The sequence below is a fragment of the Ornithinimicrobium cryptoxanthini genome (genome assembly GCF_023923205.1).
Taxonomy (GTDB): Bacteria; Actinomycetota; Actinomycetes; order Actinomycetales; family Dermatophilaceae; genus Ornithinicoccus; species Ornithinicoccus cryptoxanthini.
The window spans coordinates 2639329-2752789 of record NZ_CP099490.1; the positions used below are offsets into that span (position 1 = coordinate 2639329).

Annotated in this window: 105 protein-coding genes, 2 tRNA genes and 4 pseudogenes (2 of these 111 running past the window's edge); 52 read left to right on the forward strand and 59 right to left on the reverse strand. The window is 69.3% G+C overall.

The genetic code is table 11. The annotated features are described in order from the left end of the window. The 3 genes from NF557_RS12155 to NF557_RS12165 all read right to left on the reverse strand — a co-directional run. Positions 1–274: the 5' portion of an acyltransferase family protein gene (locus NF557_RS12155; protein ID WP_252619713.1), read on the reverse strand. 1943 nt of this gene lie to the left of the window's left edge; only the first 274 of its 2217 coding nucleotides appear in the window; the start codon lies at positions 272–274; its stop codon lies off the left edge, out of view. 76 nt (positions 275–350) lie between these two features. Beyond that, a complete protein-coding gene (miaB, locus tag NF557_RS12160) occupies positions 351–1874 on the reverse strand; it encodes a tRNA (N6-isopentenyl adenosine(37)-C2)-methylthiotransferase MiaB (RefSeq protein WP_252619715.1) in 1524 nt (507 codons plus the stop codon). A 58-nt stretch (positions 1875–1932) separates the two neighbouring features. Continuing rightward, positions 1933–2742, reverse strand: coding sequence for a YoaK family protein (locus tag NF557_RS12165; RefSeq protein ID WP_252619717.1), 810 nt, complete (start codon positions 2740–2742; stop codon positions 1933–1935). Positions 2743–2857: 115 nt separating this feature from the next. Here NF557_RS12165 and NF557_RS12170 point away from each other — a divergent pair, with 115 nt between their 5' ends. Then, positions 2858–3355, forward strand: coding sequence for a DUF5709 domain-containing protein (locus NF557_RS12170; RefSeq protein ID WP_252619719.1), 498 nt, complete (start codon positions 2858–2860; stop codon positions 3353–3355). Positions 3356–3393: 38 nt separating this feature from the next. On the opposite strand, the gene NF557_RS12175 is transcribed toward NF557_RS12170, so the two are convergent. The 5 genes and pseudogenes from NF557_RS12175 to NF557_RS12185 form a co-directional block, all read right to left on the reverse strand. Then, complete coding sequence (locus NF557_RS12175; RefSeq protein ID WP_252619721.1) at positions 3394–4059, reverse strand: regulatory protein RecX; 666 nt, start codon at positions 4057–4059, stop codon at positions 3394–3396. A gap of 5 nt (positions 4060–4064) precedes the next feature. Beyond that, positions 4065–4634 (reverse strand): annotated as a pseudogene (locus tag NF557_RS17600) (intein-containing recombinase RecA); the annotation flags it as partial. A gap of 138 nt (positions 4635–4772) precedes the next feature. After that, positions 4773–5330 (reverse strand): annotated as a pseudogene (locus NF557_RS17875) (LAGLIDADG endonuclease); the annotation flags it as partial. Between the two features lie 57 nt (positions 5331–5387). Beyond that, positions 5388–6239: pseudogene (recA, locus tag NF557_RS17880) on the reverse strand (recombinase RecA); the annotation flags it as partial. 295 nt (positions 6240–6534) lie between these two features. Continuing rightward, positions 6535–7680, reverse strand: coding sequence for a PIN domain-containing protein (locus tag NF557_RS12185; RefSeq protein ID WP_252619723.1), 1146 nt, complete (start codon positions 7678–7680; stop codon positions 6535–6537). Between the two features lie 82 nt (positions 7681–7762). Between NF557_RS12185 and NF557_RS12190 the strand changes: the two genes are divergently transcribed. The 3 genes from NF557_RS12190 (at position 7763) to NF557_RS12200 (ending at position 10543) form a co-directional block, all read left to right on the forward strand. After that, positions 7763–9100, forward strand: a complete 1338-nt coding sequence (locus NF557_RS12190; protein ID WP_252619725.1) for an aspartate kinase — start codon at positions 7763–7765, stop codon at positions 9098–9100. 5 nt (positions 9101–9105) lie between these two features. Continuing rightward, positions 9106–10209: an aspartate-semialdehyde dehydrogenase gene (locus NF557_RS12195; RefSeq protein ID WP_252619727.1), complete on the forward strand. Its 1104-nt coding sequence runs from the start codon at positions 9106–9108 to the stop codon at positions 10207–10209. Between the two features lie 106 nt (positions 10210–10315). Beyond that, entirely contained in the window at positions 10316–10543 is a 228-nt protein-coding gene (locus NF557_RS12200; protein ID WP_252619729.1) for a hypothetical protein, read from the forward strand. 24 nt (positions 10544–10567) lie between these two features. On the opposite strand, the gene NF557_RS12205 is transcribed toward NF557_RS12200, so the two are convergent. Beyond that, the gene (locus NF557_RS12205) at positions 10568–10795 is read right to left on the reverse strand and encodes a DUF3046 domain-containing protein (protein WP_252619731.1); all 228 of its coding nucleotides are present in this window, start codon (positions 10793–10795) and stop codon (positions 10568–10570) included. Positions 10796–10962: 167 nt separating this feature from the next. Here NF557_RS12205 and NF557_RS12210 point away from each other — a divergent pair, with 167 nt between their 5' ends. From NF557_RS12210 to NF557_RS12225, 4 genes are all read left to right on the forward strand, one after another. Continuing rightward, positions 10963–11172 carry a hypothetical protein gene (locus NF557_RS12210; RefSeq protein WP_252619733.1) on the forward strand — a complete coding sequence of 70 codons (210 nt, stop codon included), beginning with the start codon at positions 10963–10965 and terminating at the stop codon, positions 11170–11172. 115 nt (positions 11173–11287) lie between these two features. Then, complete coding sequence (locus tag NF557_RS12215; RefSeq protein WP_252619736.1) at positions 11288–16231, forward strand: Lhr family ATP-dependent helicase; 4944 nt, start codon at positions 11288–11290, stop codon at positions 16229–16231. Positions 16232–16239: 8 nt separating this feature from the next. After that, positions 16240–17061 carry an Fpg/Nei family DNA glycosylase gene (locus NF557_RS12220; RefSeq protein ID WP_252619739.1) on the forward strand — a complete coding sequence of 274 codons (822 nt, stop codon included), beginning with the start codon at positions 16240–16242 and terminating at the stop codon, positions 17059–17061. Positions 17062–17153: 92 nt separating this feature from the next. After that, the gene (locus NF557_RS12225; RefSeq protein ID WP_252619741.1) at positions 17154–17573 is read left to right on the forward strand and encodes a VOC family protein; all 420 of its coding nucleotides are present in this window, start codon (positions 17154–17156) and stop codon (positions 17571–17573) included. On the opposite strand, the gene NF557_RS12230 is transcribed toward NF557_RS12225, so the two are convergent. Next, positions 17544–17732 (reverse strand): hypothetical protein, encoded by a 189-nt coding sequence (locus NF557_RS12230; RefSeq protein WP_252619743.1) that lies wholly within the window; start codon positions 17730–17732, stop codon positions 17544–17546. The genes NF557_RS12225 and NF557_RS12230 overlap by 30 nt on opposite strands. An 83-nt stretch (positions 17733–17815) precedes the next feature. Then, entirely contained in the window at positions 17816–19234 is a 1419-nt protein-coding gene (locus tag NF557_RS12235; protein WP_252619745.1) for an MBL fold metallo-hydrolase, read from the reverse strand. Between the two features lie 203 nt (positions 19235–19437). On the opposite strand from NF557_RS12235, the gene NF557_RS12240 reads away from it, so the two are divergent. Next, complete coding sequence (locus NF557_RS12240) at positions 19438–19704, forward strand: metal-sensitive transcriptional regulator (RefSeq protein ID WP_252619747.1); 267 nt, start codon at positions 19438–19440, stop codon at positions 19702–19704. Between the two features lie 50 nt (positions 19705–19754). Here NF557_RS12240 and NF557_RS12245 read toward each other — a convergent pair whose 3' ends face one another. The 7 genes from NF557_RS12245 to NF557_RS12275 all read right to left on the reverse strand — a co-directional run bounded on the left by NF557_RS12245 (position 19755) and on the right by NF557_RS12275 (position 27188). Further along, complete coding sequence (locus NF557_RS12245) at positions 19755–20096, reverse strand: helix-turn-helix domain-containing protein (RefSeq protein ID WP_252619749.1); 342 nt, start codon at positions 20094–20096, stop codon at positions 19755–19757. An 80-nt stretch (positions 20097–20176) separates the two neighbouring features. Continuing rightward, the gene (locus tag NF557_RS12250; protein WP_252619751.1) at positions 20177–20728 is read right to left on the reverse strand and encodes a CinA family protein; all 552 of its coding nucleotides are present in this window, start codon (positions 20726–20728) and stop codon (positions 20177–20179) included. Between the two features lies 1 nt (position 20729). Beyond that, positions 20730–21338, reverse strand: coding sequence for a CDP-diacylglycerol--glycerol-3-phosphate 3-phosphatidyltransferase (gene pgsA, locus NF557_RS12255; protein ID WP_252619752.1), 609 nt, complete (start codon positions 21336–21338; stop codon positions 20730–20732). Beyond that, positions 21335–22891, reverse strand: coding sequence for a 30S ribosomal protein S12 methylthiotransferase RimO (gene rimO / locus NF557_RS12260; RefSeq protein WP_252619754.1), 1557 nt, complete (start codon positions 22889–22891; stop codon positions 21335–21337). Before rimO ends, pgsA begins: the two co-directional genes overlap by 4 nt. Positions 22892–22906: 15 nt before the next feature. Then, positions 22907–23908, reverse strand: a complete 1002-nt coding sequence (locus NF557_RS12265; protein ID WP_252619756.1) for a YeiH family protein — start codon at positions 23906–23908, stop codon at positions 22907–22909. Continuing rightward, on the reverse strand, positions 23905–24609 hold the full coding sequence (locus NF557_RS12270; RefSeq protein WP_252619758.1) for an ion channel: 705 nt from the start codon (positions 24607–24609) through the stop codon (positions 23905–23907). Before NF557_RS12270 ends, NF557_RS12265 begins: the two co-directional genes overlap by 4 nt. An 11-nt stretch (positions 24610–24620) precedes the next feature. After that, the gene (locus tag NF557_RS12275; protein ID WP_252619759.1) at positions 24621–27188 is read right to left on the reverse strand and encodes a DNA translocase FtsK; all 2568 of its coding nucleotides are present in this window, start codon (positions 27186–27188) and stop codon (positions 24621–24623) included. A gap of 578 nt (positions 27189–27766) precedes the next feature. Here NF557_RS12275 and NF557_RS12280 point away from each other — a divergent pair. Then, a complete protein-coding gene (locus NF557_RS12280; RefSeq protein WP_252619761.1) occupies positions 27767–28450 on the forward strand; it encodes a SatD family protein in 684 nt (227 codons plus the stop codon). Next, complete coding sequence (locus tag NF557_RS12285) at positions 28447–29310, forward strand: hypothetical protein (protein WP_252619762.1); 864 nt, start codon at positions 28447–28449, stop codon at positions 29308–29310. Before NF557_RS12280 ends, NF557_RS12285 begins: the two co-directional genes overlap by 4 nt. A 40-nt stretch (positions 29311–29350) precedes the next feature. Here NF557_RS12285 and NF557_RS12290 read toward each other — a convergent pair whose 3' ends face one another. After that, on the reverse strand, positions 29351–31036 hold the full coding sequence (locus tag NF557_RS12290; protein WP_252619763.1) for a ribonuclease J: 1686 nt from the start codon (positions 31034–31036) through the stop codon (positions 29351–29353). A gap of 290 nt (positions 31037–31326) precedes the next feature. Here NF557_RS12290 and NF557_RS12295 point away from each other — a divergent pair, with 290 nt between their 5' ends. Further along, positions 31327–32139, forward strand: a complete 813-nt coding sequence (locus NF557_RS12295) for a thymidylate synthase (protein WP_252619764.1) — start codon at positions 31327–31329, stop codon at positions 32137–32139. After that, on the forward strand, positions 32136–33110 hold the full coding sequence (locus NF557_RS12300) for a dihydrofolate reductase (RefSeq protein WP_252619765.1): 975 nt from the start codon (positions 32136–32138) through the stop codon (positions 33108–33110). Before NF557_RS12295 ends, NF557_RS12300 begins: the two co-directional genes overlap by 4 nt. A gap of 77 nt (positions 33111–33187) precedes the next feature. Here the strand turns inward: NF557_RS12300 and paaE are convergent, their stop codons facing one another. From paaE to paaA, 5 genes are read right to left on the reverse strand one after another with little or no spacing between them, the layout of a single operon-like run. Beyond that, positions 33188–34297, reverse strand: coding sequence for a 1,2-phenylacetyl-CoA epoxidase subunit PaaE (gene paaE, locus NF557_RS12305; protein WP_252619766.1), 1110 nt, complete (start codon positions 34295–34297; stop codon positions 33188–33190). Continuing rightward, the gene (gene paaD, locus NF557_RS12310; RefSeq protein WP_342454483.1) at positions 34297–34815 is read right to left on the reverse strand and encodes a 1,2-phenylacetyl-CoA epoxidase subunit PaaD; all 519 of its coding nucleotides are present in this window, start codon (positions 34813–34815) and stop codon (positions 34297–34299) included. Before paaD ends, paaE begins: the two co-directional genes overlap by 1 nt. Next, positions 34812–35621, reverse strand: coding sequence for a 1,2-phenylacetyl-CoA epoxidase subunit PaaC (gene paaC, locus NF557_RS12315; RefSeq protein ID WP_342454484.1), 810 nt, complete (start codon positions 35619–35621; stop codon positions 34812–34814). Before paaC ends, paaD begins: the two co-directional genes overlap by 4 nt. Next, a complete protein-coding gene (paaB, locus tag NF557_RS12320) occupies positions 35618–35947 on the reverse strand; it encodes a 1,2-phenylacetyl-CoA epoxidase subunit PaaB (RefSeq protein ID WP_252619767.1) in 330 nt (109 codons plus the stop codon). The genes paaC and paaB overlap by 4 nt, the downstream gene beginning before the upstream one ends. Beyond that, positions 35944–36948, reverse strand: a complete 1005-nt coding sequence (gene paaA, locus NF557_RS12325; RefSeq protein WP_252619769.1) for a 1,2-phenylacetyl-CoA epoxidase subunit PaaA — start codon at positions 36946–36948, stop codon at positions 35944–35946. Before paaA ends, paaB begins: the two co-directional genes overlap by 4 nt. 141 nt (positions 36949–37089) lie before the next feature. On the opposite strand from paaA, the gene NF557_RS12330 reads away from it, so the two are divergent. The 7 genes from NF557_RS12330 (at position 37090) to NF557_RS12360 (ending at position 41246) form a co-directional block, all read left to right on the forward strand. Next, positions 37090–37656 (forward strand): GNAT family N-acetyltransferase, encoded by a 567-nt coding sequence (locus NF557_RS12330; RefSeq protein WP_252619770.1) that lies wholly within the window; start codon positions 37090–37092, stop codon positions 37654–37656. Next, a complete protein-coding gene (locus tag NF557_RS12335; RefSeq protein WP_252619772.1) occupies positions 37653–38357 on the forward strand; it encodes an AzlC family ABC transporter permease in 705 nt (234 codons plus the stop codon). The genes NF557_RS12330 and NF557_RS12335 overlap by 4 nt, the downstream gene beginning before the upstream one ends. Before the next feature lie 2 nt (positions 38358–38359). Next, complete coding sequence (locus NF557_RS12340; RefSeq protein ID WP_306239045.1) at positions 38360–38662, forward strand: AzlD domain-containing protein; 303 nt, start codon at positions 38360–38362, stop codon at positions 38660–38662. Positions 38663–38685: 23 nt separating this feature from the next. Next, positions 38686–39843 (forward strand): heparan-alpha-glucosaminide N-acetyltransferase domain-containing protein, encoded by a 1158-nt coding sequence (locus NF557_RS12345; RefSeq protein ID WP_252619777.1) that lies wholly within the window; start codon positions 38686–38688, stop codon positions 39841–39843. Positions 39844–40118: 275 nt separating this feature from the next. Further along, positions 40119–40283, forward strand: coding sequence for a hypothetical protein (locus NF557_RS12350; protein ID WP_252619779.1), 165 nt, complete (start codon positions 40119–40121; stop codon positions 40281–40283). A gap of 115 nt (positions 40284–40398) precedes the next feature. Continuing rightward, positions 40399–41007, forward strand: a complete 609-nt coding sequence (locus tag NF557_RS12355) for a DUF2975 domain-containing protein (RefSeq protein WP_252619780.1) — start codon at positions 40399–40401, stop codon at positions 41005–41007. Continuing rightward, the gene (locus NF557_RS12360; protein WP_252619781.1) at positions 41007–41246 is read left to right on the forward strand and encodes a helix-turn-helix domain-containing protein; all 240 of its coding nucleotides are present in this window, start codon (positions 41007–41009) and stop codon (positions 41244–41246) included. Before NF557_RS12355 ends, NF557_RS12360 begins: the two co-directional genes overlap by 1 nt. A gap of 91 nt (positions 41247–41337) precedes the next feature. Here NF557_RS12360 and NF557_RS12365 read toward each other — a convergent pair whose 3' ends face one another. Both NF557_RS12365 and rpsO read right to left on the reverse strand, forming a co-directional pair. After that, complete coding sequence (locus NF557_RS12365) at positions 41338–43914, reverse strand: polyribonucleotide nucleotidyltransferase (protein WP_252619782.1); 2577 nt, start codon at positions 43912–43914, stop codon at positions 41338–41340. Positions 43915–44089: 175 nt separating this feature from the next. Next, complete coding sequence (gene rpsO, locus NF557_RS12370; protein ID WP_252619783.1) at positions 44090–44359, reverse strand: 30S ribosomal protein S15; 270 nt, start codon at positions 44357–44359, stop codon at positions 44090–44092. Positions 44360–44543: 184 nt separating this feature from the next. Here rpsO and NF557_RS12375 point away from each other — a divergent pair, with 184 nt between their 5' ends. Further along, a complete protein-coding gene (locus NF557_RS12375) occupies positions 44544–45269 on the forward strand; it encodes a PIG-L deacetylase family protein (protein ID WP_252619784.1) in 726 nt (241 codons plus the stop codon). A 5-nt stretch (positions 45270–45274) separates the two neighbouring features. Here the strand turns inward: NF557_RS12375 and NF557_RS12380 are convergent, their stop codons facing one another. Further along, a complete protein-coding gene (locus NF557_RS12380; protein ID WP_252619785.1) occupies positions 45275–46102 on the reverse strand; it encodes an Fpg/Nei family DNA glycosylase in 828 nt (275 codons plus the stop codon). Between the two features lie 82 nt (positions 46103–46184). On the opposite strand from NF557_RS12380, the gene NF557_RS12385 reads away from it, so the two are divergent. Further along, on the forward strand, positions 46185–48080 hold the full coding sequence (locus NF557_RS12385; protein ID WP_252619786.1) for a hypothetical protein: 1896 nt from the start codon (positions 46185–46187) through the stop codon (positions 48078–48080). Between the two features lie 9 nt (positions 48081–48089). Here the strand turns inward: NF557_RS12385 and NF557_RS12390 are convergent, their stop codons facing one another. Beyond that, a complete protein-coding gene (locus tag NF557_RS12390) occupies positions 48090–48395 on the reverse strand; it encodes a hypothetical protein (protein ID WP_252619788.1) in 306 nt (101 codons plus the stop codon). A gap of 75 nt (positions 48396–48470) precedes the next feature. Here NF557_RS12390 and NF557_RS12395 point away from each other — a divergent pair, with 75 nt between their 5' ends. Continuing rightward, complete coding sequence (locus NF557_RS12395; RefSeq protein ID WP_252619790.1) at positions 48471–49535, forward strand: helix-turn-helix transcriptional regulator; 1065 nt, start codon at positions 48471–48473, stop codon at positions 49533–49535. Between the two features lie 15 nt (positions 49536–49550). On the opposite strand, the gene ppc is transcribed toward NF557_RS12395, so the two are convergent. Then, positions 49551–52298: a phosphoenolpyruvate carboxylase gene (gene ppc / locus NF557_RS12400; protein WP_252619792.1), complete on the reverse strand. Its 2748-nt coding sequence runs from the start codon at positions 52296–52298 to the stop codon at positions 49551–49553. A 153-nt stretch (positions 52299–52451) separates the two neighbouring features. Here ppc and NF557_RS12405 point away from each other — a divergent pair, with 153 nt between their 5' ends. Continuing rightward, a complete protein-coding gene (locus tag NF557_RS12405) occupies positions 52452–53093 on the forward strand; it encodes a PepSY domain-containing protein (protein WP_252619794.1) in 642 nt (213 codons plus the stop codon). A gap of 287 nt (positions 53094–53380) precedes the next feature. After that, positions 53381–55888, forward strand: coding sequence for an HNH endonuclease signature motif containing protein (locus NF557_RS12410; RefSeq protein WP_252619796.1), 2508 nt, complete (start codon positions 53381–53383; stop codon positions 55886–55888). 37 nt (positions 55889–55925) lie between these two features. Here the strand turns inward: NF557_RS12410 and mrdA are convergent, their stop codons facing one another. The 4 genes from mrdA to mreB form a co-directional block, all read right to left on the reverse strand. Further along, entirely contained in the window at positions 55926–57989 is a 2064-nt protein-coding gene (gene mrdA, locus NF557_RS12415; protein WP_252619798.1) for a penicillin-binding protein 2, read from the reverse strand. Next, positions 57989–58477 (reverse strand): rod shape-determining protein MreD, encoded by a 489-nt coding sequence (gene mreD / locus NF557_RS12420; protein ID WP_252619800.1) that lies wholly within the window; start codon positions 58475–58477, stop codon positions 57989–57991. The genes mrdA and mreD overlap by 1 nt, the downstream gene beginning before the upstream one ends. Next, a complete protein-coding gene (gene mreC / locus NF557_RS12425) occupies positions 58474–59313 on the reverse strand; it encodes a rod shape-determining protein MreC (RefSeq protein WP_252619802.1) in 840 nt (279 codons plus the stop codon). Before mreC ends, mreD begins: the two co-directional genes overlap by 4 nt. A gap of 74 nt (positions 59314–59387) precedes the next feature. Further along, entirely contained in the window at positions 59388–60422 is a 1035-nt protein-coding gene (gene mreB, locus NF557_RS12430) for a rod shape-determining protein (RefSeq protein WP_252619804.1), read from the reverse strand. 29 nt (positions 60423–60451) lie between these two features. Here mreB and NF557_RS12435 point away from each other — a divergent pair, with 29 nt between their 5' ends. Further along, the gene (locus NF557_RS12435) at positions 60452–61009 is read left to right on the forward strand and encodes a hypothetical protein (RefSeq protein WP_252619806.1); all 558 of its coding nucleotides are present in this window, start codon (positions 60452–60454) and stop codon (positions 61007–61009) included. On the opposite strand, the gene NF557_RS12440 is transcribed toward NF557_RS12435, so the two are convergent. After that, positions 61003–62151, reverse strand: coding sequence for a 6-phosphofructokinase (locus NF557_RS12440; protein ID WP_252619808.1), 1149 nt, complete (start codon positions 62149–62151; stop codon positions 61003–61005). The genes NF557_RS12435 and NF557_RS12440 overlap by 7 nt on opposite strands. A 106-nt stretch (positions 62152–62257) precedes the next feature. Beyond that, complete coding sequence (locus tag NF557_RS12445; protein ID WP_252619810.1) at positions 62258–64081, reverse strand: alkaline phosphatase D family protein; 1824 nt, start codon at positions 64079–64081, stop codon at positions 62258–62260. 81 nt (positions 64082–64162) lie between these two features. Between NF557_RS12445 and NF557_RS12450 the strand changes: the two genes are divergently transcribed. Beyond that, positions 64163–66214: an MDR family MFS transporter gene (locus tag NF557_RS12450; RefSeq protein WP_252619812.1), complete on the forward strand. Its 2052-nt coding sequence runs from the start codon at positions 64163–64165 to the stop codon at positions 66212–66214. Between the two features lie 8 nt (positions 66215–66222). On the opposite strand, the gene ndk is transcribed toward NF557_RS12450, so the two are convergent. Next, positions 66223–66654: a nucleoside-diphosphate kinase gene (ndk, locus tag NF557_RS12455; protein WP_252619814.1), complete on the reverse strand. Its 432-nt coding sequence runs from the start codon at positions 66652–66654 to the stop codon at positions 66223–66225. Between the two features lie 104 nt (positions 66655–66758). On the opposite strand from ndk, the gene NF557_RS12460 reads away from it, so the two are divergent. After that, complete coding sequence (locus NF557_RS12460) at positions 66759–67046, forward strand: MmcQ/YjbR family DNA-binding protein (RefSeq protein ID WP_252619816.1); 288 nt, start codon at positions 66759–66761, stop codon at positions 67044–67046. 15 nt (positions 67047–67061) lie between these two features. On the opposite strand, the gene NF557_RS12465 is transcribed toward NF557_RS12460, so the two are convergent. The 4 genes from NF557_RS12465 to ileS are packed head-to-tail and all read right to left on the reverse strand — an operon-like array spanning position 67062 to position 73163. Then, positions 67062–67892 (reverse strand): undecaprenyl-diphosphate phosphatase, encoded by an 831-nt coding sequence (locus NF557_RS12465; RefSeq protein WP_252619818.1) that lies wholly within the window; start codon positions 67890–67892, stop codon positions 67062–67064. Next, entirely contained in the window at positions 67892–68362 is a 471-nt protein-coding gene (locus NF557_RS12470) for a DUF4233 domain-containing protein (protein ID WP_252619820.1), read from the reverse strand. The genes NF557_RS12465 and NF557_RS12470 overlap by 1 nt, the downstream gene beginning before the upstream one ends. Further along, positions 68359–69789 carry a bifunctional folylpolyglutamate synthase/dihydrofolate synthase gene (locus NF557_RS12475; protein ID WP_252619822.1) on the reverse strand — a complete coding sequence of 477 codons (1431 nt, stop codon included), beginning with the start codon at positions 69787–69789 and terminating at the stop codon, positions 68359–68361. Before NF557_RS12475 ends, NF557_RS12470 begins: the two co-directional genes overlap by 4 nt. Next, the gene (ileS, locus tag NF557_RS12480; RefSeq protein WP_252619824.1) at positions 69786–73163 is read right to left on the reverse strand and encodes an isoleucine--tRNA ligase; all 3378 of its coding nucleotides are present in this window, start codon (positions 73161–73163) and stop codon (positions 69786–69788) included. Before ileS ends, NF557_RS12475 begins: the two co-directional genes overlap by 4 nt. 298 nt (positions 73164–73461) lie before the next feature. Here ileS and NF557_RS12485 point away from each other — a divergent pair, with 298 nt between their 5' ends. Both NF557_RS12485 and NF557_RS12490 read left to right on the forward strand, forming a co-directional pair. Beyond that, on the forward strand, positions 73462–74814 hold the full coding sequence (locus NF557_RS12485; RefSeq protein WP_252619826.1) for an FAD-binding oxidoreductase: 1353 nt from the start codon (positions 73462–73464) through the stop codon (positions 74812–74814). A 180-nt stretch (positions 74815–74994) separates the two neighbouring features. Continuing rightward, complete coding sequence (locus NF557_RS12490) at positions 74995–75933, forward strand: endonuclease domain-containing protein (RefSeq protein WP_252619828.1); 939 nt, start codon at positions 74995–74997, stop codon at positions 75931–75933. A 164-nt stretch (positions 75934–76097) separates the two neighbouring features. Here the strand turns inward: NF557_RS12490 and NF557_RS12495 are convergent, their stop codons facing one another. Further along, positions 76098–77681: an alanine/glycine:cation symporter family protein gene (locus NF557_RS12495; RefSeq protein ID WP_252619829.1), complete on the reverse strand. Its 1584-nt coding sequence runs from the start codon at positions 77679–77681 to the stop codon at positions 76098–76100. Positions 77682–77855: 174 nt separating this feature from the next. On the opposite strand from NF557_RS12495, the gene valS reads away from it, so the two are divergent. From valS to NF557_RS12525, 6 genes are all read left to right on the forward strand, one after another. Continuing rightward, the gene (valS, locus tag NF557_RS12500; RefSeq protein ID WP_252619831.1) at positions 77856–80573 is read left to right on the forward strand and encodes a valine--tRNA ligase; all 2718 of its coding nucleotides are present in this window, start codon (positions 77856–77858) and stop codon (positions 80571–80573) included. 75 nt (positions 80574–80648) lie between these two features. Beyond that, positions 80649–81374 carry a DUF4129 domain-containing protein gene (locus NF557_RS12505; RefSeq protein ID WP_252619833.1) on the forward strand — a complete coding sequence of 242 codons (726 nt, stop codon included), beginning with the start codon at positions 80649–80651 and terminating at the stop codon, positions 81372–81374. After that, entirely contained in the window at positions 81374–81946 is a 573-nt protein-coding gene (locus NF557_RS12510) for a hypothetical protein (protein WP_252619835.1), read from the forward strand. The genes NF557_RS12505 and NF557_RS12510 overlap by 1 nt, the downstream gene beginning before the upstream one ends. Before the next feature lie 38 nt (positions 81947–81984). Further along, entirely contained in the window at positions 81985–83034 is a 1050-nt protein-coding gene (locus tag NF557_RS12515) for an AAA family ATPase (RefSeq protein ID WP_252624156.1), read from the forward strand. Continuing rightward, on the forward strand, positions 83031–84362 hold the full coding sequence (locus NF557_RS17605; protein WP_280923961.1) for a DUF58 domain-containing protein: 1332 nt from the start codon (positions 83031–83033) through the stop codon (positions 84360–84362). Before NF557_RS12515 ends, NF557_RS17605 begins: the two co-directional genes overlap by 4 nt. Continuing rightward, entirely contained in the window at positions 84359–84925 is a 567-nt protein-coding gene (locus NF557_RS12525; protein WP_252619837.1) for a hypothetical protein, read from the forward strand. Before NF557_RS17605 ends, NF557_RS12525 begins: the two co-directional genes overlap by 4 nt. On the opposite strand, the gene clpX is transcribed toward NF557_RS12525, so the two are convergent. The 6 genes from clpX to NF557_RS12555 form a co-directional block, all read right to left on the reverse strand. Continuing rightward, entirely contained in the window at positions 84922–86193 is a 1272-nt protein-coding gene (gene clpX, locus NF557_RS12530; protein WP_269762011.1) for an ATP-dependent Clp protease ATP-binding subunit ClpX, read from the reverse strand. The genes NF557_RS12525 and clpX overlap by 4 nt on opposite strands. A 200-nt stretch (positions 86194–86393) precedes the next feature. Next, the gene (gene ehuA, locus NF557_RS12535) at positions 86394–87209 is read right to left on the reverse strand and encodes an ectoine/hydroxyectoine ABC transporter ATP-binding protein EhuA (protein WP_256855691.1); all 816 of its coding nucleotides are present in this window, start codon (positions 87207–87209) and stop codon (positions 86394–86396) included. Further along, positions 87199–87837, reverse strand: coding sequence for an amino acid ABC transporter permease (locus NF557_RS12540; RefSeq protein ID WP_252619839.1), 639 nt, complete (start codon positions 87835–87837; stop codon positions 87199–87201). Before NF557_RS12540 ends, ehuA begins: the two co-directional genes overlap by 11 nt. Next, positions 87837–88643 (reverse strand): amino acid ABC transporter permease, encoded by an 807-nt coding sequence (locus NF557_RS12545; RefSeq protein ID WP_252619841.1) that lies wholly within the window; start codon positions 88641–88643, stop codon positions 87837–87839. Before NF557_RS12545 ends, NF557_RS12540 begins: the two co-directional genes overlap by 1 nt. A gap of 11 nt (positions 88644–88654) precedes the next feature. Further along, complete coding sequence (locus NF557_RS12550) at positions 88655–89596, reverse strand: transporter substrate-binding domain-containing protein (protein ID WP_252619843.1); 942 nt, start codon at positions 89594–89596, stop codon at positions 88655–88657. Positions 89597–89909: 313 nt separating this feature from the next. Continuing rightward, positions 89910–90311 carry a hypothetical protein gene (locus tag NF557_RS12555; protein ID WP_252619845.1) on the reverse strand — a complete coding sequence of 134 codons (402 nt, stop codon included), beginning with the start codon at positions 90309–90311 and terminating at the stop codon, positions 89910–89912. A gap of 81 nt (positions 90312–90392) precedes the next feature. Here NF557_RS12555 and NF557_RS12560 point away from each other — a divergent pair, with 81 nt between their 5' ends. After that, positions 90393–90965: a TetR/AcrR family transcriptional regulator gene (locus tag NF557_RS12560; RefSeq protein ID WP_252619847.1), complete on the forward strand. Its 573-nt coding sequence runs from the start codon at positions 90393–90395 to the stop codon at positions 90963–90965. Positions 90966–91165: 200 nt separating this feature from the next. On the opposite strand, the gene NF557_RS12565 is transcribed toward NF557_RS12560, so the two are convergent. Then, a complete protein-coding gene (locus NF557_RS12565; RefSeq protein ID WP_252619849.1) occupies positions 91166–91690 on the reverse strand; it encodes a DUF559 domain-containing protein in 525 nt (174 codons plus the stop codon). A 152-nt stretch (positions 91691–91842) separates the two neighbouring features. Between NF557_RS12565 and NF557_RS12570 the strand changes: the two genes are divergently transcribed. Next, positions 91843–92079, forward strand: a complete 237-nt coding sequence (locus NF557_RS12570; protein ID WP_252619851.1) for a hypothetical protein — start codon at positions 91843–91845, stop codon at positions 92077–92079. Here NF557_RS12570 and NF557_RS17885 read toward each other — a convergent pair. The 5 genes and pseudogenes from NF557_RS17885 to NF557_RS12590 form a co-directional block, all read right to left on the reverse strand. Beyond that, positions 92074–92157 (reverse strand): annotated as a pseudogene (locus NF557_RS17885) (hypothetical protein); the annotation flags it as partial. The gene NF557_RS12570 and the pseudogene NF557_RS17885 overlap by 6 nt on opposite strands. 342 nt (positions 92158–92499) lie before the next feature. After that, positions 92500–93156 carry an ATP-dependent Clp protease proteolytic subunit gene (locus NF557_RS12575; RefSeq protein WP_252619853.1) on the reverse strand — a complete coding sequence of 219 codons (657 nt, stop codon included), beginning with the start codon at positions 93154–93156 and terminating at the stop codon, positions 92500–92502. A 32-nt stretch (positions 93157–93188) separates the two neighbouring features. Next, positions 93189–93797, reverse strand: coding sequence for an ATP-dependent Clp protease proteolytic subunit (locus NF557_RS12580; protein ID WP_252619855.1), 609 nt, complete (start codon positions 93795–93797; stop codon positions 93189–93191). Positions 93798–93984: 187 nt separating this feature from the next. Continuing rightward, entirely contained in the window at positions 93985–95442 is a 1458-nt protein-coding gene (tig, locus tag NF557_RS12585) for a trigger factor (RefSeq protein WP_252619857.1), read from the reverse strand. A 167-nt stretch (positions 95443–95609) separates the two neighbouring features. After that, positions 95610–95683: transfer RNA gene (locus NF557_RS12590), tRNA-Pro, on the reverse strand. A gap of 90 nt (positions 95684–95773) precedes the next feature. Here NF557_RS12590 and NF557_RS12595 point away from each other — a divergent pair. Further along, positions 95774–95847: transfer RNA gene (locus NF557_RS12595), tRNA-Gly, on the forward strand. A 9-nt stretch (positions 95848–95856) separates the two neighbouring features. Here NF557_RS12595 and NF557_RS12600 read toward each other — a convergent pair. Beyond that, positions 95857–96675 carry a maleylpyruvate isomerase N-terminal domain-containing protein gene (locus tag NF557_RS12600; protein WP_252619859.1) on the reverse strand — a complete coding sequence of 273 codons (819 nt, stop codon included), beginning with the start codon at positions 96673–96675 and terminating at the stop codon, positions 95857–95859. 67 nt (positions 96676–96742) lie between these two features. On the opposite strand from NF557_RS12600, the gene NF557_RS12605 reads away from it, so the two are divergent. Together NF557_RS12605 and NF557_RS12610 are read left to right on the forward strand one after the other, a co-directional pair. Further along, positions 96743–97705, forward strand: a complete 963-nt coding sequence (locus tag NF557_RS12605; RefSeq protein WP_252619861.1) for a DMT family transporter — start codon at positions 96743–96745, stop codon at positions 97703–97705. Next, the gene (locus NF557_RS12610) at positions 97702–98337 is read left to right on the forward strand and encodes an SIMPL domain-containing protein (RefSeq protein WP_252619863.1); all 636 of its coding nucleotides are present in this window, start codon (positions 97702–97704) and stop codon (positions 98335–98337) included. The genes NF557_RS12605 and NF557_RS12610 overlap by 4 nt, the downstream gene beginning before the upstream one ends. Before the next feature lie 3 nt (positions 98338–98340). On the opposite strand, the gene NF557_RS12615 is transcribed toward NF557_RS12610, so the two are convergent. After that, entirely contained in the window at positions 98341–100023 is a 1683-nt protein-coding gene (locus NF557_RS12615; RefSeq protein WP_252619865.1) for an MFS transporter, read from the reverse strand. Positions 100024–100265: 242 nt separating this feature from the next. On the opposite strand from NF557_RS12615, the gene NF557_RS12620 reads away from it, so the two are divergent. After that, positions 100266–100520, forward strand: coding sequence for an antitoxin (locus tag NF557_RS12620; RefSeq protein WP_252619867.1), 255 nt, complete (start codon positions 100266–100268; stop codon positions 100518–100520). A 91-nt stretch (positions 100521–100611) separates the two neighbouring features. Here NF557_RS12620 and NF557_RS12625 read toward each other — a convergent pair whose 3' ends face one another. Both NF557_RS12625 and NF557_RS12630 read right to left on the reverse strand, forming a co-directional pair. After that, positions 100612–101085 (reverse strand): ribose-5-phosphate isomerase, encoded by a 474-nt coding sequence (locus NF557_RS12625; protein ID WP_252619869.1) that lies wholly within the window; start codon positions 101083–101085, stop codon positions 100612–100614. Positions 101086–101096: 11 nt separating this feature from the next. Further along, positions 101097–101738, reverse strand: a complete 642-nt coding sequence (locus tag NF557_RS12630; protein ID WP_252619871.1) for a mycothiol-dependent nitroreductase Rv2466c family protein — start codon at positions 101736–101738, stop codon at positions 101097–101099. A 69-nt stretch (positions 101739–101807) separates the two neighbouring features. Between NF557_RS12630 and pepN the strand changes: the two genes are divergently transcribed. After that, entirely contained in the window at positions 101808–104393 is a 2586-nt protein-coding gene (gene pepN / locus NF557_RS12635; protein WP_252619873.1) for an aminopeptidase N, read from the forward strand. Positions 104394–104466: 73 nt separating this feature from the next. On the opposite strand, the gene malQ is transcribed toward pepN, so the two are convergent. Further along, positions 104467–106608, reverse strand: coding sequence for a 4-alpha-glucanotransferase (malQ, locus tag NF557_RS12640; protein WP_252619875.1), 2142 nt, complete (start codon positions 106606–106608; stop codon positions 104467–104469). An 89-nt stretch (positions 106609–106697) separates the two neighbouring features. On the opposite strand from malQ, the gene NF557_RS12645 reads away from it, so the two are divergent. From NF557_RS12645 to NF557_RS12685, 9 genes are all read left to right on the forward strand, one after another. Next, positions 106698–107573 carry a mechanosensitive ion channel family protein gene (locus NF557_RS12645; protein ID WP_252619877.1) on the forward strand — a complete coding sequence of 292 codons (876 nt, stop codon included), beginning with the start codon at positions 106698–106700 and terminating at the stop codon, positions 107571–107573. A 36-nt stretch (positions 107574–107609) separates the two neighbouring features. Beyond that, entirely contained in the window at positions 107610–108221 is a 612-nt protein-coding gene (locus NF557_RS12650; RefSeq protein ID WP_252619879.1) for an ArsR/SmtB family transcription factor, read from the forward strand. Continuing rightward, positions 108218–109459 (forward strand): MFS transporter, encoded by a 1242-nt coding sequence (locus NF557_RS12655; protein ID WP_252619881.1) that lies wholly within the window; start codon positions 108218–108220, stop codon positions 109457–109459. The genes NF557_RS12650 and NF557_RS12655 overlap by 4 nt, the downstream gene beginning before the upstream one ends. A 72-nt stretch (positions 109460–109531) precedes the next feature. Beyond that, positions 109532–109888: a YciI family protein gene (locus NF557_RS12660; protein WP_252619883.1), complete on the forward strand. Its 357-nt coding sequence runs from the start codon at positions 109532–109534 to the stop codon at positions 109886–109888. A gap of 92 nt (positions 109889–109980) precedes the next feature. Further along, positions 109981–110376, forward strand: a complete 396-nt coding sequence (locus NF557_RS12665; RefSeq protein ID WP_252619885.1) for a globin — start codon at positions 109981–109983, stop codon at positions 110374–110376. Between the two features lie 47 nt (positions 110377–110423). After that, on the forward strand, positions 110424–110993 hold the full coding sequence (locus tag NF557_RS12670; protein WP_252619887.1) for a GNAT family N-acetyltransferase: 570 nt from the start codon (positions 110424–110426) through the stop codon (positions 110991–110993). A gap of 160 nt (positions 110994–111153) precedes the next feature. Next, on the forward strand, positions 111154–111438 hold the full coding sequence (locus NF557_RS12675; RefSeq protein WP_252619889.1) for a type II toxin-antitoxin system TacA family antitoxin: 285 nt from the start codon (positions 111154–111156) through the stop codon (positions 111436–111438). Continuing rightward, positions 111439–111942 carry a GNAT family N-acetyltransferase gene (locus tag NF557_RS12680; RefSeq protein WP_252619891.1) on the forward strand — a complete coding sequence of 168 codons (504 nt, stop codon included), beginning with the start codon at positions 111439–111441 and terminating at the stop codon, positions 111940–111942. It abuts the gene before it with no gap. 85 nt (positions 111943–112027) lie between these two features. Then, on the forward strand, positions 112028–113203 hold the full coding sequence (locus NF557_RS12685) for a DUF2786 domain-containing protein (protein WP_252619893.1): 1176 nt from the start codon (positions 112028–112030) through the stop codon (positions 113201–113203). On the opposite strand, the gene NF557_RS12690 is transcribed toward NF557_RS12685, so the two are convergent. Next, positions 113200–113461 carry the 3' end of a TetR/AcrR family transcriptional regulator gene (locus tag NF557_RS12690; protein ID WP_252619895.1) on the reverse strand. It continues 497 nt past the right edge of the window, so 262 of the gene's 759 nt are visible here — the last part of the coding sequence; its start codon lies off the right edge, out of view — the gene reads right to left on this strand; it ends in the stop codon at positions 113200–113202. The two genes, NF557_RS12685 and NF557_RS12690, sit on opposite strands and share 4 nt — an antisense overlap.

The window sequence follows — 113461 nt, forward strand, 5'->3', positions numbered from 1 at the left end:
TCGCGACCAGCACCAGCGAGGCCGCCGGCAGCAGCCGCTTGGCGCGGCGGGCATAGAAGGTGAGCAGAGAGACCCGTCCCGAGCGCTCGACCTCACGGACCAGCAACCCGGTGATCAGGAACCCGGAGATGACAAAGAAGACGTCGACCCCGGCGAAGCCGCCGGGCGCGAAGGGCAGGCCCGCATGGAAGGCGAGCACCATGAGCACCGCAACCGCCCGGAGGCCCTCGATGTCGGGACGGAAGTGCGCGGTGCCGGAGTGTCTTCCGGGCACCTGTGCAGCCTACTTCCCGGGACCTGTCAGGACGTGCCCGTGAGCGCGGCGCGCCGGGACGGACGACTGGGCTCCGTCACGACACAGCGCAGGCTGGCGTCGTCGCCGTCGCAGCAGGAGGCTTCCCGATCTGGGGGATGCCCAGGCTGACGGCCGGCCGGCCGGACCCGGGGGTGTCCTGCAGCGCCTCCCAGGCGTCGCCACCGCGGGTGCGGCGCACGGCATACTGCCCGCCGTTCACCCCGGAGTCGGCCACCAGGTGGTGCGGTGCGCCATAGGTGACCTCGACCGTGACCATATCGCCCGGCCGCGGGATCTCAGCCCCCTCGGGCACGGCGAAGTGCACCAGCCGGTTGTCTCGAGCGCGGCCGGACATCCGCTGGGTCTCCGCGTCCTTTCGGCCCTCGCCGGGAGCCACGAGAACCTCGACCTCGCGACCCTCCAGCGTGCGGTTCTCGGCCCAGGAGACCTCCTCCTGCACCGCGATGAGCCGCTCGAAGCGCTCCTGGACGACGGCCTTGGGCACCTGGTCGTCCATCTCGGCGGCGGGTGTGCCGGGACGGATGGAGTATTGGAAGGTGAACGCCGACGAGAAGCGTGAGGCACGCACGACGTCGAGGGTGCCCTGGAAGTCCTCCTCGGTCTCGCCGGGGAAGCCGACGATGATGTCGGTCGTGATCGCCGCGTCCGGGATCTGCTCACGCACCGCGTCGATGATCCGCAGGAACTTGCTGCTGCGATAGGAGCGGCGCATGTCCTTGAGCACCTTGTCCGACCCGGACTGCAGGGGCATGTGCAGGCTCGGCATGACGTTGGGTGTCTCGGCCATCGCGGTGATCACGTCGTCGGTGAACGCGGCGGGGTGCGGGCTGGTGAAGCGGACCCGCTCCAGGCCCTCGATCTCACCGCAGGCGCGCAGCAGCTTGCCGAACGCGAGCCGGTCACCGAACTCCACGCCATAGGTGTTGACGTTCTGCCCGAGCAGGGTGATCTCCACGACGCCCTGCGCCACGAGCGCCTTGACCTCGGCGAGGATCTCACCGGGTCGGCGGTCCTTCTCCTTGCCGCGCAGCGCCGGCACGATGCAGAAGGTGCAGGTGTTGTTGCAGCCCACCGAGATCGACACCCAGCCGGAGTATGCCGAGTCGCGCCGGGTCGGCAGGGTGGACGGGAAGGTCTCGAGGGACTCGAGGATCTCGACCTCGGCCTCCTTGTTGTGCCGGGCGCGGTCCAGCAGCGCCGGCAGCGAGCCGATGTTGTGGGTGCCGAAGACGACATCGACCCACGGCGCCTTCTCCACGATGGTGCTGCGGTCCTTCTGCGCGAGGCAGCCGCCGACCGCGATCTGCATGTCCGGGTTGGCCAGCTTGGCGGGGCGGAGCTGACCGAGGTTGCCATAGAGCTTGTTGGCAGCGTTCTCGCGCACCGCGCAGGTGTTGAAGACGACGACGTCGGCGGTGTCCGGGCGCCGGTCCTTCGGGACGCTGGCGAGCTCGACGTAGCCAGCCGTCTCCAGCAGGCCGGAGAGCCGCTCGGAGTCGTGCACGTTCATCTGGCACCCGTGGGTGCGCACGTCATAGGTCTTCATCGCAGTGTTCATCGCACCCACAAGGGTAACCGCGGACCGACGCAGGTGGTGCCGACCCCGTGCTGTGCCGTCAGCGAGCTCGGGCACGCCGCAGGCGCCGTGCGGTGCGCACGTCGTCGAAGACCGGCATGAGGCCGGTCGCCAGCAGCACCAGGGCGAACGGGATGACTGCCGGATAGCCGATCCAGCTGTAGCCGAGCGCCCCGGCCACCCCGCCCCCGGCAAAGAGCAGCACCATCGTGGAGAGCAGCACCAGCTTGGCGCCGTCGTGGTGGACCGGCGGGACGTTGGCCTTGCGGTTGCGATAGAGCGCCTTGCCGATCTCGATGCCGATGTCGGTGACCATGCCGGTGACGTGCGTGGTGCGGATGCGTGCGCCGGAGACCTTGGTGATCAGCGCGTTCTGCAGGCCCATGACATAGCCCAGGACCGCGATGATGAGCACCTCGGCCCCCACCCGGTCGAGGCTGTTGGCCAGCAGACCGAAGAGCAGGATCAGCAGCGCCTCGATGACCAGCACCAGAGCGAAACGGCCAGCGGCATCCCGGCGCCGCATCCAGTTGAACATGATCGCGGTGGAGGCGGCGCCTGCGATGAACGAGACGATCGCGGTGCCGGGCGGGATGATCAGGGCCCACTTGCCGGCCGCGACGTGATCGGACACCGAGGCGGTCATCCCCGTCATGTGCGAGGTGTAGATCGCCACCGCGACGAAGCCGACCGCGTTGATGGCACCCGCCACGAACGACATGACATAGGCCAGGTGACGGTTGCCCAGCTCGCTCCTGGTGACCCCTGTCAGCTCCCGGCCATAGGCACCGACCAGCGCCCTGTGACGCACGAAGTGCGAGGGCTCGTGAGGGCTGGGCTGACTCGTCATGACGCGGCCATCGTACGGATGACTCCTTCCAGCCGCGCCCCATCCGTCTCGTGCTGTCGACGGAACGCACCAGGTCTATGGTCTGGGGATACGACCTTCGGAAAGGAGTCCCGCGATGAGCGACCAGACGAGCAGGGAGAACCTGGACGGCGAGTACGGCACCTACAGCCTCGACGACGAGGACCAGCTGCAGCCCGAGGACACTCTTGACGGCACCGGGGACCCGCTGGACGCCGGCTATCAGACGGCCGACCGCCTGCAGGGAGTCACGGCCTGGGGCACGACCGCTGAGGAAGAGCGCACCGACGAGACGATCGAGCAGCGCATCGGTCAGGAGGTGCCGGACCCCGACTCTGCCTATGGCGCGCCCGACAACGAGAGCGGGCTCGACGAGGACCCGCGGGTCGGCGGCGACGACCAGGACTCCATCCCGGCCGACCGGGACTGGGTCGGTGAGTCCGCCGAGCACGTCGGCCGGCTGGTGGCGCCGGACGAGGGGATGGGGCCGGACACCGAGAAGGACATGGTCGCCCGGGGCACCGGCAACCCCGACCGCTCCCCCGAGGGGTCGGCCGTGCACTACGTGGACGACAACGAGGAGTCTGGCGACTGATCGGTCTCCCTCGGCCGGCCGGTCTCGCTCGTGGACCGTCAGTCGCGTTGGTGCTCGGGCAGGTCGTCGAGCGCCTCGCGGATGATCTGGAACGCCACGGCGCTGTCATAGCCCTTCCGGGCCAGGAAGCCCGCGAGCCGCCTGGTCTGGACCGTCTTGTCCAGGCCGCGCATCGTGCGCAGCCGTGTGTCGACCAGCTCGCGGGCGCGGTCTCGTTCGGAGTCTGGCTCGACGTCAGACAGCGCATCCTCGATGAGCTCGTCGGGCACGCCCTTGCGGCGCAGCTCGTGACCTAGCGCCCGTCTGGCCAGCCCCTTGGACTCCTGACGGCTGCGCACGAGCATCCGCGCATAGGCCGCGTCGTCAACCAGCCCGACCTCCACCATCCGGTCGAGCACCACCGTGGCGACCTCGTCGTCACAGCCCTTCTGCCGGAGCTTGTCGGCCAGCTGCTGGCGTGTGCGCGGAGCTAAGGTCAGCTGCCGCAGGACGATCTGCCGAGCCACGTCGTGCGGGTCCGGCTCAGCGTCGGCTCGGGCTGGCTCGGGGATGTCAGCGTCGCGGGCGACGACCTGTGCCGTCGCCTCGGCCGCCTCCGCGTCCGCCAGCGCCTCCCGCGCCCGGGCCAGCCGCTCGGCGGCTGACCCGGCCGGGGACTCGTCAGTGACCTGCCTGCCGCCCTGCTCTGCGTTGTGGTGAGTCATCCGACTCAGAAGTTGACCGAGACCTCACCAGTCTTGGGGTCGACGCCGTCGGGGACAGCCTCCAGCCCACCGTCGGCCACACCCTCCGGGCGGGGCCCGATGCCGAGCTTGGTCTTGACCTTGCGCTCGATCTCGTCAGACAGGTCCGGGTTGTCCTTCAGGAACTGGCGGGCGTTCTCCTTGCCCTGTCCGAGCTGGTCACCCTCGTAGGTGTACCAGGCACCGGCCTTGCGGACGAACCCGTGCTCGACGCCCATGTCGATCAGGCCACCCTCGCGGGAAATGCCCTGGCCATAGAGGATGTCGAACTCGGCCTGCTTGAACGGCGGGCTGACCTTGTTCTTGACGACCTTGACACGGGTGCGGTTGCCGACCGCGTCGGTGCCGTCCTTCAGCGTCTCGATGCGACGCACGTCGAGACGGACCGAGGCATAGAACTTCAGCGCCTTGCCACCGGTGGTCGTCTCGGGGCTGTTGTGCACCATGACACCGTCGACGAAGTAGTTGTGCGTGCCGTCCACCTCGATGTCGAAACGGTTCATCGATCGGGTCTGCGGCTTGACCTTGGCCTCGAGCACCCGGTTGGGCACCAGTACCTCGCGCGGCTCGACGAACTCCGGCTCGACGGCAAACTGCCCACGCTGGTGCGGCAGCAACTTGTAGTCCATCGAGGGGTGCACGTAGGGGGCCACGATCTCCTGGAACCGCGCCGACCCGGCGGTGGTCATCTGGAGCACCGCCTTCTGCGCCGTGCCGCGCGCCTTCCACCCGCAGTCGACCCCGTGCTCGTCGCGCAGATAGTCCACCAGACGGTCCCGTGAGCCGGGACTCATTGACTCCACCCCGAACTCGACTCGCCCGCTGCCACCTGCGGTGCGCTCCTGCAACCCCTGGCTGCGCGCGGCGAACGAGCCATCGTCCATGAACCACACCGCGAGCGCGAGGGGGGTGAGCGCCTTGAGGTATTCGGTGGTGATGTGCTTCTTGCCGTCACCGAAGTAGACGACATCGCGCAGTTCACCCAACTCAGCCAGCGGCTGGAAGTCCACGTGCACAGCACCGGTCGGTCGAACTGTCCGTGAGTGCCCGATGTTGCCGAGCATCGAGACCTTCCAGTCCAGGTAGTCCACCTGACGAGCGCCGTGGCCGAGCCGGTAACGCACCCCGGACCGGTCGCGAGCGTTGGGAGCAAGGTGCCCGTCACCCATCAACCCGCCGAGAATGGTCTGCCACTGGGTGTCGCTCAGGCGCGCGGTCTCGGCCGTCAGCACGCGGTCGCCAGCGATGAGTTCGCCGGCCTCGCGCCAGCCCCCCGGAGTCCTGATGAGGTGGTTCTCCGTTGCCGCGAACTGTGACCGTCCGTTGCCGCCGGACTTGGCGACGGTGAACTGCAGGAATCGCTCGGTCGGCCCGTTGTTGAACCAGTTGGTGACGGGGCGGTTGACGATGCTGTCCGTGACGGGGTCGTAGGTGCGCACCTCGACCGGCAACTTCTGGTTGACGATCTTGCCGATCTTCTCGGTCGAGCCGTCCGCGAGGGTGACGCGGGTGCTGTAGGAGAAGCACCCGAACATCACGCCGATCTTTTCGCGGAGCTGGTTGATGAAGATCGCCGTGGTGCCGGTGTTGCTCAGCGCACCGGTGATCTTGCGCAGCGCCTGCGACATCAGCCGGGCCTGCAGACCCACGTGGCTGTCGCCCATCTCGCCCTCGATCTCGGCACGGGGAACCAGCGCTGCCACCGAGTCGATGACGATGATGTCCAGCGCGCCGGAGCGGATCAGCATGTCCGCGATCTCGAGCGCCTGCTCACCGGTGTCCGGCTGGCTGACCAGCAGCGCGTCGGTGTCGACGCCGAGGTTCTTCGCATACTCCGGGTCGAGCGCGTGCTCGGCGTCGATGAACGCCGCGATGCCGCCGGCCTTCTGTGCGCTGGCCACAGCATGCAGGGCCACGGTCGTCTTTCCCGAGCTCTCCGGGCCATAGATCTCCACCACGCGACCCCGCGGGAGTCCACCGATCCCGAGCGCGACATCCAGCGCGATGGCCCCAGTGGGGATGACCGCGATCGGCGGGCGGACATCGTCGCCCAGACGCATGACCGCGCCCTTGCCGTGAGACTTCTCGATCTGCGCCATGACGGTCTCAAGGGCCTTGGTCTTGTCCCCGTTGATCTGCATGGTCCTGCTCGGCTGTGCTGCCATGTCCTGCTCCTTCGCACTCGTGGATGGGCGCGCCTACCGGCGACCGACTGCGGCGTGCCCCGACCCGTGGGTCGCGTGCTCATCCGTGTCCTGTCAGACGCTAGATGCCTCCACCGACACTCCTCCGGGACAGGCGCAAGCCTGTGCACAGACGAGGTGACGCGATGGCACCTGTGGACCACGTTAGTCGAATGTGTGTACGAGAGTGCGCGACACGCCCGTCGGTCCTCCACGCGGGCTGTCTCGCGGAGAGCGCCGCCTCGCCCACGGCTCAGCTGCCCGCAGTCTCCAGCAGGTAGTCCTTGTCGACATCGCTCCAGTCGAGGGCGATGACGCCCTCGGTGGCGGCGGCCCGACTGAACTGCAGGAAGGAGCGGTAGCCCAGCTTCTTCTCCGAGAAGCCCGGCTCCTTGCGGCGCAACTGGTCCTTCAGCCCGGACAGGGGCACGCTCTCCTGGCCCTTGGACAGCTCGTCCACCACCGAACGAAGCAGCGCGAAGGCCTCCTCCTTGTTCCCGGTCTCGGGGAGCAGGATCTCCGGGTCACCCTTCGCGGGACCCTCGGACAGCTCGATCACGTTGCGGTCGGCCAGGTGACGCAGCAGCTCCCCGAACGCGCGGAAGCCATAGTCAGCCTCGCTGAAGGTCGGGTCCTTGCGCACCAGGGTCCGTTTGAGCACCGAGGCGGTCACCTCGCCCCCCTGACTGCTCTGCAGGCCGCTGACGGTCTGGGCCACCAGCACCGCCAGGTCAGGCTGCTTGGTGTCCTCTCTGGTGGCATCCTCGGACTCCTCCTCGTCCGCGACCGCAGCCGCGGACTCCGGTGCCGGGGTCTGCGCCGGGTCCTTCACGGAGGTCTTGCCAGGCTTCTTGCCCCGTCCAGACTTCTTGTCTCCGGACGCCCCTGACCCGGAACCGGACGACGTGTCCCTGGACGGCAGCGGCTCCACACCCTCGAGGTTGTCGTAGTAGAGGAACTCGTCGCAGGCCGGCGGCAGCATCTTGGAGGTTGAGTCACGCACGCCGAAGCCGATGACCCGCTTGTCCAGCTCGCGCAGCTTCAGCACCAGCGGCGTGAAGTCACTGTCACCGGTGCAGATGACGAAGGTGGAGATGTAGTCCTTGGAGAACGCCATCTCGATCGCGTCGACGGCCATCTTGATGTCGGCCGCGTTCTTGCGCGAGGCCCCCATCCGCTGGGTCATCTCGATCAGCTCGACCTGGGCCCGCGTCAGCATCCGACGGTCCTCGTCAAAATAGGACCAGTCGGCATACGCACGCCGCACCACCACGCGCCCGCGCTCGGCCAGGGCATCCGTGATGGGCTTCAGCTCAAACTCCCCACCAAGGTGGTCGCGCGCACCGAGCGCGAGGTTCTCGTAGTCAAGAAACAGGGCGATCCGCTCTTCGTTAGGCACGCCCCCAACCTACGTGGTCATAGACTGGCCTGCACTGACGCCGGTGTCAGACCCCTCGTCACCCCAAGCCCACGGATGTCCCATGACCCTGCTCGTCCAGAAGTTCGGCGGCTCCTCAGTCTCCGACGTCGATGCGATCCGGCGCGTCGCCCAGAGAGTCGTCGCCACGCGCGAGAGCGGCGCCAGCGTCGCCGTCGTCGTCTCCGCAATGGGTGACACCACCGACGACCTGCTCGACCTCGCCAGTCAGGTCAGCCCGAACGGTCCTGCAGAGCGCGAGCTCGACATGCTGCTCACGGCCGGCGAACGCATCTCGATGGCACTGCTCGCCATGGCGATCTCCGACCTCGGCACACCTGCACGATCGTTCACCGGACAGCAGGCCGGCATGCGCACCGACTCCTCCCACGGACGTGCCCGGCTGCTCGATGTCACGCCGGCGCGGGTGGCCAAGGCCCTCCAGCGCGGGGAGGTGGCCATCGTCGCCGGCTTCCAGGGCGTCTCCGACGAGGAGGACATCACGACCCTGGGCCGCGGTGGCTCCGACACCACCGCCGTCGCCCTGGCCGCCGCGCTCAACGCCGACGTGTGCGAGATCTACACCGACGTCGACGGCCTCTACACCGCCGACCCGCGGATCGTGCCCAGCGCCAGCCGCGTCACCCGGATCACCATCGAGGAGACCCTCGAGATGGCAGCCCACGGAGCCAAGATCCTGCACCTGCGCGCGGTGGAGTATGCCCGCCGCTTCGGCGTCCCCCTCCACGTCCGGTCGAGCTTCTCCGACCAGGAGGGGACCTGGATCCTGGTCGACCGTCCGCTGACCGGCGCCCAGACCCCAGGCCCGACCACGCGGCATACGCCACACTCAGCCACTGACCCACGCCCGAGCGAGGACCCCATGGAAGACCCCATCATCTCCGGCATTGCCCACGACCGTTCACTGGCCAAGGTCACCGTCGTCGGCATCCCGGACCGACCGGGCGGCGCCTCCCAGGTGATCGGCGCGGTCGCCACGGCTGGGGTCAACATCGACATGATCGTGCAGAACGTCTCCACCTCTCCGGACGGGCTGTCGGACATCTCCTTCACCCTGCCCGAGGTGGACGGCGCCGCCGCCGTCGCCGCGTTGCGCGAGCTCCAGCACGACCTGGGGATGGCGGACGTGCTCTACACCAGCCACGTCGGCAAGCTGTCCCTCATCGGCGCCGGCCTGCGATCGAACCCTGCTGTGGCACAACGGATGTTTACGGCGCTGGCCGAGGCTGGCATCAACATCGAGATGATCTCCACCTCGGAGATCCGGATCTCGGTCATCACGGATCAGGACGTGCTCGAGGACGCGGTGCGCGCGGTGCACAGCGCCTTCCGGCTCGACGCGGAAGCAGAGGCCGTGATCTACGGCGGGACAGGACGGTGAGCAGTATGTCGGAAGCCCAGTCCGGAGTGCACCTGGCACTGGTCGGTGCGACGGGTCAGGTCGGGGCGGTGCTGCGGCGACTGTTCGCCGAGCGCGACTTCCCCGTGGCCTCGATCCGCTATCTGGCCTCGGCCCGGTCCGCCGGCTCCGAGCTGTCCTGGGAGGGCCGCTGGGACGGCGTGACTGCGCAGCCACGCCAGATCACCGTCGAGGACGTGGCCACCGCTGACCTGTCTGGGATCGACATCGCCATGTTCTCTGCCGGCGGGGCGGCCTCCCGGGAGCACGCCGCCCGGTTCGCCGAGGCCGGCGCCATCGTGATCGACAACTCCTCTGCCTGGCGCATGGACGACGCTGTGCCGCTCGTGGTCAGCGAGGTCAACCCCGAGGCGCTGGACTCCGCAGTGGCACAGGGTGGCCGGCGGATCGTGGCCAACCCCAACTGCACGACGATGGCCGCCATGCCGGTCCTGAAGGCGCTGCACGACGTGGCACGGCTGGAGCGCCTGGTGGCCACGACCTATCAGGCCGTGTCCGGCAGTGGTGTGGCCGGCGTGGCCGAGCTCGCCGGTCAGGTGCGCGCGGGCGCCGAGCAGCAGCTGGAGGACCTGGCCCATGACGGCACCGCCGTCGAGCTGCCCGCCCCGGCCACGTATGTCGCGCCCATCGCGTTCAACGTGGTGCCGCTCGCGGGTGACCTGGTGGACGACGGCTCGGGTGAGACCAACGAGGAGCAGAAGCTGCGTGACGAGTCGCGCAAGATCCTCGGCCTGCCCGAGCTGCGCGTGGCCGGGACCTGCGTGCGGGTGCCGGTCTTTACGGGTCACTCCCTGTCGTTGCACGCCGAGTTCGCCGAGCCGCTCAGCCCCGAGCAGGCTCGCAAGGCACTTGAGGGCGCCCCGGGTGTCGCGCTGGCCGACGTCCCGACCCCGCTAGCAGCGGCTGGCCAGGACCCGTCCTTCGTCGGACGGATCCGTGCCGACCAGTCGGCACCGGAGGGTCACGGCCTCGTGCTGTTCGTGAGCAACGACAACCTGCGCAAGGGCGCGGCGCTCAACGCCGTGCAGCTCGCGGAGGCCGTCGTCGCCCGCGGACTCGTGGGTCGCTGACCACCAACAGGCCGTCCACGCACAGCCTGGGCATCACGTCGTCGTCTGTGCACAGGCGGCGATTCGAGCCTCGGCGTGTCGGCGCTCGGGCGCCTATCGTGAGGACATGACAGCCACGGATCTCGAGCGCAAGGTGCGCCAGCACGACAACGACATCTCCGCGGTTTACACGATGATCGCGGACATCCAGAACACTCAGCGTCGACACACCAACCGCTTCAACGAGTTGACCGAGGATGTCGCGGGCCTGAGCGAGCAGATGACCTCGCTCGACACGCGGATGACCTCCCTGGAGGGCAAGGTCGACCAGGTTCTGGACCTGCTTCAACGCTGACGACGGACGAGGCGGCAGGTCTGCTCAGTTCCTGCCTCGGGGTTCGACCTCCCGCGGCAGCCAACGCTCCGGCGGCACGTCCATCTGCCGGCAGAACTCGACCCACACAAACTTGATCGCCAGCCCGGCCTCGATCGCCTCGGCCGGGGTGCGCTCACCCAGCGAGCTGAGCACTTGGCTCTGTGCCAGGTGGCGCCCGTAGGCACCGCCGAACTCGTCGTCCACCGCACGCCAGAACTCACTCACCCGCATGTGTGGGCCTCCTTCCCTTGTGGGCAGAGGGTATGCGTTGTCGCTGACAACGCCCCCGGCCGGGGCGTCGAACCCACCGCGGACGCGTGGCCTGGTCGATGTTGCACCAGCAAGGTGAGAGGATCGGGTGCGATGATGTCGTTCCACACGTGAGACGGAGGCAGCAGGTGGTTACACGACCCGAGCAGGAGTACGCCTGGTGGCAGAAGGCGCTGATCAAGGCCAAGATCTGGCAGCCGCCGCACCGCACGCTGCACCACGTCGTGCGCGACATGGAGCGCCCCGTCCCGCCGCCCGTGACGGGCGCCTACGGCAACAGGATCGTCACGGCCACCCGCCGCCGTCTGGTGCCCCAGCACGGCGACGACCAGCGCTGACGCGCCGCCTCCCCGCTCTCACTCACTGGGCTGATCGCCCCGGGCCTGCCGGGGCGCAGGTCCTGTCGTGCCTGGTCGTGCCGGACTGTCACACTGCCGTGGCAGGCTGCACGTCATGAGCAAGTCGCGGCCCGCCGGTGACGTGCTGGACCAGTTCTCACCCGCGACGCGGGCCTGGTTCCAGTCGTCCTTCGCCGCGCCCACCGAGGCGCAACGCGGCGCGTGGGGCGCAATCAGTCAGGGCCAGCACACCCTAGTCGTGGCTCCGACCGGGTCGGGCAAGACCCTTTCGGCGTTCCTGTGGGCCCTGGACCGCATCGCAGCCCACCCGCGACCCGGCGACGTCCCACGCTGTCGCGTCCTCTATGTCTCGCCGCTCAAGGCACTTGCCGTCGATGTCGAGCGCAACCTCCAGTCACCGCTGGTCGGCATCGGCCACGCCGCCACCCGCCTGGGTTTGAGCACGCCGCAGGTCAGCGTCGCGGTGCGCTCCGGGGACACCCCGGCGGCGGAGCGACGCAGGTTTGCCCGCTCAGGCGCGGACGTGCTGATCACGACGCCGGAGTCGCTCTTCCTGCTGCTCACCTCCGCTGCCCGCGAGGCCCTTGCCGGTGTCGAGACCGTGATCATCGACGAGATCCACGCGGTGTTCGGCACCAAGCGCGGGGCGCACCTGGCCGTCAGCCTGGACCGCCTCGACGCCATCCTCCCCGAACCGGCACAGCGGATCGGACTGTCTGCCACCGTGCGACCCGTCGAGGAGGTCGCCCGGTTCCTGGCCGGCGGGCGTCCGGTGACCACCGTGCAGCCCCCGTCGACCAAGCAGTGGGATTTGCAGGTCGTGGTGCCCGTGCCGGACATGACGGACCCTGCGGCGGGCGAGGCGACCACGACGCCGCCACCTCTCGAGGAGACAGAACAACTCCGGGTCGACGAGGCTCCCCCTGATGAGGAGCTCCCGGACGATGGTCCTGGTGCAGACGAACCCATCGGCGACGACCTGCCTGACCTTGAGGATCTTGACTGGGACCTGCCCTCGACGGATCCGACCGAGCGAGCCTCGGTCTGGCCACACATCGAGCGGCGCATCGCCGAGCTCGTGGCGGCCCAGACGTCCACCCTGGTCTTCGCCAACTCCCGCCGTCTGGCCGAGCGACTGACCAGCCGACTCAACGAGATCTGGGACGAGACCCGACCACAGCACGCCATCCCGGACGGATCTCCGAGCCTCCTCGGTGACGCGGAAGGTGAGGACAACAACGCGACTGGCATACCCGCCACGGTCGGCGGCGCTCCCCGGCGTCCGCCGGCCCAGGTGATGGCCCAGTCCGGCAGCTCCTCCGGGGCCCCGCCGATCCTCGCCCGCGCGCACCACGGCTCGGTCAGCCGCGAGCAGCGGGCCGACATCGAGGACTCCCTCAAGACCGGACGGCTGCCGGCGGTCGTGGCCACCAGCTCGCTAGAACTCGGCATCGACATGGGAGCGGTCGACCTGGTCGTTCAGGTCGAGTCCCCACCGAGCGTGGCCAGCGGTCTGCAGCGGGTCGGGCGGGCCGGCCACCAGGTCGGGGCGGTCTCGCACGGCGTCCTGTTCCCCAAGCACCGCGGGGACCTCCTGCAGACCACGGTGGTCGTCGACCGGATGCGGCAGGGACTGATCGAGGCCCAGAAGGTCCCCGCCAACCCCCTTGACGTGCTCGCCCAGCAGGTCGTGGCCATGGTCGCAATGGACGAGTGGGCCGTGAGCGACCTGTTCGACCTGGTCCGGCGCAGCGCCCCGTTCGCGGCCCTTCCCCGCAGCCTGTTCGAGGCGACGTTGGACATGCTGGCCGGCCGCTATCCCAGCGAGGACTTCGCGGACCTGCGCCCCCGCGTCGTGTGGGACCGGATCCAGGACCGGCTCACCCCGCGTCGGGGCGCCCAGCACCTGGCGGTGATGAGTGGCGGCACGATCCCCGACCGCGGGCTGTATGCCGTGATGCTCGCCACCGGCGACGGTCCGGGTCGCCGGGTGGGCGAGCTGGATGAGGAGATGGTCTATGAGTCGCGGGTCGGCGACGTCTTCACCCTGGGCACCACCTCGTGGCGCATCGAGGACATCACCCACGACCGCGTCCTGGTCACCCCGGCGCCGGGCCAGCTCGGTCGCCTGCCCTTCTGGAAGGGCGACTCGCTCGGGCGGCCGGCCGAGCTCGGTGCCGCTGTCGGCTCGTTCCTGCGTGAGGTGGCCGCCTCGCCCGACGCGTCCCGCGAGCGGCTGCGTGGGCTGGGCCTGGATGCGTATGCCGCCACGAACCTCATCGACTATGTCACCGGACAGGTCGAGGCCACCGGGCAGGTGCCCGACGACCGCACCATCGTCGTGGAGCGCTTCCGTGACGAGATCGGTGACTGGCGGGTGGTCATCCACAGCCCCTACGGCACCCCGCTGCACGCTCCGTGGGCGCTGTGCATCGGGGCACGGATGCGCGAGCGCTATGGCGCGGACGTGCAGGCGATGGCAGCCGACGACGGGATCGTGCTGCGTCTGCCGGAGCTGGCCGACGTCGAGCAGCTCGACCGCGACCTGGCCGAGCTGCTGGTCCTGGACCCCGACGAGGTGCACGACCTGGTCACCACAGAGATCGGTGGCTCAGCGCTGTTCGCGGCCCGGTTCCGCGAGTGCGCCGCCCGGGCCCTGCTGCTGCCCCGCCGCCGCCCGGACCGTCGCCAGCCGTTGTGGCAGCAGCGTCAGCGCTCGGCCCAGCTGCTCGAGGTAGCGGCACAGTTCCCGTCCTTCCCGATCGTGCTCGAGGCTGTGCGTGAGTGTGTCCAGGACGTCTATGACGTGCAGGCCCTCGTCCGGCTGATGCGGGACGTGGCCGCACGCCGGGTCCGGCTCGTCACCGTGGAGACGGCCACCGCCTCGCCGTTCGCCCGGTCTCTGCTGATGGGCTACCTCGCGCAGTTCCTCTATGAGGGCGACTCTCCCCTGGCCGAGCGACGGGCCGCTGCCCTGGCGCTGGACCCGACGCTGCTCTCCGAGCTGCTCGGGCGGGGAGAGGGCGCCGCCCTGCGGGACCTGCTCGACCCCGCCGTAGTCGCCCGCACCGAGGCGGAGCTGCAGCGGCTGGTCCCGGAGCGTGCTGCGCGCGACGGGGATGACGTGCTGGACCTGTTGCGCACCCTGGGCCCGCAGTCCCTCGAGGAGATCCAGGAGCGCACGAGCGAGGAGGCCCGCGAGGACGTGGCCACCTGGCTGGCGGCCCTGGCCGCTCAGCGACAGGTGATCGAGGTCCGCATCGCCGGGCAGAGCAGATGGGCCGATGCCCAGGACGCGGCACGGTTGCGTGACGCCCTCGGGGTGGCCGTGCCCCCCGGCCTGCCGGCCACCTTCCTGGAACCAGTCGCGGACCCCCTCGCCGACCTGGTGGTGCGCTGGTCACGCACGCACACGCCATACCGCGCGGAAGAGCTCGCCCAACGGCTCGGGGTCGGGCGTGCCGTGCTGGGTGACGTCGTGCGCCGACTGGTGGCCGGTGGCCGGCTGGTCCAGGGGGCCCTGCGCCCCCTGACGACCGGCTCCGACGCCCAGGACGGCGAGCAGGACCTGTGCGACGCGGACGTGCTGCGGATGCTGCGTCGGCGGTCGCTGGCCGCCCTGCGGCAGGAGGTCGAGCCGGTCACCCAGCAGGCCTATGCCCGCTTCCTGCCCACCTGGCAGTCGGTGGGTCAGCTGCGTGGCGTGGACGGGGTGCACCGCGTCGCAGAACAGCTCGCCGGAGCCCGCCTGCCCGCGAGTGCCCTCGAGTCGCTGGTCCTGCCCGCGCGGGTGCGCGACTACGTCCCGGCGATGCTCGACGAGCTGATGACGGCCGGTGAGGTGCTGTGGCAGGGGCACGGCCCGCTGCCCGGTGACGACGGGTGGGTCTCGCTGCACCTGGCGGACACGGCGCACCTGACGATGGCACCCGCGGAGGAGGCGTCCGTCGAGGACGGGTCTGGAACCGCCCCCGTCCGCGAGCTGCTGGAGCGCGGGGGTGCCTTCTTCTTCCGCGCCCTTGCCGACAGTCTGGGCCGCACTGACGATGCGGTGCTGCTCGATGAGCTGTGGTCCCTCGTCTGGTCCGGCCACGTCACTGGCGACACCCTGGCCCCGGTGCGCGCCCTGCTGTCAGGAGGTCGCGGAGCCCACCGCAGCCGCCCGTCCGGCGCGCGGTCCACGCGGTGGTCGCGCGGCACCTCGCTGACGTCGCGGCCGGCCCGCCCTTCGCTGCCCACCCGCGCCGGACCGACGACCGCAGTCGGGCGCTGGTCGGCACTGCCCCCGGTCGAGGCCGACCCCACGGCTCGGGCAGTCGCCACCGTCGAGCAGCTCATGGACCGTTATGGCGTGCTCACCCGCGGCAGCGTCGTCGCCGAACAGGTCCCGGGAGGCTTCGCCGGGGTCTACCGCGTCCTGTCCACGGCGGAGGAGGCTGGCCGGGTGCGCCGGGGCTACTTCGTCGAGCACCTCGGGGCCTCCCAGTTCGGCTCCACGGGGGCGGTTGACCGCCTGCGGGCCCTCGGGGCCGACGACTCTGTGCTGGTCCTGGCAGCGACCGACCCCGCCAGTCCGTTCGGTGCGTCCGTGCCCTGGCCGGATCGGCCCGGACGGGATCAGTCGGGACGTGGCGACTACCGATCGGAGCAGACCGGACCTGAAGCGACCGGACCTGAAGCGACCGGGCACGGAGCGGCCGGGCACGGAGCGGCCGGGAAGACTCCTGGCACCACGACCACGGGGTCTGCGCACCGCCCGGGGCGCAAAGCGGGGTCGATCGTGATCACCGTCAGCGGTGAGCTAGTGCTCTACCTCGAGCGCGGAGGACGCACCGCTTTGACCTACACCGACGACGAAGATGCTGCTGCCGCGGCGGCCGGCGCACTCGCGGGACAGGTGCGCGCAGGGCGCCTGGCCTCGCTGACGGTCGCCAGGATCAACGGAGGTCCTGCCCTCGGCTCGACCCATCCCCTCGCCAGAGCCCTTGAGGAGGCCGGCTTCCACACCGCGCCCCAGGGCCTGCGACTGAGGCGTTAGGCCGGTCGGTGCCTGAGGGAGATGCCGTCTGGCGGACCGCTCGCCGGTTGCATCGTGCCCTGGCGGGCGAGGTGCTGCTCGGCTCGGACCTGCGAGTGCCCGCACTGGCCCTGACGGACCTCGCGGGGCGCACCACGCTGGAGGTGGTGCCGCGAGGCAAGCACCTGCTGCACCGGTTGGAGGGCGGGTTGACCCTGCACAGCCACCTGCGCATGGACGGGAGCTGGCGAGTGCTCCGGGCCGAGGGGTCGCCACCACGTGGGCCGGGGACCCGACGTCATACGGTGCGCGCGTTGCTCTGGACGGGCGGTCAGCTCGCCGTCGGCGACCAGCTCGGCATGCTCGATCTCGTCGAGACCGTCCACGAGGACCGTCTCGTCGGACACCTCGGACCGGACCTGCTGGACCGGGCGTTCAACCGGGAGCTCGCCCTGGCCAACCTGGTCCGCGACCCACACATCCCGATTGCTGAGGCCCTGCTCGACCAGAGGAACCTGGCCGGCATCGGCACCATCTATGCCAGCGAGCCGCTCTTTGAGCACGGCGTCGATCCGTGGACGCCGGTCGGGCAACTCGACCACGACGTGCTAGGCGCCGTCGTCGACACAGCCCGGCTGTGGATGGTGCGATCGTGCAGGGTCGGCCTGACCGCGGGCCGAGCCAGCGGCACGCCCATGCCTGCTGACGGCTGGTTGCCGCGGCGCTACCGGGTCTTCGGGCGCGATGGCCGTCCCTGCCGGCGCTGCGGGACCCCCATCCAGCAGGGCACGGTTGGCGCCGCGCCACGCGCCCGCGAGCTGCGCTACTGCCCTGTCTGCCAGAAGTCCTGACGTCCATCTGCGGGGACTGGGCGGATCGCTCCCTGTGCCGCAGCGGGCCCCGACTGCCTGTTATCTTGGCGTCAAGATAACAGGAGGTCTCGATGCAACTGCATCACGTCCAGGTGTCCATGCCGCGGGACCAGGAAGAGAGTGCGCGAGCGTTCTACGGTGCAGCTCTGGGCCTGACCGAGGTCCTCAAGCCAGCTGCGCTGGCAGGTCGCGGAGGTGCCTGGTTCCGGGCCGTCTCGGGCGGGACCGCCCTCGCAGAGATCCACCTCGGCGTCGAGGAGCCGTTCGTGCCGGCAAGCAAGGCCCACCCGGCCCTCCTGCTCGAGGATGTCGACGCGCTCGAGACACTTGCTGAGCGCATCGAGGGCGCCGGGTTCGAGGTGTCCTGGGCAGAGCGAGACACCTTCTCCGGCTTCGTCCGGTTCCACTCTCGGGACGGTTTCGGCAACCGCGTCGAGCTGCTCGCGCCCGTCCCGACGCAGTCAGCGACCGAACAGTCGGGAGAAGAATGACCCACCGCTGAGCGCGCTCGCTGCGGCCTTATCCTCATCGGTGTGGCTGCCGGGGCACCGCTCTGCGCGCGGGACGCCGGCCATGACCTGGTCGACGTGCTGGCCGCAGCCGGCCCAGGTGGTCTTGCCGCAGGTCTTGCAGCGGACGGCACTGCACATGCAGGACTCCTCGTGGGATGGATGGTGCCCGGTGGGATGGATGGCGATGGTGCTCGGCGGGGTGGGTGATGCTCGGCGGGACCTCAGGCGGCCTTGACGATCGGGAGACCGGCTGCCGCGGCACTCTCGTCGAAGCTGTCATCGATCGCGACGACCGGGACTCCGCGTGCGGCCATGACCGAGGCTGCGATCGAGGCTCGATAGCCAGCGGCGCAGTGCACCCACACCTCGCCCGCTGGAAGGTCGTCGAGGCGGTCGAGGATCTCGTGCAGCGGGATGTTGACGGCGCCCTCGACGTGCGACTCGGCATACTCCTGCCGCCGTCGCACGTCGAGCACGGTGACCGGACGGTGGTGCAGGACCTGCGCGAGGTCCGCGAAGACCGCGCGCTCGAAGGAGCCCAGGGGCTTGTCGGTCCACTCGTTCGGCGTGCCGGCGGCAGCACCCTCGAGATCGTCGATGCCGATGCGGACCAGTTCTCGCTGCGCGTCGGCCACCTGCTCAGCAGAGTCCCCGAGCAGGGTCAACGGGGTGCCCCAGGGGATGAGCCACCCGAGATAGGTGGCGAACTGGCCGTCGAGCCCAAAGTTCAGGGTGCCGGTCACGTGCCCAGCGGCAAAGGCCGTGCGGGTCCGCAGGTCCACAACCCAGTCTCCGGCGTCGATGCGTGCGGCCACCGTGGCTTTGTCCGCGACCTCGGGAGTGGTCAGGTCCGGCGCTCCGCGGCCCTGCGTGTTGGCGGCATTCATGTGCGCGTAGTAGGCGGGATAGACGTCGAGCCCGGCCAGGGTCTCAGCCACCCAGCGTTCTTCCTCCTCGGTGAGCGCGGGGTTGTGTCGCTTCTCCTGGCCGATCGTCGAGGCCGTGGTCCCCCCGGTCGAACCAGCGGAGCAGAAGGAACCGAATCCGTGGGTGGGCATGACGTGGGTGTGGTCGGGCAGCTCCTGCGCCAGCCGCTGGGCCGAGGCGAACTGGTGGTGGACCAGGTCATGCGTGTGATCCTCCCCGAGCAGGTCGGGTCGTCCGGTGGCGCCGAAAAGCAGCGAGCCACCGGTGAAGACCGCGACGGACTCGAACTCACCGTCGGGCGCGGGTGCAGACTCCAGCGCATAGGAGAGGTGGGTGTAGGTGTGTCCAGGGGTGGCGATGGCCCTGATCCGGACCGTCGGCGAGATCTCGACGACGTCGTCGTCGCTGATCGCAGCACGCGCGAAGGACACTTCGTCGGCGCCGTTCACGTGATATGTCGCCCCGGTCGCCTCCGCCAGGGCGACGCCACCGGTCACGTAGTCGTTGTGGATGTGGGTCTCGAAGACATGGGTGATCTGCACACCGGCCTGGACCGCGACGGCCAGCACCCGATCGATGTCACGCTGCGGGTCGATGACCGCAGCTGTCTGGCCGTTATGGACCAGGTAGGAGCGATCACCCAGCGAGGGGGTCTCGATGGTGAGAATGGCAGGCCCGGACTCGGACTGGTCCTGCGACGTGTCGGTGCCCATGAGAACTCCTCGAGTGCGACGTGACTGCGTGACCTCGACAGCCTCTGACAAGATGTCAGAATAGTACCCCTGGGGGTATATTCGTCAAGTAGTCACAGGAGCAACTGTCCGGTGAGACCACCGAGGCGGCGGCGAAGTCGCAGGCGAAGCCCGAGGACAGGGACGAGGAGAGTCCCTGCCTCACGAACTAAAGGGACGACATCATGGTCATGCTCAACGATGACGACATGCGGCCGGTGATCAACCGGCTGCGCCGGGCTCAGGGCCAACTGGGCGGGGTGATCCGCCTGATCGAGGAGGGCCGCGACTGCAAGGACGTGGTCACCCAGCTCGCGGCGGTCAACCGGGCCCTGGACCGGGCCGGCTTTGCCATCGTCTCGTCCGGGATGCGCGAGTGCCTCAGCAGCCCCGACGGGGGCAGCGCGGAGGACCGAGCCACGATGGAGAAGTTGTTCCTCACGCTCGCGTAGGAGATGGGCGGTCTCCGATGGAGGACCTCAGCCAGCAGGGCTGGCCGACCTCAGGCAGCAGAGCTGATGAGCCGGCGCTTGGCCGACACGACCGCGTCGTGCCTGATCGGCTTGGCCAGGCCATCGGCCAGCACCGAAGTCAGCTGCTGCTCGGCGGCCTCCGCCAGACTCACCCGGCCGGCAACGTCGGTCAGCATCCGGGACATCGGGATGTCCAGGGCCCGGCAGATAGAGGAGAGGAGCTCGCTGGAGGCTTCCTTCTCGCCGCGCTCGACCTCGCTCAGATAGCCCAGAGAACACGCGGCCTCAGCCGACACCTCACGAAGAGTCCGGCCCTGGTGCTGTCGCTCCTCCCGGAGCACGTCGCCCAACTCACGCCTGAGAAGAACCATTGCCAAACCTCCCTCGTCTTGTCTGCCGATGCCTCAACCGTACAACGCCGGGGTGACAGGCGTCGCCCCCAGTTGTGAACTCACGCCACACCGTCTGTTCCTGAGACCAGCTCGAGCACCAGCTCCAGCGCGTTCTCGACGGTCCGGGTCCGGATCTGGTCACGAGAGCCACGCAGGTTTAACGCCCGGACCCGCTCCCGAGATTCCCGGCCGCCCGAAGCCACCGTGCCGGCGTCTCCTGAAGCTGGCAGCGCCACGCTGACCGCCACAAACACGGTGCCGACCGGTTTGCCCTCGCTCGGCTCCGGTCCTGCGACGCCGGTGGTCGCCACGCCCACAGCGGCACCGGTCGCCCGGCGGACCCCGTCAGCCATCGCCGCGGCGCTGTCGGCCGCCACCGCGCCCTGCTCCTCCAACAGCTCCTTCGGCACACCGAGCAGACCCTCCTTGACCGAGAGCGCATAGGAGACCACACCGCCGAGGACCACAGCGCTGGCGCCTGGCACGGAGGTCAGCGCTGCAGCAACCAGTCCTCCGGTCAGCGACTCTGCTGTCGCGACAGTCAGCTCCGCCTCCCGGAGAAGCGCCACGACCCGGTCGGCCAGGTCCTCGGCCTCCGAGCGCTCCGGCACGTCAGCGACCCCGGTCAGGCGCCGGGTCCTGCCGCAGGCGCAGCGCCGTCAGGACGTAGTCAACACCGGTCACCACGGTGACCACGACCGCGGCATACATGATCCACAGTCCAGCGGTGTGCAGGAAGCCGGTCAGCGGAGGGATCAGCAGCAGCAGACCGATCGCCTGCAGCGTCGTCTTGAGCTTGCCGCCCTTGCTGGCCGGGATGATGCCGCGTCGGATCACCCAGAACCGCAGGGCCGTGATCCCCAGCTCGCGGACCAGGATCACGACGGTGATCCACCAGGGCAGCACGTCCAGGATCGACAGTCCGATCAGCGCGGACCCCATCAGTGCCTTGTCGGCGATCGGATCGGCCACCTTGCCGAAGTTGGTCACCAGGCTACGCCGGCGAGCGAGTTCCCCGTCCAGCCAGTCGGTGAGACTGGCCAGGGCAAAGACCACCGCCGCCCACCACCGGTGCGGGTCCGACTCACCGGACCGGGTCAGCAACAGCCACAGGAATACGGGGACCAGCAGAATCCGCAATATGGTCAGCGCGTTGGGCAGGTTCCACGAACCAGCCCGGGGGCTCGACGGCGTCGTTGCCGGATCGGGCGCGGTGCTCACGGCGCCGGAGCCTCCTCGGGCAGGACCCGGGCGATCAGGTCGACGCCCTCGGTGTCGACCACCTCGGCCAGCACGACGTCACCCACCCTCGGCGCGCGACCGCCGGTCCAGCCCACCAGGATGGTCGACCCGTCGACGTCCGGCCCCTGCTGCTCGGCACGTCCCGTCACGACCTGCTCACCCGCGCCCCACCCAGCGTGGTCCCCATCAGCGACGTCGATCTCCTCGACCAGCACGCTGACCTGCTCGCCCACGCGGTCAGCCGCACGCTGGGCGGTCAGCTGCTCCACGAGCTCACAGACCAGAGCCACCCGCTCGGCGATGACCTCGGGAGCGAGCTTGTCGGCATACGACTCGGCCTCGGTGCCGTCCTCGTCGGAGTAGCCGAAGACCCCGACCACATCGAGCTCGGCCTCCTGCAGGAAGGCGGTCAGCTCGGCCAGGTCCTCCTCGGTCTCGCCGGGGAAGCCGACGATGACGTTGGACCGGATGCCGGCGTGCGGGACCCGCTCGCGCACCATCCGCAGCAGGGCCAGGAACGACTCGCGGTCACCGAAGCGGCGCATCGTCCTCAGCAGGCGGCCGGAGGCGTGCTGGAAGGAGATGTCGAAGTATGGCGTCACGCCAGGGGTCTGTGCCATCACGTCGAGCAGCTCAGGTTGGATCTCGGCAGGCTGCAGATAGGAGACGCGGACCCGGTCGATGCCCTCGATCGCGGCCAGTTCGGGCAGCATCTGCTCCAGCAGCCGCAGGTCACCCAGGTCCTTGCCGTAGGACGTGGTGTTCTCGCTGACCAGGAAGACCTCGCGCACGCCGCGCTGGGCCAGCCAGCGCGCCTCGTCGAGGATCTCGTGCGGGCGGCGGGAGACGAACGAGCCACGGAACATCGGGATCGCGCAGAACGCGCAGCGCCGGTCACAGCCGGACGCGATCTTCAGCGGTGCCCAGGGGCGCCCGTCCAGACGGGCCCGGATCACCGGCGGGCCGGAAGCCGACGCCACCTCGTCGGTCCCCTGGCTGTTGGTGGCCACGAAGTCCGCGGGCTGGATCTGCTGGTGCCCCGGCAGGGCCACCGCGTCCGCACCCTCCTGCCGGGCCGCCGGGGCGATCGGCAGCAGCTGGCGACGGTCACGCGGAGTGTGCGAGGCGGGACGGTCACCGTCCAGGATCGCCTGGAGCTGGCCCGACATGTCCTGGTAGGAGTCGAAACCGAGAACGGCGTCCGCCTCGGGCAGCTGGTCGGCCAGCTGCTGGCCGTAGCGCTCGGCCAGGCACCCCACGGCGACCACGGCCTGCGTGCGGCCGGTCTCCTTGAGGTCACCGGCCTCCAGCAAGGCGTCGATGGAGTCCTTCTTGGCCTGCTCGACGAAGCCGCAGGTGTTGACGACGGCTACGTCCGCCTCAGCGGCGTCGTCCACCAGGGTCCACCCGCCGGCCGTCAGCCGACCGGCCAGCTCCTCGGAGTCAACCTCGTTGCGCGAGCAGCCGAGCGTCACCAGAGCCACCGTGCGTCCCTGGGCAGGGGCAGCGGGCTCGGTGAGGCGTGGACTCATGGGTCTACCTTAGGCTCACCAGTGGCCGGTGACGCGCATGAGCACCAGGCTGCTGACAGCCACGAGCACCCACAGCACTCCTCCGAGGGCCAGCGGTCGCCAGCCGGCCTCGCGCACCGCCCGCACCGGCGTGCCCAGCCCGATCGCGGTCAGCGCAACGGTCGTCAGATAGCTGGCGAGCACCCGCACCGGATCCGCCCAGGAGTCCGGCACCAGGCCTACCGAGTTCACCGCGGCCGCCACCAGGAAGAGGACCAGGAACGGCGGGACCAACCTGGCCCACGACATACCTGCCCCCTCATCGGCCGGATGAGCCGCCGCACGGGCACGGGCCACCGAGTGCCCCACCGCGATCGGGATGATCATCAGCGTCCGGGTGAGCTTGACGACGACCGCGTGGGAGGTCGCAACCGCACCATAAACCGTGGCGGCGGCGACCACCGACGAGGTGTCGTTGATCGCGGTCCCGGCCCACAGCCCGAAGCCCTCCTGGGAGAGCCCGAGCGCGTGGCCCAGGAGGGGGAAGAGCAGCACGGCCAGGGCGTTGTAGACGAAGATCACGGCCACCGAGACGGCGACCGCGACCCCGCCCGCGCCGGTCACCGCGCTCAGCGTCGCGATGGCCGAGGCGCCGCAGATGCCGGTCCCGACCGTGACCAGGGTGCGGATGTCCTCGGTGACCCCGAGCCAGCGTCCGATCAGCGCGCCACCGGCCAGAGCCAGCGCGAGGGTCCCCAGCATGACCGGCAGCGTCTCCCACCCGATGCGCGCCACCTGGCCTAGGGACAGGCCGAGTCCGAGCAGGACGACCGCAGCCTGCAGCACCTTCTTGGCTGCGAACGCCGTGCCTGGCCCCAGCGCGGGGCGCGGCCCCAGGACCGACCCCACGACCAGGCCGAGGAGTATGCCGAGCACCGGCCCACCGATCACCGGCACCTGGCCACCGACCAGGTGCGCGAGCAGGCCGAGACCAGCCGCCAGCGCGAGGCCGGGGAGCAGCCCGTGCGGGCTGCTCACTTGCGGAACTTGACCAGGGTGAGCCCGAGCAGGCGCGCGACGACCAGCGCGATGTAGTTGAGGCCGGCGAGCATCTGCAGCATGAGCACCCCACGGGCGTGGCCTGCCTCGGCCCCGGGGGTGATGTCCGACAGGCCGGTGTTGGTCAGTGTGGTGAAGGACAGGAAAAGCAGGTCCATCCAGGACAGCGGACCCTCGTGCCCGGCGTGGATGTAGGACCCGGGCCAGATGATCTGCACGATGCCGTGGGTGTAGGCGAATGCCCAGGCGAGCACCGTGAAGCAGGCCCCCGTGGCGAAGAGCTCATCGCGAGAGACCCAGGCGTCGGCGAACATATAACGCAGCAGCGAGACGGCGGTGTAGAAGTAGAAGATCGCGTGGAAGGCGTAGCTCGCCAGCATGACGCCCTCGCTGGACGGGAACACCGCCTCCATGATGGTCAGGACAAAGACCGGTGCGCCGAGGATCATCGCAAGGCGGCGGGTGGACGGGGTCTTGTTCACGGCGAGCACTGCGATCGCCAGGATCACCAGCCCAAAGACCGAGAGCAGGGTGCGCCCCAGCCCGTCGGCATCGGTGAACGGAAAGATCAGCACGCCCAGGAGCTGCACCACCAGGAGCACCCCGGAGGGATGGTCCCGCAACGCGGCCCACCAGCGCTGCATTCGGGTCTGCCCTGCGGCGCCTGCGTAGGTGAACACGGCTGGTGACTCTACTCCCGCCCGGTGAGGTCCCAGGCGTCCTCGTCGTCATCGTCCTCGACGTGGTCCTGGCCGTCGTCGGCCAGCGGGTCGGCATACTCCCTCGGTTGGTGCACGACGGGGACCGGGCCGGTCGGCTCGTCGACGTCGTGGGCGGCGTCGTAGGGGACATCGTCGACGCTGCCGTCCAGGTCGGTGCCGCCCGTGTCTGCCTCGGGAGGGGGCTCCTGCCCCTGCAGCAGCGCCAGCGTGACATCGAGGTCGTCCGGCGGGACAAGCACGTCGCGCGCCTTGCTGCCCTCGGAGGGGCCGACGATGCCGCGTGACTCCATCAGGTCCATCAGGCGCCCGGCCTTGGCGAAGCCGACTCGCAGCTTGCGCTGCAGCATCGAGGTCGACCCGAACTGGGTGGTGATGACCTGCTCGGCCGCCTGCAACAACAGATCCAGGTCGTCGCCGATGTCCTCATCGACCTGCTTCTTGGCGGGCGCGACGGTCACGTCCTCGCGATAGACCGGCTTGAGCTGGGCTGTGACGTGCTTGACGACTCCCTGGATCTCGGACTCGGCGACCCAGGCGCCCTGCACGCGCATCGGCTTGGAGGCACCCATCGGCAGGAACAACGCATCACCCTGGCCGATCAGCTTCTCGGCACCCGGCATGTCCAGCACCACGCGACTGTCTGTGACGGACGACGTGGCAAACGCCATCCGGGACGGCACGTTGGCCTTGATCAGCCCGGTGACCACGTCCACGGAGGGACGCTGGGTGGCCAGCACCAGGTGGATGCCGGCGGCGCGGGCCAGCTGGGTGATCCGCACGACCGACTCCTCGACGTCGCGTGGTGCGACCATCATCAGGTCGGCCAGCTCGTCGACGACGACGAGCAGATAGGGGTAGGGCTGCAGCACTCTCTCGGAGCCGGGCGGCGGGGTGACCTTGCCGGCGCGGATCGCCTTGTTGAAGTCGTCGATGTGCTTGAACCCGAACGCGGAGAGGTCGTCGTAGCGGGTGTCCATCTCCTTGACCACCCACGCCAGGGCCTCGGCGGCCTTCTTGGGGTTGGTGATGATCGGCGTGATCAGGTGCGGGATGCCTTCATAGGCCGTCAGCTCCACCCGCTTGGGGTCCACCAGGACCATGCGGACCTCGTCGGGGGTGGCGCGCATCAGGATCGAGGTGATCATCGAGTTGATGAAGCTGGACTTGCCGGACCCGGTCGCACCGGCCACCAGGGTGTGCGGCATCTTGGCCAGGTTGGCGATGACATAACCGCCCTCGACGTCCTTGCCGACGCCCATCACCATGGGGTGGGTGTTGTTGCGGGCGGCGTTGGAGCGCAGCACATCACCGAGCGCGACATTCTCGCGGTCGGCATTGGGGATCTCGACACCCACCGCGGACTTGCCCGGGATCGGCGAGAGGATGCGCACCTCGGCCGAGGCGACCGAGTAGGCGATGTTCTTGGACAGGGCGGTGATCCGCTCGACCTTGACACCGGGGCCGAGCTCGACCTCGTAGCGGGTGACCGTCGGGCCGCGCATGAAGCCGGTGACCTGGGCGTCGACGCCGAAGTCCTCGAGGACGCCGGTGAGCGCGTCGACCACCTTGTCGTTGGCCGCCGAACGGGACTTGTGCGGGGGGCCCTCGACGAGGAGCGAGTTCTCGGGGAGGGTATAGGTCACATCTCCGGCCAGCATCAGCTGCTCGACACGCTGCGGGAGCGGGGCGGTCGGCGGTGCGACGAGGGTCTCCTTGGCCTCCGCGCCGGCCGGATCGGGACGCTTCTGACCCGGGCGCAGGATCGGCTGGGTGTCGTCCGACCCGGGCTTGCTCGAGGCGGTCTTCCCGGCCTTGGCGGCACTGCCGCTGCCCTGCTCCTGGGCGGCCGCGTCCTCGCGCTGCTTGCGGGCGAAGGCCTTGGTGCGCAACGACTTGGCCGAACCCGGCTGCACCTCGGCAGCCTGCTCGAAGGCCTCATCTCCATCGCGCTCGCCCGGCACCTCGACCCGGCGGCGGCGGCCCGGACGGGACGGCGCGGGCTCCGCGTCGTCGGGCGTCTCGAAGAGGGCGGACTCCAGGTCGCGCAGCCGCTGCGGGATCCGGTGCAACGGGGTCGCGGTGATCACCAGGATGCCGAAGACTGCCAGCAGGCTGAGCAGCGCGATCGTGCCATAGCTGGTCAGCGCGGCCGTGATGGGGCTGGCCACGATGAAGCCGACCACCCCACCTGCGTTCTGCAGCGCTGCCTGACCCTCGCTGTAGTCCGGGGCTCCGAGGGCGACGTGCGTCAGACCGGTCGCGGCCAGCCCGAGCGCGATGGTGCCGACGGCCATCCGGTGGTTCGCGGCGGTGCTGGCGGGCGCCCGCAGCAACCGCATCGCAAAAAGGAAGAGCACGATGGGCAGAGCCAGCCCGACCCGCCCGAAGGTCCCGGCGGTGACGGCGTGGATGGCGGTGCCGAGCGCGCCCTGCAGGTCCCACCACTCGCGCAGCGCGATGATGACCGACAGCGCCAGGAGCAGGAAGCCCAGTCCGTCACGCCGGTGGCCCGGGTCCTCGCCCTCCTGGGAGCTCATCGATCTCACCGCTCCTCCGGTTGCTGTTGCCATGCCCATCCACGTCCCTCGTGCCACCCGCCAGGGCAGCGGTGCCCGACCGTCTCTCGGCCGGCTCGTGCGCGCGCCACTCCTGGGAGCGCCGCGCGAGCTGGAGCTGCGACCACCGGAGGCCCGGCTGCTCGCACTGCCCCTGCCGCTGGTCCTGCCCGTCGCCATGGAGCTCCCCGTCGCCCTGGAGCCGCCCGTCGAGCGGCTCTGGGGCGCGCGGGAGCCGCTTCCGGTCGTCTTGCTGCCGGCGCGGGATCGGGTCGTCGCAGTCTTCGCCACGTTCGCACGGTACTTGACTTTCACCTGCGCATCACGCGTCACACGCGCAACGGCCCAATGTGTTCGGGAGCGGCAGCTCTGCTGACCGCTACCCACCCGGGCTGGACCCGCCTCGCACAGCTCCCTGACGGCGCGGGTCGAGCACTAGACTTCGACCCTAGCGAAGGTCCAGCGAAACGGTTGCTATCCCTCGAAAGCAATCTAAACCCTTGACGTAACTTGTCAAGATTATTCCTTGCTATTGGTGGCGATCAAGGTAGACTCTTGGCATGGCTCGACAGAGTTCACCGGCTCGGGCCACCCTGCTCGGCGACGTGATCGGCTCGCGGGTGGCCAGCGACCGCAAGGCCCTGCACGACCAGCTCAGTGCGGCCCTCGACCAGGTGAGCACCGAGGTCGATGCGCTCGATGACCTCAAGGTCATTGCCGGCGACGAGTTCCAGGCCACCTTTGCCGCCGTGGGTGAGGCGTTGTATGCCGCGCTCCTCCTCCGCCTGCGACTCGACCCTGACATCGACGTGCGGATCGGCGTCGGCTGGGGCCCGGTGACCGTCCTCGACGCGGCGCACAGCACGCAGGACGGGCCCGGCTGGTGGGCAGCCCGCGCGGCGATCGAGTGGGTTGAGGAGCGCCAGGGTGTCGTGGGGTTCGAGCGGGTGCGCACGGCCTACCGGCCCGCACCGGACCCCGACGGCCCGCGCGCCGAGCAGACACCGGCAGTGGTTGGCCCCTCCGCCGCCGCGGTCAATGCGGCCCTGCTCTGTCAGGACCATCTGGTTGGCTCGATGGATCAACGATCGAGATTCATCTTGGAGGGGCTCATGCATGGTCGCACCCAGACCCAGCTGGCGCAGGAGCTGGGGTTGACTCGTCAGGCGGTCAACCAGCGCCGCAAGCATGATGGCCTGGCCATCGCGGTGGAGGCGGCCCGCAGTCTGCGGTCGGTGCAGTGAGCTCTCTCGCGATCCTGCTGATCGCCGTCGGTCTGGCCGACCTGGTCGCGGCTCGTGGGTGGCGGACCCCGCAGACCGGCCGTCTGGTCGGCGCGTGGGCCGGCCTCGCCTCGATCGCCGTGCTGGCGGCGTTGTCCGGCCTCGGTGGCTGGGGCGACCTGGCTCTGCTCGTGGTGGCCGGGCTCACCACCGCCTCCTGGGTCATCTTGACCGAGCGCGCTGAGCGCACTGACCGCGGTCAGGGGCTGGCGCTGTCCGCCCTGGCCGGAGGGGCCGGGCTCGTCGTGCTGCTGAGCGGCTGGTCCACGCCGGTCGCCGGCGCGGTGGCGCGCTGGCTGGACTGGACCGCGATCGACCGGCTCGACTCGCTGGACCCCACTCGCCTGCTGCTGCTGGCCGGTCTGTTCCTGACCCAGCTGTCGACCGGCAACCTCGTCGTCAGGCTGGTGCTCGCCCACACCGGAGCCCTCAACCCGCACGGCGGACCACAGGCCTCCGACCGGCTGCGGGGCGGGCGACTGCTCGGGCCGATGGAGCGGGTCTTCATCCTCGGCCTGGGGCTGGCCGGCCAGGTCACCGCCGCCAGCATCGTGATCGCCGCCAAGGGACTGATCCGGTGGCCCGAGCTGCAGAAGGCAACCCGCGACAGCGAACGCCTGGAGCGTGACACCGAGCGCCGGGAGCGCGCGAGCGAGCGCCGGGAGCGTGACACCGAGCGCCGGGACGGGGCGGGGCCCACCGGCGACAGCATCCCGCGCCCGGTGGCGAGCATCGACCAGGTGACCGAATACTTCCTCATCGGCAGCTTCGTCAGCTGGCTGCTCGCGCTGTCCGCCCTGGTCGTCGCCCACCTGTCCTGAGGTCGCGACGACCAGGGCGTCCTCAGCGGGGCGCGCGGGCTCAGGCGTCGATGACGATCGGGATGATCATCGGACGGCGACGCAGCTTGCCTCCGACGAAGGACCCGACGGTGCGCCGGATCACCTGCTGGGTCTGGTGCGTGTCGGTCACGCCGTTCTGGCGCGCCTCCTCGAGGGCGGCCTCCAGCTTGGGGCGCACCTTGTTGAAGACGGCCGCGTCCTCGGCGAAGCCGCGGGTCTGGATCTCGGGACCGGCGGCGATCTTGCCAGTGGAGGCGTCGCGCACCACGATCACGGTGATGAAGCCCTCGTCCCGCAGGATCCTGCGGTCCTTGAGCAGACCCTCAGTCGTGCCACCGACCGACGACCCGTCGACATAGATGTAGCCCACGTCGACGCTGCCGGCGATCTCCGCCTTGCCGTCGACGAGATCGACCACGACGCCGTCCTCGGCCAGGATCACGTTGCTGGCGGGGATCCCGGTGGCGACCGCCAAATCGCCGTTGGCCACGAGGTGGCGCCACTCACCGTGCACCGGCATGACGTTCTTGGGGCGCACGATGTTGTAGCAGTAGAGCAGCTCGCCAGCGCTGGCGTGACCGGACACGTGGACCATGGCGTTGCCCTTGTGCACGACGTTGGCCCCGATCCGGGTGAGGCCGTTGATGACCCGGTAGACGGCGTTTTCGTTGCCAGGGATCAGCGACGAGGCCATCAGGACGGTGTCGCCGTCGCCCACCTCGATCTTGTGGTCCCGGTTGGCCATCCGGGACAGGGCCGCCATCGGCTCGCCCTGTGAGCCCGTGCAGATCAGCACCTGCTGGTCATCGGGCAGCCTCGAGAGGCGACCCAGGTCGACCAGCACGCCGTCCGGCACCTTGAGATAGCCCAGCTCCTGGGCGATGCCCATGTTGCGCAGCATCGAGCGGCCGACCATGGCGACCTTGCGGCCCGACTCCTCAGCAGCATCGAACACCTGCTGGACCCGGTGCACATGGGAGGAGAAGCAGGCGACGATGATCCTGCGCTCGGCCCGGTGGAAGACCCGCTCGATGGCGGGGGCGATGTTGCGCTCCGGGGTGGTGAAGCCCGGGACGTCGGCGTTGGTGGAGTCGGTCATGAACAGGTCGACACCCTCCTCACCGACCCGGGCGAAGGCCCGCAGGTCGGTGATCCGGTTGTCGAGCGGCACCTGGTCCATCTTGAAGTCGCCGGTGTGCAGGATCGTGCCGCCCGGCGTGCGCACGAAGACCGCGAGCGCGTCCGGGATCGAGTGGTTCACCGCAATGAACTCGCAGTCGAAGGGCCCGAACTTCTCGCGGTCGCCCTCGCGCACTCCCCGGGTGCGCGGGGTGATCTTGTGCTCCTTGAGCTTGGCCTCGATCAGGGCCAGGGTCAGCTGTGAGCCGACCAGGGGGATGTCGGCACGGTTGCGCAGGAGGTAGGGCACCGCGCCGATGTGGTCCTCGTGACCGTGAGTCAGCACGATGGCGACGATGTCGCCCCAGCGACCCTCGAGATACTCGAAGTCCGGGAGGATCAGGTCGACGCCAGGGTGTTCGTCCTCGGGGAAGAGCACGCCGCAGTCAATGATCAACAACTTGCCAGCATGCTCCACGACCGCCATGTTGCGACCGATCTCCCCCAGCCCACCCAGCGCGACGACTCGCACGCCGTTCTTGGCCAGCGGTCCAGGGGTGTCAAGTTCAGGATGCGGATGACTCATGCCGCTAGGTTACGGCTCCGGCGCTCCCTGGTCGCGCGGCGGTGGTGCGGGACCAGCGGTCGACCATGGTTTGCACGTCGGGGGCAGGCATCCTCTGACGTAGGCGACCGCGCCGCCACCCGCTCGGGGGGTCCGGGTGACGGCGCGATCAGGACTAACTGTCGCTCAGTCCCATTGGATAAACCATACCACTTGGCTGTGACGTGCATCACACTCGCGGCCACCTCAGGTTTCGCCGTCTGTGAAGCTGTCACCAAGGCACCGTCGGCACCCGCCACTACAGTGCTGCCATGCGCCAGTACCTCGACCTCCTGCACCGCGTCCGTTCCGAGGGCGTCCGCAAGGATGACCGCACCGGCACGGGCACGCTGTCCGTGTTCGGTCACCAGATGCGGTTCGACCTGACCGAGGGCTTCCCCGTGCTGACGACCAAGAAGCTCCATCTGCGCTCGATCACCGGCGAGCTGCTGTGGTTCCTGCGCGGGGACACCAACATCGCGTGGCTGCACGAGCGCAAGATCAGCATCTGGGACGAGTGGGCCGACGAGCACGGCGACCTCGGTCCCGTCTATGGACACCAGTGGCGCTCCTGGCCCACCCCGGACGGTCGCACGGTCGACCAGATCGCCCGGGTCATCGACTCCCTGCGCACCAACCCAGACTCACGCCGCCACATCGTCTCGGCCTGGAACGTCGCCGACGTCGACAGCATGGCGCTGCCTCCCTGTCACACGATGTTCCAGTTCTATGTCTCGCCGGGGGTCGAGGGCGGCCGTGGCCGCCTGTCGTGCCAGCTCTACCAGCGCAGCGCGGACATCTTCCTCGGCGTGCCCTTCAACATCGCTAGCTACGCCCTGCTGACCCACATGATCGCGCAGGTCACCGACCTGGAGGTTGGTGAGTTCGTGCACACGCTCGGCGACGCCCACCTCTATCTCAACCACCAGGAGCAGGCCGAGGAGCAGCTGACCCGCCAGCCGGGACCGCTCCCGACGCTGTGGCTCAACCCCGAGGTCCGCGCCATCGACGAGTTCGACCTGGCTGACATCGAGGTCCGCGACTACGTCGCCGCCCCCACGATCAAGGCCCCCATCGCCGTATGACGAGGTTCAGCGTCGTCCCGGCCGCCTACCTGGTCCTGACCCAGCAGGGTGTCACCGGCACCGAGGTGCTCCTGCAACAGCGCGGCGCGACCGGCTACATGGAGGGTTGGTGGGCCTGCGGGGCGGCCGGTCACATCGAGGCCGGCGAGCGCGCCGACGAGGCCGTATGCCGTGAAGCCGTTGAGGAGCTCGGGCTCACCATCGTCCCCAGCGACGTGCGCCTGGCAGCGGTGCTGCAACGCTCCTGCCCTCTCGGCGGACCCATCGAGCAGCGGATCGACCTGTTCTTCACCACCAGCGGCGTTGCCGGTGAGCCGACCATCACCGAGCCCGACAAGGCAGCAGACCTGCGGTGGTGGCCGCTGTCCGACCTCCCGGACCACGTGGTCCCCCACGAGCAGCAGGTGCTGGAGCACCTGCGCGACCATCTCGCGAGGCCGCCTGCCCTGCCACACGACACCACGGCATACGCAGCGTCCGGCCCGCACCTGCTCACGCGTGGGTTCGCGCAGACCCTGACCCTTGTGGCGGCCGTCGGTCGCAACGGTGTGATCGGTGACGGTGCGGCGATGCCCTGGCACCTGCCTGAGGATCTGGCGTTCTTCAAGCGCACCACCATGGGCGGGGTGATGGTGATGGGCCGGGGCACCTGGGACTCCATCGGCCGCGCCCTCCCGGGCCGACGCACCATCGTGGTCACCCGCGACCGCGGCTGGTCCGCGCCCGGGGCAGAAGTCGCCCACAGCCTGCCGGAGGCCCTGCTCATCGCGGGCGACACCGAGGTCTTCGTCGTCGGTGGTGGTCAGATCTATGAGCAGACCATGGAGGCCGCCGCGCGCCTGGTGATCACCGAGGTCGAGCAGGAGCCGGAGGGGTCGGTGCAGTTCCCCATCATCGACTCCCTCCTCTGGCGCGAGGAGAGCCGGGACGTGCAGGACGGCTTCGCCTGGGTGGAATACCTCCGCCGCTGACCTCCCGGCGACAATGGCGCTCGTGACCGGCAAATGCCTCCGCGAGGCAGCCGGGCCGATCGACCCACTCTTTGGCCTCAGGCGTCGTAGTCGAGCACGACCGTGTCAGTCACCGGGTGCGACTGGCAGGTCAGCACGATGCCGGCAGCGACCTCGTCCGGCTCGAGCGCGTAGTTGCGGTCCATCGTGACCTCGCCCTCGACGACCCGGGCCCGGCACGTGCCGCAGACACCGTTGGTGCAGCTGAAGGGCGCATCGGAGCGCTCGCGCAGCGTGGCGGCGAGGATCGACTCCGACCTGCTGCGCACCGGCACCTGCGTGGTCCGCCCGTCGAGCGTGACGGTGACCATGGCCAGCGGCACGGCGTCAGCGGGCGGCGGAGGCGGTGGTGGCGGCGCGTCCGCGACGTGGAACACCTCGTGGTGCACGTGCTGACTCTCGACACCGTGCTCGGCCAGTGTCTCCTGGGCAGTCTCGACCATCCCGAGCGGCCCGCAGAGATACCACTCGTCCACATCGTCGACGGGGATGAAGGCCTCGAAGAACCCCTCGAGACGCTCCCGGTCGATGCGTCCGCTGAGCAGCTCGATCTCCTGGGCCTCGCGGGAGAGCACGTTGAACAGGGTGAACCGGTCGGGGAAGCGGTTCTTGAGGTCCATCAGCTCCTCGAGGAACATGATGGTGTCGATGCGCCGGTTGCCGAAGATGAGGGTGGCTCGGGAGTGCGGCTCCTCCTCCAGCGCCGTCGTCAGCAGTGACATCACCGGCGTGATGCCCGACCCGGCCGCGATTGCCACGTGGTGTCGGGTGGCATCGGGGTCGGTCGGACAGGTGAAGCCGCCGATGGGCGTCATGACGTCGAGCACCTCACCGGGCTCGGCACTCTCGTGCAGCCAGGAGGACATCGCACCCTCGGGCACCTGAGCCGTCGCGACCCGCAGCTCCCCCGTCTCGCGCGCACGAAGGCGCGAGACACAGATCGAGTAGGACCGGCGGATCTCCTCGCCCCCGACCGTGGCCCGCAACGTCAGGTGCTGGCCAGGCTCGAAGGCATAGTCATCACGCAGCCCCTCAGGGACGGTGAAACTGATCGCGATGGCCTCGTCGGTGAGTGGCTCGACGCGGCTGATCGTGAGCGCGTGGAAGACGGCCCGCGTCCGTTTGGGCTTGGTGGTGGTCAGGTGCATCAGATCGCCTTGAACTCCTCAAACGGCTCCCGGCAGCTCAGGCAGCGGCGCAGCGCCTTGCACGCCGTCCCCCCGAAGCGGGACAGCTCCTCGGTCTCCAGCGACCCACAGGTCGGACAGGCGACCTGACGCACGGATAGTCCCACCGGGACCGGTCCAGCCGGACGCGTCCCCGAGGGTGGGGCGATCCCGAAGCGGCGCAGCGACTCCCGCCCCTTCTCGCTCATCCAGTCGGTGGTCCAGGCCGGCGAGAGCGTGGTGTCCACGAGAGCCTCCAGCCCCTGCTGCCGCACGGTCCAGCTGATGTGGTCGGTGATCGCCTGCACCGCCGGGCACCCGCTGTAGGTCGGGGTGATGGTGACCCGCACCAGACCGCTGTCCGCATCCACGCTGATGTCGCGCACGATGCCGAGGTCGTCGATCGAGATGACGGGGATCTCGGGGTCGGGGATGTCGCGGATCTGCTGCTCCAGCTCGGCCACCTGCAGGGCCGTCAGCACCGTCGCCACCGCGCTCACCAGCTCGCACCGGGGTGGCTGCGGTGGATGTGCTGCAGCTCTGCCAGGAGGTAGCCCATCGGCTGGGAGTGGATGCCCTCGCGACCACCGCGGGAGCGCCATCGCGACTCGTCCGGCAGCGTCAATGTCGCCTCCCGCACGACGGCCGAGACGTGCGCGACGACCGCGTCGTGCAGCGTCGAGGGCAGCACACCGATCCCCTGCTCGGCGGCCCACACGCTCGTGGCGTCGTCGTCGAACAGTTCGGCCAGATAGGGCAGCACCGCCTCGAGCCCCGCCTGCATCCGCTCGTGCGACTCCGGGGTCCCGTCACCCAGCCGCACGACCCAGTGGCCGGCGTGGTCACGGTGGTAGGCGACCTCCTTGAGCGCCTTGGCCGCGACGGCAGACAGGACCTCATCGGCAGAGGTGAGCAGCCCGGCATACAACTCGTGTTGATAGGACGCGAACCACAAGAGCCGAGCCATCTCCTGCCCGAAGTCGCCGCGCGGCTGCTCGACCAGGTGCACGTTGCGGAACTCGCGCTCGTCGCGCAGATAGGCCAGGTCGTCCTCATCACGCCCGGCACCCTCGAGCTCCCCCGTCCGGGTCAGCAGGGCGCGGGCCTGCCCGAGCAGGTCGAGGCCGATGTTGCCCAGCGCCAGGTCCTCCTCGATCTGCGGGGCGCGGGTCAGCCACTCCCCCAGGCGCTGGGCATAGATCAGCGCATCATCGGCCAGCCCGAGCAGATAGCTGTATGCCGTGGGCTCACGGGTCTCCGGCGCCGCCCCGACGGGCTGGGTCGCGGTGGTGTCGCGCTCACTCACAGGTACTCCACGTCGTCGGGCACCTCGTAGAACGAGGCGTGGCGATAGACCTTGTCGGCGGCCGGGTCAAAGAAGCTGTCCCGCTCGTCGGGGCTGCTCGCGGTGATGTCCGCGGACTTGAGCACCCAGATCGAGACGCCCTCCTGACGGCGGGTGTAGAGGTCGCGCGCATTGCGCAGCGCCATCTCGGCGTCGGGTGCGTGCAACGACCCGGAGTGCACGTGCGACAGGCCCCGCTTGGCCCGCACGAAGACCTCCCAGAGGGGCCAGTTGTCCCTGCTGCCCTGCACCCGTGCGCCGTCGTGAACCTCCCCGTCGCCGCTCATGCGACCGCCTGTTTCGCGACCTGCTTGGCGGCAAAGGCGTTGGCGGCCTCGCGGACCCACGCGCCGTCCTCGTGGGCGCGGCGGCGGTGCGCGATCCGCTCCTCGTTGCAGGGACCATCGCCCTTGAGCACCCGCCAGAACTCCTCCCAGTCGATGGCGCCGAAGTCCCAGTGGCCGCGCTCCTCGTTCCACCGCAGGTCGGGGTCGGGCAGCGTGAGCCCGAGCTTCTGGGCCTGCGGCACCGTCATGTCGATGAACTTCTGGCGCAGGTCGTCGTTGGTGAAGCGCTTGATCCCCCAGGCCATGTTCTGCTCGGTGTGCCCACCCGGGGCCGCGGCCTCGCCGGTGTCGGGCGGGCCGAACATCATCAGCGAGGGCCACCACCACCGGTTGGCCGCGTCCTGGGCCATCGCCCGCTGCGCCTCGGTGCCGTTGCTCAGGGTCCACAGGATCTCGAAGCCCTGTCGCTGGTGGAAGGACTCCTCCTTGCAGACGCGGATCATCGCGCGTGCATAAGGACCGTAGGAACAGCGGCACAGGGGCACCTGGTTCATGATCGCGGCACCGTCGACCAGCCAGCCGATCGCACCGGCGTCGGCCCAGGTCAGCGTTGGATAGTTGAAGATCGAGGAGTACTTTTGCTGGCCGCTGTGCAGCTTGTCGAGCAACTCCTCCCGGTCGACGCCGAGCGTCTCGGCGGCGGAGTAGAGATAGAGCCCGTGGCCGGCCTCGTCCTGCACCTTGGCCATCAGGATCGCCTTGCGCCGCAGGCTCGGAGCGCGCGTGATCCAGTTGCCCTCGGGCTGCATGCCGATGATCTCGGAGTGCGCGTGCTGGGCGATCTGCCGGATCAGCGTCTTGCGATAGCCCTCGGGCATGGCATCGCGCGGCTCGATGCGCTGGTCGGCACCGATCAGACCGTCAAAGTACTCCTGGACCGCGTCGGTGTAGTCGGGCGTCTCTGCCGCGTTCAGTGGCTCGCCGAAGTCGTTGCCATACATGCCCCCCAGTATGCCGCACGGACCGGTTTGTTGTGACAGTCAGACCGTCATCGGCCCGAGGAGTGTCACATCAGGCCCCGTGAGACGCGGTGGCGTCGGCCCCCAGGACCTCGCGCGGGTGGCGTGCTGGACACTGGAGGGGTGAGCCATCCACACGAACACTCTCCCGGCCCCCTCGCCGACGCCAGCGTGCGCACCGGTCGGGTCAACGACGCGCCCGCCGTCGGGCTGGTCCAGGCGACCGTGTGGCGGGACGCGTTCGCCGACGTCCTGCCCGCGGAGGTCCTGGACACCTTTGACGCCCCGGCCTTCACCACCGTCTGGCGGCACTCCCTGCAGGACCCGCCCAGCGCGCTGCACCGCCTGCTGGTCGCGTGCGCCGGGGAGCAGGTGGTGGGCTTCGTGGCCATCGGACCGGCCGAGGTCACCGACGAGAGCGTCACCGAGACCGACGGCGAGCTGCTGGTCCTGGCCGTGCACCCGCAGGCCCGACGCTCGGGCCACGGGTCACGACTGCTGAATGCCGCCGCCGACACCCTGCGCGCCGGCGACCGCACGGCCGTGCTCGCCTGGCTCCCGGCGACGGACGAGGAGTCGCGCGCCTTCACCGACGCGGCGGGGCTGGCACCGGACGGCGCCTGGCGCGAACGGGTCGTCGGGCCCGGCGGACAGACCGTGCGGGAGATCCGGGTGCGGGCTTCGTTGTGACCAGCGGCGTCCGCAGCCCGCAGGACGAGGCCGTCATCCGCAAGTCTCTCGGCGTGGTGCTGGCCACCGGCGTCTATGGCGTCACCGCGGGAGCCCTGGCCGTCGCCGCCGGCCTGTCGGTGCTGCAGGCGATGGCCCTGTCCCTGCTCCTCTTCAGCGGCGGGTCCCAGTTCGCGTTCTTCGGCGTCATCGGCGCCGGCGGCAGCCCGGTGGCCGCCGTCGCCAGCTCGACCCTGCTGGGGGTGCGCAACGGCTTCTATGGCCTGCAGGTCTCCCAGCTGCTGGGCGTGCACCGGTGGGCGCGACCGCTGGCGGCGCACCTGACGATCGACGAGTCCACGGCCGTCGCAATCACCCAGACCGAGTCCCGCCAGCAGCGGATCGGCTTCTGGCTGACCGGCGCCGGCATCTTCGTGCTGTGGAACGCCACGACCTTCCTCGGCGCCATCGCCGGGGAGGCGATGGGAGACCCGCGCACCTATGGCCTCGACGCCGCCGCTGCCGCAGCCTTCGTGGGCCTCCTCTGGCCACGGCTGCGCGGGCGGGACCCGCTGGCCGTCGCCGCCCTCGCGGTGCTGATCACGGTGGTGACCGCACCGTTCGTCCCGGCCGGGGTCCCGGTCCTGACCGCTGCGCTGGCCGCGCTCGCCGTCGGCCTCCCCCGCCGCACGTCCCGGGTCTCGAAGGTAGTCGCACCGTGACCATGTGGCTCGCCGTCCTGGCCGCCTGCGCCCTCGCCTTCGGCCTCAAGCTGGCGGGCTACCTCGTGCCACAGCACGTCCTCGACATCCCCTGGGTGCACCGCGTCACCCCCCTGCTCCCGGTCGCTCTCCTCTCGGCGCTGATCGTGACCCAGGCCGTCCTCACCGGCGACGGCCACCTGGTCCTCGACGCGCGGGCGGCAGGCGTCGCCGTGGCAGTCCTGCTGCTCATCCTGCGTGCCCCGTTCCTGCTGGTCGTCGCCGCGGCTGCCCTCACCGCGGCCCTGGTCCGCGCCCTCCTCTGACGGCATGGGAGATCTCTAACGCCATGGGACGCATCGTCGGCATCGACCTGGCCCGCTGCCTCGCGCTGCTGGGGATGATCACCGCACACCTGGTCAGCTCCACCGGCGACGGGCCCGGCGGAGTGAACACCTGGTTCCAGATCACCGCCGGTCGCTCGTCCGCGCTCTTTGCGGTCCTCGCCGGGGTCTCGATCGTGCTGGTGACCCGAGCCCGGCCGGCGCGCGGCGCACGTGACCACCGCCTCGCGCTGGTGGTGCGAGCACTGGCGATCGCCGTCATCGGTCTCTTCCTCGGGGTCCTGTCATCCGGGCTGGCCGTCATCCTCACCTACTACGGCGTGCTGTTCCTGGTCGCGGTGCCGGTGTTGACCTGGTCCGCCGGGCGTCTCGGCATACTCGCCCTCGCCTGGGGTCTGGCCTCTCCGATCGCCAGCCTGGCGCTGCGGCCACACCTGCCGGAGAGCACCTTCGACGTGCCCGACCCCGCGTCCTTCGCGCACCCACTGCAGCTGCTCTCCGAGGTGCTGGTGACTGGCTACTACCCGGTGCTCACCTGGGCGACCTACCTGTTTGCCGGTATGGCGATCGGCCGCCTAGACCTGCGCGGCACGTGGGCGCGGCGGCGCCTGTTCGTCACCGGCGCCTGGGTGGCCGTGCTCGCGCTGGCCACCGCTCGCTATGCCACCCGCAGCGAGTCTGTGCGGGCAGCCCTCCTGGACACCTATGACCGGTGGGAGCCCGTCTCAAACTGGGCCGACCTCGAGCAGGTGATGCGGACCGGGCTGTATGGAACCACCCCCACCGGCTCCTGGTCGTGGCTGTGGGTGTGGTCGCCGCACAGCGGGTCGATCGTCGACCTCACGCACACCGTCGGCACCTCGATGCTGGTCATCGGCGCGTCCCTGATGGTGGCCGAGGCGCTCCGGCGCCACCAACGGTGGCTGCAGGTGGTGGCCGGCGCCGGCACGATGACCCTGACCCTGTATGCCGCGCACGTCACGGTCGTGGCGGCCGGTCGCGCCGACGCCCTGGCGGGCCCGGACATCTGGGTCCTGGATGTGCGCTGGCACCTGGTCGGCGTCCTGGTCGTGGGTGCGGGCTTCGCGCTGGCCCGACAGCGAGGACCCCTCGAGCGGCTCGTCTCGCTGCTGAGTGAGGCCGCGGTCCGGCCACCGCGCTGACTCCTGTGTCACTCCAGTCACCCTCATGGACGAACTGAGTCAGCGCCTCAATCACCCCCGCATCATCAGCTTCCTCGACCGCGCCATCCGGCAGGGTGCCGCCAGCTGACTGCCGACCCTGCCGCCACCGACGCCTGGCCAGCGCACAATCCACGTCGTGTTCACCTGTCGTTCACCTCATGAGTCACATAGGCCTCGTGAGCATCAGTAGTTGCCGGAGACTGGTTCTTTATGGCGTTCTGGGGTAGTCTGGGTGAACAGTAGATGAACGCGAGGTGACCACCATGGTCAAGGTCCACAGCATCAAGGACAAGAGCAAGCAGGGACCGGTCTTGAGCTGGGTCGCGGTCCCCGACTCCGACGGCCGCATCCACATGGAGATGCGCTGGCACGTCCAGTCGAGGCGCCAGCACGGCCGCCGCAGGCACAGCGCCGCCTGACACTCTTCACCAGCGGAGAGGCCGCCCGATCGGGCGGCCTCTCTCGTGACTCTTGACACATCGATTATCGATGGTTATGTTTATCGATAACATCGATCATCGATAGGAGAGTCCAATGTCGACCAGAGTCCATCGCGTCACCGGGTGGGACCGTCCCAGCCAGATCATGCTCGAGGGTCTGCTGGTGGCGGTGATGCTGCTGGCAATAGTCTTCGGCGCCGTCACCCTCATCACTCTCTTCACCGACCGCGAGGTCGCGGTCCCGGTCGCTCTCACCGAGCAGCCTCTGGGCTCTGCGAGCGGCGCCACTCTCGCGACGACCGAGGGGGAGCTCACGCTGACCGAGGCGACCACCGGTCAGGTGCTGCTGGTGGCGGCGCCACTGGTGTTGGGGACCGCGGTGGTGACCGGCGCGGCATACTGCCTCCTCCTGGTCGTCAGGTCCCTGCGGACCGGCACGCCCTTCCATCGTCGCAACGCGCGACGGCTGATGACCGCCGCTCTGATCGTGCTCTTCGGGGGCGTGGTGGCGGGGATGGCCGACACCGTCGGCACGATGGCCCTGGCGATGGACGGTCAGGAGCTCCTGGGGGACGGCAGCCCGCTCGTGGCGAGTGCGTCACTGCCACTGGCGTTCGTCGGCATCGGCCTGCTCCTGCTGTGTCTCGCCGAGTTCTTCCGTCGGGGCACCCAGCTGGCCGAGGACGTCGAGGGACTCGTCTGATGACGCCGGCAGAGGTCGAGGACCGCGACGGCCACCGGATCGTGTCGCGCCTGGACGCCCTCCTGACCGACCGCGACATGACGCTGACCGAGCTCGCCGAACGAGTCGGGGTCACGGTGGTCAACCTGTCGGTCCTGAAGAACAACCGCGCCAAGGCGGTGCGGTTCTCGACGCTGACGGCGATCTGCGACGTCCTCGAGTGTGAGCCGGGGGACGTGCTCGGTCTGCGCCCCCGCTGATCTGGTCGACCCAACAACGACGTGGCCGGGCCCCCAGACGGGGACCCGGCCACTGCCGATCTCGCGCCATGTGAACGGCGCGGGTCAGCGATCAGGCGTTGTCGGCGTTCCCACCGTCGTGGGAACCCTCGTTGCCACCGCGACCGCGGCCACCGCGGCGGCGGCGGTTGCGACGCGGACGGTCGCGGCCCTCGGACTCCTCGCCCTCGGACTCGTCACCCTCGCTCGCGACCTCACCACCGGTCGTCCCCTCACCGTCGGTCGCCTCGTCGGCGTCGGTCGCCTCGTCGGCGTCCTCCGGTGCGGCCGGCACGTGTGCCGGGGCGGCGGGAGTGGTGTCCACCTCGGCCGGAGCCTCAGCGGCAGGTGCCTCGACCGAAGAAGCCTCGTCCGCCACCGGAGCGTCGTCCTCGGCGTCGCCGTTGTCGGCGACGACCGCGGCCAGCGAGAGCTTGCCGCGCGGGTCGACCTCCTTGAGCTCGACCTGCACCTTCTGGCCCACGGACATGACATCCTCGACGGCGTCGATGCGCCTGCCGCCGACGAGCTTGCGGATCTCGGAGATGTGCAGCAGCCCGTCCTTGCCCGGGAGCAGCGAGATGAACGCACCGAAGGTCGTCGTCTTCACGACGGTGCCCAGGAAGCGCTCGCCGATCTCGGGCATCTGCGGGTTGGCGATCGCGTTGACCGCCGCGCGAGCAGCCTCGGCCGAGGGACCGTCGGTGGCGCCGATATAGACGGTGCCGTCGTCCTCGATCGAGATGTCGGCGCCGGTGTCCTCCTGGATCTGGTTGATCATCTTGCCCTTCGGGCCGATGACCTCACCGATCTTGTCGACGGGGACCTTGACCGCGATGACGCGAGGAGCATAGGGGCTCATCTCGTCCGGCACGTCGATGGCCTCGTTCATGACGTCCAGGATGTGCAGACGGGCGTCGTGCGCCTGGGTCAGCGCGCCACCGAGCACGGAGGCGGGGATGCCGTCCAGCTTGGTGTCGAGCTGGATGGCGGTGACGAACTCCCGCGTGCCGGCGACCTTGAAGTCCATGTCACCGAAGGCGTCCTCAGCCCCGAGGATGTCGGTCAGGGCGGCATACTGCGTCTCGCCGTCGACCTCCACCGAGACCAGGCCCATCGCGATGCCCGCGACCGGGGCGCGCAGCGGCACACCGGCGTTGAGCAGCGACATCGTGGACGCGCAGACCGAGCCCATCGAGGTCGAGCCGTTGGAGCTCAGGGCCTCGGAGACCTGGCGGATCGCATAGGGGAACTCCTCGCGGGTCGGCAGGACCGGCATGAGGGCACGCTCGGCGAGCGCACCGTGGCCGATCTCGCGACGCTTCGGGGAGCCCACGCGACCGGTCTCACCGGTGCTGTAGGGGGGGAAGTTGTAGTTGTGCATGTAACGCTTGCGCGTCACGGGCGACAGGGTGTCCAGCTGCTGCTCCATGCGCAGCATGTTGAGTGTGGTGACACCCATGATCTGGGTCTCGCCGCGCTCGAAGATGGCCGAGCCGTGGGCGCGCGGGATGACCTCGACCTCGGCGCTCAGCGCGCGGATGTCGGCCAGGCCACGGCCGTCGATGCGGACCTTCTCCTTGATGATCCGCTCGCGGATCAGCTTCTTCTGCACGGCGCGGTAGGCCGCGTCGATCTCCTTGTCGCGACCGGCGAACGGCGCGTCCGGCTTCACGTCGGAGTCACCGGCAGCGTCCCAGTGCAGCCCGAGGAGGGTGCCCTTGGCGGCCGTCTTGATCTCGGAGATGCGGTCCTCGCGCTCCTGCTTGCCAGCGATCTGCAGCGCGGCGGTCAGGTCGGTCAGGACCTCGGACTCGACGGCGGCGTAGGCGTCGTCCTCGTAGTCCAGGAATCGCGGGAACTCCTGCACCTCCTTGGCGGCGTTGCCGGCCAGCTCGGACTGCGCCTTGCACAAGGTGGCGATGAAGCCCTTGGCTGCCTCGAGACCTTGGGCGACGATCTCCTCGGTCGGAGCGGTCTTGCCCATGGTGTTGACCAGGTCCCAGGTGGCCTCGGTGGACTCGGCCTCGACCATCATGATCGCGACGTCGTCGTTGCCGGAGTCGTCGGTGCCCACGACGCGGCCGGCCACGACCATGTCGAAGGTCGAGCGCGCGGCGTCACTGAAGTTCGGGAAGGCGACCCACTGGTCGTCGATCAGCGAGACGCGCACGCCACCGATCGGGCCGCTGAAGGGCAGGCCCGAGATCTGGGTGGACAGCGACGCGGCGTTGATCGCCAGCACGTCGTACTGGTGGTCCGGGTTCAGGGACAGGACGGTGATGACCACCTGGACCTCGTTGCGCAGGCCCTTGGCGAAGGTCGGGCGCAGCGGACGGTCGATCAGGCGGCAGGTCAGGATCGCGTCCGTGGACGGGCGACCCTCGCGGCGGAAGAAGCTGCCCGGGATCTTGCCCGCGGCATACATGCGCTCCTCGACGTCCACCGTCAGGGGGAAGAAGTCGAAGTGGTCCTTCGGGTGCTTGCTGGCCGTGGTGGTGGACAGCAGCATGGTGTCGTCATCGAGGTAGGCGGTGACGGATCCGCCGGCCTGCTTGGCCAGACGCCCGGTCTCGAACCGGACGGTGCGGGTGCCGAACGAACCGTTGTCAATGACGGCTTCGGCAAATGTGATCTCTGGACCCTCCATCGGGTCCTCCTTTTCTCTCTCTCAGCAGCTCGGAGCATCGTCGTTGTGCCCGGCTGTTTCCATCTTGGGTGAGGCACGTGACCCCACGGTGACGGGACCATGCCCGTCGGACGGGACTGGCCCGTCATACGCAAAAGAGCGGCTCCCGGGATGGGAGCCGCTCCCCTGCGAAACTTCAGCGGCGCAGGCCGAGACGCTTGATCAGCGCGCGGTAGCGCTCGATGTCGGTGGCCTCGAGGTACTTCAGCAGGCGCTTGCGACGACCGACGAGCAGCAGCAGGCCACGACGGCTGTGGTGGTCGTGCTTGTGCTGGCGCGAGTGCTCGGTGAGGTCAGTGATGCGCTGCGTGAGCATCGCGATCTGCACCTCGGGAGAGCCGGTGTCACCCTCGACGGTGGCGTACTCCTCCATGATCTGCTTCTTCACAGCAGTGTCCAATGGCATTGGCATCTCCTTGGTTCATTGCGCGGCGCTCCTGGGCTTGTCCACCAGGGCTCTCTGGATCCGCGGCCGGTCGTACGGCGAGGGCTAATCTATCAGCGCGGTGCCTCCCGGCACGAATCGCGCCGGCCGGGGTCACCAGCCACCGGTCTGTCCACCCGCTCGCATCTGCGGCAGACTTCATTGTATGACGCTCACCCAGTTCCCCGATGACTGGCAGACCGCGCTCTGTGTGGCGGCCCATCCAGATGATCTCGAGTACGGCACCGCCGCGGTGGTCGCCGGCTGGACCGCCGCCGGCAAGGACGTCAGCTATCTGCTCGTGACCCGCGGCGAGGCCGGGATCGACGGCATGCCGCCGGAGGAGGCGGCTCCGGCGCGCGCCCAGGAGGAGCGCGACGGCGCCGCGGAGGTCGGTGTGGACCGGGTCGACTTCCTGGACGAGTTCACCGACGGCACCGTGGAGTACGGCCTGCCCCTGCGCCGGGCGATCGCGGCGCAGATCCGCCGGGTCAAGCCCGAACTCGTCGTGGTGGGTTCGTTCGAGATGTTCTATCCCGGCGGCTTTGTCAACCAGGCCGACCACCGGGCGGTGGGGATGGCCACGGTGGATGCGTGCGCCGACGCGGGCAACCGCTGGATCTTCCCCGAGCTGATCGGCGAGGGGCTGGAGCCCTGGGGCGGGTGTCGCCATGTCGCCATCGCCGCGTCCACCCAGCCGACGCACTTCGTCGACGTCACGGAGACCTTCGACGAGGGTGTCGCTTCGCTCGAGGCACACCAGCTCTACAACAAGGGGCTCGGGCCCGACTTCCCGTCGCCCCGCGAGCTGCTGACGCAGATCCTCGGGATGGAGCACCTGCGCGACTATGGCGAGAAGGTGTGGGCCGCGCAGCTCATCAACCGTCGCTGACTGACTCAGGTGCGGCGCTGGCAGTTGCCGCACCAGAAGAGGTTGCGGCCGGCGACGACGCTGTGGCGCACGCGCGACCCGCAGCGTAGGCACGGCTCCCCCGCCCGCTGATAGACCGCGAACTCGCGCGGCACCTCCACCGGATCCCCCGCTTCGAGGTGTGCGCGCACGTCCTCCAGCACGTCGTCCAGGGTGATGATCGAGCCGGTCCGCACGCCCCAGGGCATCAGTGCGACCAGGTCGTCCCAGATGGTCTGCCAGGTGGCTCGCTTCAGGGTGCGCCCCGGGCGCAAGGGGTGCACCCGGTGACGCCAGAGCACCTCGCAGCGATAGATGTTGCCTACGCCGGCCACCACGGTCTGGTCCATCAGGAGCTCGGCCACGGAGCGCCCCGAGCCGGTGATGCGTGCATAGGCCACGTCCGGGTCCTGGTCAGGCTGCAGTGGGTCAGGGCCCTGGCGCCCCACCAGCCGGCTGACCTCAGCGGGGTCGACCACCTGGCAGGCCATCGGGCCCCGCAGGTCGGCCACGTGCTCCTCGCTCAGCAGCCGCAGCCGGACCGCACCGGCGACCTCCGGCTCCTCACCCGGCACGGGCAGCGGGAGCACGAACCACTTGCCGATCAGTCCCAGATGGACATAGAGCGTGCGCTCGTCGGCAAAGTCGACGAACAGCAGCTTGCCGTGCGCCCACGACCCCATCAGCTCGGTGCCGTCCAGCAGCGTCGCTCCGTCAGCAAAACGCCCCTGCGGACTGCTGACCTGTGGCGTGCTCTCGCCGAAGGCAGCGTCAATCGAGCCGGCCAACCGGTGCAATGTGTGTCCCTCGGGCATGGGCCTATCGTCACAGACCACCTTCCCCGCACCAGCGTGGTGGTGGCCAGGTCCGCCACGAGAGTGTTGGATACTTCCGTCCATGACGACGACGGAGGCGACGCCCCAGCACTCCGCCGAGCCCGACCACTCCGCCGAGGCCGAGCAGACGCCGTGGCTGCTGCGCGACCCGATCCGCACCGGTTTCCTCGCGATCCTGCTGCTGTCGCTGGCCGTGCGCTACAACATCCTGCGCGACAGCTTCTTCATCACCGACGACTTCATGCTGCAGAGCCGGGCGATGGATCACGAGCTGGGCTGGGACTACCTCACGCGGGTGCACACCGGCCACTTCGAGCCGATCGGATTCGGCTTCATGTGGCTGCTGACCCACCTGGCACCGTGGAACTGGACCGTGGCGATGCTCGCCATGCTGGTCGCCCAGGCCCTCGTGGCCATCCTCGTCTGGCGGATGCTCACCGAGCTGTTCACCCGTCGCGCCATGGTGCTGGTCCCGTTCGCGCTCTACTGCCTCACGCCCCTGACGATCCCGGCCTACACCTGGCTGTCCGCGGCGATCATCTGGCTGCCGCTGACCGCGGCCCTGGCGGGAGCGATCGCCAACCACGCGGTCTATCTGCGGTCCGGGCGGTGGGAGGACGCGGTGTGGGCCGTGTTCTGGTTCTGCTTCGGACTGGCCAGCTTCGAGAAGATCGTCATCTATCTGCCCTTCATCGCGGTCCTCAGCCTGGCGCTGTCCCCGACCGTGTCCCTCAAGGTGGGCGAGATCGTCGGCCTGGTCAGACGCACCTGGGTGGTCTGGGCCGGCTATGCCGCGGCGAGCGTGGCCTACCTGGTGATCTACCTGGACGGGTCGTCGCGGGCGGAGGCCAGCACCAATCTGGCGGTCCCGTCGCTCGAGCAGCTGAGTGAGTTCGTCTATCTCAGCCTCTTCAGGACCATGATCCCTGGATCGCTCGGCGGCCCGTGGGACTGGCAGCCGGCCAGTTATGCCGGAGCCATGGTCGACTCCCCCCGGCTGTTCGACTGGGTGTGCTGGATCGTCTTTGCTGCCATCGTCGTGGTCTCGCTGATCACCCGGCGCCGGATCGGCCGAGCCTGGGTCGCGCTGCTGGTCTATCTCGGAGGGTCTATCGCTGCGCTGGGGATCGGTCGGGTGGCCTACAGCGGCCCGCTCGCCGCCCTCGAGACCCGATACCTCGCCGACACCGTCGTGCCTCTGGTCGTGGTGATCGGCATGTGTCTGATGGCCCTCGACGACGAGCAGGATGCCTGGCTGCCGCAGGCGCGGCGCTGGGCGGCCGCGATCCCCCGGACGACCGTGGCCTGGACCGCTGGTGTTGCCTGCGCGCTGTGGCTGGCCCTGTCCCTGCACAGCGCCAACGGCTACGCCGAGTTCAGCGCTGCCAACCCCTACAAGAACTTCGTGAAGACAACCGAGGCATCCCTGCGCGAGCTCCCGGAAGGCGCCCAGATCTTCGACACCCCTCTGCCGGTCAACCTGCTGGGCCCACTCTTCATGGAATACAACGACGTCAGCCGGTTCGTGGCTCCCGTGGCCACCCCGGAGCAGCGTGCGGATCTGGCGACCCGAGAGTTCTTCGACACGCCCCTGATGCTGACGCCGGAGGGCACCTTCGAGCCGTTCCGTGTCGAGGGTTTCGCCTCGCCGGCGCCGCTGGAGGACCTGTGCGGGTGGCAGCCGGTCGACGGCCGCGCGGCCGTGCCGCTGACGGATCCCGCCTATCCCTGGGGCTGGGCGGTGCGCGTGGGCTACCTGTCGGACGGGCCGACGACCGGCACCATCCACCTGGGCGAGGCCTCCCAGGAGGTGGAGTTCAAGGCCGGGCTCGGTGAGGTCTTCGTGTCGATGGTCGCCGGTGGGTCCGAGGTCGTCATCGACGGCGTCGATGCTGACGTGAACATCTGCTTCGGTGACGCTCAGGTCGGCAACCCGGTCCCGGTCCCCGCGGAGTAGCGGCGCGCCTCAGGCGCTGGCCGCTGCCTGCGGAGCCGGCACTGTCTGCAGGACCCTGGCCTCGGGTCTGCCGGCCAGCGCGGGCGAGGCCTCGGGAACGCCCCAGACCTTCGCGCGGAGAAAGCCCAGGAATGCCTGCGCCTGCTCGGTGGTGTCGAACTCGAGGTCGACGACGACATAGTGCTCGTCGTCGACCGGTCGCCGAATCGACTCAGCGGTGACGCCGGCGGAGCGACGCGCGTCCGCGAATCGCGCGTACGCGGCGGCCCACGTGGCGAGGTCGGTGACGGGGTGCTCAATGTGGAGGGAAGGCATACCCCCGACGCTAGGGACAGTTCGCCCCGGCCGGCATCCCAAAAAGTTGGGTTTTCCATGCCCTACCCTTCGAAGGTGGAACACCCCGTCGAGCGCGCGGAGCGGGCCGCGCACCTCCGGCACCTGCGGCATACCGTCAGGTTCGACAGCTACGTCTGGCTGCTCACCGACCCCGTCACCTCCGTCGGTGCCTCGCCGCTCGCGGACGTGCCCTCGCTCCCCGACCTGCCCCGGCTGATCCGGCTCAAGTACCTCACCGAGGTCAACCGGTGGACCGCCCCGGACCAACCGGTGACCACACTCCGCCGCACCACCGGCGGGGACCGCGCGCTGAGCCTCGTATGGCGAGAGCTCCAGTCCTCCTACGACGTCGGGGACGTCGCCTCGCTCACCTTCCGCGACGACTACGGCACCTGGGGCTTCCTCGACCTGTGGCGCTCGGGAGACAGTGCGCGCTTCACGGACACAGAGGTCCGCGCGCTGGAGCGGGAGGTGCGGCCCGTCACCGGGGTGCTGCGACGGGCCGCCGCCCGCACGTTCGCGACCCCGGACCTCGGCGGCTCGCCGGCTGGAGCGGCGGTGCTCCTGCTCTCCCCGGACCTGGTGGTCCGTGCCCAGACCGCTGAGAGCGCCGCGATCCTGCAGGCGCTCCTTCCGACCGAGCCGGGGCGAAGTCCGGTGCCGGCCGCGGCCTACAACGTCGGCGCCCAGCTGCTGGCCCGCGAGGCGGGCGTGGACCCGAGCCCAGCCACCACCCGGGTTCACTCCCCGAGCGGCGCCTGGCTCACCCTGCGTGCCGCCCGGGTGGGCACCGATCACCCACACCACGGCAGCGAGCGGCCGGGCGCCGACGCCGACTCCGACATCGTCGTCACGATCGAGACAGCCACGCTGGCGGAGCGCGCCGACCTCTTCGCCCGCGCGCACGGGTTGTCACCACGGGAGACTGAGCTGCTCGGCCTGCTCCTCGGCGGGGCGGACACCCACACCGTCGCGACGCGTCTGCTGATCTCTGAGCACACCGTGCAGGACCACCTCAAGTCGGTCTTCGCCAAGACGGGCGTCCGCAACCGCCGCACCCTGCTGGCCCACGTCGCCGGTGGCCCGGACACCTCGTCAGCACCGGACAACCTGACCTAAGGCCGGGCGCGTGGGTCAGCCGGTGTTGCGCAGCCCCGCGGAGACGCCGTTGACGGTGATCAGCAGCGCACGCTGCAGCTCGTCCACGTGGTCGCTGTCCTCACCCTCCTCGCGAAGGCGCAGCAGCAGCTCGACCTGCAGGTAGGAGATCGGGTCGAGGTACTGGTCGCGCACCGCCAGGGACCTCTTCAGGACCGGCTGGTCGTCAAGCAGGTCGTCCTCGCCGGTGAGCGCGCGCAGCTCAGTGACCGTGAGGTCGAACTCGGCCCGGATGTCCTTGAAGACGTGGTGCAGCTCCTGCGGGACGAGCTGCTCGACATACAACGCAGCGATGTCCAGGTCGGTCTTGGCGACCGTCATCTCGACGTTGGAGACCACAGCGCCGAAGAAGTGCCACTGCTCCAGCATCTCCTGCAGCGTCTCGGTGTGTCCGGCCTCGCGCACCGCCCGCAGACCGGACCCCACGCCATACCAACCCGGGATGATCTGCCGGGTCTGGGTCCACCCGAAGACCCACGGGATCGCGCGCAACCCGTCCAGCCCCTTGCCCGCGTCGGGTCGCTTGCTCGGACGGGAGCCGATGTTGAGCGCCCCCAGCTGGTCCACCGGGGTCGCTGCCACGAAGTAGGCCGGCAGGTCCGGGTCCTGGATCAGGTCCTGATAGGTCTGGAAGGCGGTGTCCGAGGCGGCGTCCATCACCTCGCCCCAGCGGCGCAGCTGGTCGGCAGTCGAGCGAGACTCCTGGTGCAGGGCCGAGGCGCGGAGCACGGCGGCGAGGGCAAGCTCGAGGTTCTCCTTGGCAAGAGCGGGCAGGGAGTACTTGTCGGAGATCACCTCACCCTGCTCGGTGAACTTGATCTCGCCCTCGAGCACGCCCCACGGCTGGGCCATGATCGCCTCGTAGGTCGGACCACCACCGCGCCCGACCGAGCCACCCCGCCCGTGGAACAGGCGCAGGCGCACCCCGTGCTCGGCCGCGACGTCGCGCAGCGCGCGCTGGGCCTGGTGGATGCTCCACTGGCTGGTCAGCACGCCGGCCTGCTTGTTGGAGTCGGAGTAGCCGAGCATGACCTCCTGCACGTCGCCGCGCAGCCGGACGAGCTCGCGATAGGCAGGGACACTCAGCAGCGTGTCCACAAGCTCCGCGGCACCTCGCAGCTCGTCGACCGTCTCCAGCAGCGGTGCGAACCCGACGTGCGCGAAGGCCTCGATGCCATCAGCCACTCCGTGCATATCGAGCAGCCCAGCCTCGCGGCCGAGCACGACGGCGGCCAGGATGTCGTCAGGCCCCTGGGTCATCGAGATGATGTAGGTCTCGATGACCTCGGGGCCATAGGTTGCGATCGCATCGGAGATCGCGTCAAAGACGGCCAGGGTCTGGGACCGGGGCGCGGCACGGGTCAGCAGAGGCCGGGGAGAGTCCAGCTCGGCCGAGAGGATGGCGAGCCGCTCGCTCCGGTCAGCGTCGGCATACGCCTTGCCCAGACCACCGACCGCGTCGAGCATCTCCCCCACCGCGGCATGGTGGTGCTCCGCGTGCTCCCGGACGTCGAGCGTCGCCAGGTGCAGCCCGCTGCCGGCCAGCGTCTGGGTGACGCGGGCGAGGGTGCCGTCAGCCACCAGGTCACCGCCGTGCTTGCGCAGCGAGTCCGCGACCAGGTCGAGATCGTCCAGCAGCTCGGTGGTGGTGGCGTAGTCGCGACCGGGTTCGTGCGGGTGGGCCTCCAGCACGCGCCGCTGGGTGTTGAGCAGCTTGGCCTTGATGCAGGTGAGCTTGAGGCGGTAGGGCTCGGCGGCGTTGAGCTCCTTGACGCGCGGGTCCAGCCCCGGCAGGTTGCTCAGGTCCCTGGCCAGCGAGGTCTCCAGCTCGGGCTCCACCTCGACGATGACGGTCGAGTTGGACAGGCTGGAGATGAGGATGTCGATCATCCCCAGAGCCAGCTTCACCGCGTGCTGGTGCTGCAGCTTGAGCACGTCGGCAGTGACCTCCGGCGTGACGAACGGGTTGCCGTCGCGGTCGCCGCCGATCCAGGAGCCGAAGCGCAGCGGCGGGTGACGGCGGTCGATCGGCACATCGTGCTGCTCGAGGAGGTCAGCAAGGTCACCCAACAGGTCCGGGACGGTCTCAGCGAGGACCTCGTCCAGGTAGTACATGGCGTTGCGCGCCTCGTCCATCGGGGTCGGCCGGTTCTGGCGCAGCTCGTCGGTCTGCCAGATCAGGTCGATCAGTTCGGCGAGCCTCCGGTCCTGGCGGCGCCGGGCGACGGTGTCGGACTCGGTGGTGACGGCCAGCTCGTCCGAGAGTCGGCGGATTTTGGTCAGCACCGAGCGGCGGCTGGCTTCCGTCGGGTGCGCGGTGAAGACAGGACGGACGTCCAGCTCGCTGATCGCACTTCTCAGCAGGTCGGCTCCACCGGTCTCAGCGATGGCGGCGACCGTGCTCGCCAGCCAGCCCTGCCCCTCGGCACGGTCGGTCAGCGAGCGGACCCGGTGCACCTGCTCGGCGGCGTTGGCCAGGTGGAAGTACTCCGCAAAGGCACGCACCAGGTCAGTGGCCACCTCCAGCGGCAGGTTGCCGAGCAGGTCTCGCACGGCCGCCGCGGCCTGGGCGTCACCGGCCTTGCCGGCCTTGGTCTGCAGCCGCACCTCCTCGACCCGGTCGAGCAGCTCCTGCCCGTGGTGCCGGACCAGGGACTGGCCTAGGAGGGTTGAGAGTCGGCGCACGTCGGCGCGCAGTTCTGGGCTGATGGGATCCTGGCTCACGCAGAGAGCCTAACGACCGGGACGGACAGGGGAGTGCGGCGACCCTTCGGGAAACGGTGCCTAGAGCAAGCCCTGAGTGGGTGGCGGTGAGGCCGTTCGATGAGAAAGTTTTCATGAGAATGCCTCTCACCTTGGGCTGTCAGAGTATGAGACATGAAGACGACCAACCGCACCCTGACAGCCACACTCGCCCTGACTCTCGCTCTGGGACTGGCCGCGTGTGGGACCGACGACACCCCCAGCATCTCCACCGCTGGGCAGCCTGCCGGCGAGGCCTCGAGCGAGGCCACCACCGACAGCACCGCTGATGACACCACCGCCAGCGACACTGCAGAGGAGAACACCGGCGACGACAGCGCCGCGGCCACCGATGCCGGCGCGACCGACGACCTGACTGCCGCGGCACTAGCCGCGATCGCGACCGCCGAGGCCGAGACCGGTGGCACTGCTTATGAGATCGATGACCAGGACGACGACGGCACCTGGGAGGTCGACGTTCGCGTCGACGACCGCTCCGTGGAGGTCACGGTCTCCGCTGACGGCGCCACGGTGGTGAACACCGATGACGATGACGACCTGGACAGCGACGACCGCGCGGCCCTCGACGCTGCCACGATCACGCTGCCCGAGGCCATCGAGATCGCCATCAACGAGGCCGGCGGGGTCCTGGACGACGCCGAGCTGGAGACCGACGACGGCCAGCACGGCTGGGACGTCACCGTCGACACCGACGCCAAGGACGACGTCGACGTGCTCGTGTCGGTCACCGGCGAGGTCCTCAAGGTCGACAACTGATCATCGACCGGATCCGTCTCTGACGGCTCACGACACCCGGAGAGCCCGAACCCACCTGTGGGTTCGGGCTCTCGCTCTCTGTCTCATGTGGGTCTTGCCTCGTTGGTATGCCGGGCACCCGCCCGGCGGATCACCTCCGGACAAGCCGCTCATCAGTTGGCGCGGTTGGCGCCTGAGGGACAGGAGCGTGAATCCCCTGGTCAGAGCGCCGCCGCCCCACTGTCAGACGTCTGTTCTAAAGTGATGGGTAGTTGGAGAACTTGGTTCGTCTGGGAGAGGGGGTAGTGATGTCGACCGAAGTGTTGGCCGACCGGTTGGAGCGGTTGTTGAGCGCTGCTCCTGGGCTGGAGCTGGGTCGTGGCGGGCTGTGGCGTGGGTCCTGGCCGTTGCCGCCGATCGTGCCGGAGGCAGCGGCCGCGACACCGCTGTCTGACGACGCACCACAGCCCGACGACGCGGCCCCGCGGCCTGCCGACGCGACACCACCAGAGGACGCTGAGCGGCGGTTGCGGGCCTCGTTGGCTGACCTGGGTGTGGCCGCTGAGGCGGCGGAGGCGTTGACGCGTGCGTCGTTGGCGTGTGCGACGGTCGCGGGCCCATCCGGCTCCGAGGCGGGGCGGGAGCATCTGGAGGCACCGCGGTTGCTGGAGCATGGCAGTGACCTGCTGGGTGCGATCGAGTCCCTCACCGCGGCCGCGGGGCACCTGGAGTCGGTCGTCCTGTCCGCGGCGAAGCAGTTGACGTGGGTGCACGGCAAGTTGCTGCTGGGCGAGAAGGGCGCGACCAGCCCAGAGGAGCTCTCGGCCTCTCAGAAAGAGAAGTGGCGCTCTCGGGCGAAGTCCAAGGCCCGCACTGACATCGAGGCAGGGATCGGGTGGGGTGAGGGCGAGGTCCGTGACCTGGTCGCGGTCGCTAACGCCGCGGTTGAGGTCGCCGGCCCGGTCCAGCACAGCCTGCGGATCGGGGAGTCGTCCTGGCGGTTGGTCCGCAGTTACTACCGGGCCTGCACCGGCATGGACCACGAGGACGGGGCCGCGATCGCCAACGGCTTCTTCGGCGCCGACCCGGGCGCTGCGGTCACCGAACGCCTCGACTCTGCCGGGGCGTTTCTGGGTGGCCCGTGGCGGCACAAGGAGTTCCACCGGGCCCTGAAACGCGAGATCGCCCGGGTCAACGCCCAAGACCCCGAAAAGCAGAAAGAGGCTGACGCCGCCGCGAAAGCCAACGCCGACACCCACCTGATGCTCGATGAGAACGGCACCGGCACCTTCATGATCGGGACCACCCCACTAGAAGGGACCGCGATCAACGAACGGATCGACGCCGCCGCCCGTAGGGCCCGCGCACTGGGCGACCCACGCAGCCAGCGTCAGCTGCGGTGCGCGATCGCGACCGCGTTGCTGCTGAAAGGGACCGTCGACCTCTCGGCCATTCCCGACGACCCGGACCAGGTCACCGTCGAACAGTCCGAGCAGCTGGCCCGGGTCCTGTCCGGGCTACCGGCCGCCACCCTGGACGTCATCGTCCCCCTCACCACCCTCCTCGGCACCGACCCCGCAGGGACCCCGATCCCAGCAGCGTTCGCCGCCCAGCGCGGCACCACCGACAGCACCGAAGGTCACGAAGGTCCCGGCGGGCCGGGCTGCACCTGCACCTGCACCTGCGGCGCCAGCGGCACCGCGACCGGCTCGTCCACCACGACGACATCGGGTGCCGCCGCGACGGCAGGCTCCGGCGACCCACCAGGTCCGGGCCTGGGGGGACAACCCTGTCCCGACCCCGCCGCTCACACCCCGAGCCACCCTGACCACCCTGACGCCGACCCCGGTGCTCACGCCCCGAGCCACCCTGACGACCCTCACGACGCTGACGCCGACCCTCACGACCCTGATGCCGATGAGGATGACCCTTACGGCTTGGTCGATGAGCAGATCCGCATCCCGGATGTCGGTGTCGGTGAGATCGTCGGGCGCGACTCACTGTTCCTGTCCCCGACACAGGTGCGTGAGCTGGCCCTGGTGCCCGGTTCGACGCTGTACCGGTTGCTGACCGACCCGGCCACCGGCCGGTGTGTAGAGCGCTCGATCACCGCCTACCGCTTCGATGCGGCGATGCGCGCCCAGATCATCGCCGCCGACCGGTTCTGCCGCGCTCCCGGCTGCGTCAAACCCGCCAAGACCTCCCAGCTGGATCACGTCCAGGAGTACGGCACCACCGGTGGCCACACCTGTGAGGCCAACGCGATGGCCCTGAGCACTACCCACCACGACAAGAAGACCAAGAAAGACGTCGACGCGATCATCAACGCCGACCGTGACGTCACCTGGACGACGTTGTTGGGGCGGATCTACACGACCAAGGCCTTCGATTACAACCAGTACACCAAGCTGCTGACCGCGGCGAAGACCCAGATCGACCAGGAGATCGCCGCCGGGGCGACGAAGGCGGAGGCGATTGACGCCGCGATCTACCAGGCGTTGTCTTACCGGCCCCCCGGCTCACCCTTCGAAGCCCGCGAAGACAGTCCTGGGTTCGAGGACGACTTCACCGGCTGGGACCAGATCACCCTGACCCACACCAGCCCCGACGGACAACGGGCCTACCGCCCCGCCCCCGACACCACCCGAGCCGAACACGAGCGCCATAGGGCTACCCGCAGGGACCACGACGACGCGCCCACAGACGCCGACTCCGATCAGCCGAACCATGTGGAGCAGCACGACCGCGGGCAACACGACGGCGGCACCGGACGCGGACCCTGGTCCGACCCCCACGACGACCCACCACCCTTCTAACCCAAGAGCGACGCCACCTCGGCAACGCCTCTCCATCTCACTCTCCGGGGACCGGAGTTGAGCGGTCCGCGAGTGCCTCCCAGATCCGGCGAGCGGCTGGAGCAGCGATCTCCCCGCCGAACCCGCCCTGCTCGACAACCACCACGACGGCATACTCCGGTGCGGTCGTCGGACCGTAGGAGGCATACCAGGCCGTCGACTTCTTGCCGAGACTCTCGGCCGATCCAGTCTTGCCTGCCACGGGATAGGCCTCCAGGTCGAACGTGGCGAACGCCGCTGCACCGGTGCCGATCGTGTTGACACCCTGCAGCCCGGACCGCACGATCTCCAGCGCTTCCGGGCTCACCCCGATGTCCCCGGCTGCAACCGGCTCGACGTCCTCCACGAGCGTGCCTGCGGGAGTGCGGATCTCGTCGACCACCTGCGGCTCCCAGAGGGTCCCGCCATTGGCGATCGCAGCATAGATGACGCCCATCTGCAGCGGCGTCACCGCGACGTCGCCCTGCCCGATCGAGAAGTTGACGGCGTCGCCGGGACGGTACTGCCAGCCGTCGACGCAGTTCTCCCGCGCCAGCTGCTCGAGGAACTCGCGCCGCTCCTGGTCGGCCACCTCCGGATAGCCCGAGTCGGCGCGGGCACAGGTCTCCTCGCGGGTGGCCTCCCAGTAGGCACGCTTCCACTCCCGGCTCGGCACCCGCCCGATCGCCTCACCCGGCAGGTCCACGCCGGTGGGTCGTCCGAGCCCGAAGTCCTCGGCCGCGATCACCCACGGGTCGGTCAGGTCCGAGTCCTGCTCCAGCCCGCCCTGTCTGCGCCACTCGTCATAGGCCCACCCATAGAAGGCCGTGTCGCAGGAGACCTCCATGATCTGCTGCAGCGTCAGGTTGCCATGCGCCTGTGACTCAAAGTTGCTGAACTGGCGTCCACCGATGTTGACCGAGGCCGGGCAGGCATACTCCCGGTCGGGGTCGACCCCGCTGTCCAGCGCCGCCGGGAGGGACACGGCCTTGAAGGTCGAGGCCGGCGGGAAGGTCTCCCCCACGACCCGGTTGCGCAGCGGTTGACCGGCGGCGTCACTGGTCAGCTCGTCAAACTGCTCCTGGGTCACGCCGGTGGTCCAGACCGAGGGGTCGTATGTCGGCAGGCTGGCGGCGGCGACCACGCCGCCGGTGCGCACCTCAAGCACCACAGCGGCGGCCGACTCCGCTGGCCACCCACGGGCCCGAGAGATGTTCACCGTGCTCACCAGGGTGCGTTCGACCTCAGCCTGGAGGTCGGGGTCCAGGTGGGTGATCAGGTCGTGACCGCTGACCGGATCGCTGTGATCGAGCTGCCCGGTGACCACACCCCGCGGATCCACCGTGACCGTGGTCAGCCCGGGGGTGCCCCGCAGCGCTGCGTCATAGCTGGACTCCAGACCGGCCCGGCCCACGAGGTCCTGGGCGGTGAGCTGCTCGTCGGCGTCGACCTCCGGCTGGGTGGGACGCCCCAGATATCCCAGCAGGTGTGCGGCGTTGATGGACCCCGCCAGATAGGTGCGGACCGGTCGGGTGTCGACGGCCACGCCGGGGAAGGCCTCGGGACGCTCGAGAATCGCCAGGGCAGACACCGGGTCGACGTCGAAGGCGATGGGGATCGGTTGGTAGGGCGACCCGGAGAAGCAGGAGGGCGCGGGTGGCGCGCCCTCGCTCCCGCAGACCCGGGTCCGCCCCCACAGCGACTCCACCGGCAGGTCCAGGCTGGCGGCCACCGACTCGATGAGGGCGCGACCCTCGTCGTCGGACTCCAGGACCGTCTCGGGGTCGATGGTGACCACGGCGGTGGGGTCGTTGGCCACCAACGCGGTGCCGTCGGTGGCCAGGATCCGCCCGCGGAGTGCGGGTTCGCTGATCTCGCGGCTGCTCACCTCGGCCGCTGCGACCGCGAGCTCTGTGTGGTTGATCAGCTGCAGGTCCACCAGACGACCCGCCAGCACGCTGCCGAGCAGGAGGGCTACCGCAACCAGGCCCCAGAGCGGACGCAACGACCGGCGCCGACGCGCCACCGGCGGGCTGATCTGCGGCCGCGGGACACGGATCTGCGCCCGCCCGCCCCTGCGCATCACGCCCACCCTCGGCTCACCAGGACACGTTCGACGCCGAGGAGCAGCGGCAGGAGCAGGAGTGCGAAGAGTGCCGTGGCCGCCACCGACCAGAGGAGGTCCGCCGGGTGGGCAACGCCGACACCGGCTGCAGCCACCAGCCCACGGATCCCCTGAACCACCGCGGCCCCACCGACCGCGGCGACCCACGGCACCAACGGCGACCACGGCAACCATGTCCTGGCGAGGCCGACCAGCATCCCGGCGAAGGCATAGCTCAGCGCCCCGGCCCCTAGCGGCTCACCGCCAGGCGGCACCAGGTCGACCAGCCAGCCTCCGGCCAGTCCGACGAGCACCCCGGTCCACGGCCCGTGCACCAGGGCGGCCACCGCGACCACGAGGAGCACCAGGTCGGGCCGGCCCGGCATGCCGCTGGGGAACAGGACTGGCACGAGCACCGCGACGAGCAGCAGCACCGCGCGGGTCAGCACCGCCGGTAGCCTGCTCATGAGCCGGACTCCTCACCGAGCAGGACCACGGCCAGCAAGTCGAGGGTGTCAGCGTCCACGAACGGTCGGACCACGGCCGTGCGACCGAGCTGTCCGTCGTCGGGGTCGACCGAGGCGACAGTGCCGAGCGGGATGCCCGCGACATACGGGATGGAGTCCGGGCTGCCCAGCGTGGTGACGACATCGCCGACCTCGATCTCGCTGTCCCCCAACGCGGTCAGGGTGAGCTGACCCGGTGGACGCGCGGGCAGCCCCGGGACGGGACGTCCGTCGACCGAGCCCAGCGCACGAGCAGCGCCGAAGCGCACGCCGACGACGACGTCCGAACCCCCCAGGACGACCACCTCGGCACTGGTGGGTGCGGTGCGCACCACCCGGCCGACGAGCCCGTCGGAACTGATGACTGTCTGGTCGCGGGTGACACCGTCCTGCTCCCCTGCATCGATGGTGACCGTGCGGCCACCGACGGGTGCGCTGTCGGAGGAGAACCCGACCACCCGGGCGGGCAGGAGGCGGTGCCCACCCCACCCGGCGGCCGACTGCTCGAGCTGCGACAGCTGACCAGCGGTCGACAGCTCCGCCTCCAGCTCCTTGACACGGGCATCGAGCGCGTCACGCTCCCGGGTCACCTCGGTGAGCCGGTCGTCGGTCCACCCGGTCATCGCCGACTGGACGGGGGCAAAGACGGTCGCCGAGGCACGACGCAGGGGCTCGGTCACAGCCGGTCGGGCAAGGTCGGCCAGCATCACCAGCATGGTCAGGGCCAGCAGCGCGGCGACGAGGACGGTCCGGCCACGCCCCGACGGCGCTCCCCCCGCGCCAGCACCTGTGTCCACAGGCGCGATGATACGGAAGGGTCCTTGCTGCGTGGTAGACACGAGGGCGCGCTCGGTCAGCTGTGGGTGCCGGACTACCTGCGGCGGGGGCCGACCAGCACGCGCTCGAGCGCCGCGAAGTCATCGACGCACGCACCGGCGCCGCGGATCACGGCGCGGGTGGGGTCGTCGGCCACGCGCACCGGCACCCCGAGCTCGCGGCGCAGACGCTCGTCGAGGCCGCGCAGCAGTGCCCCTCCACCGGTGAGCACGATCCCGTTGTCGAGGACGTCGCCGGACAGCTCGGGGGGGCAGATGTCGAGCACCGCCTTGACGACGTCGACAACCTGCAGGACCGGCGGCTCGATCATCCGGCGCACCTCGGTCGAGGTCAGCGTGACCGTGCGCGGCAGACCGGTGCCCAGCACGCGGCCACGCACTCGCATGTCCAGCTCCTCCGTGAGGGGGTATGCCGAGCCGATCGTCACCTTGATGTCCTGGGCTGATCGTTCGCCCAGGAGCAGGTCGTGGGTGGCCCGCACCCCGGCCACGATCGCCTCGTCCACCTCGTCACCACCGACCCGCAGGCTGCGGGCGTTGACGATGCCGCCGAGACTGATCACGGCGACCTCGGTCGTGCCGCCGCCGATGTCCACGACGAGGCTCGCGGTCGCGTCGTGCACCGGCAGCCCCGCCCCGATGGCGGCGGCCATCGCCTCCTCCAGCACGAACACGCGCCGCGCACCAGAGTGCATCGCGGTGTCCTCGAGAGCCCGGCGCTCGACCGGGGTCACGCTGCTCGGCACACACACCACCATCCGGGGCCGGACCAACCGTGAGATCCGCAGCTGCTGGATGAAGTGGCTCAGCATCGACTCGGTCAGGTCGGCGTCGGTGACCACCCCGTCGACCAGGGGATGCACCGTCACGACCGACGCCGGTGTGCGGCCGAGCATCTCGACGGCGTCCTGACCTGCGGCCACCAGCTGCCCGCTGGTCGAGTCGACGGCCACCAGGGTTGGCTCGTCCAGCACGACGCCGCGGTCCTGTTGGTGGATCAGGGTGTTGCTCGAGCCCAGGTCGAGGGCCAGGTCACGACCCAGCAGGCTCAGTCCCCATCCGTTGCTCACGCGGTCGATCGTATGCGAGGGTTCCTGCCATGGACCCCTTCCCGCGCCTGGTGTCCGAGACCGTGACAGCGATGATCACTGCCGCGTGGCCCACGACGCCCGAGGAGTCGCAGGAGTGGCTGAGGCACCACGGGATCGACCCGGACACCGCCACCGAGCGAGCCCCGCGGGGCCTCAGTGGCAACTGGGACCGCGCCCGGACACTCGGCTGGGGCAGCGCGGACTCCGGCTGGGGCACCTTCCGGGGCGAGTTCGTCGGAGCAAACTGGTTCCTGTGGCGGGGGTCCTCCTCCGATGAGGTGATGGCCGCGGCCCATGCGTTGGCCGACCTCCTGACGCAGGCACACGGCGCACCGACGGAGGCGACCGAGTCCACGGAGCACGGCGGCACGTGGCTGTGGCAGCTGCCGGATCACGTGATCGACATGTACGCCTACCACGGACTCACCCGACCAGATGGTTTCCCTGCGGGCGATGCCTGCGTGCAGCTCCACGTCGACCTGCGCGAGCGCGCCGAGGCGCAGGAGGAGCACGCCCGGGCTCACCCTGCCGAGCGCCCCGCGCCCCTCACACCACCCGATCAGTAGAGGAACATCGGCTTGCCGCGCACGTGGCGGACCGTGGGACGGTAGTGCGGCGCGTCATACAGCTCATCGACGTCGACCCGCTTGACCCCCTCGCCGGTGACCGAGATCGGCACGCTGGAGTAGGAGCCGTTGCGCAGCGCGACCATCCGCCCGGTCGAGCCGTCGAGGGCCAGGTCAGCGGCCATCACCGCATAGTTCGTGGCCACCATGAGGTCCAGCGAGTCCGGTGATCCGGAGCGCATCAGATAGCCCACCTGCTGATAGACGATGCCCTCGCCCGTGCGCTCCTTGATCAGCTCTCCGGTGAGCTGCCCGATGCCGCCCAGCTTGCGGTGTCCGTAGGCGTCGGCCTCACCGGTGAGCATCATCGCCCCGCCCGCCAGGGTCGCCCCCTCCGAGATGGTGACCATCGAGTAGTTGGACGGGTTCTTGGCCTTGTCGGCCATCAGCAGTTCGCAGACCCGGTCGATGTCGAAGGGCACCTCCGGGATCAGCGCCCGGTCCACGCCAGCCAGGTAGGCGGTGATCAGCGACGTCTCCCCGGAGTAGCGGCCGAACAGCTCGACGACCGCGATCCGCTCGTGCGAGCCGGTCGAGGTGCGCAGGTTGTGGATGAACTCCACCCCGCGCGTCACGGCCGTGGAGAAGCCGATGCAGTAGTCGGTCCCGTTGACGTCGTTGTCCATCGTCTTGGGGATGGCGATGGTCGGCACGCCCTCCTGATGCATCCGCAGACCGTAGGAGAGCGTGTCGTCGCCACCGATCGGGATCAGCACGTCGATGCCGGCGTGCTCGATGACCTTGAGCGCGTGCGCGGTCAGATCGTGCGGCCCGTCGCCGCTGACCGAGTCAGCCAGGAAGTCGGGGACGTCCACGGCGCTGACCCTGCCGGGGTTGGTGCGCGAGCTGTGCAGGAACGTCCCACCGCTGCGATCCACCTTGCGCACCACGCCGGGGTCGAGAGTGATCAGGTGGTCCGCCACCGAGGCAGGATCGTCGGGGTTGGTGTTGAGCAGCCCGCCCCAGCCGCGGCGGATGCCCACGACCTCGTGGCCCTCCTCGTGCACCCGATTGACGACCGCCTTGATGCACGGGTTGAGCCCAGGGACGTCGCCGCCCCCCGTGAGTATGCCGATGCGCACGTCGACCTGCCTCCTGACCTCAGTGGGTGGCCAGCTCTGGCCACCTCCCGTCGAGCCTACCGAGACGGGAGTGGGCTCGTGGAGAAGAGTCGGGTCCCGGACGCTCTCACCGGCTGCGGCGCCACCAGGCGTAGGCCGCGAGGGACAGGGCCGCGACCCCCAGGGCACGCGCCGCCCTGGGTCGGACCCGAGACCGGTCGTCCGGATGGACACGTGCCCGAGCCGGATGGGTCGAGGACCCGACGGGCGGCACGTCGAGCTCGATGTCAGCGACCAGGACGAGCTGGGGCTCGTCGTCGATGCCGGGCACTCGACGACCGCCCAGCCACACGGTCCGCAGGTCCTGGCCCTCGATGTCGAGCACCGCGATGTTGTTGTCGAACCACGGGCCGGCGACATCCCGCCATCGCAGGGGCGGATCGGGCACCCGGGCGGACCGCGCGAGCGCCGCGCCGAGCGGACGGGCGATGCCGTGTGCCACGAGCGCGAACGCGGCTCGCATCACCACCGGCATCGGGTTGCGGACCGGTGAGCAGACCAGCTGCAGGATCCGGGAGCCGCCGGTGCGCACCACCTCGGTGATGTAGGAGTGGTGCACGTCCCCGGACAGGAAGACCACCGAGGCCGGCGCGGTGCCCCGCCGTCCGTCGGCCACCTCCGTCACCATCGCGGCCACCCGCTCGAAGGACGCATGGAAGGCGGCCCAGTGCTCCAGGTCGAGCTCCTGCCTCAGCCACTCTCCGGGACGACGCCAGCGAGGGCCCCAGGCGCCGGCCACCACCGCCTCGTCCCAGGCCTCCAGGTGATGGATCCCCCGGGGGAGCAGGTAGGGCAGGGAGGTGCCGATCACGAGGTGCTCGACGTCACCGGTCAGCTGCTCGTCCAGCCACGACATCTCCGCCTCGTCGAGCATCGCCCGGTGCTCGGGGTCGAGGTTGCGCGCGGCGCGGGAGTCGACCACCACCAGGTGGGAGGAACCTCCCAGTGGGTGGGTGTAGGACCACCGGTAGGACAGCGGGTCCCGGTCGGCCCGCTCGGCGAAGGCGTCCACCGCGTCGGTGAGATCGACCTCCCGCCCGGGATGCTCGGCCTGCCGGCGCTGCAGCTCGTGCCACAGCGGGTCGCCTGCCCGGGCCGACACCGACAGGTTGCCCAGGTGCTGGTAGACCCAGTAGGACCCGAGCCCGGCGACCACCCGCCCGTGCCACCAGGAGGTCTGCTCCATCTCCTCGCGCCAGGCCAGCGAGGTGTTCCAGTCGTCCCGGATGTCATGGTCGTCGAAGATCATCAGGCTGGGCAGCCAGGAGAACAGCCAGCGCAGGGGCGGCTCGGTCCAGGCGAGCTGGTAGAGGTGGGCGTACTCCTCGTAGTCGGCCAGCTCCGCGCCAGGTTCCTCCTGCAGGCTGCGCCGGGAGGCGATGAACTCCCGCATCGCAGCGCTCGTGGAGTCGGCGTAGACCTGGTCGCCCAGGAGCAGGAGCAGGTCCGGTTCGACGCCGAGCGGCCCGGGCTCTCCCGCGCGCAGGGACAGGGCGTAGGTGCGGAGGGCGTCCACCCCGTGGCTGGTCTCGTGGACCAGGTCGTGCGGCACGCTGGTGCGGCACGAGCCGAACGCCAGCCGCACCGGGCCGCCTGGCGGGCTGGTCGCCAGGTGCGGCGCGGGGAACGGGTCCGCCGGCTGCGGCCAGACCACCTGGTCATCGAGGAGCACCTGGTATGCCGACCGCTCACCCGGATGCAGGCCGGTCACCTCGACCAGGGCGTAGTGGTGACCGTGGACGCCGAAGGTGGGCGCCCGCCATCCCTGCTCCCCGTCGCGCCCCGGCAGCCGGACGGTGACCACGCCCGCAGCGGCCGTCTCGACCCAGATGGCCGCGCTGTCACCGTCGACATGGCGCACCATCGGTCCCAGAACGAGCAACGTCTCCACGCCTCCCAGTCTGGTGGGCTGCGGGCGCGGAGGCCACCCGGCCCTCGATAGGATGCCTGAGCCCGCCTAGGGAGGGACCAGATGACCGCACCCACGGCATACACCATGACCGCGGAGCACCGCAGGGTCTTCATCGGGCTGATGCTCGGCATGTTCGTCGCCTCGATCAGCCAGACCATCGTCGGTCCGGCGATGCCGCGGATCGTGGCCGAGCTGGGCGGCATGGACCACTACAGCTGGGTCGCGACCGCGGCCATGCTGGTCTCGGCGATCGTGGTGCCGATCGTCGGCAAGCTCTCGGACATGTTCGGGCGGCGCGAGTTCTATCTGGCGGGCCTGGTCATCTTCATGGTCGGCTCGGTCATCTCCGGCCTCGCTCCCAACTTCTGGACGCTGGTCGCCGGGCGGGCCGTGCAGGGCCTGGGGATGGGCACCCTCATGCCGTTGTCGCAGACCATCATCGGGGACATCATCCCGGCGCGGCAGCGCGGCAAGTACCAGGGCCTGATGGGTGCGGTCTTCGGCGTGACCTCGGTGGCCGGACCGATTGCCGGCGGGTTCATCACGGACGCCTGGGGGTGGCGCTGGCTGTTCTTCGCGGCGTTGCCCGTGGGCGTGGTCGCCGTCTTCATCATCAGCCGCTTCCTGCGTCTGGACCACGAGCCGACCCGCGGCCGGATCGACGTCCTGGGCATCGTGACGCTCACCCCCGCGCTGGTCGCGATCCTGCTGGCGACGTCCATGGCGGGCACGACCTATCCGTGGGGCTCGCCGGTCATCCTCGGCCTGTTCGCGGTGGGCGTGATCCTCCTGGTCAGCTTTGCCGTGGTGCAGACCCGCGCCGAGAACCCGCTGCTGCCGTTGGGGATGTTCCGCAACAGCATCTTCACCTGGTCCAACATCGCGGCGTTCGGGTTGGCGATGGTGATGTTCGGGGCCATCATCTATGTCCCGGTCTTCGCGCAGGGGGTGCTGGGCGTCAACGCCACCGAGTCCGGTCTGATCCTGATGCCGATGATGCTGGGCCTGATCGTGGTCGGCATCGTGACCGGATTCCTGGTCACCAAGACCGGCCGTTACAAGGAGTTCATGCTGCTCGGGGTGGCGGTCGTCGCGATCGGGCTGTGGATGCTGACCCGTCTGGGCGTGGAGTCCTCCGAGTGGGAGCTGGCCGCCTCGACCGCGGTCATGGGCACCGGTCTCGGCCTGGCGATGCAGCAATACACCCTGGTCGTGCAGAACGCCGTCCCACGCTCTGCCCTCGGGGTCGCCACCGCGGCCCTGCAGTTCTTCCGCAACGTCGGCAACACCGTCGGCGTCGCCATCTTCGGGTCGGTGATGACCGCCGGCCTGGCGGGCGCGATCGCCTCCCACCTGCCGGTGGACGTTGTCGACGAGATGGGCGACCAGCTCCAGGACATCGACGCCGGCGCCGCCCTGGACCCTGCCGCCACGGTGGGTCTGTCGCCGGAGGTGCTCGCGGCGATTCGTGCGGGCCTGTCTGACCAGCTGCACGACGTCTTCCTGCTCGGGCTGCCGATCATGGTGGTGGTCTTCCTGGCCACCCTCGGCATCAGAGCAATCCCGCTGCGGGACACCGTGCACACTGGGGAAGAGGCCCAGCGGGAGTACCTCGACACCATGGCGCACGGGGCGCCGGCGGAGAGCTATGTGCCCGGGTTGCGGCACGAGGACGTCGGAGCCCGCACGCGCGAGCGGGTGCTCGGGATCCAGCTCGCGCTGCTGTCGCGGCAGGCCGGTCAGCAGGACCGCCCCTTCCTGACCCGGGCCGTCGCCGAGCTCGGTGAGGGTGACCTCGAGCGCGGGCGCCAGATGCTGCACCGCGCGGCGCTGATGCTCACCAGCGACGACGAGAAAGAGGCCGCCGCGGCCGAACGGTTTGCGGTCGAGCTCGGTCGCCGGGCCACCGCCTCGGGCGGGTTGCTCAGCGATCGGCTGCGCCAGGATCTGGCGGTGAGCGCGGCTGAACGCAGCCGCGACGAGGTGCTCTCGACCATTGAGCCGACGGTCGCCGAACGGCACACGGCCGTCGACCTGACCCAGGTGCGTCAGGCGGCCAGTGAACTGTCAGCCGCCCTGCTCGTGGATCTCGCTCCCGAGGCCGACGACTAACGCCCGGCTCAGCCCAGCTCTGGGAACCAGATCGCGATCTCGCGGGCGGAAGACTCCGGGGAGTCAGAACCGTGCACGATGTTCTGCTGGACCTTCAGGCCCCAGTCGCGCCCGAGGTCCCCGCGGATCGTTCCCGGGAGGGCCGCTGTCGGGTCGGTGGCACCCGCGAGCGCGCGGAAACCGGCGATGCAGCCGTGTCCCTCGATCACGACCGCGGTGACCGGGCCGGAGGACATGAACTCGACCAGCGGCTCATAGAAGGGCTTGCCCTCGTGCTCGGCGTAGTGGGTCGCCAGCTGCTCCGCGGTGGGCGTGGTGACCGCGAGCGCGACCAGGGTGTAGCCCTTGGCCTCGATGCGGCGCAGCACCTCCCCGCTGAGACCCCGACGATAGCCGTCGGGCTTGACCAGGACCAGGGATCGCTCGATCTGCTCATTCACGGCGCCCACCCTACCTATCGCCAACCCCCTGTCGTTCATCCTGGCCGAGCACGGCAGGCGGTCCGGCGCGCACGGCATACAGCCCGAGCTTCTTCACCCGCAGGGTGTTCGCGATCTTTGGTGGCTCGCTCAAGGGCGACCACTACGCCCCAGTCGCGCGCAGCTCGCTCCTCTTCCTCCCCGACGCCTCCGAGCGGGAGGCCCTCATCGGTGACGAGCGTTTCTTCGTCCCTGCCTATGTCGGCCCGTCGGGCTGGCTGGGGCTGAGCTTCCACCTCAACGGCGGCGTCGATGAGGTGGACTGGGTTGAGGTCGCCGAGCTCGTCGAGATGTCCTATCGCCTCACCGCGCCGGTCACGCTGGTGCGCGAACTGGACGCCCGGACCGGCTAACCGACCTGGCCCGGCTCAGGCCACCAGCACCCCGGTGCCCAGCAGCGCGAACAGCACCAGCGCGAGGGCGATGCGATAGATCACGAACGGGGTGAACGTGTGAGTGGTGATGTAGCGCATGAACCAGGCGATGACCGCGAGCGCGACGACGAAGGCGATGCCCGTGGCGACCCAGATCTGGCCCCACTGCGGCGGAACCGCGTTGTCCGAGATCTTCAGCACCTGGTAGAAACCCGACCCGAGCACCGCGGGGATCGCCAGCAAGAAGCTGTAGCGGGCGGCCGTCTCGCGGCTGTAGCCCATGAACAGACCGGCGGCGATCGTCCCGCCGCTGCGGGAGACACCCGGGACCAGGGCCAGTGACTGGGCCAATCCATAGAGTATGCCGTCGCGCCAGGTGATCTCTCGCAGCTCCTTGGGGTGGGAGACCCGGGAGGCAAACCGGTCCGCGGCAAAGATCACCAGGGCGAACACTAGAAGCATTGTGGCGGTGAGCCACAGACTGCGCAGGTCGGTCTCGATGTAGTCCTGCAGCGTGAAGCCGAGCACCCCGATCGGGATCGAGCCGATGATGACCAGCCAGCCCATGCGGGCGTCCGGGTCGTTGCGCGGCACCCGGCCGGTCAGGGAGAGCGCCCACTGCCGGATGATCCGCACGATGTCCCGAAAGAAGAACACCAGGACCGCGGCCTCGGTGCCGAGCTGGCTGATGGCCGTGAACGCAGCGCCCGGGTCACCCGTGCCAAAGAGCTGACCGACGATCGAGATGTGCGCGCTGGAGCTGACCGGGAGGAACTCGGTGAGTCCCTGGACCAGGCCCAGGACGATCGCCTCGAGATATCCCATCAGGTGGTGTCCTCACGTTCAGGGCGCTCGGTGGGGTCGGGATCGGGCACTCGCTCATCGGGATGCACGTTGCCGTGCTCGGCGATCCAGGCCCTGGTCATCTCCTCCATCTTGGGGCCCTGGACCAGGGCGAGCCCCCACAACGCGCCGAAGAGGACGGTGACGATCCCCATGGCGGTCAGCACGACGGTGCTCAGTGCGGTCAGCCCGAGGACGACCCACCCGAGGGTCAGTCCCCACGGGCGACGCAACGTCCCGGCCGCCACGATGGCCAGGACCGCCAGCGCGCAGGCGCCCGCCAGCAGCAGGTTGGCGCGGTCTGCCTCGCCGCCCTGGGTCAGCTCCAGCTGACGTGCCACCAGCCCGCCGAAGAACACGGTCATGGCCAGCCCGGCGAGGACGATCGAGGCCAGCCGGCGGGTCATCTTTCCGGGCACCCCGGAGAAGCGGATGTGTCGCAGCCAGGTCACGAGGGCAGGTCCCCCTGACCGTCGGCTCTCAGCAGCATGCGGACGTCGGCCACCGTGGTGATGGAGCCGGTGGCCAGGACTGCCCCTGTCATCCCGCCCTCGTCGGCCAGCCCGGCCGCGAGGTCGAGCGCGTCGGGCAGGTTCTCCACGACCGTCACCCGGTCCTCACCAAAGAGCTCGACCGCCATCTCCCCGAGCCGCTGTGGCGGGATCGAGCGCGGCGAGGTGCTGCGGGAGACGACGATGTGGTCCAGCAGCGGCTCGAGCAGCTCGAGCATCGAGGAGGCGTCCTTCTCCTGCAGAATCGCCACCACACCGACCAGCCGGTGGAAGGTGAAGGACTCTCGGATCGCCTCGCTCATCGCGGCGATGCCGGCCGGGTTGTGGGCGGCATCGACGATCACGGTGGGGCTGCGACGCACGACCTCCATCCGTCCCGGCGAGGTCACCCCCGCGAAGCCCTCCCGCACGACGTCGGCGTCCAGAGGCTGCTCGCCCCCGCCGACGAACGCCTCGACGGCCGCGAGCGCCATCGCGGCGTTGTGCACCTGGTGCTCGCCGAACAGCGGCAGGAAGATGTCGGTGTAGTCTCCCGCCAGCCCGCGCAGCGAGATGAGCTGTCCACCGACGGCGATCTCTCGCTCGAGCACGCCATAGGCCAGACCTTCGACCTGCGCGACGGCGCCCACATCGTCGCAGCGCTCCAGGAGCAGCTGCATGACCTCGTTCTCCTGCACGCCGAGCACGGCGATCGCGTCGGACTTGATGATGCCCGACTTCTCGGTGGCGATGTCGATCAGGTTGTCCCCCAGCAGCCGGGTGTGGTCGATCGCCACGGGGGCCACGACGGCGACCGAGCCATCGGCCACGTTGGTCGCGTCCCAGGCGCCGCCGAGCCCGACCTCGACCACGGCGACGTCGACCGGCGCGTCGGAGAACACGGCATAGGCCACGATCACCAGCAGCTCGAAATAGGTGATCCGCGGGCCACCCTCGGCAACCGACGTCTCGTCGACCATGTGCACGAACGGCATGACGTCGTCATACGCCGCCAAGAACCGCTCAGCGCTGACCGGCTCGCCGGCGATGCTGATGCGCTCGCGCACGTCGTGCAGGTGCGGGCTGGTGAACCGGCCGGTCTTCAGGCCCAGCTCGCGCAACAGCCGCTCCACCATCCGCGTGGTCGTGGTCTTGCCGTTGGTGCCGGTGATGTGAATCATCGGGAAGTTGCGCTGCGGATGACCGAGCAGGTCCATCACCTGCGCCACCCGGTCAAGGGTCGGCTCGATGACGTTCTCGGGCGACCGCGCCAGGATCTCCTCGGTCACCTGTGCCATCCGCGCCGCGACCGCCGGGTCGACCTGCTGGCCGCCCGCACCCTCGCGCCTGCGACGCCGGTCGCCCGGGGTCTCACCTGAAAAGGTCATCGCGCGTCCACCTTCGTGATCAACAGTTCCACAACACGGCCACCGTCCAGCGTCGCCGAGGTGGAGTATGACGTGATGCGGGGCTGGGTGCCCCCGTCCGGGTCAGTGCCACCGCCGAGGTTGTGCCTCGGGCCCTTGGGCAGCGGCGTGCCCGCCCCCGCGGCCCCGAACTGGACCGCCAGGGTCTCGGACATCACCAGGTCCTGGTGAGCCATCGCTGCGTCCCACACGTCGTCGTTGCCGACGACGGTCAGGCTGATCCGGTCGGTGATCTGCAGGCCGGCGTCCTTGCGGGCACCCTGCACCGCACGCACCAGGTCACGAGCCAGACCCTCGCGGGCCAGGTCCTCGGTCACCTGCGTGTCGAGCACGACGAAGCCGCCGCCCTGACCGCGCAGCATGGCCGTCGCCTGCGAGGTGCCCTCAGCCGTCTGCGCCACCACGGTCTCCAGGGTGAACTCGCCCTCGACCAGCTCCAGCCCGCCGGAGGTGACGGTGCCGTCCTCAGCCACCGACCAGTCACCGGACTTCGCGCCCTTGATCGCGGTCTGCACGTCCTTGCCCAGACGCGGCCCTGCCGCGCGTGCGTTGACCACCAGCTTCTGCTGCACCCCGAAGTCGGCTGCCGACGCGTCCGCCAGGTCCAGCACCACCACCTCTCGCACGTTGACCTCGTCACGCACGATGTCAGCAAGCACCGACAGTCCCTGCGGGTGTGCGGTGGCCACGGTCAGCGTAGACAGCGGCAGGCGCACCCGCAGGCTCTCGGCCTTGCGCAGGCCCAGCGTCACCGAGCAGACCTCACGCACGGTGTCCATCGCCGCCACCAGGTCATCGTCCTGCGGCAGGTCCGACGCGTCCGGCCAGTCGGTCAGGTGCACCGACTCGCCACCGGTGAGCCCTCGCCATACCTCCTCGGTCGTCAGCGGCAGCAGCGGCGCGGCGACCCGGCAGGTCACCTCGAGCACGGTGTAGAGCGTGTCGAACGCCGCCTCGTCCTCGGACCAGAAGCGGTCGCGAGAGCCGCGGATATACCAGTTGGTCAGCACGTCCACGAACGAGCGGACGGCGTCGCACGCCGACGCGATGTGGAACGCGTCCTGCGCCTGCTGGACCTCGGTGACGAAGTCGGCCGTCTTGGCCAGGATGTAGCGATCCATCTCGTGCGTCGACGTCGTCGACCACTTCGCCTCGTGCCCGGAGGCGTTGGCATAGAGGCCGAAGAAGTACCACGCGTTCCACAGCGGGATCAGCACCTGGCGCACCCCGTCGCGGATGCCCTGCTCCGTGACGACCAGGTTGCCACCGCGCAGGATCGGGCTGGACATCAGGAACCAGCGCATCGCGTCCGAGCCGTCGCGGTTGAACACCTCGCGTACGTCGGGATAGTTCTGCAGCGACTTGGACATCTTCTGCCCGTCGCTGCCGAGCACGATGCCGTGGCTGATGCAGGTCTCGAAGGCCGGCCGGTCGAACAGGGCCGCCGCCAGGACGTGCATCGTGTAGAACCAGCCGCGGGTCTGCCCGATGTATTCGACGATGAAGTCGGCCGGGTAGTGCTGCTCGAACCACTCGGTGTTCTCGAACGGGAAGTGCCACTGCGCGAACGGCATCGAGCCGGAGTCGAACCAGACGTCCAGCACGTCCTCGACGCGGCGCATCGTGGACCTGCCCGTGGGGTCGTCCGGGTTCGGGCGGGTCAGCTCGTCGACGAAGGGACGGTGCAGGTCGATCTCACCGTTGCGGTTGCGCGGCAGGGTGCCGAAGTCCTCCTCGATCTCGATGAGCGAGCCATAGACGTCCGTGCGCGGATAGGTCGGATCGTCCGACTTCCACACCGGGATCGGGCTGCCCCAGAAGCGGTTCCGGCTGATCGACCAGTCCCGGGCGTTGGTCAGCCACTTGCCGAACTGGCCGTGCTTGACGTGCTCGGGCACCCAGGTGATGTCCTCGTTGGTGCGCAGCATCGTGTCCTTGAACTTCGTCACCTCGACGAACCAGGACGACACGCCCTTGTAGATCAGCGGCTCACGGCAGCGCCAGCAGTGGGGGTAGGAGTGGTCATAGGCCTCGCGGCGCAGCAGGACGGTGCCCTCGGTCACCGACCCGGTGTCCTGGTCCTCGCCCGTCCGGGCCGGGTCCTGCACCCGGGTGGCCGCCTTCAGGTGGTCGATGATCGGGGCGTTGGCATCGAAGACCAGCATCCCGGCATACTCCTTCACCGGAGCGGTGAACTGCCCGTCCGCGCCGACCGGCATGACCGCCTCGATGCCCTCGCGGTCGGTGACCACCTTGTCGTCCTCACCGAAGGCGCCGGCCGTGTGCACCAGACCGGAACCGTCTGTGGTGGTGACGAACTCGGCGACGACCAGGCGGTGGGCCCGCTCCCAGCCCTGGTAGTAGCTGAAGGGTGGCACGTAGGAACGCCCGGCCAGCTCGGCGCCGGTGAAGCGCCCGACCACCGCCGGGTCCTCTCCCAGCTCGTTCTTGTATGCCGGCACGCGGGCCTCGGCGAGCAGGTAGCGCTCGGTGCGGCCCGTGTGGTCGCTCTCGACGAGCACGTAGTCGATCTCCTCGCCGACCATGATCGCCAGGTTGGACGGCAGGGTCCACGGGGTCGTGGTCCAGACGAGGGCCAGCGCACCCGTGAGGACGTCGTCGTCGGGGCCGTCCTCCTGCGCCGTCTCCTGGGGCAGGATCCGCAGGCCGACCGTCACGGCCGGGTCGCGACGGACCTGATAGACCTCCTCGTCCATCCGCAGCTCGTGGTTGGACAGCGGCGTCTCATCGTTCCAGCAGTAGGGCAGCACGCGGAAGCCCTCGTAGGCCAGCCCCTTGTCGTGCAGCTGCTTGAACGCCCAGATCACCGACTCCATGTATTGCGGGTTCATGGTCTTGTAGTCATTGTCAAAGTCGACCCAGCGGGCCTGGCGGGTGACGTACTCCTGCCAGTCGTCGGTGTATTTCAGCACCGACCCGCGGCACTTGGCGTTGAACGCCTCGATGCCCAGCTCGAGGATCTCGTCCTTGGTCTTGATGCCGAGCTGGCTCATCGCCTCGAGCTCGGCGGGCAGGCCGTGGGTGTCCCAGCCGAAGCGGCGCTCGACGCGATGGCCGCGCATCGTCTGATAGCGCGGCACGACGTCCTTGACATAGCCGGTCAGCAGGTGGCCGTAGTGCGGCAGGCCGTTGGCGAAGGGCGGACCGTCGTTGAAGACGAACTCGTTGGACCCGTTGTCACCGGCCTCGCGCTGTTCGACGCTCTTGATGAACGTGTCGTTCTCGTCCCAGTACGCCAGGACAGCCTGCTCGAGGCTCGGGAAATCGGGGGACGGGGTCAGACCCTGTCCGGTCTCGGCCTTGGGATAGGTCATCTGCGCGCTCCTGCTCGTCATCAACTCGTCCACTTCCGTGCACGAGGACGACGTCGGGCGCCGCGGTACCACCTCGCTTGCCGTGTGCGGGCACACGACCGCTCTGGCCTCAGGCTGTGTCGGGCCCACCCGTCCGGTTCTAGTGAGGCCCTGGTGCAGGCCCGTTCTTCCGAAGGCTCGCCGCTGATGACGGCTCAAACGCCGGGTTCCATGCTACCTCCCATTCTGCTGGAGTCCGCGCACGCGGTAAACCACTTTCCGGGTCCGCCGGCCCGTGCGGCCGTGGCACAGTGAGGACATGCCCGCGCTCCCCGACCGTCTGGCCGACCGGCTCATCACCGATCAGGATGTCGCGCGCACCTATGGGGTGGACGCCAGCCCGGGCTCGGTGGCACCCGCAGAGTTCACCGTCGTGCGCGCCCGGGACCGGGGCGACGTGGTCGAGGTGCTGACGTATGCCGCGGCGCACCGAGTCCCCGTCGTCGCGCAGGGTGCCCGCACCGCCACGACCGGCTCGGCCGTCGCGCTCGAGGGCGGCATCGTGCTCAACACCGAAGCGATCAACCACGTGGAGATCGACCCGGTCGAACGGATCGCGGTGGTCGGCCCCGGGGTGGTCAACGGTGACCTCAAGAGCCAGCTGACGGCATACGACCTCGCCTATCCCCCAGACCCGGCGAGCTCGGGCTCGTGCACCATCGGCGGCAATATCGCCACGAATGCCGGCGGACTGTGCTGCGTGAAGTATGGCGTGACCGCCGACTACGTCCGCGGCCTGGAGGTGGTGCTCGCGGGCGGGGAGGTGATGCGGACCGGGCGGCGCACGGCCAAGGGCGTCACGGGTTATGACCTGACCGGCCTGTTCGTGGGGTCCGAGGGCACCCTCGGCGTGGTGACCGAGGCCGTGCTGCGACTGATCCCCGCGCCAGACCCCGCGCTGACGGTGCTGGCGGTGTTCGACACGCTCGAGGCGACGATGGCCGGGGTCGCCGCGCTGCGCGGGCAACGTCACACGCCGAGCCTGCTGGAGCTGCTCGACGGGCCCAGCATCACCGCGATCCAGGCCTTCGGCGACTATGGTTTCCCGCCCGGCGCCGGTGGCGTGCTGCTGGTCCAGTCCGACCGGATCGACCACGCCCACGAGGACGTGGTGGCATATGCCGAGGCGCTGGCGGCCGCGGGCGCCACCGACGTGGCAGTGGCCGACGACCCTGCCGAGGCTGACCTGCTGTTGCAGGGGCGGCGTGCTCTGAACCCGGCGCTGGAGGCGCGGGGTCCCCGGATGATCGAGGACGTCTGCGTGCCGGTCGCGCGCCTCGGTGACCTGGTGCGCGCGGTCCACCAGATCGCCGAACGGCGCGGCCTGGAGTCCACCTGCAGCGGGCACGCGGGCGACGGCAACCTGCACCCCTGCTTCTTCTTCGACGACACCGACCCCGCGCAGGTCGATGCCGCACGCGGCGCCTTCGGTGACGTGGTCGAAGCCGCCTGGGCGCTCGGCGGCACGCTGACCGGCGAGCACGGTGTCGGGGTGCTGAAGGCACCCTGGCTCGAGGGCGAGCTCGGCGCCGCCGAGGTCGCGCGTCAGCGCGCGCTCAAGGCGTTCTTCGACCCGCTCGGGATCATGAACCCCGGTCGCGTCTTCCCCTGATCGCGTCCGGCCCGAGCGTGCACTTGCACTCTGGAGCCGGTTGCGCTCGGCGTGTCGTCGGCTGGAGCGTTCACGTGAACTCTCGGGCCGACCGGGCCGGCGCCTCACCCGGCCCGGTGGTTCGCCCGTGCCTGTGGATGACAACAGATGGCCGGACCCGATTCCCGACACTCTGTGCTCGTGACTCGCCACACCACATTCGACACCACACGCCCGTTCCTGCGCCAGCAGGCACTCAAGGCCGGTCTGACCAAGCACCAGCTCGACGGCCCCGCCTTTCACAGCATCTTTGGCAGCGTGCGGTTGTCCACGAGGATCGCCCTCGACACTCGCGCCCGGGCAGAGTCGGCGCTGCTCCTGGTCAACGGGGGCGTCGCAAGCCATCACACCGCAGCAGTCATCTGGGGAGGTGTCGTGCCAGACACCGCCCTCACCCACGTCACGGTGCCGGCAGATGACGCCCGTCGCCACCGGCCAAACCTCAGGTGCCATGTTAGGTCGGTCCGTTGCACCCGTGCCCGCGGAGTCAGGGTGACCACGCCCGAGCAGACCTTCTATGACCTGGCGGGCCACCTTGACCTCGTCGATCTCGTGGTGCTCGGCGACTCCCTCGTGCAGGCAGGAGCATCGACGCCCGCGCGTCTCACTCAGTTCGTGTCGTCACGTCGCTCGGCCCGGGCTCGCACGGCCGCGGCGCTAGTGCGCTCTGGTGTCGAGTCGCCGATGGAGACCCGCGTCCGCCTGATGATCGTGCTCGCGGGGTTGCCGGAGCCCGAGATCAACCTGACGATGAGGGCCGCTCAGGGCAGGGCCGTCTATCGCCTGGACCTCGCGTGGCCAGATCTTCGGCTCGCGGTGGAGTATGACGGGCGTCAGCACGCCGAGAGCCCTCACCAGTGGGGACGCGACGTGACCCGTCGCGAACACCTCGACGACGCTGGCTGGCGCGTCATCGCGCTGCGCGCCCCGGACGTCTATGACACTCCCTGGGAGTCTGTCCGCCGGATCATGGCCGCGATGGCGGCGAGGGGGTTCGAGACCGACGCCACCGAGTGCCCGGAGCCGTTCCGGGCGCAGTTCCCCGGCCGGCCCTGGCGAAGCAACGGTGTCGCGCGCTGAGCTGCGGCGCCCCGAGACCCATCGGCCACAGCGTGCACGCGCACTCTCCAGCCGCCGACACGCCGACGCGCACCGGCCCCAGCGTTCAGGTGAACGCTGAGGCCGGTGAGGGGCGGGGTGCGCCGCGGGGCGAGGGACGCAGGTGACGTGGGCTCCAGCGCCGATCAGAGCTCGTGGACCGGCACGTCCTTGTCGCGGTCGTCCAGGCCGTACTGCAGCAGGTGGCCGCTCTTGCGGTCTGCGAGGTACTCATTCATCTCCGCCTTGATCACCGGCAGCAGCAGGTAGAGGCCGAGGATGTTGACGAAGGCGCAGATGAACAGGAAGGAGTCGGCGAAGTTGACGACCTCGCTCAGGGTCAGCACGCAGCCCAGGACGGTGAACGTGCAGAAGACCATCTTGTAGATGATGATCGAGACCCGGGCTCGCCCGAACAGGAACTCCCAGGCCTTCTGACCGTAGTAGGACCACGTGATCAGGGTGCTGAAGGCAAACAGCGCCACGGCGATCGCCAGCACCACCGGGAACCACGAGACCACCGACTCAAACGCGTCGGAGGTCAGCAGCACTCCACCGGCGGTGACTTCCTCCCCGGCCGCGGACTGCGCCCGGGACTGGCCATACAGGGCGGTGTCCGCGACAACGATGGTCAGGGCTGTCATGGTGCAGATGATGACGGTGTCCACGAACGGCTCCAGCAGCGCGACAAACCCTTCCGACACCGGACGACGGGTCTTCACGGCCGAGTGGGCGATCGCGGCGGATCCTAGGCCCGCCTCGTTCGAGAAGGCCGCACGCTGCATCCCGACGATCATCACACCGACGATTCCGCCGGTCACGCCCTGGGGGTTGAAGGCGCCCTCGAAGATGCCGGTCATCGCAGCCGGGATGTGGGAGGCGTTGACGATCAGCACGGTCAGGCAGCCGCCGACGTAGAGAACGGCCATCCCGGGGACCAGCTTGTCGGTCACCCGCGCGATCGAGCTGATGCCACCGATGATCACCAGGGCCACCAGAGCCGCGAGCACCAGCCCGAAGATCAGCGCTGCGCCGTCGTTGGCCAGGAAGCTGCTGTCATCGCCGGTGACCTCGGTGATCTGGACGTAGGTCTGGTTGGCCTGAAACATGTTGCCACCTGCCACACCGAAGAACAGGATGGCGACGGCATAGATGCCGGTCATGATGACGGCCAGACGACCGTGGACCCGGCCATAGGCCACCAACAGATACTTGAATGGCCCGCCCGAGACCGTGCCGTCCTCATTGATCTCGCGATACTTCACACCGAGCGTGCACTCGGCGAACTTCGTGGCCATGCCAAGCAGGCCGGCGATGATCATCCAGAACGTCGCGCCCGGACCACCGATGGTGACGGCGATGGCGACACCCGCGATGTTGCCCAGCCCCACGGTCCCCGAGAGCGCGGAGGCCAAGGCCTGGAAGTGCGTGATCTCACCGGGGTCGTCCGGTGAGCTGTAGCGCCCCCGCACCACCTCGAAGGAAGTCTTCCAGCCGCGCACCTGGATAAAACCGAAGTAGACGGTGCACACGAGCGCACCAAGGAGCAGCCACAGGATGACAAAGGGCGGACCGTCATCCCAGCCCGGGATCTTGAAGAAGATGACCTCGGCGACGGCCTCCTGGATCGGCTTGAAGGCGTCGTTGATCGCCTTCTCGATGTCACCCAGCAACCCCAACGGCTCAGTGGCATCCTGCAACTGGGGCACGATGGCGGGAGTCAACAACATTCCCCTATCCGACGACCGTGCGACCCATCCGGCAACCCCTACGGCCAAACTTTGCCAAATCGTGACCAAAATTCGGAACAAACTGCCCGGCGCTTCTCGTTGAGCGCTCCTTGGCCGGCCCTGCTGGCCTGCGGCGTTCTTCCCCCAGACGCCCGAGATGGGAGAATGCCGCCCATGACCACTGACGCCACCCGCACCTCACACCTGTCCCCGGTGACCCTGCCGGACAAGCCGTCCGTCGACGGCCTGGAGGACAAGTGGGCGGCCGTATGGCGTGAGCGTGACACCTACGTCTTCGACCGGGAGGCGGCCCTGGCGGCTCCGCGGGAGCAGATCTTCGCGGTCGACACCCCGCCGCCGACGGCCAGCGGCAGCCTGCACATCGGCCACGTCTTCGGCTACACCCAGGCCGACTGCCTCGCGCGCTACCAGCGGATGACCGGCAAGCACGTCTTCTATCCGATCGGCTGGGACGACAACGGGCTGCCCACCGAGCGCCGCGTGCAGAACTACTACGGCGTGCGCGGCGACGCGAGCCTGCCGCACGACCCCGACTTCACCCCGCCCCAGCAGGGCGGCGACACCAAGTCGTCCAAGGCGGCCAACCAGGTGCCGATCGGCCGGGCCAACTTCATCGACCTCTGCGAGGAGCTGACCGTCCTCGACGAGAAGGCCTTCGAGGACACCTTCCGCCGACTCGGCCTCAGCATCGACTGGAACGTGCAGTACAGGACCATCGACGACCGCTCCCGCGCCGTGGCGCAGCAGGCGTTCCTGCACAACCTGGCCCGCGGCGAGGCCTACCAGTCCGAGGCGCCCGGCCTGTGGGACATCACCTTCCAGACCGCGGTGGCCCAGGCCGAGCTCGAGGCCCGCGACTACCCGGGCCACTACCACCGGGTCGCCTTCCGGTCGACCAGCACGGCCGGGGGTTCCGTTTTTATCGAGACGACCCGCCCCGAGCTGATCCCGTCGGTGGTGGCCCTGATCGCCCACCCCGACGACGAGCGGTATGCCGCGCTGTTCGGCAGCACGGTCCGCTCCCCCCTCTTCGGTGTCGAGGTCCCGGTCGTGGCCCACCCGATGGCCGAGATGGACAAGGGCGCAGGCATCGCGATGTGCTGCACCTTCGGTGACCTCACCGACGTCATCTGGTGGCGCGAGCTCTCCCTGCCGACCCGCTCGGTGATCACCCGCAACGGCCGGCTGCAGGGCGAGACGCCCGAGTGGCTGGCCGGCGGTCCCGGCGAGGAGCTGTATGCCGAGGAGCTGGCTGGCAAGACGACCTTCAGTGCCCGTGCGGCCGTGGTCGAGGCACTGCGCGCCTCCGGCGACCTGGACGGCGACCCGAAGCCGACCCAGCGCAAGGCCAACTTCTTTGAGAAGGGCGACAAGCCGCTGGAGATCGTCACCAGCCGACAGTGGTACATCCGCAACGGCGGCAAGGACGCCGACCTGCGGGCGGACCTCGTCGGGCGTGGCCAGCAGATCGACTTCCACCCGGCCTTCATGCGCTCGCGCTACAAGAACTGGGTCGAGGGGCTCAACGGCGACTGGCTGATCAGCCGCCAGCGCTTCTTCGGCGTGCAGTTCCCGGTCTGGTATGCCGTGGACGCCGAGGGCGAGACCGACTACGACACCGTGCTGACGCCTGAGGCCGCTCGCCTGCCGATCGACCCGGTGACCGACGTCCCGGACGGCTATGAGGAGTCCCAGCGCGACCAGCCGGAGGGCTTCACCGCCGACACCGACGTCATGGACACGTGGGCCACCTCCTCGCTGTCCCCGCAGATCGCGGCCGGGTGGCCGGTCGCGGGTCGGCCCGACGGTGAGTTGGGCAACGACAGCGAGCTGTTCGCCAAGGTCTTCCCCTTCGACATGCGCCCCCAGGGCCACGACATCATCCGGACCTGGCTCTTCGCGAGCGTCGTCCGGGCCCACTTCGAGCATGACTCAGTGCCGTGGAGTGACGCCTACATCAACGGATGGATCCTGGACCCGGACCGCAAGAAGATGTCCAAGTCCAAGGGCAACGCGACGACCCCGCTGGGCATGCTGGAGCAGAACGGCACCGACGCGGTCCGCTACTGGGCCGCCGCCGCTCGCCCCGGTGTGGACACGGTGGACGACGCCTCCCAGATGAAGGTCGGTCGCCGCCTGGCGATCAAGATCCTCAACGCCAGCAAGTTCGCGCTCGGCATCGGCCGGCCCGAGGTGGCCGAGGGCGCGCCCGCCCCGATGCCCGAAGAACTGACCGAACTGGTCGCCCGGGTCACCGAGCCGCTGGACCGCGCGATGCTCGCCGGACTGGTCGAGGTCGTGCGGACAGCGACCGAGGCCTACGAGGGCTATGACTACTCCAAGGCGCTCGATGTCACCGAGTCCTTCTTCTGGACCTTCTGCGACGACTACCTCGAGCTCGTCAAAGAGCGGGCCTACGGCTCGGATGAGGCGATGTCGCGCGCCGCGGTCGAGTCCGCTCGGGCCGCCCTGCAGGTGGCGCTCGACGTGCTGCTGCGCCTGCTCGCGCCCGTCGTCTCCTTCGCCACGGAGGAGGTCTGGTCCTGGTGGCACACCGACTCGGTGCATACCCAGCCGTGGCCGACGGTCGAAGAGATCGCCGCCGGCGCCGAGGGAGCTGACCCCCGGATGCTCGACGTGGTCGGGCAGGCCCTGGCCGGGGTCCGGCGAGCCAAGTCCGAGGCCAAGGTGGGCATGCGCACGGAGGTCTCCGCGACCACCGTGAGCAGCTCGGACGCCGACCTGCAGCTGGTGCGTGCCGCCGAGGCAGACCTGCGGGCGGCCGGCAAGGTCATCGGTGACATCGGCTATGGCACGGCCGAGGCGCTCGCCGTCTCGGACACCGTCCTGGTGCCGCCGGCCGACGCCTGAGTCGTCCCACCCGCGCACGGCCACCTGCGGTGTCAGCACGCTTCCTTGTCCCCGGCGTCGCATAAGGTCGTCACCATGCATCGGGGCAAGGTGATCGCGGCGACCGTGGCTGCGGCCATCGTGCTGCTCCTGCTGGTGTGGGGCAGCGGCGCCGGCACCAGCGTCCTGCACTCCCCGTCCGGTGAGGCCCGCACGGGACAGGGCGACGAGCAGCGCACCATCCAGGTCAATGACCAGGCCGAGGTCACCCAGGTGCCCAGTGATGGGCTCGAGAGTGCGGCTCCTGCCCTGGACTGGCTGATGATCGCCTTCGCCCTCGTGGTCCTGGCCATCGTCGTCAAGATCCTGAAGTGGCTGCTCAACCGGGACTGGGAGGAGTCGGGCTCCCCGGACGAGGACGAGGAGATCGACGATCTCGGCCTCCTGCTGGGCGCCACGTCGGAGTCGACGCGGGCGGCCGCGCTGGCCGAGGGCGAGCCCCGCAACGTCGTCGTCCGCTGCTGGGTCGCCCTCGAGGATGCCGCTGCCTCCTCCGGCCTCGCCCGCGACCCCGCCGAGACCGCCGCAGAGTTCACCCGTCGGTTCCTGGGCACCTGGCACGTGGACGAGGCGACCACCCGTGAGCTCGCCGAGCTCTATCGTGAGGCCCGCTTCTCCCGTCACCCGGTGGCCCGACCCGTCGCGGAGCGCGCCGCCGAGCTCGTCGGCAGCATCCACGATCAGCTCCGACGCGCCCGCCGCGCGGCACCTGAGGAGCCCGTGGCCGAGGAGCCCGTGGTCGACCAGGTGGCTGAGCCCTGATGGTGCTGCGCGCGAGATCCGAGTCGCCGCTGCACCAGGGTCGGCGCGGCCAGAAGACCGTGGACGGCAGTCAGCACCGGGTCCGCCGGGCGCTCCTGGCCTTCGTGACGACCCTGGCCATCGGCGCGCTGCTCTGGTTCATCAACGTCCTGCGCACCGATGCCGTCACAGCGCTGGTCCTGGCCCTCGCCGTCGGCGCGGTCATCACGCTGCTGACGTGGGTGATGTCCGAGGAGGGCCCCCGCCTCAAGCGCGCCCATTGGTTCGCCTCGATGCGCGAAGAGTCGGTGCGGCCCGGCGCCCTCGACTACCGCATGCTGCGGCTGCGCCGGGATCTGCGCGACGCCACCGAGCGCAACGACCGCACCGACGAGATCTTCCCCGTGGTGCGCGCCCTCGCCGCCGAACGGTTGCGCGCCAACCACGGCCTCGACCTGGTCACCGACTGGGACGAGGCACAGAGCCTGATGCACCCCGACCTGGTGAAATACCTGTCCGACCCACCCACCGGCACCGCCAAGCGCAGCAAGCGCCAGCTAGCCCGAGCACTCGACCGAATCGAGGAACTGTGAGCGATCACCCCAGCCCGGCCACGACCGGCACCTCCGCCATGGCCGTCACCGCCACCCTGACCGTCGCGGAGGTCTCCTCCCAGGCCGCCGCCGTCCTTGACCGGGTCGAGACTGCAGTGGTCGGCAAGCGGCAGGCACTCACCCTGGTGCTGTGCGGCATACTCGCTCGTGGTCACGTCCTCCTCGAGGACTTCCCCGGGCTGGGCAAGACGCTGGCCGCGCGCTCCTTCGCGCAGAGCCTCGGGCTGGAGTTCACCCGCGCCCAGTTCACCCCCGACCTGCTGCCGGCGGACCTGACCGGCGCCTTCGTCTATGACCAGAAGGCGGGCGAGTTCGAGTTCCGCAAGGGGCCGTTGTTCACCGGGCTGCTGCTGGCCGACGAGATCAACCGGACCCCGCCCAAGACGCAGTCGGCGCTGCTGGAGGCGATGCAGGAGCATCAGGTCACGGTCGAGGGCGAGACCTTCCTCCTGACAGAGCCCTTCCACGTGCTCGCCACGGCCAACCCGGTCGAGTACGAAGGCACCTATCCCCTCCCCGAGGCCCAGCTGGACCGCTTCCTGCTGCGCATCTCGTTCGGCTACCCCACCGAGGACGAGGAGCATGACGTGCTGACGCGCCGCGTCTCCCGTCAGACGGAGGACCAGCACCTGGAGCCGGTCACCGACGCCGCCGGTCTGCTGGCCATGCAACTGGCCATCGAGACCGTGCCGGTCGAGGAGGACATCAGCCGCTACTGCGTCGCGCTCGCGTCGGCCACCCGCCGTCACCGGGCGGTGCAGGTCGGCGCCTCGCCCCGCGGTTCGTTGGCGTTGATGCTGACAGCGCGCGCGCACGCGGTCGTCAAACAGCGTGACTACATCACCCCGGAGGACGTCAAGGCGGTCGCACACGCAGTGCTGGACCACCGGATCTCGATCAAGCCCGAGCTGTGGATGTCGGACCTCGGCGGCGCCGGGGTGGTCGAGGCGGTCCTCGCCGAGACCCCGGTGCCCAGCGCCCGACAGCTGTCTGGAGCCCAAACGGCCCAAGGCGGCCAGCCCGTCAGCGGCGACGGCCAGGGCACCGGAGCACAGCGCGGCGCATGAGCCCCACCCGGCCGTCAGCAGACACCCACCCCGACAACAGGTGGGCGGTGACCCATGCCCACGCGCGTGCCGTCCTGGTCTCCGTCGTCGCTGGTCTGGGTGCCCTGCTCGCCCAGCGCCCCGACATACTCCTGATGGGTGCTCCCCTGGCGATGATCGCCCTCTGGTCGGTCCTGACCCGACCCGCCACCGTCCCCTCGACACGCCTCGTCGTGACCGACAGCCGCCTGCAAGAGGGCCAGTGGGGACGGGCCGTCGTCGGTGTCGAGACGGCCAGCAACACCGAGCTGGTCTCCACCTCGTTGGCCAGGGGGCCCAACATGGAGACCTTCCCCAAGCACGGTGCCCGGTTGCACCTGCTCACCGACAAGGACCGGGAGCGCCCCGAGCTGCACCTGTTCACCCGCATCAAGGCGGGGCGGTGGGGGGTGCGGCGGGTCGGTCCCGGCCTGGTCGGCGCGACCAGCCCGTGGGGAGCCTTCCGCTGGGGTCCGGTGCCCCTCGACGACCTGCGGATCAGGGTGCTGCCCGACCCTGCGACGTTCAACACCGGTGCTCCGGCGCCGCACCCCCTCGGCCTGGTCGGCCTGCACCGCTCCCGCTTCCCCGGAGACGGCAGCGAGTTCAACACGATCCGTCCCTTCCAGTGGGGCGACCGGCTCAAACGGATCCACTGGGCGCGCTCGCTGCGCACCAACGAGCTGCACGTCACCTCCAGCTATGCCGACCAGGACACGCACGTCGCGATCATCGTCGACGCGCACTACGACCTCGGGGTCTCCGACGCCGCCGAGGGACTGTCCAGCACCCTGGACTACTCGGTGCGCGCCGCCGCCGCGATCGCCGAGCACTTCCTCCACCAGGGAGACCGCGTCAGCCTGCAGGTGCTGTCCGCCCGGACGCCGCTGCACCTGCCCCCTGGCTCGGGACGACGCCAGAGCCGCCGACTGCTGGATGCTCTCTCGCAGGTCCAGGCCCACCCGCAGGAGGAGATCGACCCGCGGCGTCTGCGCCGGGGCCTGGGCCCGGGTGCGCTCGTCGTGATGATCTCGGCAATGGTCGCACCGGGACCGCTGGCCCAGGCGGCGCTGCTCAGCCGCAGCGGCCTGCAGGTCGTGGTCATCGACTCGCTGGTCGACGACGTGCAGCCACCCGGTGAGCGTGACGACATCGCCCGTCTCGGCTGGCGGATCCGGCTGATGGAGCGCGACGCAGAGGTGCGCCGGGTGCGCGGCGAGGGCGTGCCTGTCGTGCCGTGGCGCGGCCCGGGGAGCCTGGACCAGGTGCTGCGCATGCTCTCCCGGCACCGTCAGGGAGCTGGGCGATGAACCCCTTCGGAGATCTCATCGAGGATCTGCGCACCGCGAGCCAGGGGCAGCTGATGTTGCGCGCGGCCGTCCTGGTCTCGGTCCTGGCCTTCGCGGTCCTGCTGGTCCTGTCCGGGGAGTCCACCCTGTGGGCCGTGGCGGTCCTGGGCGTGCTCGGCGCGTTCTGCGCCCTCAACCCTCACACGGTGCTTCCCGCCGCGATCATGATCTATGGCATGGCCGTGTGGTGGACGGGAGTGCCGGACCCGTTCAACCCCCTGGCGCTGCCCGCGGCGCTCTCGCTGCTGCTGCTGCACACCGTCTGTGCGCTGGCGGCCGCGGTCCCCGCGCAGGCCACCCTCCCCCGCGAGCTGTTCGGGCAGTATGCCGTGCGTCTGGCCATCGTCTCCGGCGCCACCACGGCGCTGTCGCTCGTGGCGTGGCTGGTTGTGGAGGCCGAGCCGCCCGGTGGGCTGGTGGCGCTGCTGGTCGGCCTGCTGGCACTGGGTCTGGCCGTCGGCGTGCACTACGTGGTGGTGACCGCGCGCCCGGGGCGCAGGCCGCACGAGAGCGGCGTGGGTTAGGCAGACTCCTTGCGGGGTCGCTTGCGACCCTGGGTGGGACGCCGCACGATCGTGGGGTTGACGTTGTCGAGCACGACCTCGCGGGTGATCTCGACGCGCGCGATGTCGTCATCGCTGGGCACGTCGAACATCACCGGCAGGAGGACCTCCTCGAGGATCGCCCGGAGGCCGCGGGCGCCGGTTCCCCGCAGCAGCGCCTGCTCCGCGATCGCCTCGATCGCGTCGTCGGTGAACTCGAGCTCGACACCGTCGATCTCAAACATCCGCCGGTATTGCTTGACGAGCGCGTTGCGAGGCTCGGTCAGGATGTTGGTCAGTGCGGACACATCCAGCGGGGAGACGGTGGTGATCACGGGCAGCCGGCCGATGAACTCGGGGATGAGCCCGAACTTCATCAGGTCCTCGGGCAGCACGTCCTCGTAGCGCTCGCCCGCATCCTTGGCCGAGTGCAGCTCTGCGCCGAAGCCGAGCCCCTGCTTGCCGGCGCGTGCCTCGATGATCTTCTCCAGCCCGGCAAACGCCCCGCCGACGATGAAGAGCACGTTGGAGGTGTCGATCTGGATGAACTCCTGGTGCGGGTGCTTGCGTCCGCCCTGCGGCGGCACCGAGGCGGTCGTCCCCTCCAGGATCTTCAGCAGTGCCTGCTGCACCCCCTCGCCGGAGACGTCGCGGGTGATCGACGGGTTCTCCGACTTCCGCGAGATCTTGTCGATCTCGTCGATGTAGATGATGCCGCTCTCGGCCTTCTTGACGTCGAAGTCAGCGGCCTGGATGAGCTTGAGGAGGATGTTCTCGACATCCTCACCGACATAGCCGGCCTCGGTCAGGGCCGTCGCGTCGGCGATCGCGAACGGGACGTTGAGCATGCGGGCCAGCGTCTGCGCGAGATAGGTCTTGCCGCAGCCGGTCGGGCCGATCAGCAGGATGTTGGACTTGGCGAGCTCGACCGAGTCCTCACCCTTGCGGGTCTGCCCCGCCTGCACCCGCTTGTAGTGGTTGTAGACCGCCACTGCCAACGCCCGCTTGGCAGGGTCCTGACCCACGACATACTCCTGGAGGAAGTCGAAGATCTCCCGCGGCTTGGGCAGGGTGCCCAGCCCGAGGTCGCCCGACTCGGCGAGCTCCTCCTCCATGATCTCGTTGCAGAGGTCGATGCACTCATCGCAGATGTAGACGCCGGGGCCGGCGATCAGCTTGATGACCTGCTTCTGGCTCTTCCCACAGAAGGAGCACTTCAGCACGTCGCTGCTCTCTCCCATGCGAGCCACAGCGGATTCCTTCCCTCGACTACGGGCACCGACCCGGTGCCTTGGCACGACGCTACCCCGACTGCCCACGTCCGCGTAGCCCATTACCGCTCCGCACGGCGTGTTCTCGGGTGCTGTCCGCTCAGGGCGCAACCCCGCCGGTGCGCAGGCGAGGTCACCGGACTGACCGGCCGGAGGGTCGCCCCGTGGAGCTGAGCTGGCTAGAGGACCGCCTGCAGGAACTGCTTGGTGCGTTCGTTGTCGGGGTCGGAGAAGATCTTGTCCGGGTGGCCTTCCTCGATGATCCGGCCACCGTCAAACATCATCACCCGGTCCGACACGTCCTGGGCGAACTGCATTTCGTGCGTGACGATCAGCATCGTGATGTCCGTGGTGGCCGCGACGTCCTGCAGCACGCCCAGCACGTCACCCACCAACTCGGGGTCCAGGGCTGAGGTGACCTCGTCGAGCAAGAGGATCTCGGGGTCCATCGCCAGCGCGCGGGCAATTGCCACGCGCTGCTGCTGACCACCGGAGAGCTGCATCGGGTGCGCGTCGCCGCGGTTTCCCAGGCCCACGCGGTCCAGCAGCTCCTGGGCCTTGGTCTTCGCCTGGTCAGACGACTGCCCGAGCACGTGGATGGGGGCCTCGATGATGTTCTCCAGCACCGTCATGTTGGGGAACAGGTTGAACTGCTGGAAGACCATCCCGATGCGCTTGCGGATCTTGCTGACCTGCTTGGGCTTGAGCGCGACACGCTTGCCGCCGCGCTCTTCATGGGTCAGCGGCTGCCCATCCACATAGATGTATCCGTCGGTGAGGTCCTCAAGCGTCATCAACAGCCGCAGGATTGTCGTCTTGCCCGATCCGGAGGGCCCGATGAGAGTCACGCGGTCACCGCGCCCGATCTGGAAGTTGAGGCCCTGCAGGACCGTGGTTTCACCGAACTTCTTGACCACCTCCTGGAACTGGACGCGGGGAGTGCCACCGTTCGACTCATAGGCGGGGTCAGCGGAAGGGGTCTGGTCAGTAGGCAAGTTTCTTCTCCAACTTTCGCATGAGAACCGCGGTGGGATAGCTGGCCACCAAGAAGAGCAGACCGGCCACCGTGAACGCCTCGGTGTAGGTGAAGTGCTGACCACCGAACTGACGGGCGGCCGTCACCATCTCCACCACCGAGATGAAGATCAGGAACGGGGTGTCCTTGAACATGGCGATGGCCCAGTTGCCCAGCGACGGCAAGGTGTTGCGGATGGCCTGGGGCAGGATGACAGCACGCCACGTCCGACTTGCCGGCAGCGAGAGCGCCGTGGCGGCCTCCCACTGCCCGGACCGGATCGACTCGATGCCGGCGCGGTAGGACTCGGCCATGTAGGTCGAGTAGTGCACGCCGAAGACCAGCACGCCGACTGTCAAGCCACTGAGGGAGTTGAAGGCGTAGTAGACGAGCAGGAGATGCACCGGCAGCGGCGTGAGCCGGATGAAGTCCAGCACGAAGGCCAGCGGTACAGACAAGAATGACGGCAGTTGGCGCACCAGGATGGCCCAGGCCAGGCCGAGCGCCGCAGCGATCACGGAGCCCAGGACGGTGACGACCAGGGTGATCTTGATGAACTGCTCGAGCAGGACCGGGAAGGCCTCGAGGAAGAGATCTAACTCAAACATCAGTTGTCAGGCTCCTCTCGGTCTCGGTCGGGATCCCGTTTCGTGCCGAGACCACCCCCGACGCCGGTCGAGCCATCGGCCGCGACAGCACCAGCGAGCACCTGGTCCGTGTCCTTGCGCGCCTGGCGGATCGCGTAGTCACCGAGACCGAGCTTGCGCTGGGCGCGACGTTCCATGAGCCGCATGATGGTCGAGACCACCAGGGCGATGACGTAGTAGATCAGCAGGACCGCGACAAAGGCGGGCCAGGTGCCGACCTGTCGACGGAGCTGGTCGGACTCGAAGGTGAGGTCGCTGAGCAGCACCAGACCCACGACGGCAGTGCCCTTGATCAGCATCACCGTCAGGTTGTTGAAGCCGGGAAGCATGAGGGCCCAGGCCTGGGGCCAGATGACCCGGCGCATCTTGGTGGTCCAGGGCATCGACAGTGCCGTGGTGGTCTCCCACTGTCCCTTGGGCACTGCGTTCAGGGATCCGCGGACCACCTCTGCGCCGTACGCGCCGTAGTTCAGGCCAAGCCCAACGATGGCGGCCCACGTCGAGCCCAGGTCCACACCGGTCAGGGTCGGGATGGCGTAGAAGATGAAGAACAGCTGCACCACCAACGAGGTGCCTCGGAAGAACTCCACGATGACTCGGGAGATCACCTGCAGCCACCCCGGCCCCTGGTGCCCGGCGACGCCGAGCAGCACGGCGACGATGACCATCAGCACCGCCCCGCCGGCGAAAGAGATCAGGGTGGCCTGCAGGCCTTCCTCGAGCAGTCGCGGCAGGGCAGTGGTGAGGCCCTCAAGGAACTCACTCACGGGCGAGAGGGTCAGCCGTCGGTGGAGTCAGCGGAGTCGTCGCCGCCACCCTCTGCGGCCTTGTTGGCAGCCTCCAGGTCACCGTCACACAGCATCTGGGCGGTCAGACCCTCCGGAGGACGCTCAGCGTCGGTGAAGCCAAATTCGCCGACGAGCTCGACGAAGCGATCCTCGTCGCCGACGATCTTGGCCAACTCCTCGTTGTAGGCCTCCAGCAGCTCGGTGTCCTCCGGACGGAAGACGGTCGAGCCGCCGCTAATCTGAGCCAGGCCATCGACCTCGGCCACGAAGCCACCCGTGGTCTCGATGCCTGCGTCAGGGTTTTCCTCGGCCATGATCGACAAGGTGATGTTCGTCAGCGCGAACGCGTCGGCACGGCCATTGGCGACAGCATCCATGCCGTCCTGCGCAGAGTTGACGGTCATCGTGCCATCAATGCCGATCTCGCCGGCGAAGCCCTGCTCGATAGCACCCGACTGCACTGCCAGCGTGGCGTCGCTGCCCTCGAAGCTGCTGAAGTCCGTCAGACCCATGGGGTTGCCCTCCGGCACCATCAAGGTGCTGGTGTACATGATCGTCGGCTCGGCAAACGCAGCCTTCGCGCATCGGTCCGGCAGGATCGACATGCCGGAGGAGACGGCGTCGTACTCGCCCTTGTTGAGACCGGGGATCTGAGCGTCCCACTCGACGAGCTGGCCCTCAACGTTGTCGATGCCGAGCTCCTTGAAAATCGCCTCGTCGATCGCCATGACCGCGCCCGTCAACTCACCCTCATCGTTCTCGTAGCTGTAGGGAATCTCACCGGCATAGGCGATCTTGATGGTGCCCGACTCTTGGGCGTTCTCCAGGGTGTTGCCGTCTCCGCCGTCGTCGCCACCACAGGCTGCGAGCGTGAGGGCGCCAATGGTCAGCGCTGCCGCGAGGGTCCCCTTGCGGGTCCTGGAACTGGTCATATCTTCGGTCCTTTCGATTGGACGAGGTGTATGTCGCTCGGGCGCCACGGGTGCACACGAAACGACGTCCCCTCTTCTGGGACTTTGGGAATCGCCCTCCAACGTAGGGAAGTGCCCAGCCGACCACAACCGGTCGAACGCCTCGCTCGCGCACCTGAGGGCGTGAAAAGCGCCCGGCCTAACCCGTCTGACCTGCGCAGATGTCGTCGCACACCGCGCTTTGTCGATTGTCAACAATTGGTCAATCGTTATCGGTCTGCAACCTGATCCGGGCACTAGTCCACGACCACCTCGCCGAGAGGGGCCACCGGGATCACACCGTGAGCAGGCCGATGCCGGCAGCGATGACGCCGAGAGTGAGGCTCAGCGCCCCCAGCCAGACGAGCGCGAAAAGTCCGTTGGGACGCTGCGGGTCGCGACCTGTCACGGACAGGAAGAAGCCCGCTGGCATCAGGATCGCGGCCACCAGGATCAGGTTGGTCAGGCTGCGCCAGATCCCCTCGACCTCGGCCAGGTCGACATAGAGCGTGGCGACCAGGCCGAGGATCACCAGCACGCCGGCGTGCGCGTGCCCGGCTCGAAAGAATGATTTCTGCAGGTCATTGGCCGGCACCTTCGCGGTGACCACCCGCAACAGGAAGGTGCCGCCGTAGGCGATCGCGACCACCGTCAGTAGGACAGTGCCGCCGGTCTGGGTGGCGGTTGAACTCAACATGGCACTCTCCTCGCGTCGGAATCTTTCCAGTGGAAAGACTACCCAGATCCACGACAAATTACCAGTGGTAAATTCGTTGCTATGCGTTATCACCACGGAGACCTCCGTCGGGCCATGCTCGACGCCGCGGCCGAGGCGATCGACCGAGACGGTGTCGACCGGCTCAGCATCCGCGGCCTGGCTCGGGCGACGGAGGTTAGCCACACCGCCTTCCGCCACCACTTCGGCGACCGGCAGGGACTGCTCACGGCCTTGGCGGCCCAGGGTTATGCCGGCATGTCGAGCACCCTGCGTGCGGTCGAGGTCGCCGGATCGGAAGGTTTCCTCGAGGTCGGGGTCGCCTATATCGAGTGGGCACTGGAGCACCCGGCGCACTTCCAGGTGATGTTCCGCCCCGATCTGGCTGACCACGACGACCCGACACTCCGCGAGGCACTGGACGACCTGGCCGGTGCGCTGATGCTCGGCGCAGCGGACTTCGCCGGCCGGGAACAGCCCGGCGACCCGCGGACCAACCCGCTCGCACTGGCCGCCTGGAGCCTCACGCACGGCTTCGTGACCCTGGCCCTGGCCGGCAACCTGCCGACGGGAGACACGCGTGCGGAGCGTGTCGAGATGATCCGCTCGGTCCTGCGCCACCTCGCGGTCCCCTGATGGGCGCACTCCCAGAGTCCCTGACCACAACCTGCGGGAACATGTGCGCGTCGGCGACAACCTGCGAGAACATGTGCGCGGCGACCGGGCTCGATCCTCCTCCACGCGCACATCCGCTCGCAGGTTAGACCGGTCACGACCGTGCCGCACCGGCCATGTTCAGGACGGTCACCCTGATCGCCCAGGGTGCGCGGGGCAGCTCATGCGGCCGCTGCGGCGCGAAACCCACCGAGCACCTTGGCCAGCACCCGCTGCGGGTGGGCCAGGTCCTTCCAGGTGATCCGCACCACGGAGTAGCCGAGGGACCGCAGCGCATCCTCTCTGGCCTTCTCGGCCACGAGCACTTGGCGGTCGGTGTATTTCACGAGCCCGTCGAACTCCACGATCGTTCTCTCGGCCTCGAACAAGAAGTCCACCCTTCCGATGAACTGCCCTGCGTGGTCACGGACCACGGCCTGGAGCACCGGCCTGGGCAGCCCGAGGACATGCAGCAGCCACCGACACCTGGTCTCCCCCGGTGACTCGGAGCCAGGGTCGGCGTGCTCGACCACCGTGCGTGCGTTCGCAGCGCCGTTGCCCAGCCGTCGGGACCCCACCATCCCCTCAAGCTCCTCGCGGGTGACCACTCCGCATCGGAGTGCACAGTCGGCGCTGACCAGGCCCGACTCCACCCCGAAGGTGGCCGCGACCTGCAGCAGCGCGAGCGCCGGACGCACGGCACGCATCGGCGGCCCGACGTCCAGCTGCTGGGAGGCGCTGCCACGATCCTCCGTGCCAGGCGGGGCGGCCCCCGCTCGTCGGACCAGCTCAGGAGCGACCGGGGCATGACACTGGACGAAGCCGTCGGACTGGCCACGGCTTCGTCGGTGCGGACGACGTGGACGCGATCGTCCACTCCGTGCACCGGGATGCGCAGCAGCGCCAGGGCACTGTGGTGGCTGAGGGCCACTGGGCTGTCCGGAGCACCGGCCGGGCCAAGCATCAGGCCGCGTGCCCGGATGACGTGCTTTTCCCACGGTGCGGCCGCCCGCCACACGGCTGGGTCGACGATGACCCCGCGCCGCAGCCGCACGAGGTGGCCATCCTGCGCGAGGCGGCGCAGCTGGAACCGTGAGACCCCGGCCGCGAGGATCTGAGCTGTGGAGGCGACGCCACCCTGGGCTCCCAGGATCGTGCGCACGGTGGGGTTCATGACCACACTGTGCCGCGCGTCGGGGGTCGACGTCCGGAACTATCCACAGGCCTGGCAGCACCGAGTCAATGCCACGTCCCGGCTCGCCCGGCAACCTGCGCGACTATGTGCGCACCGACCGGGATCGTTCTCGGTCACCGCGCACATGATCTCCCAGGTTGGGGAAAACGGTGGGCCGGACGGTCGCGGGCCGGACGGTCGCGGGCCGGACGGCGGCAGGCGGTGGGCCGCAGGCAGCGGGCAGGCCGACGCGCACGCGACAAAGCGGGCCGACCCCAGTGGGACCGACCCGCTCAGCGCATGTTGCTACTCAGACCGGGCACACGTGCCCGGCACCTGAGATCAGAGTGCGGTAGATGCCTTGCGGGAGTCCAGCACCTCATCGATCAGGCCGTACTCCTTGGCCTCAGCCGCGGTCAGGATCTTGTCGCGCTCGATGTCCTTGCGGACCTGCTCGTTGGTCTTGCCCGAGTGCTTGGCCCAGGTCTCCTCGAGCCAGGTGCGCATGCGCAGCACCTCGTTGGCCTGGATCTCGATGTCCGAGGCCTGGCCGTAGTCACCACCGGCCAGTGCCGGCTGGTGGATGAGGACGCGGGCGTTGGGCAGCGCGAACCGCTTGCCCGGGGCACCCGCCGCGAGCAGCACGGCCGCCGCGGAGGCTGCCTGGCCGATCACGAAGGTCTGCACATCGGGCTTGATGTATTGCATGGTGTCGTAGATCGCGGTCAGCGCCGTGAACGAGCCGCCCGGAGAGTTGATGTACATCAGGATGTCCCGGTCAGGGTCCTGGCTCTCCAGCACGATCAGCTGGGCGATGATGTCGCCCGCCGAGGCGTCGTCCACCTGGATGCCCAGGAAGATGATGCGGTCCTCGAACAGCTTGGTGTAGGGGTCCTGGCGCTTGGTGCCGTAGGAGGTGCGCTCCTCGAACTGCGGCAGGATGTAGCGGCTGGACGGTCCTGCCAGGGCCGACCCTCCGGCATACGGCATCTGAGTCATGATTGCTCTCTCTCGTCTCTGGTCGGTCCGGCTCAGGCCTTGGCGCCGGCGTCGTCGGAGCGCTCGTAGACGTGGTCCACGAAGCCGTACTCCTTGGCGGCCTGGGCGGTGAACCACCGGTCGCGGTCGGAGTCCGCCTCGATCTGCTCCACGGTCTGCCCGGTGTGCTCGGCGATCAGCGCAGCCATCTCGCGCTTGGTGTGCAGCATCTGCTCCGCCTGGATCTTGATGTCGCTGGCCGTGCCGCCGATGCCGCCGGAGGGCTGGTGCATCATCACCTTGGCGTGCGGGGTGGCATAACGCTTGCCGGGAGCACCCGCCGAGAGCAGGAACTGTCCCATCGAGGCCGCCAGGCCCATCGCCACGGTGGCCACGTCGTTGGGCACCCACTGCATGGTGTCGTAGATCGCCATGCCGGCGCTGACCGAGCCGCCCGGGGAGTTGATGTAGAGCCAGATGTCCTTCTCGGCATCCTCTGCCGCCAGCAGCAGCAGCTGGGCGCAGATCGCGTTGGCGTTGTCGTCGCGCACATCCGAGCCGAGGAAGATGATCCGTTCCTTGAGGAGGCGGTTGTAGATCTGGTCGTCCAGTCCGGCCACCGGTCGTTCGCTGGCCGCGACGATCTCGCTGTTGCTCACCATCTGCTCCATCTCATCGCTGGGGGTCGCGGCCCTGGCCGCTACCTTCGTCAGTGACCCTAACGCCCGGATCCGACGTGGCACTCCCCCTGGTCGCCCGTGTTCGCCCTGAGCGCAGAACCTGGCGGACGCGAACGCGCGGGCCACCGGAAGATCCGGCAGCCCGCGCGCTGGGTGTCGCTGGGGTAGCTCAGGCCTTGGTGGGGGCCTCGTCAGCGGCCTCGTCGGCCTCCACGTCAACGCTGTCGACCGAGTCCACGCTGTCGACGGAGTCCACACTGTCAACCGAATCCACACTGTCGACCGAGTCAACGGAGTCCACGCTGTCGATTGAGTCCACGCTGTCCGCAGAGGAGGAGTCGTCCTCGTCCTCGTCGCCCTGGCCCGTCTCGATCTCGTTGAGGTCGATGACGTTGCCCTCGGTGTCCTTGACAGTGACGCTCTCGAGCACTGCGGCGAGCGCCTTCCGGCGACCGACCTCGGCCACCATGCCGGGGACCCGGTTCTGGTTGTCCAGCTGCTGGGCGAACTCGTTGGGGTTCATGCCCATCTGCTGCGCGGACATGATGAGGTATTCGACCAGCTCGTTCTGACCGACCTCGATCTCGTCGCGCTCGACGAGGGCGTCCAGCAGCAGCTGGGTGCGCACGGCCTTGGTCGTGCTCTCGGTGACCTCGGCGCGGTGCACGTCGTCCTCCAGGCGACCCTCGTTCTCCAGGTGGCTGTGCACCTCGGCCTCGACGATCGAGTCGGGCACAGGGATCTCGACCTGCTCGAGCATCTGGTCCAGCACCTTGTCGCGGGCCTGGACGCCCTGCTCGAACTTCGCGCCCTGCTCGGACTGCGTGCGCAGGTCCTCCATGAGCTCGTCCATGGTGTCGAACTCAGAGGCGAGCTGGGCGAAGTCGTCGTCGACCTCGGGCAGCTGACGCTCCTTGACCGACTGCAGCACGAGGGTGACCTCGGCGTCCTGCCCGGCCTTGTCGCCACCGGCGAGCGGGGCGGTGAAGGTGACGGTCTCACCAGCGGTGTGGCCGATCAGGGCCTCGTCCATGCCCGGCAGCATCGTGCCGGAGCCGATCTCATAGGAGATGCCCTCGGCGGTGTCGATCTCCTCGCCGTCGATCGTGGCGCTGATGTCGACGGAGCTGAAGTCACCATCCTGCGCGGCGCGCTCCACCCCGACCAGCGTGCCGAAGCGGGCGCGCAGGTTGTCCAGGCGGGTCTGCACGTCGGCCTCGTCGACCGCGACCGGGTCGACCTCGACGGTGATGGTGCTGAAGTCCGGCAGGTCGAACTCGGGGACGACGTCCACCTCGGCCTCGAACTTCAGCTCCTTGCCGTCCTCCATGGGCAGCTCGGTCATGTTGACCTCGGGCTGGCCCAGCGGCTTGACGTTGTGCTCGGCCAGCGCCTGGGCGTAGTACTCACCCATGGCGTCGTTGACGGCCTCCTGCACGACGGCGCCGCGTCCGAAGCGCTGGTCAATGATGCGGTTCGGCACCTTGCCGCGACGGAAGCCCGGGATGTTGACCTGCTGGGCGATCGTCTTGTAGGCCGCATCCATCCGGGGCTGCAGCTCTGCGGAGGTGACCTCCACGCTCAGCTTCACCCGGGTCGGGCTCAGGGTCTCGACAGCACTCTTCACTCTGCGGCACTCCAGAATCTTCGTTGGTGGTTCGGGGGGATCGGTGGTTCGGGATCGGGCGGGTGCGGGACCGGACCGCACCGGCACACCGGTCACCCGGCATACGCACACGATCGACACCGGCACAACGGCAGCCGGACACCCACAGACTGACCCATGGTAATGGGTCGGGGTAGCCGGATTCGAACCGGCGGCCTTCCGCTCCCAAAGCGGACGCGCTACCAAGCTGCGCCATACCCCGCGCTCACCCACACCTGAGGTCGTGTCGACCTCTGCACGGGTGGGCAGTACAGTAGTCCCTCGCTGGCCTCGTTCCACACACGGCCGGCACGCGGGTGTAGCTCAATGGTAGAGCCCCAGTCTTCCAAACTGGCTACGCGAGTTCGATTCTCGTCACCCGCTCCACGCAAGGACTCAGCTCCACCTCACCCTCACTCGGTCGCGCCACATCGGCAGGAACCCGGCTGGATCGGTGACCACGTCGTCGGTCGTGCGGTTCCACAACGTCAGGTAGAGCGCCACGGGCGAACCCTCCAAGCGTGCCTCGGCGACCGGGCCCTGAGTCCGGGCTGGGACAGACGCCCCCACGGTCGCGGCGGTCTCTGCTGTGGCGAGCTCCTTGCGTGAGGTGGTCGCGGCGCCGCCCTGGATCAGAACGGTCCACGCCCGGTGCGACCCTGTGGGCTGGATGGCTACCCGCACCGGGTCGACGCCCTCGAAGCGTGAGGTCCCGCGTGGGATGAACCCGGTGAGCACCTCGTCGATGCCGTCCAGCGCGACGGCATCGGTGATCGTCGTGTCCTCGGGCGTCGGGAACCGACCGAGTCTCGCTGCGAGCGCGTCCACCGCGTGGATCGTCGTCTCGTGGCACTGCCGCCTGGCCCAGAAGAGCCGGGCCGCAGGGGCATCCTTGAGGAAGGTCATGGCCGCCACGTCGTCCGGGACCGACCGGATCGTGGCGATGAGTTCCTCGGCGCCCTCCTGCAACCACGCGACCGGGTCGGCCACCCGCCGGCCCTCAGCATTCCAGTCGGGTGGGTGCGACTCCTCGCCCCTGAGGTTGGCCGCTGCCCAGCGGTGCACCATCCCCTGGTGTGCCAGCAGCGTGCGCGTGGTCCAGCGCGGGCAGGTCGGGACCGCAGCGTCGAGACCGGCAGCCGCGACATGGTCGGCACACACGGCGACGGCGGCGCGCAGCCCAGTTATCTGTTCCTCCACGGACCGGTGCTCCATCGTCCGAGTCTGGCACCGACCACTGACACCTGTCTCAGACCGGTATGGCACCGGTTAGCGTTCCCGAATGACCACTGTGCCTGGAGCCAGCGCCGCCGGCGCTGGGAGGGTCAGCGAACCGGTCGGACATGTCGCCGGGCCAGGACAACACCTTCCTTTCTGGCCTGCAGTGGCCTTCGTGCTCGTGTGGTCCTCGGGCTATATCGCCGGCCCGGCCGCGGTCCGCGCTGCGGCTCCCTTCACGGTGCTGGGCTGGCGCTTCGCCCTGGCTGCCCTCATCGGCACCGCGCTGGCGCTCACCCTGCGTCGCCGCACCCGGATGACGCGCGCCTCGCTCGCCCGGGTCGCGGGCGTGGGTCTGGTGATGAACGCCGTGCAGTTCGGGCTGATGTATGTCGCGTTCGCCCTCGGCCTGAGCGCCACCGTCTCCTCGCTGTTTCACGCCCTGAGCCCGGTGCTCACCGCTCTGCTGGCCGCGGCCCTGCTGCACGAGCGACTGAGCTGGGTGCAGGTGGGTGGGTTCGTGCTGGGAGTCGCCGGCGTGCTGCTCGTCCTGGGCCTGGACCTGGGCCCCGTCGGCGGTCTGGCTGCCGTGACGCTGGGAGCCCTCAGCATGCTGACGCTGAGCCTGGGCACCCTTGGTCAGCGGTGGATCGGCGGTCACCCGGACCTGCTGTGGTCCGCCTGTGTGCAGTTCGCCGTCTCGGCTCCCCCGCTCCTGCTCATCGGACTGCTGGTCGAGGGTCCCTGGCCGGTCACCGACGTCCTGACCACCGCGATCTCCGTGCCCTATCTCGCCGTCGTCAACTCGATCGTCGGGCTGGTCCTGCTGGCCCACCTGGTCGTGCGCGGGGGCTCCGGGGCGGCAGCCAGCCTGTTCTTTCTCTCGCCGCCGGTCACTGCGGTGATGGCGTGGTTCGTGCTGGATGAGACCCTGCGCCCCCACCAGGTCGTCGGTCTGCTGGTTGCGGTCGTCGGAGTGGGCATCGCCACCCATCCGCGCGCCCTCGGTCATAGGCTGAGAGGGTGAGCACCCTGCAGAAGAACACCATCGAGGTGACCGGCACCGGCCAGGCCTCCGGCAGCCCGGACCGTGTCGTGCTCGACCTGAGCATCCGCGTCGAGCGCCCCACCGTGGCCGCCGCGCTGGGGGCGCTGCAGCGGGCGATGTCGGCGGTGCTCGCGGTCGCCGGGGAGTCCGACCGGTCGGCCGCCGCGCCGCGCACGCAGGGGATGAGCGTCTATCCGCAGCACGACTCCCAGGGGCAGCAGGTGATCGGTTACAGCGCCGCGCAGCAGCTGCGGCTCACCTTTGTGGGGACCGACGTGGCCGGCGAGTCGATCACGGCACTGTCCGCCGCGGCCGGTGACGCGCTGGGCATCGACTCGGTCTCGCTGACCGTGTCCGACCCCGCTCCGCTCCTGGACCGGGCCCGGGAGGCCGCGTTCAACGACGCCCAGCACCGCGCGACCCAGTTCGCCCGGTTGGCCGCGCGCCCCCTGGGGACCGTGCTCGCGGTCCGCGACGCCCCTGCGCAGGCCGGGCCCGAGCCACGCATGTTGCGGATGGCCGCGGCCGACGCCACCTCCGGGGGTATGCCGGTCGCACCCGGCGAGCACACCGTCACCGCCTCGGTCACGGTCCGGTGGGAGCTGGCCTGAGCGTCAGCGACAGAGGCGCATCGCGACGAGATCGGCAGCCACACTGCTGACGGCGTCATCACCGGCCACCACGTCCAGGAAGTCGTCCCGGCCCAGCATGAGCAGCGAGGTGTCGGTCAGGGCGGTGACCGTTGCCGTGCGAGGGACGTCGCGGATCAGCCCGATCTCACCAATGACATCGTCGGCCTGCAGCGTGGCCAGCACGAGGCCGTCGTCGCTGACCTCCACCTCCCCGGACTCGATGAGATAGAGGAGGTCGGAGACGCCGCCCTTGGTGAGGATGACGTCGCCGGCCTCGGCGGCGGTGGGCTCGAGCTTGTGCGCGAGCTGCTCTCGCACACCGGGCGACAGTGGTGCAAACAGTGGCGAGCGGGAGAGGAGCTCGAGCCCGCGCGGCTCGCCCAGCCGCTTGTCGAGGTGGGGCACCCGCACCGAGCAGACCAAGGTGACCACCACGCCGACCAGGCCGAGGACGATGACTGCCTGCTCCAGCCCGAGCCAGGAGACGAGCACTGGCGTGATGAACGCGCCGAGCGCCGCAGCACCGATGAACATCGACTCGATCGCGGCAAAGACTCTTGACAGCAACCGGTCTGGCACCAGCCGCGGCGGGATCGTGCCGAAGCCGACGTTGATCAGCGGGTCGCAGAGGCCGATGACGACCAGGGCCAGGACGACGATGAGCAGTCCGGGGACGAGGCCGAGAACGATGAGCGGGATGCACCAGCCGAGCACGCCGATGACCATGAGACGGCCCAGCCGCACCCTCCCGGCGACCATCAGGATGACGAACCCGCCCACGAAGGTCGCGATGCCGAGCACTGCGGACAGCATGCCGACGGCGTTCGGATCGCCCACCATCTCGGCGGCCACGAGCACCAGCAGGACCATCAGGACGCCGGCGAGGACTCCGTTCACAGCCAGCAGCCCGGTCAGGGCGGTCAGGTCGCGATCAGCCAGGATGGCGCGGAACCCACCCACGGACTCCTTCAGGAACGACTCCTCGTCATCGGTGTCCTCATGCTGATCCCCCGCCTCGGACTCCTCCGGGGTGGCCTTGCGGTCCGACGCCACCCGAGAGACCAGCAGCAGCGACCAGAGGAAGCCCACGGCCTGGAGCAGGACGACCGGCACGATGCCGACGAGGCCCAGCAGGATGCCGGCGATGGCCGGCCCGACCCACTGGGCCGTGCTGTCGATGATCTCGGCCGTCGCGTTGGCCGATGTCAGCTGCCTGGGGTTCTCGACCAGCCGCGGCAGCAGCCCGGCCTGGGCGGGCCGGAAGGTCACCCCCACGATCGAGGACACGGTCGCCGGGATCAGGACCGCCCACATCCCGAGATCGAGGACGATGGCCGCGGCGGTGAACACGACGAGCACCGCGCAGATCGCGTCGACGGCGAGCATGTAGGCCCGTCGGGACCACCGGTCCGCGATCGCTCCCCCGATCGGTGCGCCGACGGCACCCAGCAGCGAGCGCACCCCGGCCCAGGTCCCGACCAGGGCAGCACCACCGACGTCATAGGCCCAGACCATGATCGCCATGGCATAGGCCCAGCTGCCGATCTCCGAGCCGACAAAAGCGAGCTGCAAGCGCCGCACGTCACGGTTGCGCCAGACCGTGACGGCGTTTTCCTTCAGCAGCGCCAGGCCGCGCCGGCTGGAACTCTCGGTGGTCGTCGTCACGGGCAGCTCCTTGCCTCGCGCCCCGGCCGACTGTCGGGGTTGGTGACAGTGTGGCCCTTCCTGGCGCGCAGCGGGAGGGGTAGCGTCAAGATGGCCTGAAGGACCGCCTGACGGTGGTGTCGCGACGGCCCCACCCGCACGCTGACATCTGCCTCGCCCATTGACCCACGGGCCTCTTTGTGCCTACGTTTTCCCCGTCAGGTCGGCCAACTGGTCGACTCTCTACCCAAGGGAGACAACGCATGGGCCTCATGGACAAGATCACCGGCGCCGCCGGGCAGCACAAGGACAAGGCCGCTGACGCCGTCGACCAGCACGCCGACAAGATCGACGGTGGGCTGGACCGGACCGGCGAGTTCGTCGATGACAAGACTGGGGGCAAACACTCCGAGCACATCGAGACGGGGAAGGACAAGGCCGCTGACGCGCTGGACGGCCTCGACGGCAAGGACGACGACTTCGGCAACGCCGCGGCGCCGCAGAACCCGCCGAGCTGACCGACATACGCAACACGCATCGCTCAAGCCCTGGGATCATCCCGGGGCTTGAGTGCATCCTGAGGCCGGCACGAGCGAGCGTGCTCGCGCCTCAACGGCCAGACAGCTCCGGCAGCACGCCGTCCACCTCGTAGGCGGACATCATGTCGATCCGCCGCTGGTGCCGCTCGGCGCCACTGAACTCGGTCTCGAGGAAGGTGCGCACCATCTCCTTGGCCTCCTCGACGGAGTTCATCCGCGCCCCGATCGAGATCACCCGGGCGTCGTTGTGCTGGCGCGCGAGCTCGGCCAGCTCGACGTTGTAGGCCAGCGCCGCCCGGATGCCGGTCACTTTGTTGGCCGCGATCTGCTCGCCGTTGCCGGACCCGCCGAGCACGATCCCGAGGGACCCGTCGTCGTTGGCCACGCCCTCGGCCGCACGCAGCACGAAGGTCGGATAGTCGTCCAGCTCGTCATAGCCATCCGGCCCGTGGTCGATGACCTCGTGGCCCTCCTCGCCGAGCCAGCGCACCAGCTCGCGCTGGAGGTCGTATGCCGCGTGGTCGCCGCCGATGTGGATCCGCACCTGACCGCTCCTCAACTGAAGTCCGGGCTGGCGTCCCGGGTCCGCTTCATCTCATAAAAGCCCGGTGTGCCGGCGACCAGCACGCAGCCGTCCCAGAGGTTGCCTGCAGCCTCGCCCTTGGGCGCGGGGGTGACGACGGGTCCGAAGAACGAGACGCCGTTGACGGAGACGACCGGGGTCCCGACGTCGTCGCCGACCAGGTCGATCGCACGCTGGTGGCTGGCGCGCAGCCGGTCGTCGACCTCGGTGCTGCCCGCGACGTCCTTCAGCGAGGCATCGAGACCGACCTCCTCGAGCACCTCGGCGATGATCGTGTCGAGCTGCTCGGTGCCGCGGTGCTCGAGGTGGATGCGCTGCCCGAACGCGTCATACAGCTTCTTGCGCAGCGCGCTCGCCTCGTCCTCAGGCAGGTCTTTGGTAGCCGCCACGATGACGCGGACCGGACCCCAGCTGCGGTCCAGCATCTCGCGGTAGCCCTCGTCGAGATGCCGTCCCTCGTTGAGGACGGACAGGCTCATCACCGACCAGGTGATGTCGATGGGCCGGACCTGCTCGACCTCCATCAGCCACCGGGAGGTCATCCAGGCCCAGGGACAGACCGGGTCAAACCACATCTCGGCCGAAGTCCGTGTCTCGCTCACGTCGTTGCTCATGGCACCATCGTTGCACCACATCGCGGCGTCGAGCGCGCCGACCCTACACATCAGCACAGGAGCACCCGCATGCCCGGGAAGAACCTCACCCGTGACGAGGCCGCTGCGCGGTCCGCGATCGTCTCCACCGACTCGTATGCCGTGTCGCTGGACCTCACGACCGGTCCCGACACGTTCGGGACAGTCACGACGGTGCAGTTCAGGGCGACCGAGGGCGCCGAGTCGTTCATCGACCTCTGCGCGCCATCCGTGAGCTCGATCGTGCTCAACGGCGAGTCGCTGGACCCGGTCGAGCACTATGCCGACTCGCGGATCCGCCTCCCCCGCCTGGCCGCCCGCAACACGCTCACGGTCGAGGCGACCGGCGCCTACATGAACACCGGTGAGGGGATGCACCGCTTCGTCGACCCGGCCGACGGCGAGGTCTACCTCTACACCCAGTTCGAGGTGCCGGACTCCCGCCGCGTCTTCGCGGTCTTCGAGCAGCCCGACCTCAAGGCCACCTTCCAGTTCACCGTGACCGCCCCGGCGCACTGGCAGCTCATCTCCAACCAGCCGACGCCCCAGCCCGTCACCGCAGGGTCCAAGCCCGGTGCGGGACAGACCGACTCGAGCGACGCCACACCCGGCGACATCGCGACCTGGACCTTCGAGCCGACCCCGCCGATCTCGTCATACATCACCGCCCTCGTCGCCGGACCGTATGCCGTGGTGCGCGACGAGGTGGCCACCCGCGCCGGCACCGTCCCGCTGGGCGTCTTCTGCCGCCGCTCGATGGAGCAGTACCTCGACGCGGACAACGTGCTGGAGGCCACGAAGGCCGGCTTCACCTTCTTCGAGGAGGAGTTCGACCAGCCCTACCCGTTCGCCAAGTACGACCAGATCTTCACGCCCGAATACAACGCCGGCGCGATGGAGAACGCCGGCTGCGTGACGATCGTGGAGGCCTACATCTTCCGCGGCAAGGTCACCGAGGCGATCATCGAGCGGCGCGCACTGACGATCCTGCACGAGCTGGCGCACATGTGGTTCGGCGACCTGGTGACGATGAAGTGGTGGGACGACCTGTGGCTCAACGAGTCCTTCGCGGAGTGGGCCTCGACGACGTGCCAGGCCGAGGCCACCCAGTGGAGCCAGGCGTGGACCACCTTCGCGACCGCCGAGAAGGCCTGGGCCTATCGCCAGGACCAGCTGTCCTCGACCCACCCGATCGCCGCCGACATGGTCGACCTGGAGGCCGTCGAGGTCAACTTCGACGGCATCACCTATGCCAAGGGTGCCTCGGTGCTCAAGCAGCTGGTGGCGTATGTCGGCCGCGAACCTTTCCGGGACGGGCTGCGGTCCTACTTCGCCAAGCATGCGTGGGGCAACACGACCCTGGCCGACCTGCTCACCGAGCTCGAGGCCACCTCCGGGCGTGACCTGCACACGTGGAGCCAGCTGTGGCTGGAGACCGCTGGCGTCAACACCCTGGTGCCCCAGGTGACCTCGCAGGACGGGACCATCACGGCCGCCTCGATCACCCAGACCGCTCCGGATGAGTGGCCGACGCTGCGCCCGCACCGGCTGGCGGTCGGCTGCTATGACCTGGTCGACGGTGAGTTCGTGCGCACGCACCGGGTCGAGCTCGACATCGACGGCGCGTCCACGCCGGTGCCAGATCTCGTGGGCCGGCCCGTGCCGGACCTGCTGCTGGTCAACGACGACGACCTGGCCTATACCAAGATCCGCCTCGACGAGGCCTCCCTCGCGGCGGCGCTGGCGCAGCCACGGGCGCTGGTGGACTCCCTGCCCCGCTCGCAGGTCCTGGCCGCGGCGTGGGACATGACCCGCGACGGCGAGATGGCCGCCAGCGACTATGTGAGCCTGGCCCAGCAGCTGCTGCCCTTCGAGACCGAGTCCAACCTGCTGCGGTCGCTGATCGAGCAGTCGTCGACGGCGGTGCTGACCTATGTGGCACCGGCCAAGCGTGCTGCGGTGACGGCGGGGCTGGAGAGCGCGTTGCTGGACGCCACGCGCGAAGCCGCGGGTGGCAGCGACGCCCAGCTGCAGCTGCTCACCGCGTGGGCGTCGTTTGCCCGGTCACCGCAGTCGTTGGAGCTGCTGCGTGGCCTGCTGTCCGGTGAGCAGGCCCTCGACGGCCTGACCGTGGACCAGGACATCCGCTGGACGCTGCTCACCGCGCTGGCCACGGCCGGCGCCGCCGACGAGACGGAGATCGATGCCGAGCTCGAGCGCGACGACACCGCGACCGGCCGTGAGAAGGCCGCGCGGGCCCTGGCCGCGCGACCGACCGCCGAGGCCAAGGAGACTGCCTGGCGTGATGCGGTCGAGCACGACGGTCTGCCCAACGCGGTCCTGGCTCAGACTGCGCTCGGCTTCGGCAGGGTGCACGACACGGCGCTGCTGGAGCCCTACGTGGAGCGCTATCACTCGGCATTGAGCTCGGTGTGGGAGTCGCGCACGCACCACATCGCGGAGTCGATCGTGGTCCGCTTCTATCCGCACGTCCTCGCCGACCAGCATCTGCTGGACGCGACCGTCGCCTGGCTCGACGCGAACCCGGAGGCCCCTTCAGGCCTGCGCCGCACGGTCGCCGAGAACCGCGACACTGTCGCCCGCGCACTCAAGGCCCAGGAGCGCGACGCCGGCTGACCCAAAAAATAGGGAGGTTTTGTCGGCCCCACACGCATTTTTGGGGAGGTTTTGCGCTCGCCCGCCGCGCACCTCAGGACTGTCGCGACACCGTCCGCGCCAGACGCCGCGCCGAGCGCCACGTGAAGAGCTCCTCCAGCAGCACGGGGCGGCCCTCGGGACCGGCGAGCGGCACCCGCCAGTTCGGATACTCCTCATCAGTGCCCGGCTGGTTGATGACCCGCGTGTCCTGCGCCAGGTCACTGACCGAGACCCCGATGAGCTTGGCATGGGTGAAGCTCAGGAACCGGTGCAGCGCCTCGACCTGCTCGGGGATGCTCGCCCCCGCACGCACCAGCCCGCGCCCGCGCAGCGCCTGGAGCACCTGCTCACGCGCCGCCTCGTCAGAGGCCTGCTCCTCCTCCAGCGACCGGTCGAGCAGGCCGAGGGCGTGGCGCAGGTCGATGTGCACGCCCCGCAGATAGCCCGCGGTCGGCGGCAGGTCGTGCGTGGTGACCGTCGCCAGGCACAGCTGGCGATAGCTCTCCGGCGGCAGCAGCCCACCATCGCCGTCATAGTCCTTCTCGAACCACAGGATCGAGGTCCCGAGGATGCCGCACTCGGTCAGGTAGTCGCGCACCCACGGCTCGACCGTCCCCAGGTCCTCGCCCACGACGACGGCGCCCGCCCGGTGCGCCTCGAGCATGAGGATGCCGACCATCGCCTCGTGGTCATAGCGCACATAGGTGCCCTCCCACGGCTCGGTCCCCTCCGGGATCCACCACAGCCGGAACAACCCGATCACGTGGTCGACCCGCAGCCCACCAGCGTCCCGCAGGACGGCCCGGATCATGTCCCTGTATGGCGCGTAGCCGAGCTCGGCGAGCTTGTCCGGCCGCCAGGGGGGCTGGGACCAGTTCTGGCCCAGCTGGTTGTACTGGTCCGCCGGCGCCCCGACGGTCACGTCGCGCGCCAGCGCGTCACCGAGCGCCCAGGTGTCGGCGCCGTGCGGGTGCACGCCGACGGCCAGGTCATGCATCACCCCGAGCCGCATCCCGGTCTCGAGCACCTCACGCTGCACTGCGGCCAGCTGCTCGGCCAGGATCCACTGCAGCCAGCAGTGGAACTCGACCTCCTGGGCGTGCTTCTCGCGGAGCGCGTCCACGGCCGGGCCGGCGGCGTCCTGCAGCTCGGCCGGCCACTGCCGCCAGTCCGGCCCGTGGATGCCAAAGAGAGTGGCCCACGTCGCATAGTCGACCAGCCCCTGGCCCTCCCGCTCGACGAACGCGTGGAAGGCCCGCTCGCGCCGCAGCGACCGGCCCTGACGGAAGACCATCCGCAGCGCCGACTCCTTGGCCGCCCAGACCGCGTCACGCTCCAGAAAGTCCAGATCCAGATAGCGCTGGGCGTCGTCGGCGTGCCACTCCACCAGCTGGCGCTCGGCGGCCGACATGTAGGCCACCTCGGGCAGGTCCTCGACCCGGATGTAGATCGGGTTGACGAAGCGCCGCGTCGTCGGCAGATAGGGCGAGGGCTCCATCGGCGGTGTCGGCTCGGCAGCGTGCAGCGGGTTCACCAGCACGAAGTCGGCACCGTGACCCGCGGCCCAGGCCCCGAGGTCGGCCAGGTCCGCCAGGTCCCCGGTCCCCCACGACTGGCTCGAGCGCATGGCATAGAGCTGGGTCATCACGCCCCACGCCTGACTGCCGTCCCTGGTCAGGAAGTCCGGCAGCTCCAGCTTGGCCGGGGCGACGACGAGCGGCATGGAGTGGCTCTCGCCCCCGTTGCCCTGCCCGCCCAGCACGACCTCGACGCGGTGCCAGCCCAGCGGCAGCGACTCTGGCAGCAGCACGGTCGCCTCGCTGATCTTGACGCCGTCCACGTCCCTGTTGACCGCGCCCTTGTCGTGGGCCAGCTCCAGCTCGCCGTCGTCCTCGATGTGCACCCGCGCGGTGAACTCACGGCCCGCCGGCACGTGCACCGCCAGCTTGTGGCGCCGCCCGGCGCGGACCACGGTCACCGGCGGGAGCACCCGACGCCACGCGGCGTCATGGCGCGCGACCAGGCTCTCGGCGACCTGCTCCTCATCGGCGGCAGGCACACCCAGGGCGCCCAGGACCGTGCGGATCGTCGTCTCCGCCACTGTGCGGTGGTTGCCCTGCCAGTCCCAGAACTCCGTGGCCACCCCGTGCCCGGTCGCGAGCTCGATCAGGGGTTGGGGAAGGGCGGATGTCACGGGTGGGGCCTCTCGGTCGGGACGAAAAGGTTGCGGTGTTGCCCGGCCAGTCTGCCAGTCACCGTGCGGCACTGGGCCACAATGCGAGTATGCCGTTTAGCACCTGGTCCGAATTCGGCGCCTGGCTCCTCGGGGCGCCCGTGCTGGTGCTGGTCACCATCGTCATGGCGGTGATCGCCCGGTGGTTGGCGCACCGCGCCATCAAGGGCGTCGTCGACAACGCGGTCGAGCGCGCCGAGCAGAACAGGACCAGCAGTGCTGAGCGCCTGCTCGGCGTGGACGCCGAACGACGCCGTCAGCGCGCCCTCACCATGGGGTCGCTGCTGCGCAGTGTCGCGACCTTCGTGATCGCGACGATCGCCATCCTCACCGTCATGTCCTTGATCGGGCTGCCCCTGGGCCCGCTGCTGGCCAGCGCCGGGGTCGGTGGGGTCGCCCTCGGTTTTGGTGCGCAGTCGCTGGTGAAGGACTTCCTGTCCGGCATCTTCATGATCGTCGAGGATCAGTATGGCGTGGGCGACCGGATCGACACCGGCGAGGCTGTCGGCACGGTCGAGGAGGTCACCCTGCGCGTCACCCGCCTGCGTGATGCCAGCGGTGTCGTGTGGTTCGTGCGCAACGGCGAGATCGTGCGGATCGGCAACCAGAGCCAGGGCTGGGCGATGGCCACGATCGACCTGCAGGTTGCGGCCACCGAGGACCCGGCACGGGTGATCCCGGTCGTCGAGCGCGTGGTCGCAGAGGTCTATGCCGACCCGGCCTGGGCGCCGAAGTTCGTCGAGGAGCCGTCGGTGGCCGGCATCGAGTCGGTCGCCTCGGGCGCCATGACGATCCGCGTCTTCGCCAAGTGTCTCCCCGGTGAGCAGTGGGGCGTGCCGCGGCGCATCCGTGAGCGGGCCAAGGCGGCGTTCGACGCCGAGAAGATCAGGATGCCACCGGTGCCCTACACGGCCACCGAGCACTAACCATCCTAAAGAACTCTTGCGCAAGGGTTCTTTAGGATGGATTATGGTGCCGTGCCGTCCACCCCACCGATCAGTGACCCCGAGCGGATCCGCGCGCTCGCCCACCCCGTGCGCCTCGAGCTCCTGGACCTCCTGGGCGACGTCGAGGACGCCACGGCGACCGAGTGCGCCGAGCACACCGGCGAGTCCGTTGCCAGCTGCTCCTTCCACCTGCGCCAGCTCGCGCGCTACGGCTATATCGAGCGGGCGCAGTCGCGCGGGCGCGAGAAGCCCTGGCGCATCGTCAAGGGCGGCTACGACCTGCGGCCCCGGCAGGACCTGCCTGGGTCGACCACCGCGGTCGCCGAGGTCGCCGCGCTGCACATGCTGCGCGAGACCGAGCGCGTGCACCGCTATCTCGGCCAGCTCGACCGTGAGTCCTCGGCCTGGGTCAAGGCGGCGACTGTCACCTCGTCGTCCTTCTGGGCGACCGCAGACGAGGCCGCGCAGCTCTCGGAGGAGCTGCGGGCCCTGACCGAGCGCTTCGCGGGTCGCTCGGAGGACCCGTCGCTGCGGCCGGACGGGACCCGCCAGGTCCGCCTCTTCGGCACCGTCAACCCCGACCCCGCCTCCCAGGCTCCGGCCCACGCCACAGGGGACCAGCAGTGACCACCAGGACGCACCGCCGCACCCGCGGCCCGCTCGCCCTGCAGAGTCCCGGTTTCCGCCGCCTGACCTCCGCCTGGGTCTTCACCAACATCGCCGACAGCGCGCTCTACCTGATGCTCGCTGTGTGGGTGAAGGACCTGACCGGCTCTGACAGCGCTGCCGGCGTCGTCTTCGCGATGCTCGGCGTGCCCGCCCTGCTCGCGCCCTTCCTCGGCCAGGTCGCCGACCGGGTGTCGCGCAAGTGGTTGCTCGTGCTCGCCAACCTCGCGGTGGCCGTCGTGGTCTGCACGATCCTGCTGGTCGACTCCGCCGCGGGGCTGTCGTGGATCTATGCCGTCGTGCTGGTCTATGCCACCGTCGCCTACCTGACCGCCGCGGCACAGACCGGCCTGGTCCGCGACCTGCTGCCCGACGAGCACCTCGCCTCCGGCAACGGCCTGCTCTCCAGCGTCGACCAGTCGCTGCGGCTGGTCTCCCCACTGGTGGGCACGGCACTGTATGCCGTGTGGGGGCCGCACGCGGTCGTCATACTCACTGCCGTTGCCTTCCTGGTCGCAGCCGGGCTGCTGGCCACGGTCAAGGTCCTGGAGTCACCCCCGGAGACAGCCGAGGAGCGCGGCAGCTACTGGACCGAGCTGACCGCCGGCTTCCGCCACCTGGCCGCCAACCCCGTCCTGTCGCGGCTGACCCTCGTGATCGCGATCACCTTCGGGGCGACCGGGTTGGTCAACGTGGCGGTCTTCCCGATCATCGAGCAGGGGCTCGGGCTGCCCACCGAGGCGCTCGGACCGCTGGTCGCCGTGCAGGGCATCGGAGCCGTCATCGCCGGGCTGACCGCCGCTGCGGTGATCAACCGTCGCGGCGAGGTCTGGACCTTTGGCGCGGGCGTGCTCATCCTGGCCATCGGGCTCATCCCCGGAGTCACGACGAGCCTGGTGGCTGTCGGCGCGGGGCTGGCCGCCATCGGCTTCGGCGTCACCTGGTCGGTCATCTCCTTCATCACGCTGCGCCAGCGCCTGACCCCGGCCCGCCTGCAGGGTCGCACCGGGGCGGCCACGGCCATCGCGATCAACCTGCCGCAGACGGTGCTGACGTTCCTGGCCGCGGCGATCATCGGGACCATCGACTACCGGCTGCTGATCATCGTCACGGCTGTCGCAGCGCTGGCCTCTCTGTTGCTCATGCCGCGCGGCTCGACCGTCTCGCAGACGGCGCCCGGGGCGGACGCAACTCCCTAGCATGCTTCATGTCGAAACAGGCCCGACCCGTTCGTCATCACGGTGTCAGACCGCTCACTGAAAGGACCTGCCATGACCGATTACGTCGTCATGTTTCCCGTCGACAACGAGGCCGACTGGCAGGCCGGCACCGAGGCAGATCACCAGGCCACCTACGACACCGACGCCGAGTTCGCGGCGCTCCTTCGGGCGTGCGGCGGCGCGGTGACCAGCGGCGCCGGGCTCACCCACAGCAGCCAGGCGCGCACCCTCACGCGCGGAGCGCAGCAGACCGTGCAGGTCACCGACGGACCGTTCGCTGAGTCCGTTGAGCAGATCTCGGGCTTCTATCTCGTCACGTGTGAGGACTACGACGCGCTTACCGAGGCTGCGCAGGTGCTCACCCGCGCCCATCCCGTCGTGGAGATCCGCCCGGTCGAGTCGTCCTGAGGCGGCCAGACGCCGCAGGAACAGAAAGACGTATCGCCTTCATCTCAGGAGCGGATGCCGCTCCCCCTCCACCCGGCTGAGAGACTGGTGGGGTGAGCCAGCCAGAACTTGAGCAGACCTACTATGACCGCGTCGGGGGGCACGAGACCTTCGTCAAGCTCGTGCACGAGTTCTATCTCGGTGTCGCCCAGGACGAACCGCTGCGCGAGCTCTATCCCGAGGAGGACCTCGGCCCGGCCGAGGACCGCCTGCGGCTCTTCCTCGAGCAGTACTGGGGCGGCCCCAAGACCTACTCCGAGACACGCGGCCACCCGCGGCTGCGGATGCGACACGTGGACTACAGGGTGACCCCGACCCAGCGCGACCGCTGGCTCAAGCACATGTTTGCCGCGATCGACACCCTCGACCTGGCCCCGATGGACGACGAGTTGATGCGCGGCTACATGTCGCATGCGGCGAACTTCATGATCAACGCCGAGGACGACTGAGGTCTCGCATGCCGAGGGGCCGGTCGGATTTCACTAGAGTGCGGCCGGTGGAGCAGCACACCGACCGTGACCGCACCGACCTGAGGTTCAGGCGGGCCGGACGCGAGGACACCGCGGCGGCGCAGGCCGCCTACCAGCAGATCATCGAGCATCTGGGTGCGACGGTTGACTACCCCCACTGGCACTCGGAGAACCACCCGAGCCCTGCCGAGGTCGAGCAGTGGGTCGAGGCCGGTGACCTCTACCTCGCCCTCGCCCCGGTCGATGCCGACGACGAGCAGATCGCGGGGGCGATGGTCCTCGACCACCACGCGCCTGCGGCCTACCAGGACGCGTCGTGGGCGATCGAGGCCGCTTCCGAACGGGTGCTGGTGGTCCATGCCCTGGGCGTCCATCCGGGCTTCCTCCGCCAAGGGGTGGCCCGGTTCCTCGTCCACGCCTCGCTAGAGGTGGCGCGGCAGAAGGGGTGCCGGGCGGTCCGTCTGGACACCTATGTCGAGAACCTGCCGGCCCGGCGCCTCTATGCCAGCCAGGGGTTCGACGACCTGGGCATTCACACGCTGCACTATGACGGCACCGACCTGACCCAGTTCCACCTCTTCGAACGCGTGCTCTGACCTGACTCCGGCCGCTGCGGCATGGTTATCCACAGGGCCGGATCCGGCCGTGGAGAATTCGTGCCAGGGTCACCGCCAGCAGAGCAGCGAGAGGGCGCAACGTGGTCCCCGTGGACGACTACTGCCCGAATGTGCACACAGGAGGCGTACAGTGCGGACTATGTCCGAGACACCTGGTCGCAAGGCGGCCCGCCTGGCGATGCGACTCACCCCAGAGCAGGACGCGCTGATCCGGGAGGCTGCCGCCACGACCGGTCAATCACTGACCGAGTTCGTCACCACGGCAGCCGTCGCGCGCGCCCAGGACAGCCTGGCTGACCGGCGGATGTTCCGTCTCAGCGACGAAGCATGGGCAGAGTTCTCTGCACTCCTAGACCGCCCTGGGCAGCGCGTTCCATCGTTGGCCGCCCTGCTCGACGAGCAGGCTCCGTGGGACAAGGACTGAGTGACACCGCTGCAGCCTCGCCCGATCCGGGCCAGAGACGACTGCACGGCGTTCGAGTCTGGTGAGCCGTCGCTCGACGGCTACCTGAGGGACCGAGCCCTGAGCAACCACCTCGCGGATCTGGCCCGGTGCTATGTCTGCACCGAGGTGGCCAGCAACAGGGTGCTTGGTTACTACACCCTGTCGGCCGTGGCGGTGTCGCGCAGCGCCCTTCCCGGAAGGGCCCGTCGCAACGCTCCCGATCCGGTCCCCGCAGTGCTGCTCGGTCGTCTCGCAGTCGACAGGATGGCTCAGGGCAGCGGGCTCGGACGCCTGCTCGTCCGCGATGCCATCGTGTCGACTCTGGCCGCGGCTGACCGCATCGGCGTGCGGGCGCTGCTCGTCCACGCGCTTCACGAGCGCGCTGCCAGCTTCTACGGCGGCCTCGGGTTCGCGACGTCGCCGACCGATCCACTGCACCTCTACGTGTTGCTCGCCGACGTGCGCAGGTCCCTGCCCGGCTGAGTCCGCAGGGTTATCCACAGAGCCGGATCCGGGTGTCGGTCCTTCGTGGCACCGTGGAGTCCGCATCGTCAGGGAGGAGACTTGTATGTCGGCAGCGACAGCCGGTGGGCACCGCACCGGAGACCCGGGGACCCGTTTCGACCAGTTGCTTGAGCAGGTGTGGGACAGGGGATGGGAGCCGCTCGACCTGCACCGACTCCTGGTGCGTGACGGTGATCCCGTCGCGACGAGCCTTCTGGGTGACCTGGTGGCGGCAAACCTGGCGCGCTACTCAGCCGTCACGGTCGAGGACCGGTGGCACACCCAGGTGGAGGAGATCGGTGCGTCGGTGTGGTGGGGCCCTGCGGACGATCCCGTGGCAGCCCGGGCCGACCGCGCCAAGGGCGGCTGGGCCGCGGTCAGCAAGGCCGGCATCCGGCTGGAGCGGACCATGCTGTTGCTGCCGCAGATCGAGCGGCTCAGCGCCCGACCGGGGAGCGCCCGGCCTCACTCGGCTCCAGGACCAGACGTCGACCAACGCCTGCTCACGAAGGTCAGGATGATGCTGGCGAAGGCAGAGGCCACCACCTTTCCCGCGGAGGCCGAGACGTTCACCGCGGCGGCACAAAAGCTCATGTCCCGCCACAGCATCGACCGGGCCATGCTCGACCAGAGCTCCGGGAGGGGCGACGGTGCCACGGCGATCCGCCTCGGCGTGGACCGCCCCTACGAGTCGGCGCGCTTCCAGCTCATCTCCACGATCGCGCGAGCCAACCGCTGCACGGCTGTGTGGCAGAAGGGGTTGGGCTTCAGCACTGTCGTCGGGTTCCCCACCGACCTGAGGGCCGTGGAGCTGCTGTTCACCTCCCTGATGGTCCAGGCAACGGCTGCCATGACGGCACAGGGGTCGCGGGAGGACTGGTCCGGGCGCAGCCGCACCCGCTCGTTCCGCAACAGCTTCCTGACCGCCTATGCCGTGCGGATCGGCGAGCGCCTGGACGCTGCGGCCCGCGAGGCACAGGTCGAGAGTGAGAGCCAGTGGGGCGACGACCCGGGACCGAGCGGCCCGGGCGGGGAGGGTCGCTCGGACCGCACGGCGCTGGTGCGAGTGCTCGCCCAGCGTGACCAAGAGGTGGAAGACGCCGTCGCACAACGATTCCCACGTCTGCGACACACCCGGAGCAGGGCCACCTTCGACGAGGAGGGGTGGTCCTCTGGGACGTCCGCCGCCGACCGTGCCGACCTGGGGGCGCCAGGCCGACTCGGCAGGACCGGCAACTAGTCGCGGGGGCCGGCTGCCTGCCGGGCCGCGAGTCCCTCGATCAGCAGCTCCAAGCCGAACTCATACTCCGTGTCCACGCCCGACTCATCCTCGAGCACCGGTCCACCGGCGTAGTTGCCGGCCAGGAAGAAGGGCGCCGCATAGGGCAGGCGCTCTGCCGTGATCACCTCACCGAGCTCAGCCATCGCGTCCGGCCCGAACTCCAGGTCCTCCTGGTCGGCGAGGTCACGCTCCAGGTTGGAGAAGCTGGCGACGTAG

Bases quoted from the DNA above. Each gene is read 5' to 3' on its own strand.
- NF557_RS12295 (WP_252619764.1), top strand. From the start codon at position 31,327: ATGCGCCAGTACCTCGACCTCCTGCACCGCGTCCGTTCCGAGGGCGTC.
- NF557_RS12450 (WP_252619812.1), top strand. From the start codon at position 64,163: ATGACCGCACCCACGGCATACACCATGACCGCGGAGCACCGCAGGGTC.
- NF557_RS12410 (WP_252619796.1), top strand. From the start codon at position 53,381: ATGTCGACCGAAGTGTTGGCCGACCGGTTGGAGCGGTTGTTGAGCGCT.
- NF557_RS12360 (WP_252619781.1), top strand. From the start codon at position 41,007: ATGACGCCGGCAGAGGTCGAGGACCGCGACGGCCACCGGATCGTGTCG.
- NF557_RS12540 (WP_252619839.1), bottom strand. From the start codon at position 87,837: ATGTTTGAGTTAGATCTCTTCCTCGAGGCCTTCCCGGTCCTGCTCGAG.
- NF557_RS12165 (WP_252619717.1), bottom strand. From the start codon at position 2,742: ATGACGAGTCAGCCCAGCCCTCACGAGCCCTCGCACTTCGTGCGTCAC.
- NF557_RS12170 (WP_252619719.1), top strand. From the start codon at position 2,858: ATGAGCGACCAGACGAGCAGGGAGAACCTGGACGGCGAGTACGGCACC.
- NF557_RS12345 (WP_252619777.1), top strand. From the start codon at position 38,686: ATGGGACGCATCGTCGGCATCGACCTGGCCCGCTGCCTCGCGCTGCTG.
- mrdA (WP_252619798.1), bottom strand. From the start codon at position 57,989: ATGCGCAGGGGCGGGCGGGCGCAGATCCGTGTCCCGCGGCCGCAGATC.
- NF557_RS12685 (WP_252619893.1), top strand. From the start codon at position 112,028: ATGTCGGCAGCGACAGCCGGTGGGCACCGCACCGGAGACCCGGGGACC.
- NF557_RS12275 (WP_252619759.1), bottom strand. From the start codon at position 27,188: ATGAGCTCCCAGGAGGGCGAGGACCCGGGCCACCGGCGTGACGGACTG.
- NF557_RS12290 (WP_252619763.1), bottom strand. From the start codon at position 31,036: ATGAGTCATCCGCATCCTGAACTTGACACCCCTGGACCGCTGGCCAAG.
- NF557_RS12375 (WP_252619784.1), top strand. From the start codon at position 44,544: ATGACGCTCACCCAGTTCCCCGATGACTGGCAGACCGCGCTCTGTGTG.
- NF557_RS12380 (WP_252619785.1), bottom strand. From the start codon at position 46,102: ATGCCCGAGGGACACACATTGCACCGGTTGGCCGGCTCGATTGACGCT.
- NF557_RS12620 (WP_252619867.1), top strand. From the start codon at position 100,266: ATGGGCCTCATGGACAAGATCACCGGCGCCGCCGGGCAGCACAAGGAC.
- NF557_RS17605 (WP_280923961.1), top strand. From the start codon at position 83,031: ATGAGCCCCACCCGGCCGTCAGCAGACACCCACCCCGACAACAGGTGG.
- rimO (WP_252619754.1), bottom strand. From the start codon at position 22,891: ATGAGTCCACGCCTCACCGAGCCCGCTGCCCCTGCCCAGGGACGCACG.
- NF557_RS12280 (WP_252619761.1), top strand. From the start codon at position 27,767: ATGGCTCGACAGAGTTCACCGGCTCGGGCCACCCTGCTCGGCGACGTG.
- NF557_RS12580 (WP_252619855.1), bottom strand. From the start codon at position 93,797: ATGGTGAGCAACAGCGAGATCGTCGCGGCCAGCGAACGACCGGTGGCC.
- NF557_RS12300 (WP_252619765.1), top strand. From the start codon at position 32,136: ATGACGAGGTTCAGCGTCGTCCCGGCCGCCTACCTGGTCCTGACCCAG.
- NF557_RS12200 (WP_252619729.1), top strand. From the start codon at position 10,316: ATGACAGCCACGGATCTCGAGCGCAAGGTGCGCCAGCACGACAACGAC.
- NF557_RS12225 (WP_252619741.1), top strand. From the start codon at position 17,154: ATGCAACTGCATCACGTCCAGGTGTCCATGCCGCGGGACCAGGAAGAG.
- NF557_RS12195 (WP_252619727.1), top strand. From the start codon at position 9,106: ATGTCGGAAGCCCAGTCCGGAGTGCACCTGGCACTGGTCGGTGCGACG.
- NF557_RS12600 (WP_252619859.1), bottom strand. From the start codon at position 96,675: ATGGAGCACCGGTCCGTGGAGGAACAGATAACTGGGCTGCGCGCCGCC.
- NF557_RS12505 (WP_252619833.1), top strand. From the start codon at position 80,649: ATGCATCGGGGCAAGGTGATCGCGGCGACCGTGGCTGCGGCCATCGTG.
- paaB (WP_252619767.1), bottom strand. From the start codon at position 35,947: ATGAGCGGCGACGGGGAGGTTCACGACGGCGCACGGGTGCAGGGCAGC.
- NF557_RS12550 (WP_252619843.1), bottom strand. From the start codon at position 89,596: ATGACCAGTTCCAGGACCCGCAAGGGGACCCTCGCGGCAGCGCTGACC.
- NF557_RS12340 (WP_306239045.1), top strand. From the start codon at position 38,360: ATGTGGCTCGCCGTCCTGGCCGCCTGCGCCCTCGCCTTCGGCCTCAAG.
- NF557_RS12565 (WP_252619849.1), bottom strand. From the start codon at position 91,690: ATGCGTGCCGTGCGTCCGGCGCTCGCGCTGCTGCAGGTCGCGGCCACC.
- NF557_RS12495 (WP_252619829.1), bottom strand. From the start codon at position 77,681: ATGTTGTTGACTCCCGCCATCGTGCCCCAGTTGCAGGATGCCACTGAG.
- NF557_RS12630 (WP_252619871.1), bottom strand. From the start codon at position 101,738: ATGAGCAACGACGTGAGCGAGACACGGACTTCGGCCGAGATGTGGTTT.
- NF557_RS12660 (WP_252619883.1), top strand. From the start codon at position 109,532: ATGACCGATTACGTCGTCATGTTTCCCGTCGACAACGAGGCCGACTGG.
- NF557_RS12645 (WP_252619877.1), top strand. From the start codon at position 106,698: ATGCCGTTTAGCACCTGGTCCGAATTCGGCGCCTGGCTCCTCGGGGCG.
- NF557_RS12560 (WP_252619847.1), top strand. From the start codon at position 90,393: ATGCGTTATCACCACGGAGACCTCCGTCGGGCCATGCTCGACGCCGCG.
- NF557_RS12435 (WP_252619806.1), top strand. From the start codon at position 60,452: ATGGACCCCTTCCCGCGCCTGGTGTCCGAGACCGTGACAGCGATGATC.
- NF557_RS12190 (WP_252619725.1), top strand. From the start codon at position 7,763: ATGACCCTGCTCGTCCAGAAGTTCGGCGGCTCCTCAGTCTCCGACGTC.
- NF557_RS12515 (WP_252624156.1), top strand. From the start codon at position 81,985: ATGGCCGTCACCGCCACCCTGACCGTCGCGGAGGTCTCCTCCCAGGCC.
- NF557_RS12355 (WP_252619780.1), top strand. From the start codon at position 40,399: ATGTCGACCAGAGTCCATCGCGTCACCGGGTGGGACCGTCCCAGCCAG.
- NF557_RS12605 (WP_252619861.1), top strand. From the start codon at position 96,743: ATGACCACTGTGCCTGGAGCCAGCGCCGCCGGCGCTGGGAGGGTCAGC.
- NF557_RS12555 (WP_252619845.1), bottom strand. From the start codon at position 90,311: ATGTTGAGTTCAACCGCCACCCAGACCGGCGGCACTGTCCTACTGACG.
- paaA (WP_252619769.1), bottom strand. From the start codon at position 36,948: ATGTATGGCAACGACTTCGGCGAGCCACTGAACGCGGCAGAGACGCCC.
- NF557_RS12510 (WP_252619835.1), top strand. From the start codon at position 81,374: ATGGTGCTGCGCGCGAGATCCGAGTCGCCGCTGCACCAGGGTCGGCGC.
- NF557_RS12235 (WP_252619745.1), bottom strand. From the start codon at position 19,234: ATGGGCACCGACACGTCGCAGGACCAGTCCGAGTCCGGGCCTGCCATT.
- NF557_RS12240 (WP_252619747.1), top strand. From the start codon at position 19,438: ATGGTCATGCTCAACGATGACGACATGCGGCCGGTGATCAACCGGCTG.
- NF557_RS12575 (WP_252619853.1), bottom strand. From the start codon at position 93,156: ATGACTCAGATGCCGTATGCCGGAGGGTCGGCCCTGGCAGGACCGTCC.
- NF557_RS12245 (WP_252619749.1), bottom strand. From the start codon at position 20,096: ATGGTTCTTCTCAGGCGTGAGTTGGGCGACGTGCTCCGGGAGGAGCGA.
- valS (WP_252619831.1), top strand. From the start codon at position 77,856: ATGACCACTGACGCCACCCGCACCTCACACCTGTCCCCGGTGACCCTG.
- NF557_RS12485 (WP_252619826.1), top strand. From the start codon at position 73,462: ATGCCCGCGCTCCCCGACCGTCTGGCCGACCGGCTCATCACCGATCAG.
- NF557_RS12390 (WP_252619788.1), bottom strand. From the start codon at position 48,395: ATGCCTTCCCTCCACATTGAGCACCCCGTCACCGACCTCGCCACGTGG.
- NF557_RS12650 (WP_252619879.1), top strand. From the start codon at position 107,610: ATGGATTATGGTGCCGTGCCGTCCACCCCACCGATCAGTGACCCCGAG.
- miaB (WP_252619715.1), bottom strand. From the start codon at position 1,874: ATGAACACTGCGATGAAGACCTATGACGTGCGCACCCACGGGTGCCAG.
- NF557_RS12525 (WP_252619837.1), top strand. From the start codon at position 84,359: ATGAACCCCTTCGGAGATCTCATCGAGGATCTGCGCACCGCGAGCCAG.
- NF557_RS12475 (WP_252619822.1), bottom strand. From the start codon at position 69,789: ATGACCTTTTCAGGTGAGACCCCGGGCGACCGGCGTCGCAGGCGCGAG.
- NF557_RS12175 (WP_252619721.1), bottom strand. From the start codon at position 4,059: ATGACTCACCACAACGCAGAGCAGGGCGGCAGGCAGGTCACTGACGAG.
- ileS (WP_252619824.1), bottom strand. From the start codon at position 73,163: ATGACCTATCCCAAGGCCGAGACCGGACAGGGTCTGACCCCGTCCCCC.
- pepN (WP_252619873.1), top strand. From the start codon at position 101,808: ATGCCCGGGAAGAACCTCACCCGTGACGAGGCCGCTGCGCGGTCCGCG.
- NF557_RS12675 (WP_252619889.1), top strand. From the start codon at position 111,154: ATGTCCGAGACACCTGGTCGCAAGGCGGCCCGCCTGGCGATGCGACTC.
- NF557_RS12385 (WP_252619786.1), top strand. From the start codon at position 46,185: ATGACGACGACGGAGGCGACGCCCCAGCACTCCGCCGAGCCCGACCAC.
- NF557_RS12365 (WP_252619782.1), bottom strand. From the start codon at position 43,914: ATGGAGGGTCCAGAGATCACATTTGCCGAAGCCGTCATTGACAACGGT.
- NF557_RS12230 (WP_252619743.1), bottom strand. From the start codon at position 17,732: ATGTGCAGTGCCGTCCGCTGCAAGACCTGCGGCAAGACCACCTGGGCC.
- NF557_RS12405 (WP_252619794.1), top strand. From the start codon at position 52,452: ATGAAGACGACCAACCGCACCCTGACAGCCACACTCGCCCTGACTCTC.
- mreD (WP_252619800.1), bottom strand. From the start codon at position 58,477: ATGAGCAGGCTACCGGCGGTGCTGACCCGCGCGGTGCTGCTGCTCGTC.
- paaE (WP_252619766.1), bottom strand. From the start codon at position 34,297: ATGCACCTGACCACCACCAAGCCCAAACGGACGCGGGCCGTCTTCCAC.
- NF557_RS12215 (WP_252619736.1), top strand. From the start codon at position 11,288: ATGAGCAAGTCGCGGCCCGCCGGTGACGTGCTGGACCAGTTCTCACCC.
- NF557_RS12465 (WP_252619818.1), bottom strand. From the start codon at position 67,892: ATGGGATATCTCGAGGCGATCGTCCTGGGCCTGGTCCAGGGACTCACC.
- rpsO (WP_252619783.1), bottom strand. From the start codon at position 44,359: ATGCCATTGGACACTGCTGTGAAGAAGCAGATCATGGAGGAGTACGCC.
- NF557_RS12205 (WP_252619731.1), bottom strand. From the start codon at position 10,795: ATGCGGGTGAGTGAGTTCTGGCGTGCGGTGGACGACGAGTTCGGCGGT.